The sequence below is a fragment of the Streptomyces sp. NK15101 genome (assembly GCF_020400725.1).
Lineage (GTDB): Bacteria > Actinomycetota > Actinomycetes > Streptomycetales > Streptomycetaceae > Streptomyces.
This window is the reverse complement of the sequence record NZ_JAINVG010000010.1, coordinates 1-114,315: the sequence shown is the minus strand read 5'-3', so window position 1 is coordinate 114,315 and position 114,315 is coordinate 1. Positions and strand designations below refer to the sequence as shown.

Genomic DNA, 114,315 nt, shown 5'->3' with positions numbered 1-114,315 from the left:
GTCCAGTCCGTCGCCGGCGCCGTCGGCACCCTCGGCACCCTGGAGCTCCTGCACGCCCTCACCGAGGCCGACGCCCTCGCCACCGGCCCCGCCGCCTGGTCCTCCTGGCGCGCCTCGCTCGTGGCCGACCTCGTCAAACGGGTCGCCGGCGTCCTCGCGGGCGAACCCCTGCCCGACCCCGAGGCCGCGGCACCCAGCGCCGAACAGGAACGCCTCGCGATCGAGGCCCTGCGCACCGGCGAACCGGTCCTGGCCCTGCACACCGAGCCCGTCGCCGCGGAGCCGGAAGGAACCGAGCCCGAGGGACCCGAGCCCGTCGGCGTCGAACTCCTCATCGCCCTGCCCGACCAGCCCGGCGTCCTCCCCGCCGTCGCCGGCGTCCTCGCCCTCCACCGGCTCACCGTCCGCGCCGCCGACCTCCGCGCCGTCGAACTCCCCACCGGCCTCGGCTCCGGCTCCGTCCTCGTCCTCGACTGGCGCGTCGCCGCCGAGTACGGCTCCCTGCCCGAGGCCACCCGGCTCCGCGCCGACCTCGTCCGCGCCCTCGACGGCTCCCTCGACATCCCCGCCCGCCTCGCCGAACGCGAGGCCGCCTACCCCCGCCGCCGGGGCCTCACCGCCCCGCCGCCCCGCGTCACCGTCGCCGCGGCCGACTCCCGCCTCGCCACCGTGATCGAGGTCCGCGCCCAGGACGCCCCCGGCCTCCTCCACCGCATCGGCCGCGCCCTGGAGGGCGCGGCGGTGCGGGTGCGGAGCGCCCACGTCTCCACCCTGGGCGCCAACGCCGTCGACACCCTGTACGTGACCCGTCCGGACGGCTCCCTCCTCCCCGACGAGGAGGCGATCGACCTGGCCCGCGCGCTGGAGGAGGCGCTGCGCTGAAACCCCGGGCCGCACCGCCCCCGCCCGCCGGATCCGGCGGGCGGGGGCACATACTTCGAGCGGCCCGATACCCTGGAGGGCAATCCGACCGCCCCCGACACCGAGGATCCGCGACCGCCGTGTTCGATACCCTCTCCGACCGCCTTGCAGCGACCTTCAAGAACCTCCGCGGCAAGGGCCGTCTGTCCGAGGCGGACATCGACGCCACCGCGCGCGAGATCCGTATCGCGCTGCTCGAAGCGGACGTCGCCCTGCCGGTCGTCCGCGCCTTCATCAAGCAGGTCAAGGAGCGCTCGCTGGGCGCGGAGGTCTCCCAGGCCCTCAACCCCGCCCAGCAGGTCATCAAGATCGTCAACGACGAGCTGATCTCGATCCTCGGCGGCGAGACCCGCCGTCTGCGGTTCGCCAAGACCGCGCCGACCGTGATCATGCTCGCCGGTCTCCAGGGTGCCGGTAAGACCACCCTCGCCGGAAAGCTCGGTCTCTGGCTGAAGAGCCAGGGCCACTCCCCGCTGCTCGTCGCCTGCGACCTCCAGCGCCCCAACGCCGTCACGCAGCTCTCCGTCGTCGCCGACCGCGCCGGCGTGGCCTTCTACGGCCCGCAGCCGGGCAACGGCGTCGGCGACCCGGTCCAGGTCGCGAAGGACTCGATCGAGTACGCGCGGACCAAGCTGTACGACGTCGTCATCGTCGACACCGCCGGCCGTCTCGGCATCGACCAGGAGCTGATGCAGCAGGCCGCGGACATCCGCGACGCCGTCAGCCCCGACGAGGTCCTCTTCGTCGTCGACGCCATGATCGGCCAGGACGCGGTCAACACCGCCGAGGCCTTCCGCGACGGCGTCGGCTTCGACGGCGTGGTCCTCTCCAAGCTCGACGGCGACGCCCGCGGTGGTGCCGCGCTCTCCATCGCGCACGTCACCGGCAAGCAGATCATGTTCGCCTCCAACGGCGAGAAGCTGGACGACTTCGACGCGTTCCACCCGGACCGCATGGCGTCCCGCATCCTCGGCATGGGCGACATGCTCTCCCTCATCGAGAAGGCGCAGCAGACCTTCGACGAGGAAGAGGCCGCCAAGATGGCCTCGAAGCTCGCCTCGAAGAAGGGCGAGGGCTTCACGCTCGACGACTTCCTGGCCCAGATGGAGCAGGTCCGCAAGATGGGCTCCATCTCCAAGCTGCTCGGCATGCTGCCCGGCATGGGCCAGATGCGGGAGCAGATCGCCAACATCGACGAGCGCGAGGTCGACCGCATCGGCGCCATCATCAAGTCGATGACCCCGGCCGAGCGCCAGGACCCGACCATCATCAACGGCTCCCGGCGCGCCCGTATCGCCAAGGGTTCCGGCGTCGAGGTCAGCGCGGTCAAGGGCCTGGTCGAGCGGTTCTTCGAGGCCCGCAAGATGATGTCCCGCATGGCGCAGGGCGGCGGCATGCCGGGGATGCCGGGCATCCCGGGCATGGGCGGCGGCCCCGGCCGGCAGAAGAAGCAGGTCAAGCAGGCCAAGGGCAAGCGCAAGAGCGGCAACCCGATGAAGCGGAAGGCCGAGGAACAGGCCGCGGCCGCGCGCCGTGAGCAGGCGCAGGCGGGCGGCGCGTTCGGCCTCCCGGCGGCGGGGCAGACGCCCAAGGACTTCGAGCTCCCGGACGAGTTCAAGAAGTTCATGAGCTGACCGGGCCGGGACGGGGCCCGGGGTGGTGCGAAACCGCCCCGGGCCCTTCTTCATCCCTCCGGACCGCCCGCGATGCCCGAGCGATCCCGCTCTTCGATACTGGGGCCACTGCCGCCCCGAGGAGAGCCACGTGGCCAACCCCGTACCCCCGCGCGACCGGACCGATCAGCCCTGGCGCTCGGAAGGGGCTCCGCCGCCCCCCTCGCCGAAGAAGAGGATGCCGGGCGGCTGGGGCGGCCTCATCCTCACCGCCCTCGTCGTGTACCTGATCGCCAACATCGTGCTGTCGTTCTTCAACGAGGGCGACGGACCGACGATCTCGTACACCGAGTTCGACAAGCAGGTCGCCGCCGGGAACGTCACCAAGATCTACTCCAAGGGCGACGCGATCCAGGGACAGCTGAAGAACAAGCAGCCCGTCCCCGACGGCGAGGGCGACTACACCAAGTTCCAGACCCAGCGGCCGGCCTTCGCCGACGACGACCTCTGGGCCCAGTTGACCAAGCAGAACGTCACCGTCACCGCCCGGCCCGTCGTCCAGGAGCGCAGCTTCCTCGCCAACCTCCTGATCTCGCTGGCGCCGATGCTGCTGCTCGTCGTGCTGTGGGTGTTCATCGCCCGCCGGATGAGCACGGGCATGGGCGGCGCGGGCGGGATGCTCGGCCGCAAGCAGCCGCCGAAACCCGTCGAGCTGGAGGGCGGCAAGCGCACCACCTTCGAGGACGTCGCCGGCATCGACGAGGTCGAGGGCGAGCTCAACGACGTCGTCGACTTCCTGAAGAACCCGCAGGCCTACCGCGAGATGGGCGCCAAGATGCCCCGCGGCGTGCTCCTCGCGGGCCCTCCCGGCACCGGCAAGACCCTGCTGGCCCGGGCCGTCGCGGGCGAGGCCGGGGTGCCGTTCTTCTCGGCCTCCGCCTCCGAGTTCATCGAGATGATCGTGGGCGTCGGCGCCTCCCGCGTCCGCGAGCTGTTCGCCGAGGCCCGCAAGGTCGCCCCCGCGATCATCTTCATCGACGAGATCGACACCATCGGCCGGGCCCGGGGCGGCGGCTCCGGAATGGGCGGCCACGACGAGCGCGAGCAGACCCTCAACCAGATCCTCACCGAGATGGACGGCTTCACCGGCTCCGAGGGGGTCATCGTCCTCGCCGCCACCAACCGCGCCGACGTCCTCGACCCGGCCCTCACCCGGCCGGGCCGCTTCGACCGGATCGTCCACGTCAACCCGCCCGACCGGGGCGGCCGCGAGGCCATCCTGAAGATCCACACACGGGAGATCCCGCTCGCCAAGGACGTCGACCTGGAGCACGTCGCCCGGACCACCCCCGGCATGACCGGCGCCGAGCTCGCCAACCTCGCCAACGAGGCCGCCCTCCTCGCGGTCAAGCGTGACCAGAGGGCCGTCACCCAGACCGATCTGTCCGACGCCCTGGAGAAGGTCCAGCTCGGCGCCGAACGGCCGCTCGTGATGCCCCTGGAGGAGCGGCGCCGGACCGCGTACCACGAGAGCGGGCACGCCCTCCTCGGCATGCTCCAGCCCGGCGCCGACCCGGTCCGCAAGATCACCATCGTGCCGCGCGGCCGGGCCCTCGGCGTCACCCTGTCGACCCCCGACGCCGACAAGTACGCCTACACCGAGGAGTACCTGCGCGGCCGGATCATCGGCGCCCTCGGCGGGATGGCGGCCGAGCAGGTCGTCTTCGGCGTCATCACCACCGGCGCCGAGAGCGACCTCGAACAGGTCACCAACATCGCCCGGGGCATGGCGGGCCGCTGGGGCATGAGCGAGCGCGTCGGCCGCCTGACCGCCATCCCGAGCGACGCCCAGCAGGCGTACGGGCTCTCCGCCGCCCCCGCCACCCTCGACACCGTCGCCGAGGAGATGCGCCGCATCGTCGACGAGTGCTACCAGAGCGCGGTACGGCAGCTCGGCGAGCACCGCGACAAGCTGGACGCCCTGGCCGAGGCGCTCCTGGCCAACGAGACCCTGGAGGAGGACGCGGCCTACCGCGCGGCGGGCATCACGCGCCGGGGGGCGGGGGAGGAGCCGGTCTGAGGGGGCGGGCTTGGATCCAACCTCTTGGATCCGATGTCCCGAATCCTGGCTCCAACCTCCTGAAGCCAACCTCTTGGATCCGATGTCCTGGATTCTGGATCCGACATCCCGGATCCGATGCCTGGATGCTGGATCCGACATCCCGGATCCAATGCCTGGATTCTGGATCCGACATCCCGGATCCGGTGTCCCGGATCCACGACTTGACGGACTACGGCACCCTGCCGACCACGTACCGGAAGACGTTCGGCATCCACACCGTCCCGTCCGGGCGGACGTACGGGGCCAGTGCCTCCTCGATCTCCTTCTCCACCTGCGAGGGTTCCGTCGCCCGGATCGCCTCGTCGAAGACGCCCGTCGACAGCAGCCCGCGCACGGCGCTGGCCACGTCCGCGTACCCGAAGGGGCAGGCCACCCGGCCGGAGCCGACCGGTCGCAGCCCCGCCCCGGTGATCAGCGCGTCCAGGTCGGCTCCCGGCGCGGGCCCGCGGTCCGCGAGCCGGGCCGCGATCCGCAGCACCGGCGCCGTGGCGCACCGCTCCGGCGGCCCCCAGTCGGCGAGGACGACGGCCGTGCCCGATTGGGCCGTACGGGTGAGCGCCCGGAGCTCGGGGAGGATCCCGTCCGTCGCGTGGAAGGCCGTGATCACGTCGTACGGCAGGTCTTCCGGGGGTTCCTCGGTGACCGCGACGCCCTCCGGCAGCCGCTCCCTCGCCAGCTCCACGCGCGCGTGGTCCCGGTCCGCGCCGGCGACCCGTGCTCCCCGTGCCGCGGCCATCAGGAGGGCCAGGCCGGAGCCGCAGCCCAGGCCCAACAGCCGGGAACCCGCGCCCACGTCCAGGCGGTCGTACACCGCCTCGTAGAGCGGGACCAGCATCCGCTCCTGAATCTCGGCCCAGTCGCGCGCGGGGTGGTGCGGGACGAGCGTAGGTGTCATGGAAAAGCGCCCCAATCCGTGCTCGGACGACAGCCCCCCGTAGTCAGGGAACTGCGCATCCCCGGCCGCGTCCAGTGGTCGCGCCGGACGATTCGCCCGGGAGGGCGGTGCGCCGCCTTGCGCACGGACCCGGTAGTGTCCTCGCCACAGTTCCCCCGGGCCGATCCGACCCCCTTCGGGGGGCGCGTGCATCACGGCCACGCGCCGGGGCGTATGCGCCACTACGCACCGGCTTGACGCTCACTGCGTGACTCCTCCGCAGATCGGGGCCCCTGGCCCGCGTCGGGACACATCAACGGAAACTGACGGGTACGTGCAAAATATTTGGGATGCCCCGGAATGGAACCCGGGGGCACTTCGGCTCGTTGTACGCGACGTGAGCACGACACCACCTGTTCTCGCCGCAGAGCTGGCACAGGCGTGGGCCGACATTCAGCGGCACCACCCCGAGCTGCCGGATCTTGCCGCGCCCGAGTCCCTGATCGGAGAGTCCTCGTCCGCCTGTGGCGCCGAACTCTCCTTCGAACGACTGCTCCACGAGGCAGTCCACGGCATCGCCGCCGCCCGAGGCGTCCGCGACACCTCCCGCGCCGGCCGCTACCACAACCGCAGATTCCTCGCGATCGCCGAGGAGATGGGCCTCGACCATCCCGAGGAGCCGCACGCCAGCAGCGGCTTCTCCCTGGTCACGCTCAACCCCGAGGCCAGGCGCCGCTACCGGCCCACCATCGAGCGGCTCCAGCGCGCCCTCAAGGCGCACACGGTCGCCACGGCCGCCGACACCAAGCGCTCCTTCCGCGGACCGGCCGCCCGGCACGGCTCCTCGGGCGGCGGCGTGCGCGTCAAGGCCGTCTGCGACTGCGGGCGGAACGTGCGCGTGGTGCCGTCGGTGCTCGCCCAGGCCCCGATCGTCTGCGGCGGCTGCGGCAAGCCCTTCCGTATCCCCGAGACAGTGGGTGCCGCCAGCTGAGTCGGCGGCGTGTGGCACAATGGCTAGCTGTACTCGACAGTCGCACAGGACCCCTCTCTCCTCCGGCTGACGCGTCCATCGGGCATCCGAGTACCGCAACCCCACGTGGCATCTCAAGTGCCCAACCACGTCAAGACCAGGAGACACCACTCCAGTGGCAGTCAAGATCAAGCTCAAGCGCCTCGGCAAGATCCGCCAGCCGCACTACCGCATCGTCGTCGCCGACTCGCGCACCCGTCGTGACGGTCGCGCGATCGAGGAGATCGGCCTCTACCACCCGACGTACAACCCGTCGCGTATCGAGGTCGACTCCGAGCGTGCGCAGTACTGGCTGTCCGTCGGCGCCCAGCCGACCGAGCCGGTCCTCGCCATCCTGAAGCTCACCGGCGACTGGCAGAAGCACAAGGGTCTGCCGGCCCCCGAGAAGGCTCTGCTCGTCCCCGCCACGAAGGAGGCGAAGCGCGCCTCGTTCGACGAGTTCGCGAAGACCCTCGAGGGCGGCGACGACAAGGGTGAGGCCATCACCCCGAAGGCCAAGAAGGCCGACAAGAAGGCGGACGAGGCCGAGGCCGCGTCCACCGAGTCGACCGAGGCCTGATCATGCTCGAGGAGGCTCTCGAGCACCTCGTGAAGGGCATCGTCGACAACCCCGACGAGGTGCAGGTCGCCTCGCGCAACCTGCGCCGGGGCCGCGTGCTGGAGGTCCGGGTCCACCCCGACGACCTCGGCAAGGTGATCGGCCGCAACGGCCGCACCGCGCGTGCGCTGCGCACCGTCGTGGGTGCCATCGGCGGCCGAGGGATCCGCGTCGACCTCGTCGACGTGGACCAGGTCCGCTGAGCAGGTCGGTAGCATCACCTTAGTTGTGCCGGCACGGGCCGGGGAGGGCTGAAGAGCCCACCCCGGCCCGTTGTCGTACGTACGAGCTGTGTGACAGGAGAGTGTGGAGCAGTGCAGTTGGTAGTCGCGCGGGTCGGCCGCGCCCACGGCATCAAGGGCGAGGTCACCGTCGAGGTGCGTACGGACGAGCCCGAGCTCAGGCTCGGTCCCGGTGCCGTACTGCTCACCGACCCGGCCTCCGCCGGGCCGCTGACCATCGAGACCGGCCGCGTCCACAGCGGCCGGCTGTTGCTGCGCTTCGAGGGCGTCCGTGACCGCAACGCCGCCGAGGCCCTGCGCAACGTCCTCCTCATCGCCGAGGTCGACCCCACCGAGATGCCCGAGGAGGAGGACGAGTACTACGACCACCAGCTGATCGACCTCGACGTCGTCCTCGCCGACGGCACCGAGGTCGGCCGGATCACCGAGATCTCCCACCTGCCGTCCCAGGACCTCTTCATCGTCGAGCGCCCCGACGGCACCGAGCTGATGATCCCCTTCGTCGGGGAGATCGTCACCGAGATCGACCTTGAGGAGCAGCGGGCCGTGATCGACCCGCCGCCCGGCCTGATCGACGACCGCGCCGAGATCGTCTCCTCCCGGGACGACGGCGACGAGGCCGCCGAGGAGCAGGCATGAGGCTCGACGTCGTCACGATCTTCCCCGAGTACCTCGAACCGCTGAACGTCTCCCTCGTCGGCAAGGCACGCGCGCGCGGACAGCTCGACGTCCACGTGCACCACCTGCGCGACTGGACCTACGACCGGCACAACACGGTCGACGACACCCCCTACGGCGGCGGGCCCGGCATGGTCATGAAGACCGAGCCCTGGGGCGACGCGCTCGACCAGACGCTCGCCGACGGCTACGAGGCCGGCGCGCACGGCCCGGTCCTCGTCGTCCCGACCCCCAGCGGCCGCCCCTTCACCCAGGAACTCGCCGTCGAGCTCTCCGAGCGGCCCTGGCTGATCTTCACGCCGGCCCGCTACGAGGGCATCGACCGCCGGGTCATGGACGAGTACGCCACCCGGATGCCGGTCTACGAGGTCTCCATCGGCGATTACGTCCTCGCCGGCGGCGAGGCGGCCGTCCTCGTCATCACCGAGGCCGTCGCGCGCCTGCTGCCCGGCGTCCTCGGCAACGCCGAGTCCCACCGGGACGACTCCTTCGCTCCGGGCGCCATGGCCAACCTCCTGGAGGGCCCCGTCTACACCAAGCCCCCCGAGTGGCGCGGCCGGGGCATCCCCGACGTCCTCCTCAGCGGGCACCACGGGAAGATCGCCCGCTGGCGGCGCGACGAGGCCTTCCGCCGGACCGCCGCCAACCGGCCCGACCTCATCGAACGCTGCGACCCCGCCGCCTTCGACAAGAAGGACCGCGAGGTCCTCTCGATGATGGGGTGGGCGCCCGAGCCCGGCGGCCGATTTTGGCGCAAGGTCGAGGGCGTGGAAGAATAGGCCGCTGTCGTCCGTCCGGCGCGCGCCCCTGCCACAGGGGGAACGACGCCGCCGGAGACGTACGACGCCCCGAATCATTCGAACGTACCGCTGATGACCTGTGGCATCAGCGAGGAAAGAGACCTCCATGGCCTCCCTGCTCGACCAGGTCAACGCGGGTTCGCTCCGCTCCGACCTCCCCGCCTTCCGTCCCGGCGACACCGTGAACGTCCACGTGCGCGTCATCGAGGGCAACCGCTCCCGCATCCAGCAGTTCAAGGGCGTCGTCATCCGCCGCCAGGGCTCGGGCGTCAGCGAGACCTTCACGGTCCGCAAGGTCTCGTTCTCCGTCGGCGTCGAGCGCACCTTCCCGGTGAACAGCCCGATCTTCGAGAAGATCGAGCTCGTGACCCGCGGTGACGTCCGTCGCGCCAAGCTCTACTACCTGCGTGAGCTGCGCGGCAAGGCTGCCAAGATCAAGGAGAAGCGCGACCGCTGAGCCCCGGCTCCCGGCACGCCCCACGCTTCCGACTCCTCGCACAGACAGGCCGGATAGGCTCTGCCAGCGATGGACACCGAAGCACAGCACACGGAGCGCGATCCCTCTTCCGGCAAGGAGGAGGGGTCGCGCTCCGCGCGCGTTCCCGACGGCTCCGGCGGCGAAGGGCCCGCGGAGCCCGCGGCGGCCGAAGAGCGGCGCCCCGCTCCCTCCTGGCGGCGCCCCGCCCTCGTGGGCGGCGCCTGCGTGACCTTCCTGCTGCTCCTGAGCCACTTCGTCATCCAGCCGTTCCTGATCCCCAGCGGCTCCATGGAGCCCACGCTCCAGGTCGGCGACCGGATCCTCGTGAACAAGCTGGCGTACCGTTTCGGCAGCGAGCCCGCCCGGGGTGACGTCGTGGTCTTCGACGGCACCGGCTCCTTCGTGGAGGAGCGGCGCCGGGGCAATCCGGTCACCGGGCTCCTGCACGACGGAGCGGCCGCCCTCGGCCTCGCGGAGCCCGACGAGACCGACTTCGTTAAGCGGGTCGTCGGCACCGGCGGCGACCGGGTCGTCTGCTGCGACAGGGACGGCCGGATCACCGTCAACGGCGTCCCCGTCGAGGAGCGGTACGTGATGCTCGGCGACCGTCCCTCCAGCGTGCCCTTCGACATCGTCGTCCCGCAGGACAGGCTCTGGGTGATGGGCGACCACCGCAGCCAGTCCAGCGACTCCCGCGACCACCTCGGCAGCGCCGGCGGCGGCATGGTCCCCGTCGACAAGGTCGTCGGCCGCGCCGACTGGATCGCCTGGCCCTTCGGCCGCTGGTCCACCGTCCCCGGCACCGACGCCTTCGCCGCCGTACCGCCCCCGCCGGCCGGCGGGCACGGAGCGGGAGCCCATGGGTAGCCGGGGCCGTCCACCCGGCGGGTCCGCCGCCGGACAGGGCGCGGCCCTGCCCGGACGGGCCGAGCGCCGCAGGCTCGCCCGCAGGGTCAAGCGGCGCCGGCGGCGCTCCGCGATCCGGGAGATCCCGGTCCTGATCACGGTGGCCGTGCTCATCGCGCTCGTCCTCAAGACCTTCCTGGTCCAGGCCTTCGTCATCCCCTCCGGCTCCATGGAGCAGACGATCCGCATCGACGACCGGGTCCTCGTCGACAAGCTCACGCCCTGGTTCGGCGCCCGTCCGGAGCGCGGCGACGTCGTCGTCTTCAAGGACCCCGGCAACTGGCTGCAGCAGGAGACCGCGCCGGCCGCCGACGACCCGATCGGCGTCAAGCAGGCCAAGCAGGCCCTGACCTTCATCGGCCTGCTGCCCTCGGCCGACGACCGGGACCTCATCAAGCGGGTCGTCGCCGTCGGCGGCGACACCGTCCGCTGCTGCGGCGAGGACGGGCGGGTCAGCGTCAACGGCGTGCCGCTCGACGAGCCGTACCTGCATCCCGGGAATCCGCCGTCGAAGATCCCCTTCGAGGTGAAGGTCCCGCAGGGCCGCGTCTTCGTCATGGGCGACCACCGCTCCGACTCGGCCGACTCCCGCTTCCACCTCGACGAGAAGGACCACGGCACCGTCTCCGAGGAGCAGGTCGTCGGACGCGCCGTGGTGATCGCCTGGCCCTTCGGACACTGGCGCACACTGGAACAGCGGGAGACCTTCTCCGCCGTGCCGGACGGCGGAGCCGGTGCCGGGACCGCGTCGGGTCTGTCGCATAGTGTGTCCCCGCGCATTCTGAACGGATTGCCCGGGCTCCCGACCCCTGCGGAACTTCTGCTCGTTATGGGAGTGGTGGGCCTGTCCCTGACCAGGGGCGGGCGTTCGCACGGACTGAGGAGTGGATGTGGGGGATTTGGCCGTCGGCGCACGATCCGGACACGATGAGCCCGAGAAGAGGGCCGGCGGGGCCTTCGGCGATGACACGGCGGGTGACGACGTGACGGGTGACGAGCAGGCGCAGCCGCCGGGCGGCGGCACGCCGGGCGAGGGCGACGACGAAGCGTTCCCCGAGCCCGGCAGGCCCCCCAAGAAGCAGCGTTCCTTCTGGAAGGAGCTGCCCCTCCTCGTGGGCATCGCCCTGGTGCTCGCCCTGCTGATCAAGACCTTCCTGGTGCAGGCGTTCTCGATCCCCTCGGAATCGATGATGAACACCCTCCAGAAGGGCGACCGGGTACTCGTCGACAAACTGACCCCCTGGTTCGGCTCCGAGCCCGAGCGCGGCGAGGTCGTCGTCTTCCACGACCCGGGCGGCTGGCTGGAGAACCAGGAGACGCCCCAGCCGAACGTCGTGCAGAAGTTCCTCAGCTTCATCGGCCTCATGCCCTCCGCCGAGGAGAAGGACCTCATCAAGCGCGTCATCGCGGTCGGCGGCGACACCGTCTCCTGCAAGGAGGGCGGCAAGGTCGTCCTCAACGGCGTGGCGCTGGACGAGAGCGCGTACCTCGCCCCCGGCGCGGTGCCCTGCCAGGACTCCTTCGGCCCGATCAAGGTCCCCAAGGACCGGATCTGGGTCATGGGCGACAACCGGCAGAACTCCCTGGACTCCCGCTTCCACCAGCAGCTCCCCGGCGGCGGCACCGTCTCGAACGACGAGGTCGTGGGCCGCGCCGTCGTGATCGCCTGGCCGGTCACCCGCTGGGCCACGCTCCCCGTGCCCGACGTCTTCGACCAGCCCGCGCTCAACAAGGCCATGGCCGCCGCCCCCCTCGGAGCCGCCGGTCTCGCCGGCGCGCTCCCGCTGGTGCTGTGGCGCCGGAAGAAGCAGGCCGCACGGCATACCGCCGAGTAGCGCCCGCGGGTAGGGTGCCGTCCCGGACCGTCGACAGGCCTACGGTCCGCCGACAGACCTACGGGGTGCGCACATGAGCGGAACCATACGGACCAAGGACGGCCGCGGCCGCCTCGGCAGCGTGCTGTCGGGGCTGGCCGTGGCCGTCGGCTGTGTGCTGTTCCTCGGCGGGTTCGTCTGGGGAGCCGTGCTCTACCAGCCCTACACCGTCCCCACCGACTCCATGACCCCGACCCTCGACGTCGGGTCCAAGATCCTCGCCCAGCGGATCGACGGCGACCAGGTGCGGCGCGGTGACGTCGTAGTCTTCACCGACCCCCTCTGGGGTTCCTCGCCCATGGTCAAGCGGGTCGCCGCCGTCGGCGGCGACACCGTCGCCTGCTGCGACCGGGACGGGCGGCTCACCGTGAACGGCAAGCCCGTCGACGAGCCGTACCTGCGGCCCGGCCCCGGCGGCCGGACGGTCGCCTCGGGCCAGGAGTTCTCCGTTACCGTCCCCCGGGGCAACCTCTTCCTGCTCGGCGACGACCGGCACACCTCGCTCGACTCCCGTACGCACATGGAGGAGGCCGGCCGGGGCTCCGTGCCCCGCTCCACGGTCGTCGGCAGGGTCGACGCCGTCGTCTGGCCCGCCAAGGGGTCCCTGGAGCCCCCCGCGGGCTTCGCCGGTCTTCCCGGCGGCGTCTCGCAGCCGGGCCCCTTCAAGGAGCTCCTCACGGCCGTCGCGGCCGGCACCGTCCTGATCCTCGTGGGAGCGGCGTACGGTCCGGTGGCGGGCCGCCTGTCCCGCGGCCGGTCCGACGGGCCGCGGCCGGGCGCACGCGAGAAGGTGGGGGCATGACGGACACGGGGACCTCGGGGCCGGGGCCTTCGGCGGCCCCGGAACCCGGACCCGGAGCGGACTCAGGGCGGCGGCGGGTCGCGCGCGTCGTCCTGCTCGACCCGGACGACCGCATCCTGCTCCTGCACGGCCACGAGCCCGGCGACCCGGACGACGCCTGGTGGTTCACCCCCGGCGGCGGCGTGGAGGGCGACGAGACCCGGGAGGAGGCGGCGCTGCGCGAACTCGCGGAGGAGACCGGCATCACCGAGGTCGACCTCGGCCCCGTGCTCTGGAAGCGGTACTGCTCCTTCCCCTTCGACGGGCGCCGCTGGGACCAGGACGAGTGGTACTACCTGGCCCGCGTCCGCGGGACGGAGGCCGCACCCCGGCCGCGGGCCCTCACGGAACTGGAGACCCGCAGCCTCGCGGGGCTGAGATGGTGGACCTCCGCCGAACTGTCGGCGGCCCGTGAGACGGTGTACCCGACCAGACTCGCCGAGCTGCTGCGCACGCTGCTCGACGAGGGACCTCCGGGTGCGCCGGTGGTTCTCGCCCCGGAAATCGTTTAGGGGCGCGCAGGACTGGCGCACAATAGGGGGACGCACGGCTGAAGGGGAACATGCCATGAGCGCCGAGGACCTCGAGAAGTACGAGACCGAGATGGAGCTGAAGCTCTACCGGGAGTACCGCGACGTCGTCGGGCTGTTCAAATACGTGATCGAGACCGAGCGGCGCTTCTACCTCACCAATGACTACGAGATGCAGGTGCACTCGGTGCAGGGAGAAGTGTTCTTCGAGGTCAGCATGGCCGATGCCTGGGTCTGGGACATGTACAGGCCCGCCAGGTTCGTCAAGCAGGTCCGCGTCCTGACCTTCAAGGACGTGAACATCGAGGAGCTCAACAAGAGCGACCTCGAACTCCCCGGCAGCTGAGGCCGCACCCGCGGCCCACCGGCCGAAACCACCCTCAGGGGTGATCGGGTTCTCCACAGTCCCCCCGGTCGTCCACAGCGTCGCACGCGGTCCGCCGCACTCCGTCACAGTCGGTGACGGAGGTGGTACCGCATGAACAGGACCCAAGCCCTCGGACGGTACGGGGAGGAGCTGGCGACCCGCCGGCTCACCGCGACCGGCATGCACATCCTCGCCCGCAACTGGCGCTGCGGCCGGACCGGCGAGATCGACATCGTCGCCCGGGACGGCGACACCCTCGTCATCTGCGAGGTCAAGACCCGGCGCGACGGCCCCTACGAGCACCCGATGGCCGCCGTCACCCCCGGCAAGGCCGAGCGGCTCCGCCGTCTCGCCGCCTGCTGGCTCGACCGCAACGACGTCCCGGCCCCCGCCGGCGGCGTCCGCATCGACCTCGTCGGCATCGTCCTGCCGCGCAAGGGCGCCCCCGTCCTCACCCATGCCCAGGGGGTGGCCTGATGGGATTCGCCCGCACCTGCTCCGTCGCCCTCGTCGGCGTCGAAGGCGTCGTCGTCGAGGTCCAGGCCGACCTCGAACCCGGCGTCGCCGCCTTCACCCTCGTCGGCCTCCCCGACAAGAGCCTCAGCGAGAGCCGCGACCGGGTCCGCGCCGCCGTCGTCAACTCCGGGGCCGAATGGCCCCAGAAGAAGCTGACCGTCGGCCTCAGCCCGGCATCCGTCCCCAAGGGCGGCAGCGGCTTCGACCTGGCCGTCGCCGCGGCCGTGCTAGGCGCCGCCGAGCGGATCGACCCGCGCGCCATCGCCGACCTCGTCCTCATCGGCGAACTCGGCCTCGACGGACGCGTCCGGCCCGTCCGCGGTGTCCTGCCCGCCGTCCTCGCCGCCGCCGAAGCCGGATACGGCCAGGTCGTCGTCCCCGAGCGGACCGCCGGCGAGGCCTCGCTCGTCCCCGGCGTCTCCGTCCTCGGCGTCCGCACCCTCCGCCAGCTGATCGCCGTCCTCACCGACGAGCCCGTCCCCGACGAGGAAGCAGGCGACGAGGGCCGGCCCGACGCCATGCTCGCCGGACTCCTCGTCCCCGGAGCCGGCATCGGCACCGGACTCGCCGCCGAATCCACCGAAGGGCCCGACCTCGCCGACGTCGCCGGCCAGCACCGGGCCCGTCTCGCCCTGGAGGTCGCCGCGGCGGGCGGCCACCACCTGCTCCTCTCCGGCCCGCCGGGCGCCGGAAAGACCATGCTGGCCGAGCGCCTCCCCGGCATCCTCCCGCCCCTCACCCGGCAGGAGTCCCTGGAAGTCACCGCCGTCCACTCCGTCGCCGGCATCCTCCCGCCCGGCGAACCCCTCGTCCGCCGCGCCCCCTACTGCGCACCCCACCACTCGGCCACCATGCAGTCCCTCGTCGGCGGCGGGAACGGCCTCCCCAGGCCCGGCGCCGTCTCCCTGGCCCACCGAGGAGTGCTGTTCCTCGACGAAGCCCCCGAGTTCTCCGGCAAGGCCCTCGACGCCCTCCGCCAGCCCCTCGAATCCGGCCACGTCGTCATCGCCCGCGCCGCCGGCGTCGTCCGCCTCCCCGCCCGCTTCCTGCTCGCCCTCGCCGCCAACCCCTGCCCCTGCGGCCGGCACACGCTGCACGGCGCCGGATGCGAATGTCCGGCCTCCCTCGTCCGCCGCTACCAGGCACGGCTCTCCGGCCCCCTGCTCGACCGCGTCGACCTCCGCGTGGAGGCCGAACCCGTCACCCGCGCCGACCTCCTCGGACAGGGCGGCCGGGGCGAGACCACAGCCGCCGTCGCCGCCCGGGTCCGCGACGCCCGGGCCAGGGCCGCCGCCCGCCTCGCCGGCACCCCCTGGAGGGTGAACGGCGAGATCCCCGGGCACGAGCTCCGCACCCGCCACCTCGCCGCACCCGGTGCCCTCGCCCTCGCCGAGCGCGACGTCGAGCGCGGACTGCTCACCGCGCGCGGCCTCGACCGCGTGCTCCGCGTCGCCTGGACCGTCGCCGACCTCGCCGGACACGACCGGCCCGACAGCCGGGACGTCGCCCTCGCCCTCGAACTGCGCACCGGCGTCGCCCGCGGCGTGCCCGTCGGAGCGGGGGAGCCCGCATGACCGCCGATCCCGTCCCCACCCCGCCGGCCGCCCCCACGGAAGAGCACCTGGCCCGTGCCGCCCTCAGCCGCGCCGTCGAACCCGGCGACGAACACGCCGGCCGATGGCTCCGCCAGTACGGCGCCACCGGTTTCCTCGACCGCCTGCGCCACGCCGGGGACGACGCCTCCTCCTTCCCCGGCACCGGAGCCAAGCGCGTCGCCTCCTGGCGCCAACGCGCCACCGCCGCCCGCCCCGGCCGCGACCTCGACACCGTCCACGGCCTCGGCGGCCGCTTCCTCGTCCCCGGCGACACCGAATGGCCACGTCAACTCGACGACCTCGGATACGCCCGTCCCATCGGCCTCTGGGTCCGCGGCCCCGCCGACCTGCGCACCTGGGCGCTGCGCTCCGTCGCCCTCGTCGGCGCCCGCGCCTGCACCCCGTACGGCGCCCACACCGCCGCAGACCTCGCCGCCGACCTCAGCCGACAGGGCTGGGTCATCGTCTCCGGAGCCGCCTACGGCATCGACGGCGCCGCCCACCGGGGCGCCCTCGCCGCCGGCGGCGCCACCGTCGCCGTCCTCGCCTGCGGCGTCGACACCCCGTACCCCCGCGGCCACGACCGGCTCATCCGGCGCGTCGCGGAACAAGGCCTCGTCGTCGGCGAGTTGCCGCCCGACAGCCACCCCACCCCCAGCCGCTTCATCCTCCGCAACCGCGTCATCGCCGCCCTCACCCGGGGAACGGTCGTCGTCGAGGCCCAGCACCGCAGCGGCTCCCTCGTCACCGCCCGCGCCGCCGGGCGCCTCGGCCGCCACACCATGGGCGTCCCCGGCCCCGTCGCCAGCGCGCTCTCCGCAGGCGTCCACGAGCTCCTGCGCGGCGACGCCACCCTCGTCACCGACGCCGACGAGATCATCGAACTCGTGGGCGACATCGGCCGGCTCGCCCCCGCCCGCCGGGGCCCCGTCCTGCCCCGCGACCTCCTCGCCCCCGCCACCGCGCACATCCTCGAAGCGGTCCCCGCACGCGGCCCCACACCCACCACCGCCATCGCCCGCCGTGCCGGAACCACCCCCGACGACACCCTCGCCAAGCTGTACGAACTCCACTCGCTCGGCTTCGTCGAACGGTGCGGAGAGGGATGGCGGTTGACGAACACCGCGACAGAAGCGTCGAACGCGCGGCGAGGCGGTCCTTGACCTGGAGCATTCGGGTGAAAGGGTGATGGAGATGAACAACCGAGCTCTCTCGGCCGCGTCCGGGGGGCCGACACGCGCCACGGCCCCGGTTCGAAGATGTGGCCGACGGCGTCCACCCGGAGCGGCGCGATCCGCCGATGTTCGCGCACCGCGACAGCCCACTCACGCTACGCTCACCAGGATTCCCTCCAGGACACCCGCACCGACACACCCGACAGCAGAACGGCTCAAGGCAACGCATGCCCCAGCACACCTCCGGGCCTGACCGCGCTGCGGTGCCCCCAGCAGCCCGGGGCACCGTGCGACCGCCCGCACCGACCTCACTCGACGAGCTGTGGCGCTCGTACAAGGACACCGGCGACGAGCGGCTGCGGGAGCAGCTGATCCTGCACTACTCGCCGCTCGTCAAGTACGTCGCCGGACGGGTCAGCGTGGGGCTGCCGTCCAATGTGGAGCAGGCCGACTTCGTCTCCTCCGGGGTCTTCGGCCTCATCGACGCCATCGAGAAGTTCGACGTCGAGCGCGCGATCAAGTTCGAGACGTACGCCATCACCCGCATCCGCGGCGCCATGATCGACGAACTCCGCGCCCTGGACTGGATCCCGCGCTCCGTCCGCCAGAAGGCCCGCAACGTCGAGCGCGCCTACGCCACCCTCGAAGCCCAGCTCCGGCGCACTCCCTCCGAGAGCGAGGTCGCGGCGGAGATGGACATCACGCTGGAGGAACTGCACGCCGTCTTCAGCCAGTTGTCCCTGGCGAACGTGGTCGCCCTGGAGGAGCTGCTGCATGTCGGGGGCGAGGGCGGCGACCGGCTCTCCCTCATGGACACCCTGGAGGACACCGCCGCCGACAACCCCGTCGAGGTCGCCGAGGACCGCGAGCTGCGCCGGCTGCTCGCCCGGGCCATCAACACGCTCCCCGAACGGGAGAAGACCGTCGTCACGCTCTACTACTACGAGGGTCTGACCCTCGCCGAGATCGGCCACGTCCTCGGCGTCACCGAGAGCCGCGTCAGCCAGATCCACACCAAGTCCGTCCTGCAGCTCCGCGCCAAGCTGGCCGACGTCGGACGCTGACCTTGCGGGCCGGTCGTACAGTGGAGCCGTGCCCAGGATTCGAGCGGCCTCGGTGGCCGAGCACCGGACGATGCAGCGCGGCGCCCTGCTGGACGCCGCGCGTTCCCTGCTGTCCGAGGGGGGTACGGAGGCGCTGACCTTCCCCGCCCTCGCCGAGCGCACGGGGCTGGCCCGCTCGTCGGTCTACGAGTACTTCCGGTCCCGCGCCGCCGTCGTCGAAGAGCTCTGCGCCGTCGACTTCCCCGTCTGGGCCGCCGAGGTCGAGGCCGCCATGGCCGGCGCCGAGACGCCGCGCGGCAAGGTCGAGGCGTACGTCCGCACCCAGCTCGCCCTCGTCGGGGACCGGCGCCACCGGGCGGTCGTCGCCATCTCGGCGAGCGAACTGGACGACGGCGCCCGCGAGAAGATCCGCGCGGCCCACGGCGGACTCGTCGCCATGATCGTCGAGGCCCTCGCCGCCCTGGGGCAGCCCCAGCCCCGCCTGGGCGCCATGCTCCTCCAGGGCGTCGTCGACGCCGCCGTCCGCCGCATCGAGCTCGGCGCGGCCGAAGACCCCGCGGACATCGCCGAGGCGGCGGTCACGATGGCCCTCCACGGCGTCGCCGGCCCCCAGACCTAGGGCGCGCCGAGCGGAAGCAGGCGCGACGGGGCCCTTCTCGTCAGGAGGAGGGGGTTCAGGTACTCCTCGCCCCTGAGGAGGCCCCAGTGGAGACAGGACACGGGGCAGTGGGAACCCTCCGCGACCCGGGCGACCGGCGTGCCGGGTGACACCCGGGTGCCGCGCGGCACCAGCGGGGTCACCGGGGAGAAGGTCGTGCGCAGCGGGGGAGCGCCCGTGCCCGGGAGGGTGAGGGTGACGACGCCGCGGCCGCCCACCGGGCCCGCGAAGGTGACCGTGCCCGCGGCCGGGGCGCGGACCGGGCTGCCCGGCGGCGCGGCGAGGTCGACGCCGCGGTGACCGGCGGCGTAAGGGCCGGCCGGGGGCTGCCAGCCGCGGAGGATCTCCGGCGGGGGCGGGCCCACCGGCCACAGGAGGGCCAGGGCGAGGAACACGGTCGTCAGGCGCATGGGGGAAGGCTCCCCCGGCCGCCCCGCTCCTCCGGGGCGCCTTCGGCATCTGTGGATCGCTCGCTCCTTGTGGACAGCGCCGTCACCCGGCGCTCCCGGGGTCCCGTACACTTCCTATGGCGACTCGGGTCACCGGGTCGACTTCGCACGCCCCGCCACCTGTCCTCGAGGCGGGTGGCAGCGCCTTTCGGTCCTTCGTGGCACGGCGCGCCGGGGCGTCAGGAACACAACCGAGAAATCCAAGGAGATACGGCCATGGCCGTCGTCACGATGCGGGAGCTGCTGGAGAGCGGCGTCCACTTCGGTCACCAGACCCGTCGCTGGAACCCGAAGATGAAGCGCTTCATCTTCACCGAGCGCAACGGCATCTACATCATCGACCTGCTCCAGTCGCTGTCGTACATCGACCGCGCCTACGAGTTCGTCAAGGAGACCGTCGCGCACGGCGGCTCCATCATGTTCGTCGGTACGAAGAAGCAGGCCCAGGAGGCCATCGCCGAGCAGGCGACGCGTGTCGGCATGCCGTACGTCAACCAGCGTTGGCTCGGTGGCATGCTCACCAACTTCTCCACCGTCTACAAGCGTCTGCAGCGCCTCAAGGAGCTCGAGCAGATCGACTTCGAGGACGTCGCCTCCTCGGGTCTCACCAAGAAGGAGCTCCTGGTCCTCTCCCGCGAGAAGGCCAAGCTGGAGAAGACCCTCGGTGGTATCCGCGAGATGCAGAAGGTGCCGAGCGCCGTCTGGATCGTCGACACCAAGAAGGAGCACATCGCCGTCGGTGAGGCGCGCAAGCTCCACATCCCGGTCGTCGCGATCCTCGACACCAACTGCGACCCCGACGAGGTCGACTACAAGATCCCGGGCAACGACGACGCGATCCGCTCCGTCACCCTGCTCACCCGCGTGATCGCCGACGCCGTCGCCGAGGGCCTCATCGCCCGCTCCGGCGCCGCGACCGGCGACTCGAAGCCGGGCGAGAAGGCCGCCGGCGAGCCGCTCGCCGAGTGGGAGCGCGACCTGCTCGAGGGTGAGAAGAAGGCCGACGAGGCTGCCGAGGCCCCCGCCGCCGAGGCCGCCCCGGCCGAGGCTCCGGCCGCGGACGCCGAGCAGGCCTGACCCTCCAGGACCTTCGGGTGACGACGGCGGGGGCCCACGAAGCCCCCGCCGTCCACCCGTGGACCCGCCCGATCTTTCAGACTTCGAGAGAGAAACAGACTCATGGCGAACTACACCGCCGCTGACGTCAAGAAGCTCCGCGAGCTCACCGGCGCCGGCATGATGGACTGCAAGAAGGCCCTGGACGAGGCCGACGGCAACGTCGACAAGGCCGTCGAGGCGCTCCGTATCAAGGGCCAGAAGGGCGTCGCCAAGCGCGAGGGCCGCTCTGCCGAGAACGGCGCCGTGGTCTCCCTCATCGCCGACGACAACACCTCCGGCGTCCTCGTCGAGCTGAAGTGCGAGACGGACTTCGTCGCCAAGGGCGACAAGTTCCAGGCCGTCGCCGCCGAGCTGGCCAAGCACGTCGCCGCCACCGCCCCGGCCGACCTGGAGGCGCTGCTCGCCTCCGAGATCGAGGCCGGCAAGACCGTGCAGGCGTACGTCGACGAGGCCAACGCCAACCTCGGCGAGAAGATCGTCCTGGACCGCTTCGCGCAGTACGCCGACGGCTTCGTCTACGCGTACATGCACCGCACGATGCCGGACCTCCCGCCGCAGATCGGTGTCCTCGTCGAGTTCGACAAGGCCGACGCCGACGTCGCCAAGGGTGTCGCCCAGCACATCGCCGCCTTCGCGCCGAAGTACCTCACCAAGGAAGACATTCCGGCCGAGGTCATCGAGTCCGAGCGTCGCATCGCCGAGGAGACCACCCGCGCCGAGGGCAAGCCCGAGGCCGCGATCGCCAAGATCGTCGAGGGTCGCGTGAACGGCTTCTTCAAGGACGCGACGCTGCTCGGCCAGCCGTACGCCCTTGACAACAAGAAGTCCGTCCAGAAGGTCCTGGACGAGGCCGGTGTCACCCTGAAGCGCTTCACCCGCATCAAGGTCGGCATCTGAGTCCGTACGCGAACGCGACGGACACCGGACCCCGGTAGGGTCTGAAGCAGTCGTCCGCGCACGCGCGGGACGATCGCAGATCTGACGAGGAGGCCATTGCCGTACGGGATACCGTGAGGACCCAAGGCAATGGCCTCCTTCGTATGTGCACGAGGAGATCTCCATGAACCAGGGCGCCGTACAGGGCGACGACAACAACGGCAAAAAGGCCGGCCGCTACATGCTGAAGCTGTCCGGAGAAGCCTTCTCCGGCGGCACCGGCCTCGGGGTCGATCCGGACGTCGTGCACGCCATCGCGCGCGAGATCGCGGCCGTCGTCCGCGACGGCGCGGAGATCGCGATCGTGATCGGCGGCGGCAACTTCTTCCGCGGCGCCGAGCTCCAGCAGCGCGGCATGGACCGGGCCCGCTCCGACTACATGGGCATGCTCGGCACGGTGATGAACTGCCTCGCCCTCCAGGACTTCCTGGAGAAGGAGGGCATCGACTCCCGCGTCCAGACCGCCATCACCATGGGCCAGGTCGCCGAGCCGTACATCCCGCTGCGCGCCGTGCGCCACCTGGAGAAGGGCCGCGTGGTCATCTTCGGTGCGGGCATGGGCATGCCGTACTTCTCCACGGACACCACCGCCGCCCAGCGTGCCCTGGAGATCGACGCCGAGGCCCTGCTCATGGGCAAGAACGGCGTGGACGGCGTCTACGACTCCGACCCGAAGGCCAACCCCGACGCGGTCAAGTTCGACGCCCTCGAGTACGGCGAGGTGCTCTCCCGCGACCTCAAGGTCGCCGACGCCACCGCCATCACCCTGTGCCGGGACAACGACCTCCCGATCCTCGTCTTCGAGCTGCTCGCCGAGGGCAATATCGCTCGCGCGGTGAAGGGTGAGAAGATCGGCACGCTCGTGAGCGACCAGGGCACCCGGGCCTGACCCGAACCGGGGAACCGCCCCGCAAGGGGATGGACAGAGCCCTGCCGGTCGTACACCGTGCAGGACACAACGCGACGACACGCAGGAGCAAGTGGTGATCGAAGAGACCCTCCTCGAGGCCGAGGAGAAGATGGAGAAGGCCGTCGTGGTCGCCAAGGAGGACTTCGCCGCGATCCGCACCGGCCGTGCGCACCCGGCGATGTTCAACAAGATCGTGGCCGACTACTACGGTGCCATCACCCCCATCAACCAGCTGGCGTCCTTCTCCGTCCCGGAGCCGCGCATGGCCGTGGTGACGCCGTTCGACAAGAGCGCCCTGCGCAACATCGAGCAGGCGATCCGGGACTCGGACCTCGGGGTCAACCCGAGCAACGACGGCAACATCATCCGGGTGGTGTTCCCCGAGCTGACCGAGGAGCGCCGCCGGGAGTACATCAAGGTGGCCAAGGGCAAGGCCGAGGACTCGAAGATCTCGATCCGCTCGGTGCGCCGCAAGGCCAAGGAGACCATCGACAAGTTCGTCAAGGACGGCGAGGTCGGCGAGGACGAGGGCCGGCGCGCCGAGAAGGAGCTCGACGACACCACCGCGAAGTACGTCGCGCAGGTGGACGAGCTGCTCAAGCACAAGGAAGCCGAGCTGCTCGAGGTCTGATGAACGACTCTTCCTGGGGGGCCCCGGCCGGTTCCGGTCGCGGGGGACCCGACCAGGGGCCTGCCCCGGCGGGTCCCGCATACGATCGGCATCAGGCGGCGCAGACTCGGCCCATGCCCATCGTGCCCGACGTTCCCGCCGGCGGATTCCAGGACGGTCACGGCCGGGGGGCCGCTCACCCGAGCGGTCCCCTGTTCCGTGACGAGACGCCGCACGAGCACCCGCAGGAGCCCATGTCCAGCCCCACCCCGCCGGCGCCGCGGCAGAAGAAGAGCGCGGGCCGTGACCTGGGCGCGGCCATAGGCGTCGGGGTCGGACTCGGTGCCGTCATCATCGCGTCGCTGTTCATCTGGAAGCCGGCGTTCGTCGGAGTGATAGCGGTCGCCGTTGTCGTCGGCCTGTGGGAGCTCACCTCCCGCCTCCAGGAGCGCAAGGCGATCAAGGCTCCGCTGGTCCCGCTCGCGGTCGGCGGCGCGGCGATGGTCGTCGCCGGCTACGTCCGGGGCCCCGAGGGGGCCTGGGTGGCGATGGCCCTGACGGCGCTCGCGGTGCTCGTCTGGCGGATGACGGAGCCGCCCGAGGGCTATCTGAAGGACGTCACGGCGGGGGTCTTCGCCGCGTTCTACGTGCCGTTCCTGGCGACCTTCGTGGCGCTGCTGCTGACCGCGGACGACGGGCCGCAGCGGGTGCTGACGTTCCTGATCCTGACCGTGGTCAGCGACACCGGGGCGTACGCGATCGGCTGGCGCTTCGGCAAGCACAAGCTGGCCCCGCGGATCAGTCCCGGCAAGACCCGGGAGGGTCTGGTCGGCGCGGTGACGTTCGCGATGGCGGCGGGCGCGCTGTGCATGGAGTTCATGATCGACGAGGGCGCCTGGTGGCAGGGTCTGATCCTCGGCCTGGCGGTGGCGGCGAGCGCGACGCTCGGCGACCTCGGCGAGTCCATGATCAAGCGCGACCTGGGCATCAAGGACATGGGCACGCTGCTGCCGGGGCACGGCGGCATCATGGACCGTCTGGACTCGCTGCTGCCGACGGCTCCGGTGGTGTGGCTGCTGCTGGCGTTGTTCGTCGGAACGGCTTGACGGACAGCGGGTACTCTGGAAGGGCTCGTGGCGCGTGCGCCGTGGGCCCTTCCGTCGTCCCCGCCGCTGCGGGGATGGTCCAGTGAGGTCTCCTGGCTTCGGCATCGTGATGCCGCGCTCCCCGCCACCGCGGGGCTGCCAGACCTCGTGCCGTCTGAGGAGACACCCGATCGTGGCCCGTCCAGTGCCCGGAGAACTCACTTTCGTCGCCCCCCGCGGAGCCAAGAAGCCGCCGCGGCACCTGGCCGACCTCTCGCCCGCCGAGCGGAAGGAGGCCGTCGCCGCGATCGGCGAGAAGCCCTTCCGCGCCAAGCAGCTGTCCACGCACTACTTCGCGCGGTACGCCCACGACCCCGCCGAGTGGACCGACATCCCGGCCGCCTCGCGGGAGAAGCTGGCCGGGGAGCTGCTGCCCGACCTGATGTCCGTGGTGCGGCACATCTCGTGCGACGACGACACCACCCGCAAGACCCTGTGGCGGCTGCACGACGGCACGCTCGTGGAGTCGGTGCTCATGCGCTACCCGGACCGGGTGACGATGTGCATCTCCTCGCAGGCCGGCTGCGGCATGAACTGCCCGTTCTGCGCGACCGGGCAGGCGGGGCTCGACCGGAACCTGTCGACCGCCGAGATCGTGCACCAGATCGTGGACGGGATGCGGGCCCTGCGGGACGGGGAGGTGCCCGGGGGGCCGGCGCGGCTCTCCAACATCGTGTTCATGGGCATGGGCGAGCCGCTCGCCAACTACAAGCGCGTGGTCGGGGCGATCCGCCGGCTGACCGACCCCGAGCCGGACGGGCTCGGGCTCTCGCAGCGCGGCATCACCGTCTCCACCGTCGGTCTCGTGCCCGCGATGCTGCGCTTCGCCGACGAGGGCTTCAAGTGCCGCCTCGCCGTCTCGCTACACGCCCCGGACGACGAGCTGCGCGACACCCTGGTGCCGGTCAACACGCGCTGGAAGGTGCGGGAGGTCCTCGACGCGGCCTGGGAGTACGCGGAGAAGTCCGGGCGCCGGATCTCCATCGAGTACGCCCTCATCCGGGACATCAACGACCAGGCCTGGCGCGGCGACCTGCTGGGCCGGCTGCTCAAGGGCAAGCGGGTGCACGTCAACCTGATCCCGCTGAACCCGACGCCCGGTTCGAAGTGGACGGCGTCCCGTCCGGAGGACGAGAAGGCCTTCGTCGAGGCGATCGCCCGCCACGGCGTGCCGGTGACCGTGCGGGACACCCGCGGTCAGGAGATCGACGGTGCCTGTGGACAGCTCGCGGCCGCCGAGCGCTGACCTTGTAGTCTGAGCTCGAACACATCTCCATATTCCGACAGGGGAGCGCCACAGCGCTGAGAGTGCGGTGACCGTAGACCGCAGACCCTCTGAACCTCGCCCAGGTCATTCTGGGTAGGAAGTTCGGTCGTAACTCAAGCTGTTGCGCCCTGCCCGCGTCCCTCGGACGTGGGCGGGGCCGCGTCTCTTCCTGGTCACACCCAGGAGGAATCTCAGTGAGCATCAAGAAGGCCGCTGCCGCCGCGATCGTCGCGGCGCTCGGCGTCACCAGCCTCGCCGCGTGCGGCACCGACGACGTCCGGGGGGCGGCCGGCAAGACCGACGCGCCCGCGCCCAAGACCGTCACCCTCGTGAGCCACGACTCGTTCAACGCCTCCAAGGAGGTGCTGGCGGACTTCACCGAGCAGACCGGCTTCACCGTCAAGGTGCTGAAGAGCGGCGACGCCGGCGAGGCCGTCAACAAGGAGGTCCTGACCAAGGGCTCTCCGCAGGGTGACGTCTTCTTCGGCGTCGACAACACGCTGCTGTCCCGCGCCCTCGACAACGGCATCTTCGTCCCGTACGAGGCGAAGGGCCTGGACCGGGTCCCGGCCTCGTACCAGCTGGACAAGGAGCACCGGGTCACCCCGATCGACTCCGGTGACATCTGCGTCAACTACGACAAGAAGTACTTCGCGGACAAGAAGCTGGCCCCGCCGGTCACCTTCGACGACCTCGCGAAGCCCGCGTACAAGGACCTGCTGGTGGTGGAGAACCCCGAGCGGTCCTCCCCGGGCCTCGGGTTCCTCCTCGGCACGGCCGCGAAGTACGGCGACGAGGGCTGGCAGGACTACTGGAAGAAGCTCAAGGCGAACGGTGTGAAGACCGTCGACAGCTGGGAGCTCGCCTACAACCAGGAGTTCTCCGGTTCGGCCGGCGGCAAGCAGGCCAAGGGCGACCGGCCGCTGGTCGTGTCGTACGCCTCCAGCCCGCCGGTCGAGGTGCTGTACGGCGAGCCGCAGCCGAAGGTGGCGCCCACCGGCGTCTCCACCGGCACCTGCTTCCGGCAGACCGAGTTCGCGGGTCTGCTGAACGGCGCGAAGAACCCCGAGGGCGGCAAGGCGCTGATCGACTTCCTGATCTCCAAGAAGTTCCAGGAGGACATGCCGCTCCAGATGTTCGTCAACCCGGTGGCGAAGGACGCGGCCCTGCCGGAGCTGTTCACCAAGCACGGCGTGGTGATCGAGAAGCCGGAGACCATGGCGCCCGAGAAGATCGCCGAGAAGCGTGACCCGTGGATCCAGCAGTGGTCGTCGCTCGTCCTGAAGTGACACGCGACCTCCGGGGGAGCGCGACGCGGCTGGGTCTGATGGCCCTGCCCGTCGCGTTCTTCGGGGTCTTCTTCGCCTGGCCCGTCGTGTCCATCGTGGACCGGGGGCTCCGCCCCGACGGCGCCTGGCGGTTCGGCCGGATCGGCGAGACGCTGAGCCGGCCGGACATCCTCGACGTGCTCGGCTTCACCGTCTGGCAGGCGCTCGCCTCCACCGGACTGACCCTGCTGGTGGCGCTGCCCGGGGCGTACGTCTTCGCCCGCTTCGACTTCCCCGGCAAGAGCGTGCTGCGGGCCGTCGTCACGGTGCCGTTCGTGCTCCCGACCGTCCTCGTCGGCACGGCGTTCCTGGCACTCGTCGGCCGGGGCGGGCTCACCGACGAGCTGTGGGGGCTGCGGCTCGACACCAGCGTGTGGGCGATCCTCCTCGCGCACGTCTTCTTCAACTACGCGGTCGTCGTCCGGACCGTCGGCGGCCTCTGGTCGCAGCTCGACCCGCGGCAGGAGGAGGCCGCCCGGGTCCTGGGCGCCTCGCGCTGGACGGCCTGGCGGACGGTGACGCTGCCCGCGCTCGGGCCGGCGGTGGCCGCGGCCGCCCTGATGGTCTTCCTCTTCACCTTCACCTCCTTCGGCGTCGTGCAGATCCTCGGCGGGGACGCGTACTCCACCCTCGAGGCGGAGATCTACCGGCAGACCGCCCGGCTGCTCGACCTGCCGACGGCGGCGGTCCTGACCCTCGTCCAGTTCGCGGCCGTGGGCGCGATCCTGGGCGTGCACGCCTGGACGGTGCGGCGGCGGGAGACCGTGCTGCGGCTCGTGGCGCCGGAGCGGACCGCGCGCCGGCCCCACGGCACCGGGCAATGGGCGCTGCTCGCCGGTGTCCTCCTCTCGGTGGCGCTGCTGATCCTTCTGCCGCTGGGCGTCCTCGTGGAGCGCTCCTTCGCCGGGCCGCACGGGTACGGGCTCGGCTACTACCGGGCGCTCGGCTCGCTCGACGAGTCCGGGACCTTCCTCGTCCCGCCGCTGGAGGCGATCGGGAACTCGCTGCGGTACGCGGTGGCCGCCACCGCCATCGCGGTGACGATCGGCGGGCTCGCGGCGGCGGCCCTCACCAGGCGGGCCGGACGGCTCGTGCGGGGCTTCGACGCGCTGCTCATGCTGCCGCTCGGGGTCTCCGCCGTCACCGTCGGCTTCGGCTTCCTGATCACCCTCGACGAGCCGCCGCTCGACCTGCGGGCCGCCTGGATCCTCGTACCGCTCGCCCAGGCCCTGGTCGGCGTCCCCTTCGTCGTGCGGACGATGCTGCCGGTCCTGCGCGCGGTGGACGAGCGGCTGCGGGAGGCGGCGGCCGTGCTCGGCGCCTCGCCGTGGCGGGCCTGGCGGGAGGTGGACCTGCCGATGGTGCGGCGGGCGCTGCTCATCGCGGCCGGGTTCGCGTTCGCGGTGTCGCTCGGCGAGTTCGGCGCGACCGTGTTCATCGCCCGCCCCGACAGCCCGACGCTCCCGGTGGCGGTGGCCCGGCTGCTCGGCCGGCCCGGCGAGCTCAACTACGGCCAGGCGATGGCCCTCTCGACGATTCTGATGGTGGTGTGCGCGGTGTCCCTGCTGCTGCTCGAACGGCTCCGCACCGACCGGACCTCCGGGGAGTTCTGATGCTGTCGATCCAGGACGCGACCGTACGGTTCGGGGAGCGGGCCGTGCTCGACGCCGTGGACCTGGAGGTCGCCGAGCACGAGATCGTGTGCGTGCTCGGCCCCAGCGGCAGCGGCAAGTCCACGCTGCTGCGGGCCGTCGCCGGGCTCCAGTCGCTCGACGGCGGCCGGGTGCTGCTCGGCGGCGCCGACCAGGCGGGGGTGCCGGTGCACCGGCGGGGCGTCGGCCTGATGTTCCAGGACCACCAGCTCTTCCCGCAGCGGGACGTCGGCGGCAACGTCTCCTTCGGCCTCCGCATGCGGGGCGCCGGGAAGGCCGAGCGGGCGGAGCGGGTGCGCGAGCTGCTCGACCTCGTCGGCCTCCCCGGGGCCGAGCGGCGGTCCGTCGCCGCGCTGTCCGGCGGCGAGCAGCAGCGGGTGGCGCTCGCCCGCGCGCTCGCGCCCCGGCCCCGGCTCCTGATGCTCGACGAACCGCTCGGCCAGCTCGACCGGGGCCTGCGGGAGCGGCTCGTCGTGGAGCTGCGGCAGCTCTTCGGGCGGCTCGGGACGACGGTCCTCGCGGTCACGCACGACCAGGGCGAGGCCTTCGCGCTCGCCGATCGGCTCGTGGTCATGCGGGACGGGCGGATCGCCCAGTCGGGTGCGCCGGCCGACGTGTGGCGGCGGCCCGCCTCGGAGTTCGTGGCGCGGTTCCTGGGCTTCGACAACGTGGTGGCGGCGCGGATCACGGGCACGGTCGCGCAGACGGTGTGGGGGAAGGTGCCGGTCCCGGACGACTCGCCGGAGGGGGAGCGGCGGCTCCTCGTCCGACCGGGCGGGGTGCGGCTCGTGGAGGACGCCCCCGTCTGGACGGTGGAGTCCCGGACCTTCCGGGGCAGCCAGGTCGTCGTACGGCTCCGCCCGGCCGAGGGGCCCGCCCTGGAGGCCGAGCTCCCGCTCCGGGAGGCGCCGGAGGAGGGCGCCGGGGTGGGCGTGGAGTTCCGGGCGGAGGACGTGGTGGTGCTGGGGGACGACGTTCCGTAGCGCGGGTGCGATGAGTTCTGCCCGCCCGGGGAGTCTCCTGGTTGTCCGTCGTCTCTCTGTCGACCCATACGGGAGGAACAACCATGGGCCAATTGCTCAGAGTCCAGAACTTCAACGTCTCGGCCGACGGGTTCGGTGCCGGTGAGGGCCAGGGCCTGGAGCGGCCGTTCGGGCACGCCGATCCCGGGGAGCTGTTCTCCTGGGCCGGGGCCACCGCGAGCTGGCCGATGCGGACCGACCCCGGCGGCAGCCGCGGCCTCGACGACTACCTGACACGGGACTTCGCGCGGAACATCGGGGCCGAGATCATGGGCCGCAACAAGTTCGGTCCGCAGCGCGGGCCCTGGCGGGACGAGGAGTGGCGCGGCTGGTGGGGTGACGAGCCGCCGTTCCGCACGCCGGTGTTCGTGCTGTCCCACCACCCGCGTCCGTCGTTCACGCTCTCCGACACCACCTTCCACTTCGTCGACGCCGACCCCGCCACGGTTCTCGGGATGGCGAAGGAGGCGGCGGGAGGCAAGGACGTCCGCCTCGGTGGCGGGGCCACCACCATCCGGGAGTTCCTCGACGCCGACCTCGTCGACACCCTGCACGTCGCGGTGTCGCCGGTGAAGATCGGATCCGGGGCACGGCTCTGGGAGTCCCCCGACGAGCTGCTCGACCGCTTCCACTGCGACGTCGTGCCCAGCCCGGGCGGCAAGGTGACGCACCACCTGTTCTGGCGGAAGTGACGGCGGTTCCGCACCGGCCGCACGCCTTCCGGGTCGCCCGCGGGCGGGCATCGCGCAGCGAGGCCAGGCCCGCGCGGGCGTCGGCCCGGAGGCGTGTCCGCCTCCGCCGTGCGGGGAGACCGGCTACCTCCCGAGTCGCTCCAGTGCCTCCGGGGCCTCGTCGATCGAGTCCACCAGGGCGATCCGGGCCGCCATCGGGCGGTCGGCGGCGAGGGTCTCCAGGAGGGGCCAGGCCGGGAGGAAGGTGGTCCAGTGGGCTCGGTCCACCAGGACCATCGGGGTCGGGGCGCCCCGGGACCCGTAGTAGTTCGGGGTCGCGTGGTCGAAGATCTCCTGGACCGTGCCCGCCGCGCCCGGCAGGAAGACGATGCCCGCCGTCGAGCGGGCGAGGAGGCCGTCCTCGCGGGTGGCGTTGGCGAAGTACTTGGCGATGTGACCGGCGAAGGGGTTCGGCGGCTCGTGGCCGTAGAACCAGGTGGGGATGCCGACCGAGTCCCCGCCGCCGGGCCACCGGGCCCGGACCGCGAAGGCGGCGCGGGCCCAGTCCGTCACCGACGGGGTGAAGGACGGGGCCCGGGCGAGCAGGTCGAGCGACGGGGCGAGGGCCGCGTCGTCGAAGGGGGCGAGGTACGCGCCGAGGTTCGCGGCCTCCATCGCGCCCGGTCCGCCGCCGGTCGCCACGGTCAGCCCGGCGCGGGCCAGGGTCCTGCCGAGCCGGGCCGCGCCCGCGTACGCCTCCGTGCCCCGGCCCATCGCGTGCCCGCCCATGACGCCGACGACCCGCGCCCCGTCGAGGAGCTCGTCGAGGGCGTCGGAGACGGCGTCGTCGTGCAGGGCACGGAGCATCGAGGAGAAGATGTCGCCGTCGGCCCTGGTCCGGCCGAACCAGGCGTACGCGCGCGCGTCCGGCGTCCCCTCGTACCCGACGTCGGCGATCCCCTCGAAGAGTTCCTCGGGTGTGTAGAGCCGTGCCCGGTAGGGGTCGAAGGGCAGTTCGGGGACGGGCGGGAAGACGAGGGCCCCGTCGGCGCGGACCTTGGCGGCGGCCTCCGGCTCCATGGGGCAGCCGAGGAAGACGGCGTCGGCGGTGACGGCGGTGAGCAGGGCGAAGGTCCGGTCGGTGAGGTCGACCGACTGGATCCGCCGGCCGGCGAGCGAGCCGGGCCGGGCGAGCGCCGCGTCGAACTCGGCGAGGGTGTGGATCTCGCGCCCGTGTCCGCGCGGGCGATGGGCCGGGGGGAGCGTCGCCATGGGCCCACGATAGGGGCCGCCTCGACGGGCGTCCCGTCGTGCGCCGCCTCGACGGGCGTCCCCCTCGTGCGGCCGCCCCGGCCGGTCGGTGGCCGGGGCGCGGTTCCGCCGGTCGGCTCAGCCGGTCAGCGGCAGGGCCGCCAGTTTCGCGACCGCCCAGGTCAGCGGGAGGAAGACGACGAGCAGCGCGCCGGCGCGCAGCAGGGCCGCCGTGCGCAGGACGGTGGGTGGGGCGCCGATGCGCAGGAGGGCCTCGGTGGTGTGGGCGCGGCCCTGCCTGGATTCCAGCGCGGCGGTCAGGAGGCTGGCCGTGGTGCAGGCCAGGACGAGGGCCGCGCCGAGGCCGGTGAGGGGGCCGAGGGAGTCGGGGCCCCCGTCCGACCCGTACAGCTCCGACGCCGCGAGGAGGCCCGAGAGCACCGCGCTGACCACCCCGAGCGGCCGGCCGATCCGGCGGGACTCGTCCATCAGGACGCGGCCCGCGAGCAGCCGGGTGGCACCCGGCCGGACGGCCTGGAGGAGCCGTCCGCAGCCGTACGCGATGCCCGGGCCGGCCATGGCGAGGCCCACGGCGGTGAGGACCCAGCCGGCGAGGACGCCCGCCGGGTTGCCGTCGAAGCCGCCCGGCAGCGGGAGGCCGCTCCCCGAGCCGCTCCGGCTCGCGTACGTCTCGATCGCGAGGCCGACCGCCACCAGGGCGACGCCCCAGGGCAGCCCGGACGGCATCGCCTTCTCGACCCCCTCCGGCGCGGCGGGCGCGGTGCGCGGCCGCAGCGCCAGGCCGGCCGCCGTGGCGGCGACGACCGGCAGGACGGCGAGCAGGGTGAGGGCGGCCGCGAGGGGGACCGGCTGGTCGGCGGCGAGGAGCCCGGCGGCCGCCCCGTCGAAGGGCAGGCCCGTGATGTCGCCGCGCAGGTGCAGGTAGAAGAGGAGCGCGACCGTGGAGCCGAGGGTGCAGGCGACGGCCGTCGAGGCGGCGGCGATCGCCGTGAGCCGGGCGGGGCCGAGGCCGATGGCGGAGAGCCCGGGGCGCGGCCGGGTGCTGGGGTCGGTGCGGGCCACCGCCACGGCGAACTGGACGGTGGCGGCGAGCGGCAGGACGCACCAGAGCAGCCGCAGCACGGAGGCCGAGGACCGGTCGGGGTGCCCGACGGCGTATCCGAGGGTGCAGAGCAGGAGGAAGCCCACCCCCGCGGCCGCGGCGGCGACGAGGAGCCGGCGCGTCAGGACGAGGGGGTGGGTCCCGCGGGCTAGACGGAGAGCGAGCACGCGGCGACGCCCTCCGCCCCTGACGCCGGGGGCACGGCGGCGACCCTGCGTCCGTCGAGAAGGGTGATGGTGCGGTCGGCGAGCGCCGCGACCTCGCCGTCGTGGGTGGCGAGGAGCACGGTGATGTCGTGCGAGCGGGCCGCGGCCGTGAGGGTGCGCAGGACCTGCGCGCCGTCGGCCCGGTGCAGGGTGGCGGTCGGTTCGTCGGCGAAGAGGACCGACGGGGTGGTGACCAGGGCGCGGGCGATCGCGATGCGCTGGCGCTGGGACTGGGTGAGGGCGTGCGGTCGCTTGCGGGCGCAGCCGCCGATGTCGAGCCGTTCCAGCCACTCCAGGGCGGCGGTCTTCGCGGCCCGGTGGGAGGTTCCGCGGAGCAGCAGCGGCAGGGCGGTGTTCTCCCAGCCGGTGAGCTCGGGGACGAGGCCGGGCTCGGGGCCGATCCAGCCGAAGCGGTCGCGCCGGAGCCGTTCGCGCTGGGCGGGGCCCAGGGTGTGCACGGGGGCGCTGTTGAACCAGACCTCGCCCTGCTGGGCGACGAGCTGGCCGGAGAGGCAGCGCAGGAGGGTGGTCTTGCCGCTGCCGCGGGGGCCGACGACGGCGAGGATCTCGCCTTCGCGGACGCCCAGGGAGACGCCGCTGAGCGCCTCCGAACCGCCCAGGGCGCAGTGCAGGGAACGCGCCCAGAGCACGTCGTTGTCCGGTGGGGCCATCGCGTACACCTCGATGTCGGATCCGATATCGCCTACCCCCGTCCGGGGGAACGAAGGGACGGGCCTGTCGGTCACTCGGCACCGTAAGGATTCAGATCCGGTTGTACGGACAGCACACGGCCCGGGCCGCCGCCATCCACTCGGATGGCGGCACGCCCGGGCCGTGGGGGTCACGCCGTGAGGGCGGCGTGATGCTGGAGGGGACCGCCGTGGTTCGGTCCTCGCAGCCCCGTGCTTACAGCTTGGTCCACGCCTCGGTGAGCACGTTGCGCAGGATGCCCTCGATCTCGTCGAAGGTGCCCTGGTCGGCGATCAGCGGCGGGGCCAGCTGGATGACCGGGTCGCCACGGTCGTCGGCGCGGCAGTACAGGCCGGCGTCGTACAGCGCCTTGGAGAGGAAGCCGTACAGGACGCGCTCCACCTCTTCGTCGTTGAAGGACTCCTTGGTGGCCTTGTCCTTGACGAGCTCGATGCCGTAGAAGAAGCCGTTGCCGCGGACGTCGCCGACGATCGGCAGGTCGTGCAGCTTCGACAGCGTCGAGAAGAAGGCGCCCTCGTTGTCCAGCACGTGCTGGTTGAGGCCCTCCTTGTCGAAGATGTCGAGGTTCGCCAGGGCCACGGCCGAGGAGACCGGGTGGCCGCCGAAGGTGTAGCCGTGCAGGAAGGTGTTGTCGCCCTTGTAGAACGGCTCCGCGATGCGGTCCGAGACGATGCAGGCGCCGATCGGGGAGTAGCCCGAGGTCATGCCCTTGGCGCAGGTGATCATGTCCGGCACGTAGCCGAACTTGTCACAGGCGAACATCGTGCCGAGGCGGCCGAAGGCGCAGATCGTCTCGTCGGAGACGAGCAGCACGTCGTACTGGTCGCAGATCTCGCGGACGCGCTGGAAGTAGCCGGGCGGCGGCGGGAAGCAGCCACCGGCGTTCTGCACGGGCTCCAGGAAGACGGCCGCGACGGTGTCGGGGCCCTCGAAGAGGATCTGCTGCTCGATCTGGTCGGCGGCCCAGCGGCCGAAGGCCTCGGGGTCGTCGCCGTGGATCGGGGCGCGGTAGAGGTTGGTGTTCGGCACCTTGTGCGCGCCGGGGACCAGCGGCTCGAAGGGGGCCTTGAGGGCCGGCAGGCCGGTGATGGACAGGGCGCCCTGCGGGGTGCCGTGGTAGGCGACCGCACGCGAGATGACCTTGTACTTGGTGTGCTTGCCCTGCAGCTTGAAGTACTGCTTGGCGAGCTTCCAGGCGGTCTCGACGGCCTCGCCGCCACCGGTGGTGAAGAAGACCTTGTTGAGGTCGCCCGGGGCGTAGCCGGCCAGACGCTCGGCGAGCTCGACGGCCTTGGGGTGCGCGTACGACCACACGGGGAAGAACGCGAGCTCCTGGGCCTGCTTGTACGCGACCTCGGCCAGCTCCTGGCGGCCGTGTCCGGCGTTGACCACGAAGAGACCCGCGAGACCGTCGAGGTAGCGCTTGCCCTTGTCGTCGAAGATGTAGGTGCCCTCACCACGGACGATGGTGGGAACGGGCGAGTTCTCGTACGACGACATGCGGGTGAAGTGCATCCACAGGTGGTCGTAGGCGGTCTTGGAGAGGTCCTGGGTCACGGTTATCGAGTTCCCCACATATAGGTCTGCTTCTTGAGCTTGAGGTAGACGAAGCTCTCGGTGGAGCGCACGCCGGGCAGGGTGCGGATGCGCTTGTTGATCACATCCAGCAGGTGATCGTCGTCCTCGCAGACGATCTCCACCATGAGGTCGAAGGAGCCCGCGGTCATCACCACGTACTCGCACTCGGCCATGGCCGTCAGTGCCTCCGCGACCGGATCCAGGTCACCCTCGACGTTGATGCCGACCATCGCCTGCCGTCGGAAACCCACGGTGAGGGGGTCGGTGACGGCGACGATCTGCATGACGCCCTGGTCGAGCAGCTTCTGGACGCGCTGCCTCACGGCCGCTTCGGAGAGGCCGACGGCCTTTCCGATGGCGGCGTAGGGGCGGCGACCGTCCTCCTGGAGCTGCTTGATGATCGCCAGGGAGACGGCGTCGATCGTCGGGGACGAACCGGTTCCGGTTCTGGGGTCTGTGCTTCGACTGGCCACGACTTCACTGTGCACCGAGATTGTCAGTCATGCAAGCCCGAACTGATGAAATTCGTTGTGAAGCGCTCTTGATCTCACTGAATCCGAAGTTGAGGGGGGCTGGGGCTGTTGAAAGCGTCAGTGAACCGATTAGGCTGGGGTGTCTCGTCCATCGGGACACCGCACAAGGACGTGCGAAGACAGAACGTGACAGGAGGGGTGGCAAGTGACCACCGAGCTGCGCCGGCTGCGTAACTACATCAACGGGGAGTTCCGCGACGCGGCCGACGGCCGCACCATCGACGTGGTCAACCCGGCCACGGGCGAGGTGTACGCCACCTCCCCGCTCTCGGGGCAGGCCGACGTCGACGCCGCCATGGAGGCCGCCGCGGCCGCCTTCCCCGCCTGGCGTGACAGCACGCCGTCCGAGCGCCAGAAGGTGCTCCTCAAGATCGCGGACGCCTTCGAGGAGCGCGCCGAGGAGCTCATCGCCGCCGAGGTCGAGAACACCGGCAAGCCGGTCGCCCTCACCGCCAGCGAAGAGATCCCGCCGATGGTGGACCAGATCCGCTTCTTCGCCGGTGCCGCCCGGCTGCTCGAGGGCCGCTCGGCCGGCGAGTACATGGAGGGCATGACCTCCATCGTCCGCCGCGAGCCGGTCGGCGTCTGCGCGCAGGTCGCGCCGTGGAACTACCCGATGATGATGGCCGTGTGGAAGTTCGCCCCGGCGCTCGCCGCGGGCAACACCGTCGTCCTCAAGCCCTCGGACACGACCCCCGCGTCGACCGTCCTGATGGCCGAGATCATCGGCTCGATCGTCCCCAAGGGCGTCTTCAACGTCGTCTGCGGCGACCGCGAGACGGGCAAGGCCATGGTCGAGCACCCGACCCCGGCGATGGCCTCCATCACCGGCTCGGTCCGCGCCGGCATGCAGGTCGCCGAGTCGGCGGCCAAGGACGTCAAGCGCGTCCACCTGGAGCTGGGCGGCAAGGCCCCGGTCGTCGTCTTCGAGGACACCGACATCGAGAAGGCCGTCGAGGACATCTCGGTCGCCGGCTTCTTCAACGCCGGCCAGGACTGTACGGCCGCGACCCGTGTCCTCGTGCACGAGTCCATCCACGACGAGTTCGTCGCCGCCCTCGCCAAGGCCGCCGCCGAGACGAAGACGGGTCAGCCGGACGACGAGGACGTGCTCTACGGCCCGCTCAACAACGCCAACCAGCTGAAGCAGGTCACCGGCTTCATCGACCGCCTCCCGGCCCACGCCAAGGTCGAGGCCGGCGGTCACCGCGTCGGCGACAAGGGCTACTTCTACGCCCCGACCGTCGTCTCCGGCCTCAAGCAGGACGACGAGATCGTGCAGAACGAGGTCTTCGGCCCGGTCATCACCGTCCAGTCCTTCACGGACGAGGCCCAGGCCCTGGAGTTCGCGAACGGCGTCGAGTACGCCCTCGCCTCCTCCGTCTGGACCAAGGACCACGCGCGCGCGATGCGCATGTCCAAGGCCCTCGACTTCGGCTGCGTGTGGATCAACACCCACATCCCGCTCGTCGCCGAGATGCCCCACGGCGGCTACAAGAAGTCCGGCTACGGCAAGGACCTCTCCGCCTACGGCTTCGAGGACTACACGCGCATCAAGCACGTCATGACCTCCCTGGGCTGATCCCGCCCCGACCCCGCGCGGCCCCGGCACCTTGATCGACAGGGTGTCGGGGCCGCGCGCCGTCGCTCGACGGACCGTCCATTGCCGCGGGTCGCGGCGGACCGGGATGCTGCCGGGGTGAGAGCGACAGCCAGGAAACACATCTCCCGAAGGTCCCTGCTGCGCGGCATCGGCGGTGCGGGAGCCGCGACCCTGCTCGCCGGATGCGGGGTCCCCGCCGCCTTCGTCGAGGAGGGCGACCGGACCGGCCGGGACCTCTCGGCGCGCGACCGCGCGCTCGACTTCGCCAACTGGCCGCTCTACATCGACACCGATGACGACGACGCGTCGAAGCGGCCGACCCTGGACGCCTTCCGGAGGCGGACCGGGATCTCCGTGCGGTACACCGAGGAGATCAACGACAACGACGAGTTCTTCGGCAAGATCGGCCCGTCCCTGATGAACCGCCAGGAGACCGGGCGCGACCTGATCGTCGTCAGCGACTGGATGGCCGCCCGCTTCGTCCGCCTCGGCTGGGTCCAGGAGATGGACCGCGCCGCCCAGCCGAACGTCACGCGCCACATCGACCCCCAGCTGAACTCGCCCGCCTTCGACCCCGGGCGGCTGCACAGCGTGCCCTGGCAGTCCGGGATCACCGGCATCGCGTACAACCGGAAGAAGCTCGGCCGGGAACTGCGCTCCACCAAGGAGCTGTGGGCCGACGACCTGCGCGGCAGGGTCACCCTGCTGTCCGGCCTCGACGAGTCCTTCGCCCTGCTCATGCTGGGCGAGGGCGTCGACGTGACGCGGTGGACCGGAGACGACTTCCACGCCCTGTGCGAGCGGATCGAGGGGCTCGTCCGGAGCGGGCACATCCGGCGCTTCACCGGGAACGACTACATCAAGGACCTGTCCACCGGCGACGTCCTCGCCTGCCAGGCGTACTCCGGCGACGTCATCCAGCTCCAGGCCGACAACCCGGACATCGAGTTCGTCGTCCCCGAGGAGGGCGCCGAACTGTGGGCCGAGTCCCTCATGGTGCCCAACCTCGCCCGGCACAAGTCCAACGCCGAGAAGCTCGTCGACTACTACTACGAGCCCGAGGTCGCCGCCGAACTCGCCGCCTGGGTCAACTACGTCTGCCCGGTGCCGGCCGCGCGGGACGTCCTCGCGGACTCCGGCGACGAGGAGCTCGCGGCCCTCGCCGAGGACCCGCTGATCTTCCCGGACGCCGCCATGCGAGGACGGCTCGCGATCGCCCGGGACATCACCACCGGGGAGCGCCGGGAGTTCGCGAAGCGGTGGAACTCGATCGTGGGGCTGTGAGTTGGGCGGATGTGACCACTGAGCACACGAATCCCCTTGTGACCTATGGCCTGTTCCTCGCCTGGGCCGTGCACGACGCCGAGGAGCTGGCCCGCGGACCGCGCTGGGTCCGGGAGAACCTGCCGGCGCTGCGCGAGCGCTTCCCCGGAGTGCCGGAGCGGGTGTGGAAGGCCGTCGGGTCCGTCGACGAGCGTGAATTCGCCGCCGCCGTAGGGGTGATGGCGGTGATCGTCGGCGCGGCGGCCGTGGCGGGTGCGCGCTCCGGCGGCCGCTCCGCCTTCTACCAGGGCGCGGTGAACGGCTTCGGGCTGCACGGGCTGGTCCACCTCGCGCAGGCCGTCGCCGCACGGGACGTGACCCCCGGCGCGGCCACCTCGCCGTTCGTGGTCGTCCCCTTCTCCCTGTGGGCCCGCGGCCGGCTGCGGCGGGCCGGGGTGCTGCGACCGGCCGGCGCCGGGGGAGTGGTGGCGGGGCTCGTGGTGGCGGCGGGGGCGACGGTGGTGTCGCACGCCGTCGGCCGGAGGCTCGCCGCCCGGTTCTGAACGCGCTCAAAAAATGCGGCCCCCGACTTCTGAACGCGTTCAAGACAGGCGTACGCTGTGCCCATGAGCGACACGAACGGGCCGAGAGCCCTTCTCACGCACATCCGCGCCTGGCTGATCGTCTTCGTCGTCTGCCTGGTCCTGAGCGGGGCCACCGCCTTCCCGCTCGTCACCGAACTGCGGCTCCTCGACTCCGCCCTGACCGGCTGGGCCTCGCCCGTGGCCGACCTGTTCCCCAGTCTCGCCGAGTGGATCCACCGGGTACGGGAGGGACTCGCGACCGCCGACGCGCAGGCGCCGTACCTGCTCTACGGCACCGACTGGCTCGCCTTCGCCCACCTCGTCATCGCGGTCGCCTTCTACGGCCCGTACCGCGACCCCGTCCGCAATATCTGGGTCGTCGAGTTCGGCATGATCGCCTGCGTCGGCATCATCCCGCTCGCCCTGATCTGCGGGCCGATCCGGGACATCCCCTTCTGGTGGTCGGTCATCGACATGTCGTTCGGCGTCGTCGGCATCCTGCCGCTGCTCCACGTACGCCGGATGATCAAGCGCCTGGAGGCGGCTCAGTCGGGCAGGCCGTAGGCCGCCACCATCAGGCGGAGGGCCGTCGGATTCATGTCCTGGCCCTTGGCATCGGTCGAGTTGACGCTGTAGACCAGGGTCCGCTCCCCGTGGCGGGTCGACGCGACGGCCGCGTTGTAGCCCCAGCGCCCGCCCGTCTTGCCCCACACCTCACGGCCGCCCAGCCTCTTCATCGACAGGCCGACGGAGTACGCGGCCGGGGCGCCGGACGTGAAGTCGGGGACCTCCGGCAGCGTGAACATCTCCTCCAGGAGCGGACCGCGCACCACACCGCCCGCGAACAGGACCCGGGTGAAGCGCTCCAGGTCGGCGGTGGTCGAGACGAGGTCCCCCGCCGCCCAGCCGTCCGTCGTCCCCCACACCGAGACGTCGCGCAGGCCCGTCGTGCCGTCGTCCAGCCGCATCGTCTGGTAGCCGTGGTTGTACGGGCCGGTGATCTCGGGCGCCCCGCCCGGGAAGTACGTGTCACGGAGACCCAGCGGCTGCAGGATCCGCCGCTCCACCTGGTGCTCGTACGAGTCGCCCGTGACCCGCTCCACGATCAGGCCGGCGATCGTGTACCCGATGTTCAGGTAGTGCTGCCTCGTGCCCGGGCGGAACTCGCGGGGCTGCGCCGTCGCCGAGCGGACCAGCTCCTGCGGGGTGTGGACGGCGAACCGGTTCGCGTACCACTCCTCGACCGTCCCGCCCGGCACGCCGGCGGCCGGGATGCCGTGGGTGTGGTTCAGGAGCTGACGGACGGTCACCCGGGCGTAGCGGCCGGGGATCAGGTCCGGGAGGTACGCGCGGGCCGGCCGGTCCAGATCGATCCGGCCCTCGGCGGCCAGCTGGAGGACGGTCGCCGCCGTGAACACCTTCGTCACCGAACCGGCCCGGAAACGGGCGGCCGGGTCCGCCGGGGCGTTCGTCTCCAGGTCGTGCACGCCCGCGCTGCCCCGCCAGGACCCCTCGGTGCCGCCGACCCGGACCAGCGCGGCCGTCGCGTCGGCGCGGGGGAGCCCCGCGATGACCGCCGACAGGTCGGGCGCCGAGGCCTGCGCGGCCGCCGCCGGCTGCGGCGCGGCGAAGGCGGGGGTGAGCGCGGGGCCCGCGGCGACGCCCAGGGCCAGGGCGGCGGCGAGCAGGGTGCGGGTGGACTTCCGCATGGTCAACTCCGTTGGTGTGGGCCGTTGTTCCCGATGGCCCCATCCTGCTGACCGGCGGCGATCCGCGGATCGCCCGCACCGGCGGTCTTCGGCCGGTCAGTTCCTCCCCGGCGAGGGGGAGGGACCGGCGCCCGCGCCTCCCCCGGGCGGGGGAGAGCCCGCGGCGACCAGCCCCGTCTCGTACGCGCAGATCACCGCCTGGATGCGGTCCCGCAGCCCCAGCTTGGCCAGCACGTTGCCCACGTGCGTCTTCACCGTGTGGTCGCTGACCACCAGCTCCGCCGCGATCTCCGCGTTCGACAGGCCCCGGGCGAGCAGCAGCAGCGTCTCCCGCTCCCGCGCCGTCAGGACGTCGAGCCGGGGATCGGCGCGGCGCGGACCCCCCGTCGTGTACTGCTCCACGAGGCGCCGCGCCACGGACGGCGCGAGCAGCGAGTCGCCCGCCGCCACCACCCGTACCGCGTGCACGAGGTCGTCCCGCCGCACGTCCTTGAGGAGGAAACCGCTCGCGCCCGCGTGCAGCGCCTCGTACACGTACGCGTCGGTGTCGAAGGTCGTCAGCATCACCGTCCGGCACCCGGACTCCGCGCCGATCGCCCGACAGGCCTCGATGCCGTCGGTCCCGGGCATCCGGATGTCGAGCAGCGCCACGTCCGGGGCGAGCCGGCGCACCGCCTCGACGGCCTCCGTCCCGTCCCCGGCCTCCGCCACCACCTCGATGTCCGGCTGCGCGTCCAGGATCATCGCGAAGCCGCTGCGCACCAGTTCCTGGTCGTCCGCGACCACCACCCGGATCGTCATCCCTCCCCCTCCCGCACGGGCAGCAGGACCCGCACCTCGAATCCCCGGCCGCCCGGACCCGGGCCCGCCTCCGCCGTCCCGCCGTGCGCGGCGGCCCGCTCCCGGACGCCCACCAGACCGTGCCCGCCGGGACCGCCCTGCGGGCCGCGCCCGTCGTCGGTCACCGTGACCCGCAGGACGCCGTCGGCGTGGGCGAGCCGGACGTCGACCGTACGGGCCCGCGCGTGCTTCACCACGTTCGTCAGCGCCTCCTGCACGATCCGGTAGACGCTCGCCCCGGTCGCCGCGGGCAGCGCCCGCACCCCGCCCTCCGTCGCGTACCCGACGGTCAGACCACCCGCCCGCACCCGCTCCAGGAGACCCGGGAGGTCGGCGAGGTCCGGCTGGGGCTCGCGGGGCGCCGCCGACTCGCCGCCCTCGCGCAGCAGCCCCAGCATCTGCCGCAGCTGGACCATCGCCTCCCGGCCCGTCTCCGAGATCGCCTCGAACGCGGCCTCCGCGCGCTCCGGCGCGGCCCGCACCGCGACCGGACCCGCCTCCGCCTGCACCACCATCAGGCTCACCGCGTGCGACAGGATGTCGTGCATCTCCCGCGCGATCCTGGCCCGTTCCCGCGCGGCCGCCCGCTCGGCCTCCACCCGCTGCGCCCGCTGCCGGGCGTCCGTGAGCCGTCCGAAGACATAGGCGGCGCCGAACACGAAGAGCGAGAAGGTGAGTTCGCGCGCCGACCGGGTGTTGAGCCACACCGAGACCGGCACCGCGACCACCATGAGCCCCGCCGTCACGAGCCGCTTCCAGCCCGGCGACAGCACGGCGACCGTGTAGACGCCGACGAGCCCGGTGTACGGCAGCGGCTGCCCGGGGCCCTCCAGAGCCAGCTTGTACAGCGCGCTCGCCGCCAGGATCGCGAGCAGCACGGCGAGCGGCGCGCGCCGCCGCCAGACCAGCGGCACCACGGTCAGCGTCGTCAGCCCGTACGCCGGCCAGGTCGCCGGTTCGAGCTCGGGCCCGCGCGGCACCACGAACGGCATCGTCATCGCCGCCTGCACCAGCAGCGCGATCCCGGTGTCCACCGCCCACGGGTTCGCCGCGCCCCAGGTCCGCGCCCGCTCCCACCCGCCGCGCACGTCCCCCCGTATGCCCATTACGGCTTGCGGCCCACCGCGCCGAACTGCGCCACCACGTGCGTCTCCTGCGAGGAGGGCCGCCAGCGCGAGCAGGAGACGACGCCCGGCTCCAGCAGGTCGAGGCCCTCGAAGAACGAGGTGAACTCCTCCCGGGTGCGGGCGGTGATCGGCGGGGTCGCGTTCTCGTTCCAGAAGGCCATCGCGGCCTTGTTGCCCTCGCCGCCGAGCTCCGGCTCCAGCGTCGGGTGGGTCAGCACCAGATGGCTGCCCGAGGGCACGGCGGCCATCAGGGTCCGCACGATCGACCGGGCCTCGTCGGTGTCCAGGACGAAGTTGAGGATGCCGAGCATCATCACCGCGACCGGGCGGGACAGGTCCAGGGTCTCGGCGGCCGCCGCGACGATCCGCTCCGGGTCGTGGGCGTCGGCGTCCACGTACTCGGTGACGCCCTCCGGCGCGCTCGTCAGCAGCGCGCGGGCGTGCGTCAGGACGATCGGGTCGTTGTCGACGTAGACGATCCGGGAGTCGGGCGCGATCCGCTGCGCCACCTCGTGGGTGTTGTCCGCGGTCGGCAGGCCCGTGCCGATGTCCAGGAACTGGCGGACGCCCGCCTCGGCGGCCAGATGGGTCACCGCCCGCCCGAGGAACGCGCGGTCCGCGCGCGCCACTTCGCCGATGCTCGGATAGAAGCCGGTGACGGTGTCGCCGACCCCGCGGTCCACCGGGTAGTTGTCCTTCCCGCCCAACCAGTAGTTCCACACCCGGGCGTTGTGGGCGATGTCGGTCCTGATCCGGTCGTTCACGCGCGGGCCTTTCGCAGCAGGGCGGCGAGGGTGTCGACACGATTCGTGGTGATCGCGTCGACCCCGGTCAAGATCAGCTTACGCATGGTGCGCGCGGTGTCCGCCGTCCAGGTCGAGACGAGCAGCCCGTCCCGGTGGACCCGCGCGGTCAGCTCCCGGCTCACCAGTCCGAAGCGGTAGTTGAGCCACCGCGGCCGCACGGCGTCGAGCAGCACAGGCCGGGGCGGGGCGAGCGTGGTCCAGGTCAGGGCGATCTCGGCGGCCGGGTCGGCGGCCCGCACCTGGAGCATGGCGACGGAACCCGCGCAGTAGTAGACGCGCTCCCCGGCCCCGCACTCGCGGACCGTGCCGACGATCCGGCGGACCGAGTCCTCGTTCCCGCCGGGCAGGTCCAGCATCAGCCGGCGGTCCCCGGCGGCGAGCAGCGCGTCGCGGAGGGTCGGCACCTCGCCGCGGGTCAGTTCGCGCAGCCGCTCGTGCGTGAGGCCGGCGAGCGGCAGGTCGTGGCCCCACAGGCGCTTCAGGGTGTCGTCGTGGAGCAGGACGGGCACCCCGTCCTTCGTCAGCCGGACGTCGACCTCGACGGCGTCCGCCCCCCGCTCGATCGCCGAGGCGATCGAGGGGAGCGTGTTCTCGCGGACGCGATACGGATCGCCGCGGTGGCCTACGACAGTGACGGAGCGCATGGCCCCATTCTCGTCGCCGTCAGCGCGCCAGCCAGTCGTCCGTGTACGTGTCGATCTCGGCGGCGATCCGGGCCTTGCCGTCCGCGTCGAGGAACGAGGCCTCCACCGCGTTCTTGGCGAGGGCGGCGACACCGCGCTCGTCGAGGCCGAGGAGGCGGGCGGCGACGGCGTACTCGTTGTTGAGGTCCGTGCCGAACATCGGCGGGTCGTCGCTGTTGACCGTGACGAGGACGCCGGCGTCGACCATCTGCCGGATCGGGTGCTCCTCCAGGGTGGCGACGGCCCGGGTCGCGATGTTCGAGGTCGGGCAGACCTCCAGGGCGATGCGGTGCTCGGCGAGGTGCGCCAGCAGCTCGGGGTCCCGGACGGAGCTGGTGCCGTGGCCGATGCGCTCGGCGCCCAGGTCACGGATGGCGTCCCAGACGGTCTCCGGGCCGGTCGTCTCGCCCGCGTGCGGGACGGAGTGCAGGCCGGCCGCGCGGGCCAGGTCGAAGTACGGCTTGAACTGCGGGCGCGGCACCCCGATCTCCGGGCCGCCGAGACCGAAGGAGACCAGGCCCTCCGGACGCAGCCCGTCGGTGGTGGCGAGCCGCGCGGTCTCCTCGGCGGAGACGAGGCCGGCCTCGCCGGGGATGTCGAAGCACCAGCGCAGGATCGTGCCGAACTCGGCCTCGGCGGCCTTGCGGGCGTCCTCGATCGCCGCCATGAACGCGCGCTCGTCGATGCCGCGGCGGGTGGAGGAGTACGGCGTGATGGTCAGCTCGGCGTAGCGGATGTTCTGCCGGGCCATGTCGCGGGCGATCTCGAAGGTCAGCAGCCGGACGTCCTCGGGCGTGCGGACCAGGTCGACGACCGACAGGTAGACGTCGATGAAGTGGGCGAAGTCCGTGAACGTGAAGTAGTCGGCGAGCGCCTCCGGGTCCGTGGGGACCTTGGAGTCCGGGTGCCGGGCCGCGAGCTCGGCGACGATCCGGGGCGAGGCGGAGCCGACGTGGTGGACGTGCAGCTCGGCTTTGGGGAGTCCCGCGATGAAGGGGTGGAGATCGGTCATCGGATCATCGTAGGCCGGGCGGTTCCCCCGCAGGGGTGAGGCCGTAGCATGGCGTGACCACGATGGGGGAGGCCCATGTCTGACAACCGAGACCAGTCGCGGGGCGGGTACGACCCGACGGACCCGTGGGCTCCGCCGAACCGCGACGGGGTGGAACTGAGCAAGCCGGCGACGCCGTCGCCCTCGCCGGTGCACGACCAGCCGACCATGACGTCCTTCCCGGCCGCGCCGGGCGGGGACGTCCCGCCGCCCCCGGTCGCCCCCGGCGGCCCGGCGGCCACGCCGGGGTACGGCTACCCGGCGGCCACGCCACCGGCCGGCGGGTACGGCTACCCGGCGGCACCGACCCCGCCGCCGGCGGGCGGCTACGGTTCCCCGCCGCCCTACGGCTACGGCGCGCAGCCGGGGTGGGGCGCCCAGCCCGCCAACGGCATGGGGACGGCGGGCATGGTGCTCGGCATCATCGCCGTCGCGCTCTTCTGCCTCTACGGCGTGCCCAGCCTGGTCCTGGGCGTCCTCGCCCTGATCTTCTCGATCCTCGGCCGCAAGCGCGTCCAGCGCGGTGAGGCGACGAACAGCGGTCAGACGACCGCCGGCATCATCCTCGGCGCGATCGGCATCGTGATCGGCATCCTGTGGATCGTCTTCTGGGGATGGTTCATCGCCAACTACGAGCAGTTCGAGGAGAGCGGGTCGGGGTCGGACGATCCGTTCGCGTCGAGCCTGGTGGTCGAGAGCGGCCGCTGACGCCCGCACGAGCGCGCCAGGGCCCCGCACCCCGCCGAGGGGTGCGGGGCCCTTCGCGTCTCAGGCGGCGCGCAGCCGCTCCCGCGCCTCCATCAGGGCGAAGCCCAGCAGGTTGAGCCCGCGCCAGCGGGCCGGGTCGTGGGCGCGGGGGTCGTCGGCGGCGAGCCCGATGCCCCAGACGCGGTCCAGCGGGCTGGCCTCCACCAGGACGCGCTCGCCCGTGCCCAGGAGGTACGCGCGCAGGGCCTCGTCCGAGGAGAACTTGTGGACGCTGCCCTCCACGACGATCCCGAAGCGCTCCCGCTCCCAGACGGCGTCGTCGAAGCCGCGCACCAGCCGGCCCGCCTTCTTGGCCTCCGCGGGGGTGGGGGAGGTCAGCGCGGCCCGCTCGGCGTCCGCGTCCCGGAAGAGACGGGCCTTGGCGGCCATCATCCAGTGCTCGGCGGTCGCGTAGGTCACGCCGTCGACCGTGAAGGGCGCCGGCCACCACTGGCTCAGACAGCTCGCCGAGAGCCGCCCGTCGGGGTGCGGGCGGTGCCCCCAGAAGTGCAGCCATTTCACTCGGTCACCCCTCGTGACCTGCTGCGTCAGCTCTTCGATCTTGGTCATACATGCGAGTCTGGCATCCGCCACGGACACTCCGTACGGAGATTTTCCGGGCCCCTCGACACATGGTCGACCGATTCCGTCGCGTAACCAAAAGGCAACAACGGAATCCCTTGTTGCGTGCGTCTCACTCTGTCAGGATCGGCACTCAATTCGAGCTGGGACAACGGAGAGCGTCATGACCAACCGCTTCCAGGTGACGGACCGCTTCGCGGACGGCGCGCAGTACATCGGCGGAAGGCTCCGTGCCGGAACCTCAGGTCGGGAACACAGCGTGATCGACCCGGCGACGGGCAAGAGCGTCTACACGTACGCCCTCGCCTCCACCGCCGACGTGGACGAGGCCGTCGCCGCCGCCAAGGCCGCCTTCCCCGCCTGGGCGGGCGCCACCCCGGGCGAGCGCTCCGACGCGCTGCACCGCCTCGCCGGCGTCCTCGCCGAGTGGGCGGAGGACATCGCCCGGGTCGAGTCCCTCCAGTGCGGCAAGCCGCTCAAGCTCACCACCGAGTTCGACGTGCCGGGCACGATCGACAACACGGCCTTCTTCGCGGGGGCCGCCCGCCACCTCCAGGGCCAGTCGGCCGCCGAGTACACCGGCGACCACACCTCGTACGTCCGGCGCGAGCCGATCGGCGTCGTCGGCTCCATCGCCCCCTGGAACTACCCGCTCCAGATGGCCGCCTGGAAGATCCTCCCGGCGATCGCCGCCGGCAACACGATCGTCCTGAAGCCGGCCGAGCTCACCCCGCTGACCTCGCTGATGTTCGCGCAGGCGGCGAAGGAGGCCGGCATCCCCGACGGTGTGATCAACATCGTCAGCGGCTCCGGGCGGGTCGTCGGCGAGCACCTCGTCGGCCACTCCGACGTCGTCATGACCTCCTTCACCGGCTCCACCCCGGTCGGCAAGCGGGTCGCCGAGGTCGCCACCGCCACCGTGAAGCGGCTCCACCTCGAACTCGGCGGCAAGGCGCCCTTCCTCGTCTTCGACGACGCCGACCTGGAGGCCGCCGCCCAGGGCGCCGTCGCCGCCTCCCTCATCAACAGCGGCCAGGACTGCACCGCCGCCACGCGCGCGTACGTCCAGCGCCCGCTCTTCGACGCCTTCGTCGCACGGGTCGCCGAGCTCATGGAGACCGTCCGCGTCGGCGACCCCTTCGCGCCGGGCACCGACCTCGGTCCGCTCGTCAGCCACCGCCACCGCGACAGCGTCGCCGGCTTCGTCGAGCGCGCCCGCGGCTACGCCACGGTCGTCACCGGCGGCGAAGCCCCTGGTGGAGAGCTCGAGAACGGCGCATACTACCGTCCCACCCTGATCACCGGCGCCGCGCAGGACAGCGAGGTCGTGCAGTCGGAGATCTTCGGCCCGGTCCTGGTGGCCCTGCCCTTCGACGGCGACGACGAGGGCATCCGGCTCGCCAACGACACCCCCTACGGCCTCGCCGCCTCCGCGTGGAGCCGTGACGTCTACCGGGCCAACAGGGCCACCCGGGAGATCAAGGCGGGATGCGTGTGGGTCAACGACCACATCCCGATCATCAGCGAGATGCCCCACGGCGGCGCCAAGGCCTCCGGTTACGGAAAGGACATGTCGATGTACTCCTTCGAGGAGTACACGCAGGTCAAGCACGTGATGTTCGACAACACCGCGGTGGCGGCCAAGGACTGGCACCGCACGATCTTCGGGGACCGATAGCAGGCTCGCCGCCCGACCAGCGGCCCACCCATCCCGAAAGGGCACAGCGCATGGAGCAGTACGAGTCCGACAGCCTGTCCGCCGCGCAGCTGGCGGCGATACGGCGCAGCATGACGAGCGGACGGGGCGCCCTCAGCCGCCGTTCGATGCTGCGCGCGGGCGGCGTCGGCGCGCTCACGGTCGGCGGTCTCGCCGGCCTGAGTGCCTGTGGCATCCCGCCGGCCAAGCGGGAAGGCCAGGGGCCCGCGTCCATCGACGTGTCGGCCAAGGAGAAGACCGTCGCCTTCTCCAACTGGACCGAGTACATGGACGTCAGCGAGGACGAGAAGTCCCGCCCGACCCTGGAGGCCTTCGCCAAACGCACCGGGATCAAGGTCAAGTACACCGAGGACATCAACGACAACGTCGAGTTCTTCGGCAAGATCAAGCCGCAGCTCGCGGCCGGCCAGGACACCGGCCGCGACCTGATCTGCGTCACCGACTGGCTCGCCGCCCGCATCATCCGGCTCGGCTGGGCGCAGAAGCTCGACCCGGCCAACCTCCCCAACGCGTACGCGAACCTGTCCGCCCAGTTCCGCCGCCCCGACTGGGACCCGGGCCGGTCCTACTCGTACCCGTGGACGGGCATCTCGACCGTCATCGCCTACAACGCCAAGGCGACCGGCGGAAAGAAGGTCGACTCGGTCACCCAGCTCCTCGACGACCCCTCGCTCAAGGGCCGGGTCGGCTTCCTCACCGAGATGCGCGACTCCGTCGGCATGACCCTGCTCGACATGGGCAAGGACCCGGGGAGCTTCACGGACGCCGACTACGACGCGGCCATCGGGCGCCTCCAGAAGGGCGTCGACAAGAAGCAGATCCGCCGCTTCACCGGCAACGACTACACCTCCGACCTGGACAAGGGCGACATCGCGGCCTGCCTCGCCTGGGCCGGCGACATCATCCAGCTCCAGGCGGACAACCCGGACATCAAGTTCTCCATCCCGTCCGCCGGTTACATCACCTCCAGCGACAACCTGCTCGTCCCCGCGCAGGCCCGGCACAAGACGAACGCCGAGAAGCTCATCGACTACTACTACGAGCTTCCCGTCGCCGCCCAGCTCGCCGCGTACATCAACTACGTCTGCCCCGTCGACGGGGTGAAGGACGAGCTCACCAAGATCGACCCCGAGCTCGCGAACAACACGCTGATCCTCCCGGACAAGGCCATGGCCAAGAAGTCGCACGCCTTCCGCTCGCTCAGCAGCGCGGAGGAGACGGCGTACGAGGAGAAGTTCGCCAAGCTCATCGGCGCCTGAGTCCGGCCTCGTCCACCTCTCTCACTCCCTGGGACAGCAACCCATGACTGACAAGACTGCTCACACCGGAAAGAACACTGGCGGAGGCGACGTCCGTCTCACCGGGATCAGCAAGACGTACGGCTCGTTCACCGCCGTCCACCCGCTCGACCTGACCGTCCCGCAGGGCTCCTTCTTCGCCCTGCTCGGCGCCTCCGGCTGCGGCAAGACCACCACCCTGCGCATGATCGCCGGCCTGGAGGACCCGAGCACCGGCACCGTCTTCCTCGGCGACAAGGACGTCACCGACCTCCCGCCCTACAAGCGGCCGGTCAACACCGTCTTCCAGTCCTACGCGCTCTTCCCGCACATGGACATCTCCGAGAACATCGCCTTCGGCCTGCGCCGCCGCGGCATCAAGTCGGTGAAGAAGCAGGTCGACGACATGCTGGAGCTCGTCCAGCTCGGCGACAAGGCCCGGCACAAGCCGCACCAGCTCTCCGGCGGCCAGCAGCAGCGCGTCGCCGTGGCCCGCGCGCTCATCAACCACCCGCAGGTCCTCCTCCTCGACGAGCCGCTCGGCGCCCTCGACCTCAAGCTGCGCCGCCAGATGCAGCTGGAGCTCAAGCGGATCCAGACCGAGGTCGGCATCACCTTCGTGCACGTCACCCACGACCAGGAGGAGGCCATGACGATGGCCGACCAGGTCGCGGTGATGAACGGCGGCCGGGTCGAGCAGCTCGGCGCCCCCGCCGACCTGTACGAGAACCCGAAGACCACCTTCGTCGCCAACTTCCTCGGCACCTCGAACCTGATCGAGGCCGAGGTCGTGGAGACCGGCGCCGACGTCCTGGCCACGGCCGGCGGCAGCAAGCTGCGGGTGCCCGGCGACCGCTGTACGGACGCCGTCCGCACGGGCGGCAAGGTGCTGGTCGGCGTACGGCCCGAGAAGATCTCGCTCACGCACGCCGACGACGCGGGCTCGATCGCCGACGGCCGCAACCGGGTGACCGGCCGGATCGTCGACTCCTCCTTCATCGGCGTCTCCACCCAGTACGTGGTGAACTCGCCGGCCGGCGCGGAGCTCCAGGTCTACGAGCAGAACATCGAGCGCGACACCCGGCTCGTCCCGGGCGCGCAGGTCGTCCTGCACTGGAACCCGGCCCACACCTTCGGCCTCGACGCGGCGCAGGACATCGACGCGGGCGTGGAGACGGTGGAGGACGCCTCGTGACCGCCACCCTCGCGAAGGAGGCTCCGCAGCCGGTCGAAGAACCGGTTCTGCGCAAGCCCTCCACCCGCAAGCGGCTCGTCCCGTACTGGCTGCTGCTGCCCGGCATCATCTGGCTGCTCGTCTTCTTCGCGCTGCCGATGATCTACCAGGCCTCGACCTCGGTGCAGACCGGATCCCTGGAGAAGGGCTTCGAGGTCACCTGGCACTTCCAGACCTACTGGGACGCCTTCCGGGAGTACTGGCCGCAGTTCGTCCGCTCCCTGCTGTACGCCGGGACCGCGACCCTGCTCTGCCTGCTGCTCGGCTACCCGCTCGCGTACCTCATCGCCTTCAGGGCGGGCCGCTGGCGGAACCTGCTCCTCGTCCTCGTCATCGCGCCGTTCTTCACCAGCTTCCTCATCCGCACGCTCGCGTGGAAGACGATCCTGGCCGACGACAGCGTCGTGGTCGACGCGCTGGGCGCCCTGCACTTCCTGGACGTGACCAGCTGGCTCGGCTGGACGGAGGGCGACCGCGTCCTCGCCACCCCGATGGCGGTGGTCACCGGTCTCACGTACAACTTCCTGCCCTTCATGATCCTGCCCCTCTACACCTCCCTGGAGCGGATCGACGGCCGGCTGCACGAGGCCGCGCAGGACCTGTACGCCTCCCCGGCGACCACCTTCCGCAAGGTGACCTTCCCGCTGTCGATGCCCGGCGTCGTCTCCGGCACCCTGCTCACCTTCATCCCGGCGAGCGGCGACTACGTCAACGCCGAACTGCTCGGCTCGACCGACACCAAGATGGTCGGCAACGTCATCCAGTCGCAGTTCCTGCGGGTGCTCGACTACCCGACGGCCGCCGCGCTCTCCTTCATCCTCATGGCGATCGTGCTCGGCATGGTCACCGTGTACATCCGCCGCGCCGGAACGGAGGACCTGGTCTGATGCGCTGGTTGCGGAAGAACCTCGTCGTCATCGCGGGCCTGCTGACGCTCGCGTACATGATCCTGCCGAACCTCGTCGTGATGGCGTTCTCCTTCAACAGGCCGAGGGGACGCTTCAACTACTCCTGGCAGGAGTTCTCGCTCGACGCCTGGAAGGACCCCTGCGGCGTCGCCGACATGTGCGAGTCGCTCTCGCTCTCGCTCCAGCTCGCCGCCTGGGCGACGGTCGGCGCGGTCGTCCTCGGCACGATGATCGCCTTCGCGCTGGTCCGCTACCGCTTCCGGGCGCGCGGCGCGATCAACTCGCTGATCTTCCTGCCGATGGCGATGCCCGAGGTCGTCATGGCCGCCTCCCTGCTCACCCTCTTCCTCAACATGGGGATCGAGCTGGGCTTCTGGACGGTCCTGATCGCCCACATCATGTTCTGTCTGTCGTTCGTCGTGACGGCGGTCAAGGCCCGGGTCATGTCCATGGACCCGCGCCTGGAGGAGGCCGCGCGCGACCTCTACGCGGGGCCGACGCAGACCTTCCTGCGGGTGACCCTGCCGATCGCCGCACCCGGCATCGCGGCCGGCGCGCTGCTCGCCTTCGCGCTCTCGTTCGACGACTTCATCATCACCAACTTCAACGCGGGCTCCACCGTCACCTTCCCCATGTTCGTCTGGGGCTCGGCGCAGCGCGGAACCCCCGTTCAGATCAACGTCATCGGCACCGCGATGTTCGTCCTCGCGGTACTGATGGTCGCGGCCGGGCAGATCATCACGAACCGGCGCAAGAAAACAGCAACAGCCTGAGCAACGGCCCGAGCGAAGGCCGTCTCGGGCACCGAAGGAGTTGGAAACCATGGCCCCAGTCGCCATGCGTCTCGCTGCACAATCTCTCTCCGACGCCCAGCCCGTCCCCTTCTGGCTGGAAGACCCCGGCAAGCCCGGAGCCCTGCCCGCCCTCACCGGCACCGAGAAGTGCGATCTCCTCGTGGTCGGCGGCGGATACAGCGGACTGTGGACCGCGCTCCTCGCCAAGGAGCGCGACCCCTCCCGGGATGTCGTACTGATCGAAGGCCGCGAGGTGGGCTGGGCCGCCTCGGGCCGCAACGGAGGCTTCTGCGCGGCCTCCCTCACCCACGGCTTCGGCAACGGGCTCGCCCGCTGGCCGGGCGAGCTGCCGAAGCTGGAGCGGATGGGCGAGCGGAACCTCGACGCCATCGAGGAGACCGTCGCCCGCCACGGGATCGACTGCGAGTTCGAGCGCACCGGCGAGATCGACGTCGCCACCGAGCCGTACCAGCTGGAGGAACTCCACGAGTGGTACGAGGAGGCCGACCGGCTCGGCCTCGCCGGGGGCCTGGAGTTCCTGGACCGGGACGCCGTACGGGCCGAGGTCGACTCGCCGACCTTCCTCGGCGGCCTGTGGGACAAGCGCGGCGTCGCCATGCTCCACCCCGCCAAGCTGGCCTGGGGCCTGAAGCGGGCCTGCCTCGACCTGGGCGTCCGCATCTACGAGAACACCCCCGGCCTGCAACTGGTCCCGGTGGGCGCCGGCATGGGCGTCCGCACCCCGTACGGCAGGGTGGTCGCCCGCCGGGTCGCGCTCGGCACCAACGTCTTCCCCTCGCTGGTCCGGCGCGTGCGGGCGTACACCGTCCCGGTCTACGACTACGCCCTGATGACCGAGCCGCTCAGCCCCGAGCAGCTCGCCTCGGTCGGCTGGAAGAACCGGCAGGGGCTCGGCGACTCCGCGAACCAGTTCCACTACTTCCGGATCACCGCCGACCACCGCATCCTGTGGGGCGGCTACGACGCGGTCTACCCGTACGGCGGCAAGGTCAGCGCCGAGATGGACCACCGCCCGGAGACGTACCTCAAGCTCGCCGAGCACTTCTTCCGCTGCTTCCCGCAGCTGGAGGGGCTCCGCTTCAGCCACGCCTGGGGCGGCGCGATCGACACCTGCTCGCGCTTCTCCGCCTTCTTCGGCACGGCGCACCAGGGGAAGGTGGCGTACGCGGCCGGGTTCACCGGCCTCGGCGTCGGCGCCACCCGCTTCGGCGGGGACGTGATGCTCGACCTGCTCGCGGGGGAGCGCACCGAACGCACCGACCTGGAGATGGTCCGCTCCAAGCCGCTGCCGTTCCCGCCCGAGCCGGTCGCCTGGGCCGGCATCGGCATCACCAAGTGGTCGCTCGCCCGCGCCGACGAGAACGGCGGGCGGCGCAACCTGTGGCTGAAGGCCATGGACCGCCTCGGCCTCGGCTTCGACAGCTGAGGCGGGATGTGACGCAGGTCACTTCCGGCTCGTAGGCGAAGCCGCGTAAGAGAAGCCCCCGTACCCGCTCTCTCCGTGTGGACACCGTGTCCACACGGAAGGAGATCGTCGCGATGACTGGTACGGGGGCTTCTGGCGCCAAGGCCGCGGTGGAGTGGCTGGCCTCGGTCGCACCGGATCCCGACGCCTGCCGCTGGGAGTGGGAACGCAACCCCCACGGGGTCGCGCTGCTGCCCGCCGGCAGGCGCTGGGACGTGCTGATCCTGCCGGGAGGGCTCGGCCACCCCACCCTCGACGTGCTGACCCGGCTCGTGGACCGGCCGGGCCCGGTCCTGGCCGACTTCGGCGAGGCCCGGACGGGCTTCTTCGTCCCCCCGGGAACCGCCGCCCGCTGGCTGGGCACCGGCGTGCGCGGCGCGGGTGCCGGCACCTGGATCGTCGTCCCGTACCCGGGGCGGGTCGCGGGGCGGGTGCGCTGGCTGGTGGCGCCGGACGGCCTGGGCACCCTCACCGACGCCTCCCTCCTGGAGCTGGCGATGCACGAGGCGGCGGGCCGGCTGGCCAGGGGGGAGGCGGGATCCGACTAGGGCCTCCGGCTGTCCAGAGGTCTTGACCACTCGATTGGTCTGGACCATGCTGTGGCGCGCTCCACCTCGATTCCCCCACATCCGGAGGCAGTTGTGGACCGCACCAGACCCCTCGCCCTGCTCCTCGCGGGCTCCCTCGCCGCCGGCGGGCTCCTCGCACTCACCCCCGCGGCCCGGGCCGCCGACACCGAACTCGCCCGCAACGGCGGCTTCGAGGCGGGCCTCGACGGCTGGACCTGCACGGCGGGCAGCGGCGCCGTCGTCCCGTCACCCGTGCACGGCGGGACGAAGGCGCTCCAGGCCACCCCGGCCGGCAGCGACAACGCCAAGTGCTCCCAGACCGTCGCCGTGAAGCCCAACTCCACCTACACGCTCAGTGGTTGGGTGCGCGGCAGCTACGTCTACCTCGGGGCCTCCGGCACCGGCACCACCGACGTCTCCACCTGGACCCAGTCCGCCCCCGACTGGCAGAGACTCACCACCTCGTTCACCACGGGAGCCTCGACCACCTCGGTCACGATCCACACCCACGGCTGGTACGGCACCGGCGCCTACACCGCCGACGACCTGTCCCTGCTCGGCCCCGGCGGCGACCCCGTCCAGATCCCGGCCGCCCCCACCGGCCTCACCGCCGGCGCCCCCACCTCCACCTCCGTGACCCTCACCTGGCCCGCGGTCCCCAGCGCCACCTCGTACCGGCTCTACCGGGGCGGCGCCCTCCTCGCGACCGTCACCGGCACCTCGTACACCGCCACCGGCCTCGCCCCCGACACCCCCTACACCTTCCAGGTCAGCGCCGCCAACGGCGCGGGCGAGTCCGCCAGATCGGCCTCCGTGACCGTCACCACGGCCTCCGGCGGCGGAGGCGGCACCGGCGGCGGACTGCCCCCGCACGCCCTCGTCGGCTACCTCCACGCGAGCTTCGCCAACGGCTCCGGCTACACCCGCATGGCCGACGTCCCCGACTCCTGGGACGTCATCGACCTCGCCTTCGGCGAACCGACCTCGGTGACCTCCGGCGACATCCGCTTCAGCCTCTGCCCGGCGACGGAATGCCCGGGCGTGGAGTCTCCGGCGGAGTTCAAGGCGGCGATCAAGGCCAAACAGGCCGCCGGCAAGAAGGTCCTCATCTCCATCGGCGGCCAGAACGGCCAGGTGCAGCTCGCCACCACCGCGGCCCGCGACACCTTCGTCTCCTCCGTCTCGAAGATCATCGACGAGTACGGCCTCGACGGCCTCGACATCGACTTCGAGGGCCACTCGCTCTCGCTCCAGGCCGGCGACACCGACTTCCGGAACCCGACCAGCCCCGTCATCGTCCACCTGATCCAGGCGGTGAAGACCCTCAAGGCCAAGTACGGCGCCGGCTTCGTCCTCACCATGGCCCCGGAGACCTTCTTCGTCCAGCTCGGACACCAGTACTACGGCTCCGGCCCCTGGGGCGGCCAGGACCCGCGCGCCGGCGCCTACTTGCCGGTCATCCACGCCCTGCGCGACGACCTCACCCTGCTCCACGTCCAGGACTACAACTCGGGCCCCGTCATGGGCCTCGACGGCCAGTACCACTCGATGGGCGGCGCCGACTTCCACATCGCCATGACCGACATGCTGCTCACCGGCTTCCCCGTCGCCGGCAACGCCGACCGCTTCTTCCCGCCGCTGCGCCCCGAGCAGGTCGCCATCGGCCTCCCCGCCTCCACCCAGGCGGGCAACGGCCACACCGCCCCGGCCGAGGTGAACAAGGCCCTGGACTGCCTCACGAAGAAGACGAACTGCGGCACCTACCCGACCCACGGCACCTGGCCGACCCTGCGCGGCCTGATGACCTGGTCGATCAACTGGGACCGGTACGGCCAGTGGGCGTTCAGCCGGAACTTCGACGCGTACGGCTGGAACTGACGCCCAGTACGAGCAACGAGAGACAGAGACTGGCGAACACGTCCAGCGGCCAGTGGAAGCCCCGCAGGACCAGCCCGGCCCCCGTCACCGCCGTCAGCACGGCGGCGACGGGGAGCAGCCGGTTCGACACGAGGAAGGCCGCGCCGAAGTAGGCGACCGCCGCGGTGGCCGTGTGGCCCGAGGGGTAGTAGCCCTGGGCCCAGGGCTCCAGCGGCCCGGGACGCGCGGTCCACTCCTTCAGCGGAATCACCAGGAGGGGCACGGCGGCCATGGCGAGCCCCGCGTACAGGGCGGCGGCGCGGCGGCCCCGCCACACCGCGTACGCCACGGCGCAGGCCAGGACGGGCAGGGCGACCGTCATGTTGCCGAGGTCGGAGGCGAGTTCGCTCAGGGGCCGGGGGACCGTGTCCACCAGGGACCGGGACGCCCGCTCGTCGAGCCTGGCCAAGGGGCCGTGGACGAGCACCTGCCAGGTCACGACGGCGAGGGCGACGAGCGCCGAGAAGAGAGCCGGCCGCCCTGGAACAGGGGGGGTGGTTCCAGGGCGGCCGAGGGGATCGGGCTGCCGCGCGCCCCGGGGGGTGTGGGGCGGGCGGCCATCCGATCGGTGAGGAGTCCCGGTGCACGAGGCGCCGGCGGTGTGCTCGAAGGCACGGTGCGGGCGGGGCTGGGGAGGCTCCGCCCGGGGTGTTTCTCTCATCTGCGGAAACCGTACGTCACGCGACGGGGGGCCGACAGCGGGAAACGCGTCCCGCCATCGGCCCCCCACAGAGTCTTCACACCGTGTGCCGGATCGGTCCTCAGAGGGTCGCGAGCGCGGCCTCGATGACGTCCAGGCCCTCGTTGAGGAGGTCCTCGCCGATGACCAGCGGCGGCAGGAAGCGCAGCACGTTGCCGTAGGTGCCACAGGTCAGGACGAGCACGCCCTCGTTGTGGCAGTACTTGGCGAGCGCGGCGGCGGCCTCGGCGTGCGGCTCCTTCGTCGCCGGGTCCTTCACCAGCTCGATGGCGATCATGGCGCCGCGGCCGCGGATGTCGCCGATGACCGGGAACTTCTCCTGCATGGCGGTGAGGCGGGTCTTCATGACCTCCTCGATGCGCTTGGCCTTGCCGTTGAGGTCGAGCTCCTTCATCGTCTCGATGGCGCCGAGCGCACCGGCGCAGGCCACCGGGTTGCCGCCGTAGGTGCCGCCCAGACCGCCGCCGTGGACGGAGTCCATGATCTCGGCGCGGCCGGTGACGGCGGCGAGCGGCAGACCGCCCGCGATGCCCTTGGCGGTGGTGATGAGGTCCGGGACGATGCCCTCGTCCTCGCAGGCGAACCACTGGCCGGTGCGGCAGAAGCCGGCCTGGATCTCGTCCGCGACGAAGACGATGCCGTTGTCGTTGGCGAACTTCACGATCGCCGGCAGGAAGCCCTTGGCCGGCTCGATGAAGCCGCCCTCGCCGAGGACCGGCTCGATGACGATCGCGGCGACGTTCTCGGGGCCGATCTGCTTGGTGATGTTGTCGATCGCCTGGGCGGCGGCCTCGGGGCCGCAGTTCTCGGCACCCGTGGGCCAGCGGTAGCCGTAGGCGACCGGCACGCGGTAGACCTCGGGCGCGAACGGGCCGAAGCCCTGCTTGTACGGCATGTTCTTCGCCGTCATGCCCATGGTGAGGTTGGTGCGGCCGTGGTAGCCGTGGTCGAAGACGACGACGGCCTGGCGCTTGGTGTAAGAGCGGGCGATCTTCACCGCGTTCTCGACGGCCTCGGCGCCCGAGTTGAACAGCGCGGACTTCTTGGCGTGGTCGCCCGGGGTCAGCTCGGCCAGCGCCTCGCAGACCTCCACGTAACCCTCGTACGGCGTCACCATGAAACAGGTGTGGGTGAAGTCCTGGAGCTGCGCGGAGGCGCGGCGCACGACGGCCTCGGCGGAGGCGCCGACCGAGGTCACGGCGATGCCGGAACCGAAGTCGATCAGACGGTTGCCGTCGACGTCCTCGATGATGCCGCCGCCGGCCCGCTTGGTGAAGACGGGCAGCGTCGAGCCGACGCCACCGGCGACCGTGCCGAGACGGCGGGCCTGAAGCTCCTGCGACTTCGGACCGGGAATGGCGGTGACGACGCGCCGCTCCTGCGGGACAGCGTTCATGCGGGGCTCCTGGGGGTGGTTCTGGACGCACTTGCGGGTTTCCTCCGCAGGCTAGGCGCGGGGGAGGGGGAGAGGCATGCGCCGATCGGGAGTGGTGACGGGTGTGTCGTTGTCCGGGATGGACATGACGGCTCCGGTTCGGCGGCGCGGGCACGACCCGGACGCGTCGGGGCGCTCCTCGGCCGTACGGGTGGTCGAATCCCCTCCCGGGGGCTCCTGGCCCACTAGATTGACGGTGGCACAGAGGCGGCGACCTGGCTGGTCAGGGGGCAGGGGTTCATGGAGACCGACGGCACGTACGAGTCACGCGACACCAAGGGGGGCGCGGTCCCGCACCCGGCGGGGCCGCCGACCGAGGGCCGGGGCGCCGCGACCGACGGCCGGGGCGCTCGCCCCGGGGCCCCCGCGCCCGTACCGGTTCCTCCGCACGCGCCGGCTCCGCCGTACACGCCGGTTCCGCCGCACGCGCCGCCGCGGCCGACGGTGGCTCCGGGGGCGTTGGCGTCCGGGGCGGCCGGCGCCGGAGGGGCTGCGTTCGGGAGTCCCGGCGCCTCGGGGACCGCTCCTGGGACCCCGGCCGCCCCCGGCGGCGCCCCCGCCCCGCCCGTCGTCGCCTGGCTGGACGCCCCGCGGCCCGAGGCCGCGCCCGGTGTCTGGCGGTTCCGGCACGTGCCCCCGCCGCCGCCCCGGGAAGCACGGAAGCTCGCGCCCGTCACGGTGGCCGGGCTGCTGATCCCGCTCGTCGTGGGGCTGCTGCTCTGGTCCGCCTGGCGGCGCGGGGCCGTCCCCTACGAGTGGATCCCGCTCGCCACCTTCACCCCCGCCGACTGGTGGTACGCCGGGGGCACCTCGCCCCGCGACTGGCACGGCGCCGAGGCCCACGTGGTCTACGACGGGGTCTTCTTCGCCCTCCTGCTCTACACGATGGCGCGCCTCGGAGCCTGGGCCGAACTCGCCCGTCACCTCCTCGCCGACCGCCGCCCGCCCGCGCGCGCCGCGCTCACCGCCGGCGCCGCGCTGATCGCCCTGACGTTCGTCTGGCCGGAGGCCTTCCCCGGCGTCGGCTGGGACCCGCTGCCGGTCGTCGCACCCCTGCTCTCCCTCGTGGTGCTCGTCGGCGGCGGGTACGACGTCCTCGCCTCGCCCGCCCTCGTCTACACCCTGTACGCCCTGATCACGGCCGCCGTGCTCTGGCCCTTCGCCCGCCTCGGCGACTGGCCCGGCCTGGTCCGCGGACGGCTCAGGGCCCGCGCCGCCGCCACGGAGGGCGGCACCCCGTCCCCCGACCCGGCGGCGCCCGTCCCCCTCTCGCAGTGGCCCGAACTGCGGGCCGCCGGGGAGCGGCAGGCGGCGGACCTGCTCACCGCCGAGCTGTTCGCCGGCCGCATGAACGACGTGGACTGCGCCCGGGCCCTCCGGAGCCTGGAGCGGGGAAGGACGCACGCGGGCGGCCTCGCCTCCTTCGTCGACACCGTGCTCCGGCAGGGCGCGGCGGCCGGGGCGCACCCCTCCGGCGACCGCGACCTGCCGAGCCGCGCCGCCACCCACGACCTCCTCGTCGGACAGGTCCGCATCGGCCGCTGCGTGGCCGAGGAGCGGAACCCGGCCGCCTACCGGGGCGTGGGCCTCGCCCTCGAACCGGCCGCGCTCGCCACCTCCCTGCTGGTCGTGGGCCCCTCCGGCGCCGGGAAGACCACGCGCCTGACCGGTCCGGTCGTCGAATCGCTCACCCTGCAGGCCCTCACCGGCTCCTGCGCGGTCGTCGCCGTGGGGACGGCGGACGCGCCGCTCGGCCCGGACGCCTCCTACGACGTCGTGGTCCGCCCGGGCGACCCGGCCTCGCCGTACGACCTCGACCTCTACGCCGGCCTCTCCGACCCCGACGAGGCGGCGGCGCTGCTCGCGGAGGGCCTGGTGGGCGACGTCGAGAACCTCGACGCCCGGCGGGCCGCCACCGTCCTCGCCCAGCTCATCGGCCCCTACCGGGCGGCGCACGGCCGCTTCCCGTCCGTGCCGGTGCTCCGCGAACTGCTCGAAGCCGGCCCGGAGACGCTGACGGCGCTCCTCGACCGGCTCCCCGCCGACGCGGCGGCCATGCGCCGCGAGCTGGAGGCCCGCATCCGGCAGGCCGGCACCGCCGCCGACGCCGGCCCGCTCCTCGCGGACCGCCTGTCGCTGCTCGACCGGCCGGCCTTCGCCGAGTTCTTCGGCGCCGAGGGGAGCGAGGTGCGGCCCTTCTCGCTGAAGTCCGTCGTCCACCACCCGCTGCGGGTCCGGATCAAGCTGCCCGAGCGCGGCCACGAGGAGGCCTCCCGGCTCCTCGCCCGGCTGGTCCTCGCCCAGTTCCTGGCGGCGGCCCGGACCGGCACCAAGCGCCCGCACTTCGTCTCCCTCGTCCTCGACGACGCCACCGGGGCGCTCACCACGGGCACCGTCCGCTCCCTCCAGCGGCTGCGCCCGCACCACGCCGGCGTCGTCCTCGGGCTCCGCACCCTCGGCGAGGTGCCCGCGGCGCTGCACGGCCCGCTGCTCGGCGCCGTCGGGTGCCGGGTGGCGCTCTCCGGCATCACCACCTGGGACGGCCGGGGCTTCGCCGAGACCTGGGGCAAGGAGTGGGTGGAGACCACCGAGGTGGCGCACCACACGGTCTTCGCCGACCAGCCGATGACCCGGTTCATCCACGCCCTGCGCAAGAAGGTCACCGGCAAGGCCGTCACCACCGACGCCGTCACGACCCGGAAGGTCGAGCGCGAGCGCTGGTCGGCCTCCGAGCTCGCGCACTCCGTGCCGCCCGGCCACGCCGTCGTGTCCCTCACCACGGCCCAGGGCGCGCACACCCCGCCGGTCCTGGTCGACCTGCGGGCCTGACGACCACCCCGCGCCCGCGCCCGTTCCGTCTCACCCCTCGCGCGCCCGAGCGGGCTCCCGGCGGCCCTGGCACAATCGGGGGCGCCGCTCAGCTGAGCGGCGCCTCCCCGCTTCCGTGCACGGCTCCCCCCGCGCGCGGTCCTCGCTCAAAGGTCCGACGGTCCCCAATGCCGCCCACCCTCGCCTCGCTCGTGCAGCACTCCTCCCTCAAGCTCATCGTCCGCGCGGGTGAGGACCGCCTCGACACCCCCGTCCGCTGGGCCCACGTCAGCGAGCTCGCCGACCCCGTCCCGTACATGGAGGGCGGTGAGCTCCTCCTCACGACCGCCCTGACGCTCGACGCGGAGGACCTGGGGGCGATGCGCCGCTATGTGCGGCGGCTGCTCGGCGCCGGGGTGGTCGGGCTCGGCTTCGCCGTGGGCGTGAACTACGAGGAGATTCCGCCGGCCCTGCTCGACGCGGCGCGCGAGGAGCACCTGCCGCTGCTCGAAGTGCCGCGCCGGACGCCGTTCCTGGCCATCAGCAAGGCCGTGTCGGCGGCCATCTCCGCCGACCAGTACCGGGCCGTCACGGCCGGCTTCGAGGCCCAGCGCGAGCTGACCCGCGCCGCGCTCGCCGAGGGCCCGGAGGCCGTCGTCGCCCGGCTCGCCGCGCACGTCGACGGCTGGGCCGCGCTGTACGACGCCTCCGGCACCGTCGTCTCCGTCTCGCCCGACTGGGCGGCGCGCCGGGCCGCCCGCCTCACCCCGGACGTGGAGCGGCTGCGCGAGCGGCCCGCGCCCGCCAGCGCGGTCGTCGGCGGTACGGACGACCGCGTCGAGCTCCAGTCGCTGGGCACCGGGCGCCGGGTGCGCGGTGCCCTCGCCGTCGGCACGGGCGCGCCCCTGGGCACGGCCGAGCGGTACGCGGTGCACTCGGCGATCGCCCTGCTCACCCTCACGACGGAACGTTCCCGCTCGCTCCAGGCGGCGGAGCAGCGGCTCGGCGCCGCGGTGCTGCGCCTGATGCTCGCGGGCCAGCCGGAGCCCGCCCGGGCGGTGGCCGGGGACCTGTACGGAGGGCTGCTCGACACCCCCTACCGGCTGCTCGTCGCCGAGCCCGCCGGGGGAGAGGCGGCCGGGGAGCCGCCGCTGCCGGTGCTCGCCGAGACCCTGGAGGCCGCCGCCGCCCGCGCGGGCGAGGCGGTGCTGACCGTCGCCGAGAGCGGGCAGCGGCTCGTCGTCCTCGCCGGGGAGGGCGGTGCGGTCGTCGCCGCCTGCGAGGGGTACGCGGAGCGGGAGGCGGAGGAGGCGGGCGTCGTCGTCGGCCTGTCGGCCCCGGCGGGTCCGAGCGCCGCGGCGGCCGCGTACAAGCAGGCCGAGCAGGCCCTCTCGGTCGCCCGGCGGAGGGGGAGGGCGCTCGTCGAGCACGAGGACCTGGCGGCGGGCTCGGTGCTTCCGCTCCTCGCCGACGACGCCGTCCGCGCCTTCGCCGACGGGATGCTGCGCGCGCTGCGGGAGCACGACGCGACCGGCCGCGGCGACCTGGTGGCCTCGCTGCGCGCCTGGCTCTCCCGGCACGGCCAGTGGGACGCGGCGGCGGCGGACCTGGGCGTCCACCGGCACACACTGCGCTACCGGATGCGCCGGGTGGAGGAGATCCTCGGCCGCTCGCTGGACGACCCGGACGTCCGGATGGAGCTGTGGCTGGCCCTGAAGGCGACGGGCGAGGACGAGCGGTAGCGCGGACGCCCGGGGCGTGTCCGGAAAGCCCCGCCCGGTCCGCGACGCCGTGCCCGCGCCCCCGCCGCACCGGGCGCGAGCCCGGGTGCGTCCCGTACGAGGGCCGCTCCCGGAACGCCGGGAGCGGGCGCCTGACGCCGCGGGACCGCCCTCCGGGCGACGGCGGGAGTCCGACGGCAGGCCCTAGTCCGAGCCGAGGCTGCTCCCGTCGTCGCCCCCGCCGCGCTTCGCGCCCCGGCGCCGCCCGGCGCGGACCGCCTCGCCGCCCAGCAGGGTCACGGTGGCGACCGCGCGGACCCAGCGGGGGCCGCCGCGCGCCGCCCAGACCACGGAGGCGCAGCCCGCGACGGCGAGCACCAGGACGCCGATCAGTACGTAAAGGATCATGCCTACCCCCTGAGGTCGTGCGGTCCCGGACATCCTCCCACCCCTCCGCAGCGATGCCGAGAGGCTCTTCGCCGTCCGAATTCCGCTGCCCCTGCCCGGATCCGGGCAATTTTCTTGGCCATCGGGGCGTCCGCTCCCTACTCTCCTGCTCATGACAAGCCCCGCCGTCGACCCGGCCCCCGAGACCCGCCCGGCCGCCCCCGGACCCCGTACCGCCACGCCCGTCCCCGCTCCCGCCCGCCGGATCACCGGCGCCGTCTGGGCCGCGCTCGGCATCGTGTACGTCGTCTGGGGGTCCACGTACCTCGGGATCCGGATCGTCGTCGAGACCCTCCCGCCGTTCCTCTCAGGCGGCGCCCGCTTCGTCACCGCCGGCCTGCTCCTCGCCGCGATCGTCGCCTGGCGGCAGGGTCCCGCCGCCCTCAGGGTCACCCGCCGGGAACTCGGCTCCGCCGTCCTCGTCGGCCTGCTCCTGATCCTCGGCGGCAACGGCCTCGTCGTCCTCGCCGAGACCTCCATCCCCTCCGGCCTCGCCGCCCTCCTCGTCGCCGCCGTCCCCGTCTGGGTCGTCCTGCTCCGCACGGCCTTCGGCGACCGCCCCGGCCTCGGCGCCTACGGCGGCGTCCTGCTCGGCTTCGCCGGCCTCGGCGTCCTCACCGTCCCCGGCCTCAGCGGCGAGGTGAAGATCGGCGGCGTCCTGCTCGTCCTCGTCGCGGCCCTGCTGTGGTCCGTCGGCTCCGTCTCCTCCGCCCGGCTGCCCATGCCCGTCAACCCCTTCACGGCGAGCGCGTACGAGATGCTGGCCGGCGGCCTCGCCGCGCTCGCGCTCGGCCTCGTGCGCGGCGAGCACCACGGCCTCGACCTGGGCGCGGTCTCCGGCCGCTCCTGGACCGCCCTCGCGTACCTGATCGTCTTCGGCTCGCTCGTCGCCTTCACCGCGTACGCCTGGCTCCTCCAGGCCGCGCCGGTCTCCCTCGCCGCCACCTACGCCTACGTGAACCCGGTCGTCGCCGTCCTGCTGGGCGCCCTCGTCCTGAACGAGGCCCTGACCTGGCCGATCCTCCTCGGCGGCGCGATCGTCGTCGGCGGCGTCTGCCTGATCGTCTCGACCGAGCGACGCGGGTGATCACCCGTCCCCTACCCTGATCGGGCTTCGAACGTTCCGAGCCGGGGATGGGGATCCGCATGGCCACGCGCACGACCGACGGCACGGCACGGAGAGGCTGGGCCCGGCTGCCGGCCCTGCTGGTGGCGATCGGCGTGCCGCTCGCCCTCGTCGGGGGCCTCGCCTCCTGCGTGGCCTCCGAGCTGGGCTACCTGCCGGGCGACTCCATGGAGCGCGTCTGGGACGCCCCGCGCGACCGGCCCGCCGCCGAGTACGGCAACGCCGCCTGGGCCGTCGGGGACACCGTCGTCCGCAGCCGCTTCGACGCCGTCACCGCCTTCGACGCCAGGTCCGGGAAGCGCCGCTGGGAGTACACCGTGCCCGGCCGGGCCGAGATCTGCACCACCAGCACCGCCGCGTCCGACGCGGTCGCGCTCATCGTCCTCGACGACAGCCGCGAGGGCTGCGCCACCGTCGCCGCGATCGACCTGAAGGACGGCCGCGAGCTGTGGCGCACGGGCCGACGGGGCCCCGGGGGAGACGTCGCCACCGGGGCGGGGCTCGCCGTGATCCTCGACACGGACGAGCGCTGGGACAGCGAACACGCCGAGGGAACGGGGCCGGTCCTCCGCGGCGATCAGGCGCTGCGCGCCGTCGACCTGCGGACCGGCGCACCCCGCTGGAAGGCCGCCGTCCCCAAGGGCTGCCTCCCCCGTGGGGTCGCCGTCGCGCCGGAGCGGGTGCTCGCCGCCCTGACCTGCGCCGGCGACGAGGCGGAACTCGCCGCGTTCGCCCCGGCCGACGGCCGGCCGCGATGGACCGTTCCCCTCGGCGAACGGCGCCCCGTCGCCGCGGACGCCTCCGTGTCCTTCCTGTCCGCCGAGCCGACGGTGCTGAAGGTCGTGGAGCCGACGCGGCACGGTGTGAACGCCTTCCTCGCCTTCGGGCAGGACGGTCGCCGCCAGGGGCGGATCGACGCCTTCGGCAAGCACGCCGCGGTCGCCGACGGAAAGCTCCTCCTCACCTCCGGAGGAGGTGTCGTCGCCTTCGACCTGGCGAGCGGGGACGAGGCGTGGCGGGCCGGTTCGGAGGACCACAGGAGGAGCGTCACGGCGATGCACGCGGGAGGCGGCCGCGTGACCCTCCTGACCCGGCACAGCAGGGACCACGACGAGCTGTACGTCTTCGACTCCGCCACGGGCGACACGGTCGACGAGCGGACCTTCTCCCGCGGCGAGGACGACGGCAACGGCGAGCTCACGGGCCTGTTCCGGTACGAGGACCTGCTCGTCACCGCCCGCTGGGGCACCGGAAAGCGCCGGCCCTTCTCGGCGTACCGGGGTTCGTGACCGCGCCCCCGCCCCGGCCGCTTCGGCCGAAGCGGACAGAGCCGCCACCCCCACTACTCCATACCGGACAAGCCCGCGCCCGGCGCCCCGGCCCTAACGTGTCACCAGAGCAACCGCTCGCACCCCGAAACGGAAAGGGCCGGGACGCAATGACGACCACCCACGCCTTCTGGCTCGCCGGCCGCGAGGCCACCGGCGACGCCACCTTCGACGTCACGAACTCGTACGACGGACGTCTGGTCGGCAAGGTCAGCGTGCCCACCGAGGCCCAGGTCGAGGAGGCCGTCGCCGCCGCGCACGCCGTCGTCGACGAGTTCGCCGCGACCCCGGCGCACGTCCGCGCCGCCGCCCTCGACCACGTGTCGAAGCGGCTCGCCGAGCGCACCGAGGAGATCGCCCAGCTGATCTCCGCCGAGAACGGCAAGCCCATCAAGTGGGCCCGCGGCGAGGTCGGCCGCGCCGTCTCCGTCTTCCGTTTCGCCGCCGAGGAGGCCCGCCGCTGGAACGCCGGCGAGGCCCAGCGCCTGGACACCGAGGCCGGCGGCGCGGGCCGCCTCGCCCTGACCCGCCGCATCCCCAAGGGCGTCGTCCTCGGCATCGCGCCGTTCAACTTCCCGCTGAACCTCAGCGCCCACAAGGTCGCCCCGGCCATCGCCGTCGGCGCCCCGATCATCCTCAAGCCGGCCCCCTCGACCCCGATCTCCTCCCTGATCCTGGGCGAGCTCCTGGCCGAGACCGACCTGCCGGCCGGCTCCTGGTCGATCCTGACCGTGCCGAACGACCGCATGCCCGCCCTCGTCCAGGACGAGCGCCTCCCGGTCATCTCCTTCACCGGCTCCGACAAGGTCGGCTACGCCATCCAGCAGTCGGTGCCGCACAAGCACTGCACCCTGGAGCTCGGCGGCAACGCCGCGGCCGTCGTCCTGCCCGACTGGTCCTCCGAGGCCGACCTGGACTGGGCCGCGAGCCGCATCGCGACCTTCTCCAACTACCAGGGCGGCCAGTCCTGCATCTCCGTGCAGCGCGTGATCGCCGACGCCTCGGTCTACGACCGCCTGGTGCCGAAGATCGTCGCCGCCGTCGAGGCGCAGGTCACCGGCGACCCGGCGGACGACGCCACCGACGTCGGCCCGCTGGTCGACGAGGCCGCCGCCCAGCGCGTCGAGTCCTGGGTCGACGAGGCCGTCGCGGCCGGCGCCAAGCTCCTCGCCGGTGGCAAGCGCGAGGGCGCGACCTACGCCCCGACCGTCCTCACCGACCTCCCGGCCGACGTCACGCTGGCCCGCGCCGAGGTCTTCGGCCCGGTCCTGACCATCGCCAAGGTCGACGGCGAGGCCGAGGCCTTCGCCGCGGTCAACGACTCGGACTTCGGCCTCCAGGCCGGTGTCTTCACCCGCGACCTGCAGACCGCCTTCCGCGCCCACCGCGCCCTGGAGGTCGGCGGTGTGATCGTCGGCGACGTCCCCTCGTACCGCGCCGACCAGATGCCGTACGGCGGCGCCAAGCGCTCCGGCGTCGGCCGCGAGGGCGTCAAGTACGCGATGGACGACTACACCTACGAGCGCGTGCTCGTCCTGACGGGCCTCGCCCTGTAAGGCGTACGCCACGAGACCAGGCGGTCCGAGTCCACTGTGCGGGGGCTCGGGCCGCCTTTCCTCATGCGACGGGGGAGTCCACCAGACGGACGACCTCGGCGGGTCCCGCGCGGAACGCCTTGTTCGCGGCGCCGGCCGCGACCATGTGCGGGGCGGCGTCGTGCGCCGCGAGGGCCTCGGCCGAGGCCCAGCGCTCGATCAGGGCGAAGCGGTCGGGGTCGTCGGCCACCCGGTGGAGGTCGTACTGCAGACAGCCCTCCTCCGCCCGCACCAGGGGCGCGAGCGCCTCGAAGGCGGCGACCTGTTCCGCGCCCCGGCCGGGCAGCGTGGCGACGAGGACGATGAGCTTGATCGGCTGAGACATGCTGCGGACCCTACGCGCGGCCCCTTACGGACCGTCGGAGGGTCTCACGGGAAGGACCCACCCGGAGGGCTCTGCTCCTCTTTCCGGACCCGCCGGTATCGGGTACGACGGACAGGAAGCCCAAGGAGGCGTCCATGTCCGCACCCACCCAGCAGCCCAAGGTCACCGAGCGCGAGGCCCGGCAGGTCGCCGAGGCCGCGCGCGAGCGGGAGTGGCACAGGCCGAGCTTCGCGAAGGAGCTGTTCCTCGGCCGGTTCCGCCTCGACCTCGTCCACCCGCACCCGCTCCCCGCGGCCGAGGACGTCCGGCGCGGCGAGGCCTTCCTCGCCGTCCTCCGAGACTTCTGCGAGACCCGGATCGACGGCGCCCGCATCGAGCGCGAGGCCCGCATCCCCGACGAGACGATCACCGGCCTCAAGGAGATCGGCGCCCTCGGGATGAAGATCGACCCGAAGTACGGCGGACTCGGCCTCACCCAGCTGTACTACAACCGCGCCCTCGCCCTCGTCGGCTCCGCCAGTCCCGCCGTCGGCGCCCTGCTCTCCGCGCATCAGTCGATCGGCGTACCGCAGCCGCTGAAACTCTTCGGCACCCAGGAGCAGAAGGACGCCTTCCTGCCCCGGCTCGCCCGCACCGACCTCTCCGCCTTCCTGCTCACCGAGCCCGACGTCGGCTCCGACCCGGCGCGCCTCGCGACCACCGCCGTACCGGACGGGGACGCGTACGTCCTCGACGGCGTGAAGCTCTGGACCACCAACGGCGTCGTCGCCGACCTGCTCGTCGTCATGGCCCGCGTCCCCGCCTCCGAAGGACACCCCGGCGGCATCACCGCCTTCGTCGTCGAGGCCGACGCGCCCGGCATCACCGTCGAGCACCGCAACGCCTTCATGGGCCTGCGCGGCCTGGAGAACGGCGTCACCCGCTTCCACCGCGTCCGGGTCCCCGCCGGCAACCGCATCGGCCCCGAGGGCGCCGGCCTCAAGATCGCCCTCACCACCCTCAACACCGGCCGGCTCTCCCTCCCCGCCGCCTGCGCGGGCGCCGCCAAGTGGTGCCTGAAGATCGCCCGCGAGTGGTCCGGCGTCCGCGAGCAGTGGGGCAGGCCCGTCGGCCGCCACGAGGCCGTCGGCGCCAAGATCTCCTTCATCGCGGCCACCGCCTTCGCCCTGGAGGCCGTCGTCGACCTCGCCTCCCAGATGGCCGACGAGGACCGCAACGACATCCGCATCGAGGCCGCCCTCGCCAAGCTGTACGGCTCCGAGAAGGCCTGGCTGATCGCCGACGAACTCGTCCAGATCCGGGGCGGCCGCGGTTACGAGACGGCCGACTCCCTCGCCGCCCGGGGCGAACGGGCGGTCCCCGCCGAGCAGTTGCTCCGCGACCTCCGCATCAACCGCATCTTCGAGGGCTCCACCGAGATCATGCACCTGCTGATCGCCCGCGAGGCCGTCGACGCCCACCTCTCCGTCGCCGGCGACCTCATCGACCCCGACAAGTCCCTCGCCGACAAGGCGCGGGCCGGCGCCCGGGCCGGCGGCTTCTACGCCCGCTGGCTCCCCGGACTCGTCACCGGACCGGGACAACTTCCGAATTCGTACGGAGAGTTCGGCGCCCTCGCGGGCCACCTCCGGTACGTCGAACGGACCTCCCGCAAGCTCGCCCGGTCCACCTTCTACGCGATGTCCCGCTGGCAGGGCCGCATGGAGCTCAAGCAGGCCTTCCTCGGGCGGATCGTCGACATCGGCGCGGAGCTCTTCGCGATGAGCGCCGTGTGCGTGCGGGCCGAGCTCCTGCGCACCACGACCGACCACGGCCGCGAGGCGTACCAACTCGCCGACGCCTTCTGCCGGCAGGCCCGCCTGCGCACGGAGGAGCTCTTCACCCGCCTCTGGTCCAACACGGACGACCTCGACCGGCGGATCGTCGACGCCGTCCTCGACGGGGCCTACACCTGGCTGGAGGCGGGGGTCATCGACCCGAGCGGCTCGGCCCCCTGGATCGCGGACACGCCCCCGGGCCCGTCGGACAAGGAGGACGTCCACCGCAAACTCCCGTGACGGCCACCCCGTCGCGGGCATTCGCCCCGCCCCCGCCGCCCGTTGTGGGCAGTCGTTCCACCAGGGCGGTGCCCCCGCACCCCCGTTGTGGGCAATCGTCCCGCTGGGGCGGGACGGGTGGGCACAACGGACGGCGCCCTTGCCGGCGCCCGAGGCTCATGGGCCTGGACCCGCACCCCGTGCACAGCTCCCCGGGGGTGCGGGTCCAGGCGCGGAACGCGGAGGCGCCGCTATGGGCGCCGTCCCGTGTGCCCACCCGTCCCGCCCAGCGGGACGATCGCCCACACGGCGGGTGGCGGAGGGGCACCGCCCAGCAGGGCGCGGGCCCACGCGGCGGGGGCGCCCCGGCCGGCGAGGTCCACGTGGCGGACCGCCCCGCCGCGCGGGCGCGCCGCACGGCAGGATGGCGGCGTGACCGTCATCGACATCCCAGGCTCCAAGTCCGTCACCGCCCGCGCGCTCTTCCTCGCCGCCGCCGCGGAGGGCACCACCACCCTCCTGCGCCCGCTCGTCTCCGACGACACCGAGGGCTTCGCCGAGGGCCTCGCCGCCCTCGGCTACGGCGTCCGCCGCGAGTCCGGCGCCTGGCACATCGAGGGCCGCCCCGCCGGGCCGGGGGCCACCGAGGCCGACGTGTACTGCCGGGACGGCGCCACGACCGCCCGCTTCCTGCCGACCCTCGCGGCCGCGGGCCACGGCACGTACCGCTTCGACGCCTCCGCGCAGATGCGACGACGACCCCTCGCCCCCCTGACGACCGCGTTGCGCACCCTGGGTGTCGATCTGCGGCACGGGGAGAGGGAGGGCCACCACCCGCTCGCCGTGCACGCCGCCGGCGTGAAGGGCGGCGCGCTCACCCTCGACGCCGGGCAGTCCTCCCAGTACCTGACCGCCCTGCTCATGCTGGGCCCGCTCACGGCCGAGGGCCTCGACATCACCGTCACGGACCTGGTCTCGGAGCCGTACGTCGAGATCACCCTGGCGATGATGCGGGCCTTCGGGGCCGAGGTCCGGCAGGAAGGCCGCACCTACCGGGTCGCCCCCACCGGCTACCGGGCGCGGACGTACGGCATCGAGCCCGACGCCTCCACCGCCAGCTATTTCTTCGCCGCCGCCGCCCTCCGGCCGGGCCGTTCCGTCACCGTCCCCGGTCTCGGGACCGGCGCCCTCCAGGGCGATCTGGCCTTCGTCGACGTGCTGCGCAGGATGGGCGCCGACGTCGAGATCACCGAGACCGCCACCACCGTCCGCTCCACCGGCACCCTGCGCGGCCTCACCGTCAACATGCGGGACATCTCGGACACGATGCCGACCCTCGCCGCGATCGCGCCGTTCGCCGACGGGCCCGTCCGCATCGAGGACGTCGCCAACACCCGGGTCAAGGAGTGCGACCGTCTCGACGCCTGCGCCGAGAACCTCCGCCGCCTCGGCGTCACCGTCACCACCGGCCCCGACTGGATCGAGATCCAGCCGGGGACCCCCGCCGGGCCCGTCGAGATCGCCACCCACGGCGACCACCGGATCGTCATGTCCTTCGCGGTGACCGCCCTGCGCACCCCCGGGATCACCTTCGACGACCCCGGCTGCGTGAAGAAGACCTTCCCCGACTTCCACCGGGCCTTCGGGGCGTTCGTCCACACCCCGTGAAGACCGCACGGGCTTTGCGGCAAGAATGGGGGGCATGAGCGACCGCCCCTCTCCTCTCGCCGACCCGCACATCGCCTTCGACGTGTCCGAAGGACGCCGGGACATCGTCGTCCTCGGCTCGACCGGGTCCATCGGCACGCAGGCCATCGACCTGGTGCTGCGCAACCCCGACCGTTTCCGGGTCACCGCCCTGGCCGCCTCCGGCGGCCGGATCGGCCTGCTCGCCGAGCAGGCGCACCGGCTCAGGGTCGCCGCGGTCGCCGTGGCCCGCGAGGAGGCGCTGCCCGAACTGCGGGAGGCGCTGAAGGCGCTGTACGGCTCCGAGCCCCTGCCCGAGCTGCTCGCGGGGCCGGACGCCGCCACGCGGCTGGCCGCCTCCCCGTGCCACACGGTCCTCAACGGCATCACCGGCTCCATCGGCCTCGCGCCGACCCTCGCCGCCCTCGAAGCGGGCCGCACCCTCGCCCTCGCCAACAAGGAGTCGCTGATCGTCGGCGGCCCCCTGGTGAAGGAGCTCGCCAAGCCCGGCCAGATCATCCCGGTCGACTCCGAGCACGCGGCCCTCTTCCAGGCGCTCGCCGCCGGCACCCGCGCCGACGTCCGCAAGCTGGTCGTCACGGCCTCCGGCGGCCCCTTCCGCGGCCGTACGAGGGAGGAGCTGGCGCACGTCACCCGCGAGGACGCGCTGGCGCACCCGACCTGGGCCATGGGCCCGGTGATCACGGTCAACAGCGCGACCCTGGTGAACAAGGGCCTGGAGGTCATCGAGGCCCACCTGCTCTACGACATCCCGTTCGACCGCATCGAGGTCGTCGTCCACCCGCAGTCGTACGTCCACTCGATGGTCGAGTTCACGGACGGCTCCACGCTCGCCCAGGCCACCCCGCCGGACATGCGCGGCCCGATCGCCATCGGCATCGGCTGGCCCGAGCGGGTCCCGGACGCGGCCCCCGCCTTCGACTGGACCAAGGCCTCCACCTGGGAGTTCTTCCCGCTCGACACCGAGGCCTTCCCCTCCGTCGGCCTGGCCCGGCACGTGGGCGAGCTGGGCGGCACCGCCCCCGCCGTCTTCAACGCCGCGAACGAGGAGTGCGTCGAGGCGTTCCTCGCCGGACGCCTGCCGTTCAACGGCATCATGGACACGGTCACCGCGGTCGTCACGGAGCACGGCACCCCCGCCCGGGGAACCTCACTGACCGTGTCGGACGTCCTCGAAGCGGAGACCTGGGCACGCGCCCGGGCCCGAGAGCTCGCAGCGAAGGCAACAGCGGAGGCCCGCGCATGACCGAAATGCTCCTGTACGCCCTGGGCATCGTGCTGTTCGCCCTCGGCCTCCTCGTCTCCATCGCGTGGCACGAGCTCGGCCACCTCTCCACGGCCAAGCTCTTCGGCATCCGCGTGCCGCAGTACATGGTCGGCTTCGGTCCCACGATCTGGTCGAGGAAGCGCGGCGACACCGAGTACGGCCTCAAGGCCATCCCGGCCGGCGGCTACATCCGCATGATCGGCATGTTCCCGCCGGGCAAGGACGGCAGGATCGAGGCCCGCTCCACCTCGCCCTGGCGCTCCATGATCGAGGACGCCCGCGAGGCCTCGTACGAGGAGCTCCAGCCCGGCGACGAGACCCGGCTGTTCTACACGCGCAGGCCGTGGAAGCGCGTGATCGTGATGTTCGCCGGACCGTTCATGAACCTGGTCCTGGCGGCGGCCCTGTTCTTCGGCTCGATGATGACGCTGGGGATGCAGAAGGCGACGACCGAGGTCGCCGGCGTCCAGAAGTGCGTCCTCAAGCTGAGCGACAAGCGCCAGGAGTGCCGGCCGGGCGACCCCGTCTCCCCGGCCTTCAAGGCGGGCCTGCGGAACGGGGACAAGATCCTCGCCCTGAACGGGCAGGCGGTGAACGACTGGGACGTCCTCTCCGACCGCATCCGCTCCGCCGCCATCGGCCCCGCCACCCTCACCGTCGAGCGCGACGGACAGCGGATCGACCTCCACCCGACCCTCGTCACCAACATGGTCGAGAAGAAGGACGCCGACGGGAACGTCGTCCGGCCGGTCGAGTACGTGCCCGCCGGCTACCTCGGCTTCCAGCCGAAGGCGGAGGTCAGGGCGCTCACGTTCGGCGAGACCACCGAGGAGATGACCACCCTCCTGAAGAACGGCGTCCATTCGGTGATCGCCCTGCCCGGCAAGATCCCCGGCCTCTGGGACGCCACCTTCGGCGACGGCAAGCGCGCCGAGGACTCGCCCGTCGGAGTGCTGGGCGCCGCCCGGATCACCGGCGAACTCATGACCGTCGACGCCCCGCCCGAGCGGATCCTCGTCATGTTCATGAACCTGCTGGTGTACTTCAACGTCTCGCTGTTCCTGTTCAACATGCTCCCGCTGCTGCCGCTCGACGGCGGCCACATCGCGGGCGCCCTGTGGGAGTCCGTCCGCCGCCACACGGCCCGGATCTTCAAGCGCCCCGACCCGGGCCCGTTCGACGTGGCCAAGCTGATGCCCGCCGCCTACGTGGTGGCCGGCGTCTTCGTCTGCTTCACGCTGCTCGTCCTCGCCGCCGACATCGTCAACCCGGTGAAACTGACGTAGTTCCCAGGGGGGCCGCACCCGGTGGTGTCCGGCCCCCCGCCCCCGGGGCGGTAACCTCGGAACCCTGAGCCCGCCGACGCACAACCTTGAGGTTGCACTTCAGATGACCGCGATTTCTCTCGGTATCCCGACCGTTCCGACCCGGCTCGCCGAGCGGCGCAAGAGCCGCCAGATCCAGGTCGGCAGCGTGGCCGTCGGCGGTGACGCCCCCGTCTCCGTCCAGTCGATGACGACGACCCGCACCTCCGACATCGGCGCCACGCTCCAGCAGATCGCCGAGCTGACCGCCTCCGGCTGCCAGATCGTCCGCGTGGCCTGCCCCACCCAGGACGACGCCGACGCGCTCGCCGTGATCGCCCGGAAGTCCTCCATTCCGGTCATCGCCGACATCCACTTCCAGCCGAAGTACGTCTTCGCCGCGATCGACGCCGGCTGCGCCGCCGTCCGCGTCAACCCGGGCAACATCAAGCAGTTCGACGACAAGGTCAAGGAGATCGCCAGGGCCGCGAAGGACGCGGGCACCCCGATCCGCATCGGCGTCAACGCCGGCTCCCTCGACGCCCGCCTCCTGAAGAAGTACGGCAAGGCCACCCCCGAGGCGCTCGTCGAGTCCGCCCTCTGGGAGGCCTCCCTCTTCGAGGAGCACGACTTCCGCGACATCAAGATCTCGGTCAAGCACAACGACCCGGTCGTCATGGTCGAGGCCTACCGCCAGCTCGCCGCCCAGTGCGACTACCCGCTGCACCTCGGCGTCACCGAGGCGGGCCCGGCCTTCCAGGGCACCATCAAGTCGGCCGTCGCCTTCGGCGCCCTGCTCTCCCAGGGCATCGGCGACACCATCCGCGTCTCGCTCTCCGCGCCGCCGGCCGAGGAGATCAAGGTCGGCATCCAGATCCTGGAGTCGCTCAACCTGCGCCAGCGCCGCCTGGAGATCGTCTCCTGCCCGTCCTGCGGCCGCGCCCAGGTCGACGTCTACAAGCTCGCCGAGGAGGTCACCGCCGGTCTCGACGGCATGACCGTCCCGCTGCGCGTCGCCGTCATGGGCTGCGTCGTCAACGGCCCCGGCGAGGCCCGCGAGGCCGACCTCGGCGTCGCCTCCGGCAACGGCAAGGGCCAGATCTTCGTCAAGGGCGAGGTCATCAAGACCGTCCCCGAGTCGAAGATCGTCGAGACCCTCATCGAAGAGGCCCTCAAGATCGCCGAGCAGATGGAGAAGGACGGCGTCGCCAGCGGCGAGCCGACGGTCGCCATCGCCGGCTGACCCTCCCCGGCACCCCTCCCGGAACCACGCCGAAGCCCCTCCGCCCCACCCGGCGGAGGGGCTTCGCGTTCGCGACGGGCCCCGCCGCAGCGCACGGGGGTACAGTGCGGAGACCAGCAGATCCGTCCCGTGAGGCCCCCTCGTGCTGACAGAGACCACCACTCGGGTCCTCGAACCCGCCGATCTCGGCGCCGCCCTCGCCGTCCTGGAGAGCGCCCCCGTAGAGAACGCCTTCGTGACCGCCCGCGTCCAGGTCGCCGGACTCGATCCCTGGCGCCTCGGCGGCGAGATGTGGGGCTGGTACACCGGGGGCAGACTGCGCTCGCTCTGCTACTCCGGCGCCAACCTGGTCCCCATCTGCGCCACCCCCCAGGCCGTCCGCGCCTTCGCCGACCGGGCCCGCAGGATCGGCCGCCGCTGCTCCTCGATCGTCGGCCCCGCCGAGGCCACCGGCGAGCTGTGGCGGCTCCTGGAGCCCAGCTGGGGCCCCGCGAGGGACGTCAGGGCCCACCAGCCGCTGATGGTCGCCGAGGAGCCCTCCGCCACGGTCGCGCCCGATCCGCTGGTGCGCCGCGTCCGCAAGGACGAGATGGAGGTGATCATGCCCGCCTGCGTGGCCATGTTCACCGAGGAGGTCGGCATCTCCCCGCTCGCCAACGACGGCGGACTGCTCTACCAGGCCCGCGTCGCCGAACTCGTCGGCTCCGGCCGCTCCTTCGCCCGCATCGAGGACGGCAAGGTCGTCTTCAAGGCCGAGATCGGCGCCGCCACCCGCCAGGCCTGCCAGATCCAGGGCGTCTGGGTCGCCCCCGAACACCGCGGCAAGGGCCTCTCCGAGACGGGCATGGCCGCCGTCCTCCGGTACGCCCTGGCCGACGTCGCCCCCGTCGTCAGCCTGTACGTCAACGACTACAACACCCCGGCGAGGGCCGCGTACCGCCGCGTCGGCTTCCGCGAGACCGGCGCCTTCATGAGCGTCCTGTTCTGACGCGCTGTCCCGAGACGGGCGGGCGCTTGTAGGGTGCGCCGCATGGATGACGCAGAGATCGAGATCGGTCCGGTCAATCTCGCCGCCCGGGTGGACGAGGCCCTCGCCGTGCAGGCGCTCGCCTTCGGCCTGGACGCGGGTGAGGTCGCCGTACGCCGCCACATCGTGCTGCGCCACCTCCTCAGCCCCGGCGCCCGCGCCTACGGGGCCACCACCCCCGACGGACGGCTCGTCGGCTTCGTGTACGGGATGCCCAACGACCGCGCCCACTGGTGGTCCACCGTCGTCGAGGCGTACCTGCGGGCCACCGGCACCGCGGACTGGCTCGACGACTCCTTCGTCATCACCGAGCTCCACGTCCACCCCGACTTCCAGGGCCGGGGCGTCGGCCGCGCGCTGATCACCACCATCACCGACACCGCCGCCGAACCGCGCTCCATCCTCTCCGCGATCGACACCGACAGCCCCGCCCGCGGTCTCTACCGGGCCCTCGGCTACGTCGACCTCGCCCGTCAGGTCCACTTCCCGAGCGCCCCCCGCCCGTACGCCGTGATGGGCGCCCCGCTGCCCCTCAAGCGCCGGAACTGATTTCTCCTGCCAGGGGCGGCCCGGCTAACCTCGGGGCCATCACCTCCCCCTGGCTCTCGGCTTCGCTCGAGCAGGGGGGACCCCCTTGTCCCGGCACAGGAGTACGAGAACCATGGCCAACGCACCGGTCCAGCGCATGTCCCAGTTGATGGCGAAGACGCTGCGCGACGACCCGGCGGACGCCGAGGTCCTCAGCCACAAGCTCCTCGTCCGCGCCGGCTACGTCCGCCGCACCGCCGCCGGCATCTGGAGCTGGCTGCCCCTGGGCAAGAAGGTCCTCGCCAACGTCGAGCGGATCGTCCGCGAGGAGATGGACGCCATCGGCGCCCAGGAGGTCTCCCTGCCCGCGCTGCTGCCCCGCGAGCCCTACGAGGCCACCGGCCGCTGGGACGAGTACGGCGCCGAGCTCTTCCGCCTCCAGGACCGCAAGGGCGGCGACTACCTCCTCGGCCCCACCCACGAGGAGATCTTCACCCTCCTGGTCAAGGACCAGTGCTCGTCCTACAAGGACCTGCCGGTCATCCTGTACCAGATCCAGACCAAGTTCCGCGACGAGGCCCGCCCCCGCGCCGGCATCCTGCGCGGCCGCGAGTTCCTCATGAAGGACTCGTACTCCTTCGACACCGAGGACGAGGGCCTCGCGCAGTCCTACGCCCTGCACCGCCAGGCCTACCGGCGCGTCTTCGAGCGCCTCGGCCTCGACTACCGGATCGTCGCCGCCACCGCCGGCGCCATGGGCGGCTCGAAGTCCGAGGAGTTCCTCGCCCCCGCCGAGGCCGGCGAGGACACCTTCGCCGACTGCCCGAACTGCGACTTCGCCGCGAACACCGAAGCGGTGTACCAGGCGGTGAAGCCGGTCGACGGCGCCGCGGTCCCCGCCGCCGAGGAGATCCCGACCCCCGACACCCCCACCATCGAGACGCTCGCCGCCTCGCTGGGCGTGCCCGCCTCCGCGACCCTGAAGAACCTCCTGGTGAAGGTCGACGGCGAGATCTTCGCCGTCGGCGTCCCCGGCGACCGCGAGGTCGACATGGACAAGGTCGAGGAGCACTTCGGCCCGACGGCCACCGTCGAGCTGGTGACGGAGGAGGACTTCGCACAGCGCCCCGACCTCGTCCGCGGCTACGTCGGCCCCCAGGGCCTGGAGAAGGTCACCTACATCGCCGACCCGCGCGTGGCGCCCGGCACCGCGTGGATCACGGGTGCCAACAAGGAGGGCATGCACGCGAAGAACGTCGTCGTGGGCCGTGACTTCGAGGTCACCGAGTACGTCGACGTCGTCGTCGTCCAGGAGGGCGACCCGTGCCCCAAGTGCGGCACCGGCCTCAAGCTGGACCGCGCCATCGAGATCGGCCACATCTTCCAGCTGGGCCGCAAGTACGCCGACGCCCTCAAGCTCGACGTCCTCGGCCAGAACGGCAAGCCGGTCCGCGTGACCATGGGCTCGTACGGCATCGGCGTCTCCCGCGCGGTCGCGGCCCTCGCCGAGCAGACCGCCGACGAGAAGGGCCTGTGCTGGCCGGCCGAGGTCGCCCCCGCCGACGTCCACGTCGTCGCCGCCGGCAAGGCGCTCCAGACCGAGCTGGCCCTCGAGGTCTCCGACAAGCTGGCCGCCGCCGGTCTGCGCGTCCTCGTCGACGACCGCGCGGGCGTCTCCCCGGGCGTCAAGTTCACCGACGCGGAGCTCATGGGCGTCCCGAAGATCCTCGTCGCGGGCCGTCGCTCGGGCGAGGGCGTGGTGGAGCTCAAGGACCGCCGCACGGGGGAGCGCGAGGAACTGACGGTCGCCGAGGCCCTCACCCGCCTCACGTCCTGACCACCCCGGCGCGGCCCCGCACCCGGCGGGGCGGTGCCCCGGCCCACCCGCCGTGTGGGCAATCGTCCCGCAGGGGGGACCCCCTTGCCCCAGCGGAACGACTGCCCACAACGGGGGCCCGAGGGGGTGGGCACGCCCCGGCGGAACGACCGCCCACAACGGGGGCCCGTCAGGTGTCGGCGTCCCTGTGGGTGGGCTCCACCGAGGAGCCCGTCAGGTCCTCGACCGCCTCCTCCGCCGCCGCCCGCCCCTTCAGGTACGCCTCGCTCAGCGGCGCCGACAGCGGCGTCAACGGTGTCAGCGACGGCGGCGGCACCGCCGGTGCCGTGGGCGCCTGCTCCGCCTCCGAAGCGGCACTCCCCGGCGTCGCCCGCTCCAGGAACCGCAGCAGTTCCACCGGAATCGGCAGGACCAGCGTCGAGTTCTTCTCCGCGGACACCGCCATCACCGTCTGCAGCAGCCGCAGCTGCAGCGCCGCCGGCTGGTCGGACATCACGCCCGCCGCCTCCGCCAGCTTCTTCGAGGCCTGGAGCTCCGCGTCCGCGTTGATCAGCCGCGCCCGCCGTTCCCGGTCCGCCTCGGCCTGCCGGGCCATGGAGCGCTTCATCGTCTCGGGCAGGGAGACGTCCTTGATCTCGACGCGGTCGATGGCGACGCCCCAGCCCATCGCCGGGCTGTCGAGCATCAGCTCGAGGCCCTGGTTGAGCTTCTCCCGGTTGGACAGCAGGTCGTCGAGGTCGCTCTTGCCGATGATGGACCGCAGCGAGGTCTGCGCCATCTGGGAGACGGCGAACTTGTAGTCCTCGACCCGGACCAGCGCGTCGGCCGCGTCGACGACCTTGAAGTAGACGACGGCGTCGACCCGTACCGTCACGTTGTCGCGGGTGATGCCCTCCTGCGCGGGCACGGGCATGGTGACGATCTGCATGTTCACCTTGTGCAGCCGGTCGATGACCGGAACGATCATCGTGAAGCCGGGGGAGCGGATGTCGTCGCGCAGCCGGCCGAAGCGGAAGACGACGCCGCGCTCGTACTGCTTGACCACGCGCGCCGCCGCACCCGCGTACACGGCGGCCGCCGCGGCCGCGCCGGCCGCCGCCATCAGCAGCTCTTGCATCATCACGGCCCCCTGGATCGAGCCGAACAGTACAAAAAGGGTATTCCCCTACAGCCAGCTCGCGAACTCGAGGAGCAATTCGGCGTCCTGCCGCCGCCCCGCCGTCAGCGCCCGCGTCCCCGACTCGACCGCGCGGAACAGGCTCCAGCCGCGCAGCCGCTCCCGGTCCAGGTCCAGGGAGTCCGCCAGCTTGTTGACCCGCCGCCGGGCCGCCGAGGCGCCCGAGGAGGCGGCCACCAGGTCCTCGACCCGGTCCCGTACGAGCCGGGCGAGGTCGTAGGACCGCTCGCCCACCAGCGGCTCGGGGCCGACGGCCAGCCAGGGCGTCCGGTCGCCGGCGAGGACCTTGCCCTGCCGGAAGTTCCCGTGCAGCAGCACCGTCTCCGCGTCGCCCGCCACCAGCTCCTCGCGGGCCGCGAGCGCCGCCGCGGTCAGTTCCGCGGTCGCCGGGTCCGCACGGTACGGCTCCATCGCCTCCGCCTGCCGGGCCGTCCGCTCCGCCGCCGTCTCGAAGCCGTGCTCCGCCGGGGGCTCGACCCAGAGCTTGCGCACGGTGCCGGCCGCCTCCAGGAGCGCCTTCGCCTCCGGCAGGGAGCGCAGCGAGACCTCGGGGTGGAGCCGTTCGAGGACGAGCGCGCCCTCCCCGGCCTCGTCGAGGAGCTGGACCGCGCCCCAGCCGTTCCAGTGCGCCAGCGCGTCCCGCTCCAGGTCCGGACGGGTGAACGGCGGCGCGATCTTGAGCGCGGCGGGAGAGCCGTCGGAGCGCCGGACGAGCACGACCAGGCTGCTCCGCCCGCCGGGGGCCATCACCCGCTCGCTGTCCAGGGACGCCCGGTCGAGCGCCCGGCCGGCGAGCTCCGGCAGCTCCCCGAGCCACTCGGCCGCCGCGGCGTCCCCGTACGTCTCGCCGAGCGTCCTGGCCAGTCGCTGCGGCGGTTCGAAACCCATGCGTGCGTTGTTCCTTCGGTCGGGGCGGGACTGGGGCCCGGCTTTCGGATCAGGGCCGGACAGGCCCTACCCGCTCGGCGAGCCCAGGAAAGGTTACGTCGCTGCCGCGCCAGCGGACGGCGCGTACGGCCGCCTCCCGGAGCGCGGCGGCCGCCTCTCCGCGCGCGCGGCCCCCGGTGGCCCGGACGAGGTCGGAGTACACCCCGGCCACCCGGTCCTCCAGGACCGCCGCGAGCCGCACCGCGCCGGCCGGGTCGGCGACCCGGAACGGCAGCTCGTACGCGGCCTCCGCCGCCACCGGCGTCCCGCCGAGGTCCCGCACGGTCCGGCGCAGCGCGTCCCGGCGCGCCCGGTGCGCCTCGTACGCGGCGGTGGCCTCGGCCCGCCGCTCGGTGCCGATCCGGCCGCCGACGACCCCGTACCCGTACACCGCGGCGTGCTCGGCGGCCAGCGCGGCCTGGGTCGCGTCGAGGGCGCTCATGCCCGTGCTCCTTCGGTCAGCAGGTAGGCGTGGGCGGCGCCGGCCGCCGCGACGGAGGCGAGCAGCCGGGCGTACTCGGGCGGGGCGGTGAGCAGCGCGGCCGTGTGGCCGTCGGAGGCCGTGCGCTCGGCGGCGGCGAGCTCCCCGAGGGCGGCCCGGGGCTCGGCCGCCACCCGAACGGGCGCGGCGGGGGCCGTGGATCTCCCGGAGGCCGGAGCCGGGGCGGACGCGGAGGCGCCGACGGCGGAGGCCGCCGGGGAGGGGCCCGCGGGCGTCGCCGCGGCGGGCTCCACCGCCGTGCCGCCCTCGCCGAGGGCCTTCGCGTGGGCCGCCACCGCCTGCCGCAGCGGGGTCAGCCGGGGGGCCAGGGAGGGGTGGGCGGCGAGCGTCGCGTCGTAACGTTCCAGCAGGCCGCGCGCGGCGGTCACCGACCGCAGCCGCAGGGACGCCTCGGCGCGCGCCACCCGTTCGGCCTCCAGTTCGGCGGGGCTCGGCCGCCGGGCCTGCCCGCCGGGGGAGGAGGTGCAGCCCGCCAGGGCGGTCACGCCCGCCGCCGCACCCGCCACGAGGAGTGCGCGCCTGCCCGTCGTCGTCACGCCTTCTCCCTCGGCTGCCGTCCGTCGTCGAAGATCGTCGAGATCACCGCAGGCGAGCGTACCCGCGGGCCCCGGGGCGATGGACGGCAACACCCTCCCGGACCGGATACCCTTTGGTCTGACACGCGACGAACCCACAACAGCACACGCGGCCGAGGAGTCACCCGGATGAGCACCACCCAGAGCGACAGGCTGCGCGGACTCGTGGAGCCGCTCGTCGCCGCGAAGGACCTGGATCTGGAAGAGATCGAGGTGTCCCGGGCCGGCCGCCGCGGACTGCTGCGGATCGTCGTCGACTCGGACGAGGGCGTGGAGCTGGACGTCTGCGCCGAGCTGAGCCGTGAGATCTCCGCGAAGCTCGACGAGACCGACGCGATGGGCGACGGCGAGTACGTCCTCGAAGTCAGCTCCCCCGGCGCCGAGCGCCCCCTCACCGAGCACCGCCACTACGTGCGCGCCACCGGCCGCCTGGTGAAGCTGCAGCTCGCCGAGGGCGGCGACCTGGTCGCGCGCATCCTGGCCGTGGACGAGGACGGCCTCGACATGGAGGTGCCGGGCGTGAAGGGGCGCAAGCCCACCGCCCGCCGGGTCGCTTTCGCCGACATCGCCAAGGCGCGTGTCGAGATCGAGTTCAACCGCAAGGACAAGAAGGAAGAGGAGGCGTAGCCGTGGACATCGACGTGAAGCTCCTGAAGGGCTTGGCACAGGAGAAGGAAATCTCCTTCGAGATGCTGGTCGAGGCGATCGAGTCGGCCCTCCTCATCGCGTACCACCGCACCCCCGACGCCCGCCGCCACGCGCGCGTGGAGCTGAACCGGGCCACCGGCCACGTGACGGTGTGGGCGAAGGAGGACCCCTCCGACCTGGAGGAGGGCCAGGAGCCCAAGGACTTCGACGACACCCCGTCCGACTTCGGCCGGATCGCGGCGAGCACCGCCCGCCAGGTCATCCAGCAGCGGCTGCGGGACGCCGAGAACGACGTGACCTTCGGCGAGTACGCGCGCCGCGAGGGCGACGTCGTCGCCGGTGTGGTGCAGCAGGGCAAGGACCCGAAGAACGTCCTCGTCAAGCTGGACGACAAGCTGGAGGCCATCCTTCCGGTGCAGGAGCAGGTGCCGGGCGAGGAGTACACGCACGGCCTGCGGCTGCGCACGTACGTCGTCCGGGTGGCGAAGGGTGTCCGCGGTCCGTCCGTCACCCTCTCGCGCACCCACCCCAACCTGGTGAAGAAGCTCTTCGCCCTGGAGGTGCCGGAGATCGCCGACGGCTCGGTCGAGATCGCGGCCATCGCCCGCGAGGCCGGTCACCGCACCAAGATCGCCGTCCGTTCCACCCGTTCGGGCCTGAACCCCAAGGGCGCCTGCATCGGCCCGATGGGCAGCCGCGTCCGCAACGTGATGGCGGAACTGCTCGGCGAGAAGATCGACATCGTCGACTGGTCGGACGACCCGGCCGAGATGGTGGCGAACGCGCTCTCCCCGGCGCGGGTCTCCAAGGTCGAGGTCGTCGACCTCGCCGCCCGCTCCGCCCGGGTGACGGTGCCGGACTACCAGCTGTCGCTGGCCATCGGCAAGGAGGGGCAGAACGCCCGCCTGGCCGCGCGGCTCACCGGCTGGCGGATCGACATCCGTCCGGACACGGAGCAGGCCGAGCCGCAGGGCTGAGAACGTTTTTGGACAACGACTGTTCGATTCTTGCCCCAAACGGGTGGGGTCGGTGCGGGGAGGTAGACTTAATAGTGTCTGGCCGGACGCATGCCCGCGCGTGCCCTGAGCGAACCTGTGTGGGATGCCGGGAGCGAGCGGCCAAGAGCGATCTGCTGCGGATCGTGGTGAACAAGGACGAGTGCGTTCCTGATCATCGCGGTACGCTGCCCGGCCGGGGTGCGTACCTGCACCCCGCCGTGGTCTGTCTCGACCTGGCGGTCCGTCGCCGGGCCTTTCCGAGGGCCTTCAAGGTCCAGGGACCGCTCGACACGGAGGCACTCCGCCACCACGTCGGGCAAGCGGCACCGCAGTGAGCAAGAAGTACGGCACGGAACACCGTGCGGTCAGGTACCTCGCGAGTTGGAAGTAGGTCGAGATTGCGATGAGCACTCGATGAGTACGCGATGAGTACGCCCATGAAGTAGCGACGGTCCGGCGGTAACCGGACCTCACAAAGGAGCAAAGTGGCTAAGGTCCGGGTATACGAACTCGCCAAGGAGTTCGGTGTGGAGAGCAAGGTCGTCATGGCCAAGCTCCAAGAACTCGGTGAGTTCGTCCGTTCGGCGTCCTCGACGATCGAGGCGCCGGTCGTGCGCAAGTTGACTGACGCTTTGCAGGGTCCCGGCGGCAACGCCGGCAAGACCGCTGCCAAGCCCGGCGCGCCCCGCAAGGCGACGCCCACCCCCGCCGCGCCGAAGCCGGCGCCGGCCGCTGCCGCGCCGTCCCCGGCGCAGGCGGCCCGTCCCGCCGCCCCCAAGCCTGGCGCGCCCACCCCGGCGCCCAAGCCCGCGGCGGCCGAGAAGCCCGCGACGCCGGCCCCCGCCGGCCCGCGTCCCACCCCGGGTCCGAAGCCCGCGGCCGCGCCGAAGCCGGCGCCGGCCTCCCCGGCTCCGACGACCCCGGAGTTCACCGCGCCTCCGTCGGCTCCCGCCGCCGGTCAGCAGCGTCCCGCCGGCGCGACCCCGGGTCCCCGCCCGGCCGCCCGTCCGGGCCAGCAGGCGCCCCGCCCGCAGGGCCAGGGTGCTCCGCGCCCCGGCGGCCAGCAGGCCCCCCGTCCGGGCGGTGCCCGTCCGGCCGGTCCCCGTCCGGGCAACAACCCCTTCACCTCGGGCGGCTCCACCGGAATGGCGCGCCCGCAGGCGCCCCGTCCGGGTGGTGGCGCTCCCCGTCCCGGCGGCCCCGGTGCCGTTCCGGGCGCCCCGCGTCCGCAGGGCGGCCCCGGCGGCGCCCCGCGTCCGCAGGGTCAGGGCGGCGCCCGTCCCACCCCCGGTGGCATGCCTCGTCCGCAGGCTCCCCGTCCGGGCGGCGCGCCCGGCGGCAACCGTCCGAACCCGGGCATGATGCCGCAGCGTCCCGCTGCCGGCCCGCGTCCCGGCCCCGGCGGTCGTGGCCCCGGTGGCCCCGGCGGTCGTCCGGGCGGTCCCGGTGGCGGCGGCGGTCGTCCCGGCTTCGCCGGTCGTCCGGCCGGTCCCGGCGGTGGCGGCGGCGGCTTCGCCGGCCGTCCCGGTGGTCCCGGTGGCGGCGGCGGCCGTCCGGGTGGTCCCGGCGGCGGTGGCGGCGGCTTCGGCGGTCGTCCCGGCGGCTTCGGCGGCCGTCCCGGCGGCCCGGGTGGCCGTGGTGGCACGCAGGGCGCCTTCGGTCGTCCCGGCGGTCCCGCGCGTCGTGGTCGCAAGTCGAAGCGTCAGAGGCGCCAGGAGTACGAGGCCATGCAGGCCCCGTCCGTGGGCGGCGTGATGCTGCCTCGCGGCAACGGCGAAGCCATTCGCCTGTCGCGCGGTGCGTCCCTCACCGACTTCGCGGAGAAGATCGGCGCCAACCCGGCGTCGCTCGTCGCGGTCATGATGAACCTCGGCGAGATGGTCACGGCCACGCAGTCCGTCTCCGACGAGACGCTGCAGCTCCTCGGCGACGAGATGAACTACCAGGTTCAGATCGTCTCGCCGGAGGAGGAGGACCGTGAGCTGCTCGAGTCCTTCGACATCGAGTTCGGCGAGGACGAGGGCGGCGAAGAGGCCCTGGTCTCCCGTCCGCCGGTCGTGACCGTCATGGGTCACGTCGACCACGGAAAGACCCGACTCCTCGACGCCATCCGCAAGACCAACGTGGTCGCGGGCGAGGCCGGTGGCATCACCCAGCACATCGGTGCCTACCAGGTCTCCACCCAGGTCAACGACGAAGAGCGTCGCATCACCTTCATCGACACCCCGGGTCACGAGGCGTTCACCGCCATGCGTGCCCGTGGTGCGAAGTCGACCGACATCGCGATCCTCGTGGTCGCGGCCAACGACGGCGTCATGCCGCAGACGATCGAGGCGCTCAACCACGCCAAGGCCGCCGGCGTCCCGATCGTCGTCGCGGTCAACAAGATCGACGTCGAGGGTGCGGACCCGACCAAGGTCCGTGGTCAGCTGACCGAGTTCGGTCTGGTGGCCGAGGAGTACGGCGGCGACACGATGTTCGTCGACATCTCCGCCAAGCAGGGTCTGCACATCGACTCCCTGCTGGAGGCCGTGGTCCTCACCGCGGACGCCTCGCTCGACTTGCGGGCCAACCCGAACCAGGACGCGCAGGGCATCGCGATCGAGTCCCACCTCGACCGCGGTCGCGGTGCCGTCTCGACCGTCCTGGTCCAGCGCGGAACGCTGCGCATCGGCGACACGATGGTCGTCGGCGACGCGTACGGCCGCGTCCGGGCGATGCTCGACGACAAGGGCAACAACGTCGAGGAGGCGACCCCGTCGACTCCCGTCCTCGTCCTGGGTCTCACCAACGTCCCGGGTGCCGGCGACAACTTCCTCGTCGTCGACGAGGACCGCACGGCCCGCCAGATCGCCGAGAAGCGCGCCGCGCGTGAGCGCAACGCCGCCTTCGCCAAGCGCGTCCGCCGGGTGTCCCTCGAGGACCTCGACAAGGTGCTCAAGGCCGGTCTCGTCCAGGAACTCAACCTCATCATCAAGGGCGACGCGTCCGGTGCGGTCGAGGCTCTCGAGTCCTCGCTGCTCCAGCTCGACGTCGGCGAAGAGGTCGACATCCGCGTCCTGCACCGCGGTGTGGGTGCGGTCACCGAGTCCGACATCGACCTGGCCATGGGCTCCGACGCCATCGTCATCGGCTACAACGTCCGTGCGGCCGGCCGTGCCGCGCAGATGGCGGAGCGCGAGGGCGTCGACGTCCGGTACTACTCGGTCATCTACCAGGCGATCGAGGAGATCGAGGCGGCGCTCAAGGGTCTCCTCAAGCCGGAGTACGAAGAGGTCGAGCTCGGTACGGCGGAGATCCGCGAGGTCTTCCGCTCGTCCAAGCTGGGCAACATCGCCGGTGTCCTCATCCGCTCGGGCGAGGTCAGGCGCAACACCAAGGCGCGCCTCATCCGCGACGGCAAGGTCATCGCGGAGAACCTCAACATCGAGGGCCTGCGCCGCTTCAAGGACGACGTCACCGAGATCCGCGAGGGCTTCGAGGGTGGTATCAACCTCGGAAACTTCAACGACATCAAGATCGACGACGTCATCGCGACGTACGAGATGCGCGAGAAGCCGCGCGCGTAACGCGCAGGGCTGAGTCCGGGGCCGGTCGGCGGAAGTATTTCCGTCGATCGGCCCCGGCCGTTGCGTGTACGGTTCTGGTGTCCCTGCCATGCGACGGCGTGGCAGGCCACCGAACCCGAACCGGCGGGACATCCGGCACCACATGTACGTGGGGACTCTGTCCTTCGACCTGCTCCTCGGCGACGTTCATTCGTTGAAGGAGAAACGCTCCGTCGTCCGGCCCATCGTCGCCGAGCTCCAGCGCAAGTTCTCCGTGAGCGCGGCCGAGGTGGGCGACCAGGACCTCCATCGCAGGGCCCGTCTCGGCGTCGCGCTGGTGTCCGGGGACCCGGGGTTCGTATCGGACGTGCTCGACCGCTGTGAGCGGCTCGTCGCCGCACGGCCCGAGGTGGAGCTCCTTTCGGTGCGCCGAAGGCTCCACACTGATGAAGACTGATCTGAGCAAGGCAAAGAAGGAGAAGGACCAGTGGCCGACAACGCGCGGGCGAAGAAGCTGGCGGACCTCATCCGGGAGGTGGTCGCCGAGAAGCTGCAGCGCGGCATCAAGGACCCCCGCCTGGGTACGCACGTGACCATCACGGACACCCGCGTCACCGGTGACCTGCGGGAGGCCACGGTCTTCTACACGGTCTACGGCGACGACGAGGACCGCGCGAGCGCCGCGGCCGGCCTGGAGAGCGCCAAGGGCATCCTCCGTTCGGCCGTGGGCCGGGCGGCGGGGACCAAGTTCACCCCGACCCTGACCTTCGTGGCCGACGCCCTCCCGGAGAACGCGCGGACGATCGAGGACCTCCTCGACAAGGCGCGGGCCTCGGACGCCCAGGTGCGGGAGGCCTCCTCGGGCGCCTCCTTCGCGGGCGACGCCGACCCCTACAAGAAGCCGGGCGAGGACGAAGCCGCCGAATGAGCACCTCGGGAAAGACGCCCGACGGGCTTGTCATCGTCGACAAGCCGTCGGGCTTCACTTCGCACGACGTCGTGGCCAAGATGCGCGGGATCGCCAAGACCCGTCGCGTCGGCCACGCCGGCACGCTCGACCCCATGGCCACGGGCGTCCTCGTCCTCGGCGTGGAGCGGGCGACCAAGCTCCTCGGTCACCTCGCGCTGACCGAGAAGGAGTACCTGGGCACCATCCGCCTGGGCCAGACGACGATCACCGACGACGCCGAGGGCGAGATCACGGCGTCGGTCGACGCTTCGAAGGTCACCCGGGAGCAGATCGACGCGGGCGTCGCCGAGCTGACCGGCGCCATCATGCAGGTGCCGTCGAAGGTCTCCGCGATCAAGATCGACGGCAAGCGGTCGTACGCGCGCGTGCGCGGCGGCGAGGAGTTCGAGATCCCGGCCCGCCCGGTCACCGTCTCCTCCTTCCGGGTCTACGACGTCCGCGACGACACCGCCGAGGACGGCACGCCCGTCATCGACCTGGTCGTCTCGGTCGTCTGCTCCTCCGGCACGTACATCCGGGCGCTCGCCCGGGACCTCGGCGCCGGACTCGGCGTCGGCGGCCACCTGACCGCGCTGCGGCGCACCCGGGTCGGCCCGTACAAGCTGGACTCGGCCCGGACCCTGGACCAGCTCCAGGAGGAGCTGACGGTCATGCCGGTCGCCGACGCGGCCGCGGCGGCGTTCCCGCGCTGGGAGGTCGACGAGAAGCGGGCCAGGCTGCTGCTCAACGGCGTCCGCCTTGAGATGCCGGAGTACCCGAAGGGGCCCGTCGCGGTCTTCGGGCCCGAGGGGAAGCTGCTCGCGCTCGTCGAGGAGCAGCGGGGCAAGGCCAAGAGCCTCGCCGTCTTCGGCTGAGCCGGAGGACTCCGTCGTGGGGCGGGCACGCGCGCGTGCCCGCCCCACGTCTTTCCCCCCTCGGTTTCCCCCGGGGAGTATCTGTCCCGCGGAGCCGCCGAAATTCACCCCATCGGGGAGGCGCTCGGTGTGAACGGGGGAGTGTCGGGGGGCGCGTTTCCCGGCGAGCGCCTCCGGGTGATCACCGGCCGCCTACCGTCGACACCATGGGAAGCGGGGACCTGGCGACGCTGGTGCGGATCTGCGATCCGGCGGGTCGGCCGCGCGGCACCGGTTTCCTCGCCGACCACCACGGGACGGTCGTCACCAGTCACGAAGCCGTCGACGGGCTCAGCCGTGTCGTCCTGCACGCCCCCGACGACCGAACCTGCCTCGCCGAGGCCGAGGCCGTCACCCCCCTGCCCGAGAGCGGCCTCGCGCTCGTACGGACCGAGGGGCTCGGCGGCCGCCCGCTGCCGCTCGCGACCAGGCCCGAGATCGAACCCGGCACGTACGTGCGGATCGCCGCCCAGGGCTGGCGGGAGGCCCGCGTCCTCGGTCCCGCCGCCGTCACGTACACCGCCACCGACCGTTTCCACGCCCTCACCGACGCCCTCGAACTCGCCATCGGCACCGAGGGCGCCGAGGCGCTCCGCCGCGGCGGACAGGCCGCCGGCGGGCCCGTCCTCGACACCGTCACCGGCACCGTCCTCGCCGTGCTCGGCACCGCCCTGCGCGGCGACCGCCGGGCCGCCGGATACGCGGTGCCGCTCCGGCCCGCCGGCCCGCTCACCGCCCTGCTCCGGCGCAACGCGGCCACCGTCCCCGCCTACGGACCCGATCTCAACCTCGCCGCGATCCTGGAACTCGCCGCCACCTCCACCGGCCCCGCTCGGGACCCCGACCCCTGGCCCGAGCCCGTCGAACGGCCCGGCTGCGCCCGCGAGTTCGCCCGCTTCACGGCCGGCGACGCCCCCGTCCTCGCCCTCGTCGGCGCCCCCGGCACCGGCCGAACCACCGCCCTCGCCGCACTCTGCGCCCGGCGCGCCCGGGGCGTCGCGCCCGCCCCCACCGTCCGGCTGCGCGGCGCCGACCTGCGCGCCGAGGACCACTCGCTCGCCGACGCCGTCGGCCGCGCCCTCCACCGGGCCGGCCGGATCGTCGCCGCCTCCGGGGCGCTCGGCGACACCACGACCGCCACCCCGGAGCGGGCCGCCGCCCTGGCCCGGGACGCGGGCCGCCCGCTCCTCGTCGTCCTCGACGGCCCCGAGGAGATGCCCCCGCTCCTCGCCCACCGGCTCGCCGACTGGACGGCGGCCACGGAGCGCTGGCTCCGCACCCACGGGGCCCACCTGGTCACCGCGTGCCGCCCCGAGCACTGGGAACAGGCGGGCACGCTCTACACCCCGGGCGCTCTGCACCGACCGGCGGCGGACGAGAGCGCACCGCACCGGCTCGCGGCGGCGGACGAGGGCGGTCGGCCGGACGGTCCGGGCGGGGCCGGGGCCGCCGTGACGGGGACCGGGACCGGGGCGGGCGGAATGCCCGCGGCCGTCCTCCTCGGGCCGTACTCCGAGACGGAGGCCCGTGCCGTACGCGAGGGGTACGGGATCGGGGAGGCGGACCTCGCCGCGGCGGACGCCCGGCACCCGCTCGCCCTGCGGCTGCTCGCCGAGGTGCGGGCGGCGCTGCCGGGAGAGGTGCCGGGGCGGCCCGGGCGCGAGGAGATCTTCACCGCCTACCTGGACCTGATGTGCCTGCGGGCCGCCGTCCGGATCGCCGCGGGCTCCCGGCCGCTCGTCCGGGGGACGGCCGTCCGCCGGCTCGCCGCGCGCGTGACCGGCCGGGTGCACGAGGCGGCCCGCCGGTGCCTCGGACCCGGCCACGGCGTCCTGGACCGGGCCTCCTTCGAGGAGCTGTTCCCCTGGCGGGAGGGCTGGGCCCCGGCCGTCCTCACCGAGGGCCTGCTCGTCCCCGCCGGCTCCGGCTACCGCTTCGCCCACGAAGAACTCGCCGACTGGCTCCAGGCCGCCCACCTGGACCTGGACACGGCCCTGCACGCCCTGGTCCACGGACACCACGAGGAGCCGGCCGACGGGCCCGGTGCGGTCGGCGGGCCCGGTCCGGCCGGGACCGTCCCCCTCGTCGACGTTCCACGGCAGCGGGCCGCCGGGGCGGGGGCGGGCGGAGCCCTGCCCGTGCCCCGGCACCGGATCGGCCCCGTCCTGCAGGCCTTGCTGCTGCTGCACCGGGAGCGGGGGGCCGCCGGGCTCGGACCGCGGCTCGCCGCGCTCGCCGAGGCGCTCGGACGGTTCGCCCGGGACGGGCAGGACGGGGACGGGGCCTGGTGGGCCGCGCGGCTCCTCGCGGAGAGCGTGCGGCGCGTGCCGGACCCGCGGCCGTACCTGCCCGTCCTGCGGCTCCTCGCCGACCTGATCGGGGCGCTTCCGGACCGGCACCCGGTCTTCGCCCCCTTCGGGACCGCCTTCTGGCTGGGCCTGCCGCTCGGCAAGGACGAGCGGATCGACCTGCTGCGCCGGCTCGTCCCCTCCGACCCGCCCGACGGGGACCGGAGCCTCGACGCCGTCGCCGCGATGCTGGCCGCCGACCCCCGGGGCGTCCAGCCGCTCCTCTGCCGCTGGTTCGGCGACGACCGCCCCCTCGTCGCCACCGCCGCCCAGACCCTCCTGCACACCCACCGCGGGCTCGCCGTCGACGACCTCTGCGAGGCGCTCGTCGCCACCGCCCACCCCCTCGCCGACGGCCTCCTCGCCGCTCTCGCCGCGGACGAACCCTCCGCGCTCTCCCGGGCCGTCGACCGCTGGGCCCACGACGACGGGCGGCCGGAGCGGCGCGTCGCGGCCGCCGCGTACGGGCACCTGGTCGCCGGGCACGTCACCACCTCCGCCGACCGCGAGCTCCTCCGCTACGCCGCCCTCGCCCTGCTCGCCCGCCCCGGCGACCAGACCCTCCACGGCGCCGCCCTCGGCCTCCTCGTCCGCGACCCGCACAGCCGCTCCCGGCACCTCCCCCGTGCCCTGGCCGAGCCCCGGGTGCCCGCGGCCGCCCTCGTCGAGGCCCTCGCCACCCATCCCGAGGAGGTCCTCATCGGCCTCCGGGCCCGGCTGATCGGCACCGGAGAGGCGCCGGCCGCCGCCCTGCGGGCCCTCGCCGAGGTCGACACGCCCGCCCTCGCCCGCCGGATCGCCGCACTCGTCCGCGACTACGCCGCCCGCCACCCCGAGGGCGCCCCGCTCGTCGCCGCCTTCGTCGACCGCCGCCTCGAGGAGGGCCCGGTGGCCAGGGCGGTCCTCTTCCCGCTGGTCACGGGCCTCATCCGGGGCCGGCCCGCACCGCTCCGGCGCGCCCTCGCCCCCGTCCTCGCCGCCCCCGGCACCGGGGCCTCCCGCCACCTGCGGGCCGAGCTGCTCGACGTGCTCCTGGAACACGAGCGGTACGAGGCCGAGACCGGGGAGCTCACCGTCCTGGAGGCGCTCCTGCGGGCCGCCGCGGAGGGCGCGGAGCTGCGCACCGTACCGCGCACCCGGGAACTCACCAGCCGGGTCGGCGCGCTGTGCGTCCGCACCCCCGAAGGCGCCTGGCGGCTCGACCGGGCCCTGGCCGGAGCCGTCCGCGACCTGCCCGCCTTCGCCGCGCTCCTCGCCGCCTGGACGGCGGACGCCCCCGCCGACTGGACCCCGCTGCTCGGACCGGAGACCGTCCGGACGCTGCGAAGCCCCGGCACTGCCATGCCGATGCGTACCGACGGCCGTGGACATGGCAGTCTTAGACCTGCGTAAGGCCAACAGGGCGAACAGGCGGACGAGGAGCGGTCACAGTGCAGCGCTGGCGTGGCTTGGAGGACATCCCCCAGGACTGGGGACGCAGCGTCGTCACCATCGGCTCCTACGACGGGGTGCACCGCGGACACCAGCTGATCATCGGACGTGCCGTCGAGCGCGCCCGGGAGCTGGGCCTGCCCTCCGTCGTCGTCACCTTCGACCCGCACCCCTCCGAGGTGGTGCGCCCCGGCAGCCACCCGCCGCTGCTCGCCCCGCACCACCGGCGCGCGGAGCTGATCGCGGAGCTCGGCGTGGACGCGGTGCTGGTGCTGCCGTTCACCGCCGAGTTCTCCCAGCTCTCCCCGGCCGACTTCATCGTCAAGGTGCTGGTCGACAAGCTGCACGCGAAGGCCGTCATCGAGGGCCCCAACTTCCGCTTCGGGCACCGGGCCGCGGGCAACGTCGCCTTCCTGACCGAGCTGGGCGCCACGTACGACTACGAGGTCGAGGTCATCGACCTGTACGTCAGCGGGACCGCCGGCGGCGGTGAGCCCTTCTCCTCCACCCTCACCCGGCGCCTCGTCGCCGAGGGCGACATGGCCGGGGCGGCCGAGATCCTCGGGCGCCCGCACCGGGTCGAGGGCATCGTCGTCCGCGGCGCGCAGCGCGGCCGCGAGCTCGGCTTCCCTACGGCCAACGTCGAGACCCTGCCGCACACGGCGATCCCGGCGGACGGCGTCTACGCGGGCTGGCTCACGGCGGCGGGGGAGCGGATGCCGGCGGCGATCTCGGTCGGCACGAACCCGCAGTTCGACGGCACGGAGCGGACGGTCGAGGCGTACGCGATCGACCGCGAGGGGCTCGACCTGTACGGGCTGCACGTGGCCGTGGACTTCCTGGCGTACGTGCGCGGCATGCTCAAGTTCGACACGCTGGACGACCTGCTCCAGGCGATGGCGGGCGACGTGAAGCGCTGCCGGGAGCTGACGGAGGAATACGACCGCTCCTGACACCGCGCCCACGGGGCCGGCGCCCTTCCACCACCTGCCCGTGTGGACCCGCGCCCTGCTGGGCGGCGCCCCCGCCCTCGCCCCGTGTGGGCAATCGTCCCGCAGGGCGGGACGGGTGGGCACACGGGACGGCGCCCACAGCGGCGCCTCCGCGTCCCGCGCCTGGACCCGCACCCCGAGCGGCGGTGCACAGGTGGTGCGGGTTCAAGCACAGGAGCCTAGGCCCGGCAAGGGGGCGCCGTCCGTTGTGCCCACCCGTTCCGCCCCAGCGGAACGACTGCCCACAATGGAGCGACGGGGTGCGGAACGGGCGCCCGCAAGCGGTGTCAGCCCGTCGTCGCCCAGTGGCAGGCCACCGCCTCCCCACCGCCCCCCAGGACCGGCAGGTCCTCCCCCCGGCAGCGGTCCGCGACGGCCGTCGCCTCGCCCGAGGCCAGGAGCTGGCAGCGGACGTGGAAGCGGCAGCCCGACGGGATGCGGGAGGGGTCCGGCGGCTCGCCGGTGAGGATCACGGGGGAGCCCTCCGACTCCGGCAGGACCGACAACAGGGCCCGCGTGTAAGGGTGCTGGGGGTTCGTCAGGACCGACTCCACCGGACCCGTCTCCACGACCCGGCCCAGGTACATCACCGCCACCCGGTCCGCGATGTTCCACGCGAGGCCCAGGTCGTGCGTCACCACGAGCGCGGACAGGCCGAGTTCGTCGCGGAGCCGCAGCAGCAGCGCCAGGATCTCCCCCCGTACGGACGCGTCCAGGGACGCCACCGGCTCGTCGGCGACGATCAGTTCGGGCTCCAGGACGAGCGCGCCCGCGATGACCACGCGCTGCCGCTGCCCGCCGGACAGCTCGTGCGGGTAGCGGAGGAAGAACCGCTCCGGGGGCCGCAGCCCCGCCCGCGCGAGGGCCTCGCCGACGGCCGCGCGCTCGTCCCCCTCGTAGCCGTGGATCCGCAGCCCCTCCGCCACCGCGTCGTACACGGTGTGCCGGGGGTTCAGCGAGCCGCTCGGGTCCTGGAGGACCAGCTGCGCCCGCTTCCGGTAGGTCCTGAGCGCCCCGGAGGAGTACGCCAGCGGCTGCCCGTCGAAGGCGACCGCCCCCGACGTGGGCCGGACCAGGCCGAGCAGGGACCGGGCCAGCGTCGTCTTGCCGCAGCCGGACTCGCCGACCAGGGCCACGATCTCGCCGGCACCGATGTCCAGGTCCACGCCGTCCACCGCGCGCGCGGGCGGTGCGCCCCGCCGCCCGGGAAAGGTCACGTGCAGTCCGCGCGCCGACAGCAGGCTCATGACGTGCTCCCCACGTGTACGCAGGCGGCCCGGCGCCCCGCGCCCGCCTCCCGCAGTTCCTGGTCGTGCTCCGCGCAGGCGTCCACCGCCACCGGGCAGCGCGGATGGAAGGTGCAGCCGCCGGGCAGGTCGGCCGGGTCGGGCGGGTCGCCGGGCAGGCCGCGCGGGGCCCGCCGGGACGCGGGGTCGCCGATGCGGGGGAACGCCGAGGACAGCGCCCGCCCGTACGGGTGCCGGGCCGCCTCGTACACCGCCCGCGCGGGCCCCTCCTCGACGACCCGGCCCGCGTACATCACGGCGAGCCGGTCGCAGGTGTCCGCGAGGACCGCCAGGTCGTGGCTGATCATCAGGAGGCTGATGGACTGCTCGGCGACGAGCCGCTCGATCAGCCGCAGGATCTGCGCCTGGATCATCACGTCGAGCGCGGTCGTCGGCTCGTCCGCGACGATCAGACGGGGGTCGCAGGCGAGCGCCATCGCGATCATCACGCGCTGCCGCTGCCCGCCGGACAGCTCGTGCGGGTAGGCGGCGGCCCGGGCCGCCGGAAGCCCGACGTGTTCGAGCAGCTCGCCGACCCGCGTCCGGGCCGCCGAGGGGGTCGCCCGGCCGTGCACGAGCAGCGGCTCGGCGATCTGGTCCCCGATCCGGTGCACCGCGTTCAGCGAGTGCATCGCGCCCTGGAAGACGATCGACGCGCCCGCCCAGCGCACGGCCCGCAGCCGCCCCCACGACATGGCGAGGACGTCGTCGCCGTCGAGCAGGATCTCGCCCTCGATCCGCGCCGAGGCCGGCAGCAGCCGCAGCAGCGCGAGCGCGAGGGTGGACTTGCCGCAGCCCGACTCGCCGGCCACGCCCAGCTTGGTGCCCGGCTCCAGGCTCAGGTCGACCCCGCGCACGGCGGGCACGGCGGCCGCGCCGGAGCCGTACGTCACCCGCAGGCCCCGCACCTCCAGGAGGCTCATCGCCCCACCCCCAGTTTCGGGTTCAGTACGGATTCCACGGCCCGGCCGCACAGCGTGAACGCCAGCGCGACCAGGGCGATCGCGATCCCCGGCGGGGCCAGGTACCACCAGTGTCCGGAGGAGACGGCGCCCGCCTCCCGGGCGTCCTGGAGCATCCCGCCCCACGACACCACGGTCGGGTCGCCGAGGCCGAGGAAGGCGAGGGTCGCCTCGGTGAGGATGGCCGTCGAGATGCCGAGGGTGGTCTGCGCGAGCACCAGCGGCATCACGTTCGGCAGCACGTGCCGGGTCATGACGTGCCGGTGGCCGCCGCCGAGCGCGGTGGCCCGCTCGATGTACGGGCGGGACTCCACCGCGATCGTCTGCGCCCGCACCAGCCGGGCGGTGGTGGGCCAGGAGGTCACGCCGATGGCCAGGACCACCGTCCACATCGACCGGGACATGACGGTGGCGAGGACGATCGCGAGCACCAGCGTCGGCATCACCAGGAACCAGTCGGTGATCCGCATGACGACCGTCGAGAACCAGCCGCCGTAGTGCCCGGCGATGATGCCCACCAGGGTCCCGATGGCGACCGAGAGGGTCGCCGCGAGCAGGCCGACGAGCAGCGAGATCCGGGCGCCCCAGATCAGCAGGCCGAGCAGCGGGCGCCCGAACTGGTCGGTGCCGAGCGGGAACTCGGCGCTCGGCGGCTCCAGGGCCGTGCCCGGCGCCTCGGTCACCGACTGCACGTCGGAGCCGACGACCAGCGGGGCGGCGAGCGCGAGCAGGGCGATCAGGGCGAGGCCGGCGAGACCGTACAGCCCGGCCCGGTGCGTGCGGTAGCCGCGCCAGAAGCGGGCAACGGAACCCTTGCGGCGTTCCCAGACCAGAGAGGTCTTCCGAGAGGTCGTCGGAGAGGTCATCGGCCCACCCGGGGGTCGAGCAGCGGATAGAGCAGGTCGGCGAGCAGGTTCATCAGGATCATCGCTCCGGCGAAGACCACGAACAGGCCCTGCACGAGCGGCAGATCGGGCACGCTGAGCGCCTGGTAGAAGAGACCGCCGAGCCCCGGCCAGGAGAACACCGTCTCCACCAGGATCGAGCCGGCCGCCACGTGCCCCAGGTTGATGAAGATCATGGTGACGGTCGGCAGGAGCGCGTTCGGCACGGCGTGCCGGCGGCGCACGGCGTCGTCCCGCAGCCCCTTCGCCCGTGCCGTCGTCAGGTAGTCGCCGCCCATCTCGTCGAGGAGCGAGGAGCGCATCACGAGCAGGGTCTGCGCGTAGCCGACCGCGACGAGCGTGACCACGGGCAGGACCAGGTGGTGGGCGACGTCCAGGACGTACGCGAATCCGGTCTCGCCCGTGCCCGACTCCATGCCGCCGGTCGGGAAGAGCCCCGGGACCGGTCCCATGCCCACCGAGAAGACGATGATGAGGAGCAGCCCGAGCCAGAAGGAGGGCACCGACCACAGGGTCAGCGCGATCCCGGTGTTCAGCCTGTCGCCGAGACCGCCGTGCCGCCAGGCCGAGCGGGTGCCGAGCCACAGTCCGAGCGCCGAGTAGATCACCACGGCGACCCCGGTGAGCAGCAGCGTCGCCGGGAGCTTCTCCGCGATGAGGTCCCCGACGGGGGCGCGGAACTGGAACGAGGTGCCGAGGTCGCCGCTCAGCGCCTTGGCGCAGTAGTCGGTGAACTGCTGCCACAGCGGCAGGTCGAGACCGAACTGGCGGCGCAGCGTGGCGAGTTGCTCGGCCGAGGTGGGCACGCCGTGGGTCATCGCCTTCACCGGGTCACCGGGGATGATCCGGAAGAGGAAGAAGCTGGTTACCAGCACGGCGAAGAGCGAGACGAGCGCGCCGCCCAGCTTCCCCGCCGCGTGGCGGAGGTAGCCGAGGGAGGAACCGGTGCGGGGTGCGCCGTCCGTGGCGCGGGCCTTCTCGGCCCGCGCCACGTCGGCGGGGGTGCTTGCCGTCGTCACGTACTACTCGCGGTCGTCGGCGGTGGAGCGGCGGCGCAGACCGAGGAGGACGCCGATGCCGAGCACGGCCACCACGGCCGCGCCGACGCCGATGACGACCCCGGCGGACGAGCCGCCGCCGGAGTCCTCCGCCCGGTCCGCGGGCACGGCCGACCACCAGCTCCAGTAGCCGTCCTGGCCCCACAGGTTCCCGGCGGCCTCGGGCATGGTCGTGATGGACCTGATCTGGTCCGTGCGGTACGCCTCCAGGGCGTTCGGGTAGGCCATGACGTTCATGTACCCCGTGTCGTACAGCCGGGACTGCATCCGCTTCACCAGATCCGCCCGCTTGGCGGCGTCGTACTCCACCGCCTGCTGCGCGTAGAGCCCGTCGAACTCCTTGTCGCAGATGAAGTTGTCGGTGGCGCCGGAGTCCTTCGGGGTCGCCGGGAGCGTGCCGCAGGTGTGGATGGAGAGGACGTAGTCCGGGTCGGGGTTGACCGACCAGCCGTCGAAGGCGAGGTCGTAGTCGCCCTTGACCCACGGGTCGGAGACGCTGTCCAGGCACTCGACCTTCAGGCCGATGCCGAGCTTGCCCCACCACTCCTGGAGGTACTTGCCGACCGCCTTGTCGTTCGGGTCGGTGGCGTGACAGAGGATCCGGAACTCCAGGGGCCTGCCGTCCTTGCCGAGCCGCTTGCCCTCGGCGTTCTTCCGGTATCCGGCCGAGTACAGGAGCTTCTCCGCCTGGACGGGGTCGTACGCCCGCTTCTGCGCGTCCTCCGGCTTCCAGAAGTACGAGCCGAAGCGCGGCGGGATGTACCCCTCGCCCTCGACGGCGTGGCCCTGGAAGACCTTGTCGACGAGGGTGGCGCGGTCGACGGCGAGGAAGAGCGCCTTGCGGACCGCGGGGTCGAGCAGCGCCTTGTGCCCGTTGCCGAAGGTCCTCCCGTCCCGGGCCTTCGCGCCCGGGTTGGTGGCGAGGGCGTAGAAGCGGCGGCCGGGGGCGTCGTTGACCTTGATGTTCTTCTGGGTCTTCAGCGCGGCCGCCTGGGCGGGCGTCAGGTTCGGCACGAAGGACACCTCGCCCTTCTGCAGGGCGGCGACGGCGGCGTCCCCGTCCTTGTAGTACCTGAAGACCAGCTCGTCGAACTTGGGGGCGCCCCGCCAGAACTTCTTGTTCGGCTTGAGCTTGATGTACTGGTCGACCTTGAAGTCCGTGATGACGAAGGGGCCGTTCCCGACGATCGGGAACTCCTTGTCGTTGTTGAACTTCGAGAAGTCGGTGACCTTCTCCCAGACGTGCTTCGGCACGATCGGCACGTCGAGGGCCGTCATCGTCGCCTGCGGCTTCTTCAGCCGGATGACGAGCGTCTGCGGGTCGGGGGCGGTGACCTGCGCGAAGTTCGCGGTGAAGCTGCCGTTGGCGGTGGCGGCGTTCGGGTCGGTCATCATCTTGTTGAAGGTCCAGGCCGCGTCCTCGGCGGTGGCCTGCCGCCCGTCGGACCAGGTCGAGTCCTTGCGGATCGTGTACGTCCACGTCAGCTTGTCGGCCGAGGACTTCCAGGCGGTCGCCAGGCCCGGGATCGTGTGGGCGTCCTTCGGGTCGTAGTTCGTGAGGTACTCGTACGCCAGCCGGTGGATGCTGGTCGAGGTGAGCTTCTGGGCCAGGAACGGGCTGAGCGAGTCGATGCTCTGCGAGACGGCGACCGTGAGGGTGGTGCCGCCGGACTTCTCGTCCTCCGCCTGCGCGGTGCCGGGAACGACGACGAGGGAGCCGGCGGCGAGACCGGCGGCGAGCAGCAGTCGGAGGGCTCTGCGGGCAGGAGCGGGACGGGGTGGAACCTTCGTGACCATGACCATGGGACGTGACCTCGCGTCGGAGTACTGTCGTGGATCTTGGGCTGACGATGGGTGAAGCGAAGGTGTATCAGCGGTGGTCTGCCGTCGTCAACGATCCCTCAAACCCCTTGTGGACTGCGGGAACGCCAAAAGGCTCCGTATCGGTGAGCCGATACGGAGCCTCATTGGTCTAATCCTGTGACGCCCTACTGCTGAGGGGCTGGCGGCGCCTGCGGAGGGCCCTGCGGGTCCGCCTGCGGAGGCAGCGGCTGCCCCGGCCGGCCCTCGCTTACGTCCTGCGGCTGCTGCCAGGACTGCGGCATTCCGGGCTGCCCCTGCTGACCGGGCTGCGGCGGGTACGGCGCGCCGGCCTGGGGCCCGTACGGCTGACCGGGGACGGGCTGACCGGGGCCGAACTGACCCGGCATCGGGCCGGGCACCTGCCCCGGCATCGGCTGCCCCGGCTGCGGGTAGGGCTGCTGACCGGCCTGGGGCTGCGGCGGGTACGGCCGGCCGGGCTGCGGCGGCTGGGGCGCGTACGGCTGACCGGGCATCGGCTGACCGGGAGCCTGCCCCGGCGCGAACTGGCCGGGCATCGGGCCGGGCGCCTGCCCGGGCACCGGCTGGCCGGGGATCGGCTGTCCCGGCATCGGCTGACCGGGGATCGGCTGTCCCGGCGCGAACTGGCCCGGCATCGGCTGCCCGGGCATCGGCTGGCCCGGCATCGGCGGGGCCATGTGCGGGGGCATGGCGCCCTGGCCGTCACCGGTCCACAGCCCCTGCGCCTGCTGCGCCCGTGTGAAGTCCTCGGCCACCATCGCCGAGAGGTGGAAGTACGCCTCCCTGGTCTTCGGCCGCATCATGTCGAGGTCCACCTCGGCGCCGGCCGCCAGGTGCTCGTCGAAGGGCACGACCACGACGCCGCGGCAGCGGGTCTGGAAGTGCTGCACGATGTCCTCGACCTTGATCATCTTGCCGGTCTCGCGGACGCCCGAGATGACCGTGATGGAGCGCTGCACCAGGTCCGCGTAACCGTGCGCGGAGAGCCAGTCCAGGGTGGTCGAGGCGCTGGAGGCGCCGTCCACGGAGGGCGTGGAGATGATGATCAGCTGATCGGCGAGGTCCAGGACCCCGCGCATGGCGCTGTACAGCAGACCCGTGCCCGAGTCGGTGAGGATGATCGGGTACTGCTTGCCGAGGACGTCGATCGCGCGCCGGTAGTCCTCGTCGTTGAAGGTCGTCGAGACGGCCGGGTCCACGTCGTTGGCGAGGATCTCCAGACCGGACGGCGCCTGCGAGGTGAACCGGCGGATGTCCATGTACGAGTTGAGGTACGGGATCGCCTGCACCAGGTCCCGGATCGTCGCCCCGGTCTCGCGCCGCACCCGGCGGCCCAGCGTGCCGGCGTCCGGGTTGGCGTCGATCGCCAGGATCTTGTCCTGCCGCTCGGTGGCGAGGGTCGCGCCGAGCGCGGTGGTCGTCGTGGTCTTGCCGACACCGCCCTTGAGGGAGATGACCGCGATCCGGTAGCAGGAGAGGACCGGCGTCCGGATCAGGTCCAGCTTGCGCTGCCGCTCCGCCTCCTCCTTCTTGCCGCCGAGCTTGAAGCGGTTGGCGGCGCCGGGGTTGCGGCTGGACTTGGGCTTCTGCTTGTTGTTGCGCAGCAGCCGGTCGGAGGAGAGCTCGACGGCCGCGTTGTACCCGAGCGGGGCGCCGGGCACGGACCGCTCCCGCTGGTCGTGCGTCACCGGCGAGGGCCAGGCGGCGCCGGTCCGCGGATCCACCGGCGGCTGACCGTCGTACGGCGGTTGTGGGGCCTGCGCCGCCTGCGGGGGCACGGCGCCGGGGTGCGGATAGCCGTAGCCGCCCGGCGCCTGCGCCTGCGGCGGGACGCCGCCGGGCACGCCGGGCTGCTGCGGGTAGCCGTAACCGGCCTGCTGCGGGGGCGTCCCGGGCTGCGGGAAGCCGTAACCGCCCTGCGGCGCCGGGGGCTGCGGAGCCTGGCGGTCCTGCGGGGCCTGCGGGTAGCCGTAGGCACCGGGCGCCTGGGGCTGGGCCTGCGGCGGTACGGGGCCGGGCGCACCGGGCGCGGACGCCTCGGGGGCGGGCCAGGCGGCGGTGGGCGGCAGCGGCGCGGCCGGCGGCACCGGCTGGGCGCCGGGGAGGGGCTGCGCGGGCCACTGCTGCGCGGGCTCGGGGGCGGCCGGCTGGAAGGACGGGGGCAGCGGGGGCAGCCCGGCCCCGGCCTGCGGGCCCCCGGCGGGGTGGGGCCCGGGGTACGGGGTGCCGGGGAAGGGCCCCGGAGCGCCGCCGGCCTGCTGCCCCGCGGTGTCGTACGGACCGGGGGCCGCGCCGGGACCGAAGCCCTGCGGCACGTCGGCGGCCGGCTGAGCGGCCGGGAGGGGGCCGGCGCCGGGAGCGGGGGCGTCGGCCGGGACGCCCGCGCCGGTCTCCGACTCGGTGCCGGCCTCGCCGTCCGGCTCCGGGACCGTCTCCGTCTCCGCGACGGGCGCGGCCTGCTCGTCCTCCGGGCTCGCGGTGTCGTCGGTCTCGGCCGGCTTCTCGCCGTCCGAAGCATCCGCGGCCTCCGCAGTGTCCGACGCGTCCGGAGCCACCGAAGTGTCCGCCGCGGCGTCGCCGTCGGTGCTCGAGGAACCGTCCGTGGTCTCGGCGGCGGTCCCGGTCTCCGCCGCGTCCGAGGCGGCGGACTCCTCGGGGGCCGAGGGGGAGTCCTGGGCGGCGTCCACCGCACCGACGGACTCGGCGGAGCCCTCCGCGCCCTCCGCCGTCCGCTCCGCGATCTCACGCTGGAGGGCGGCGGGGGAGAACCGTACGGTGGCGCCGCTCTCGACGTCCCCGCCCCCGAAGGAGGCCGCGGGGGCGGAGGTCTCGGGCGCGGGCGCCGGGGCGGACGGCACGGAAGCGGACGGCGCAGGCGCACCAGGCACACCGGCTACCGGCGTACCCGGCACCGGCGCACCGGCTACCGGCGTACCCGGCACCGGCGCACCAGGCAGCGAGCCCCCCGGCACGCCCACCGGAGGAACCCCCACCGGAGGAACCCCCACCGGAGGAACCGCCGCGGGCGTCACCGGTGCGGCCGGCTCGACCGACTGGGCAGGCGCAGGCGCGGGCGCGGGCGCGGGCGCCGCGGGCGGGACCGCGGCCGGCACCACCGGCGGGGCCGGCGGCGCGACGTTCCAGCCGGGCTCGAAGCCGCTGTTCGCCGGGAGGCCCGGCACGGCGACCGGCGCTCCGCTCGGCGGCGGGGGAGTGGCACCGCCCGCTCCCGCACCGCCCGACGCGTTCTGCGTGTACCAGGCGGGCGGGGTGTAGTCGATGGTGAACTCACCCGTCATCTCGGCGGGATCCGCGTCGGACTGATCGTCGGCGGGCGGATTCCAACCCCCGTGGATCTCGTCGCGATCGCCGTTCACTTTGCCTCCTGGTGTGGTCGAGCACCCTTGTGCCGTTGTGGGCGGGGCCCTTCCACCCTAAACGCCGCGGGCCGCCCCGGGGCAGGGCCGACGACCCCGCCGCACCCGCCTCCGCGACCCGGTCCGGGCCCCAAGTGACCCGGCCGCGCCGCAGAGTGAGAACCCCCACCGCTCAAAACGATGCAAAAACGGACGTACTTGAACGGTTCCATGTCATGAGGCCGCCACTCAGTCCATCCGGCGGGCGCCGCCCAACAATCCGGTCTCGGCGTCCGTCGCCTGGGTCATCACGAACTGGCGGTCGTTCGGCGTGCACCAGAGGGTCACGCCGTCGGCGAGCGTGGACAGCGCCTCGTACTCGTTCCGGGGCAGGTTCATGATGCGGCCGATCTGGGCCGCCTCGTCGGGGGACACCCGCTGGACGCCGACCAGGGAGGACTTCTCCAGGAGCCGGGGCGCGACCGGGCTCAGATAGGGCAGCAGCGTCACCACGGACTGCCAGGGCGCCGAGACGACGCGGCCGCGCGGCGGCCGCATGCCGCAGTCGCGCACCACGACCACCGGACTGCCCGCCGACGCGCCCTGCGGCGGCACCCGGCCCACGTCGTGCAGCGTGATGCACGGCTGTCCGCCGCCCGCGGCCTGCGCCAGGGCCGTCCACGCCTGGGCGCGGCCGGTCTCGACCGCCACCCGGGCGCCGGTCGCGGCCGCGCGCAGGGCCAGCACCTGCGCGGTCCACAGACCGCCGATGAGGGTGACGTCGTACGGGACGGGCCGGTTGATGCCGAGCACGGCCGGGCGGCCCTCGGCGTCCACGCCGATCACCATGCCGTCGTCGCCGACCGGCAGGGCCAGCGCCTCCAGCTGTTCCAGGGGTACGGAGTGCCGGTCGCGGCGCGGCCCCACGAGCCCGAAACCGAACCGGGGCCGGGAGACCCGCCCCGTACGCCGGGCGGAAGGCGCGCCCGGGGCCGGCGATGTGCCGAAGGAGGCGGTGGACATCAGCGCGCACCCCCCAGCGGAAGCGTCGCCAGGATGCCGGGCACCTGTTCCCGGTCGAGCCGTACGAGCCCCGTCTTCACCCCGCGCGCCGCACGCTCCAGCTCGTGCCGCGCGGCCACCAGTTCCTCGTCACTGCGTCCGGTGATCCGCACGTGTCCGGTCACCGTCACCTCCTGCCGGTCCCCGCCGCTCAGCGTCAGGCTGAACGTCGTCGCGAGCGCGGGCAGCGAGGTCAGCAGGGCCACCAGCTGCGGCATCGAGGCGCCCGCGCCGCCGTTCCGGCCGCCCAACTGGGGCCAGCGCCCCACCCAGTACGTCGTGTGCCGCCGGTCGTCCACCCGCCAGGTCCGCGCGGTCTCCTGGGTCCGGCGCCCCTGCGCCTGACCCCGGCCCGCCTGCGCGATCGCCATCGGGCTGGCGCAGCTCGACGTGGCGAGCGCCGAGGTCAGCTCCTGCTCCGTGAGCACGCTCGCCCGGAACCCGGCGCCGGCGAGCCGGCTCGCCAACTGGTCGGCCGCGCGCACCACGCACTTCTGGGCGCCGGTCATGCCGCCGCCGCGCGCGGCCACCGCCTCCGGGCAGAGCTCGGGATCGAGCTTGAGCGCGATCCAGGTGATGCGCACCGCGGGCGAACCCGTCTGCGCCTGGAGCGGGCCGTAGTTGCGGGCGGCCATCGACTGCGCGGGCAGGTGCGGCGCGGGCGCCGGCTGCGTGTGCTGCACGATCTGCGCCGACTCCAGCCGGATGCCGTCCACGCTCAGCACGTCCCGGACGAGCCCGACGGGCAGCGGCTTCGCCGCGCGGTCCGGGCGCAGCGCCGTGCCGTCCGACTCGACCCGCAGGACGGCGGTCAGGAAGGTGCCGTCGCCGACCATCCCGACCGGACGCCGGTCGCGGTCGCTGTACGCGTAGGTCCGCAGCGCCGGATCGCACTCCACGAGCGGAGCGAACCCCGGCTCGGTGCCCTCCGGCACCGTGAGCGAGGCGGCCCGGCGCGAGCGGGCGCGCAGCGCGAGGAAGGTGCCGAGCCACTCGGGCAGCGAACGCCGGTGCCGGCGCACCACGGCGAGCAGGACGAGCACGACGGCGACCACGCCGGCGGGGACGAGCAGCACCGGCTCGACGACCCAGGCGAGGAGCAGCAGCGCCGCCGCCACCTCGATCAGTACGAGCTGTTGCAATCGGAACGAACCGAAGTGTCCGGGACGTGCCTGGAGCCGCGGTGAGACCGCGGGGGCGGGCCCCGTGGACGGGGGTGTGGAGGCAGCGGCCGCGGCGGGCCGCCTCCGCCTCGCGGAAGCCATGATGGAGAATCCCCCTCAATTCGTCCCGATGACCCTGGCCCGCCAGGGCTTTGGCGGCCGGATCACCCTACCCGCCCCACGAACCCCACGGGACAGCAGGCATAGTAGGGGGCCGGTCCGAAGGCCGGGGCCCGGGTGTCACCACCCCGGCGGCCCCGCGCGAAGATCGCGCCTGACGAGAATGGGGACTCATGGCATCGCGGCGGGACGAGCTCAACGCGTACACCTTTGCGAAGAAGCGCACGGTGGCGGCATTCCTCCAACCCTCGCCCTCCGGCACGGAGGAGGGGGCGCCGAAGCCGCTGCGCGCGGTCGTCCCCGGTCTGATCGTCTCCGCGCTCGTCGTCGCCGGATTCGGCGCCTGGGGCATGTTCAAGCCCACCGCCCCCAAGGGCTGGGACACCCCCGGCACCCGGGTCATCGTCGGCAAGCAGTCGACCACCCGGTACGTCGTCCTGGAGACCGGCAAGGGCAAGGACAAGAAGACCCTGCTCCACCCCGTCCTCAACCTCGCCTCCGCCCGGCTGCTGCTCAACCCCGACCAGTTCCAGGTCATCCAGGTCGACGACAAGAAGCTCGACGAGGGCAAGCCGCCGCGCGGGCCCATCCTCGGCATCCCCTACGCCCCCGACCGGCTGCCCGTCGCGGAGGACGCCGGCACGGAGAAGCTCTGGGCCGTCTGCGAGCAGCCCGGCGGCGGCAAGGGCGCCAGCGTCCAGAAGGCGACCTTCCTCTTCGCCAAGCGCGACGCCGAACGGACCCGGGGCAAGAACCAGCTGAAGGACGGCCAGGTCCTCTACGTCAAGGGGCAGAAGGGGAGCGCCCAGTTCCTCGTCGACCACACCGGCACCAAGTACCCGGTGAAGGCCGACCGTCCCGGACTCCTCACCGCCCTCGTCGGTCTCGGCAAGGAGCCGCAGGCCGTCACCGACGACTGGCTCGCCACCCTGAAGACCGGCGACGAGATCGACTTCCCGCACATCGACGGCACGGTCGGCTCCTCCGCCGGCATCCCCGGCAACACCCTCACCGGGACCGAGAACCGGATCGGCATGGTCCTCCTCGCCCAGACCGGCTCCGGCCCGCAGTACTACGTCGTGCTCGCCGGCAAGGTCCAGCCCGTCACCCCGTTCACCGCCTGGCTGCTCATCAACTCCCCGGAGACCGGCAACCTGGACATGGACGGCAAGGCGACCACCGTCGACGCCTCCTCCTTCGTCCCGGACCCCACCGTCTTCCACGACGGCGTCCGCTGGCCGACGCTGAAGTCCACCCAGATCAACGCCGCCACCGGCGAGGGGGCCCGGGACACCGTCTGCAACGTCCTCACCGACGTCGACGAGAAGGGCGACACCACGCTCACCACCTGGGCCGGCACCGAGTACCCCGCCGACATCACCGCCGGCGGCAGCAGCACGTACGTCACCCCCGGCACCGGCCTCCTCTACACGCAGATCCAGGGCAAGCAGAAGACGCCCGACGGCTCCCTCTTCCTCGTCACCGACACCGGCCTGCGGTACGCCGTCCAGGCCAACGGCGACAGCGACTCGGCCCGTTCCGAGATCGGTGCCGGCGAGCAGAAGCAGACCGACGGCAGGCCGGAACCCAGCGATGCCCAGAAGCGTCTCGGCTACGAGAAGGTCGTGCCGGTCCTCGTCCCGATCGAATGGTCGGAGTTCCTGTCGAAGGGTCCCCGGCTCGACACCAACAGCGCGCGTCAGCCGCAGGGTTCCTAGGGGGTGGCACCTGTGACGACGACGCACCGCACGGCCGCCCTGCTCGCCGCGGGCACCCTCACGGCCCTGCTCGCCGCCCCGGCGGCGGCCGCCGAGCCCGCCCGGGCGCACGACGGCCCGGCCCTCGACGGCAGCGGCGAGTGCACCTTCCCCATGAAGAAGCAGATCGAGGGCACCCCCTGGCCGCTCCAGCGGGTCCTCCTCGACGAGCTGTGGCAGGACACCAAGGGCAAGGGCGTCCGGGTCGCCGTCATCGACACCGGCGTCGACGACGTCAACCCGCAGCTGCGCACCGCCGTCGACGCCAAGGCGGGCAAGGACTACCTCAAGCCCGACAAGGAGAACCCCTCCTACGGCGACGAGAACCGCGGCAAGACCGACGGCACCGTCGACGAGGTCGGCCACGGCACCAAGGTCGCCGGCATCATCGCCGCCCGCCCTCGCAAGGGCACCGGCTTCGTCGGCCTCGCGCCCGAGGCCACGATCATCCCGATCCGGCAGAACGACGAGAAGAACAGCGGCAAGTCCGACACGATGGCGCAGGCGATCGACCACGCCGTCCTCAAGGGCGCGAAGGTCATCAACATCTCGCAGGACACCACCCAGCCGCTGGGTCCCGACTCGCCCATGGCCAAGGCCGTGGCCCGGGCCATCGAGAAGGACGTCGTCGTCGTCGCCTCCGCCGGCAACGACGGCATCGACGGGGCCCGCAAGAAGACCTACCCGGCCGCCTTCCCCGGCGTCCTCGCCGTCGCCTCCTCCGACCGGAACAACGAACGCGCCGCCTTCTCCCAGTCGGGCCCCATGGTGGGCGTCGCCGCGCCCGGCGTCGACATCGTCTCCACCGTTCCCGGCGGCGGCCAGTGCGTCGACAACGGCACCAGCTTCTCCGCCCCGTACGTCGCCGGCGTCGCCACCCTGCTCCGCGCCAAGTACCCGAAGTGGACCGCGGCCCAGATCGTCGCCCGGATCGAGCAGACGGCCGTCCGCTCGATCAACGGGCGTGACGACCACGTCGGTTGGGGCGTGGTCGACCCGGTCCGGGCGCTCGCCGACCTCCCCGGGACACCGGCCTCCTCGCCCGTGCCCGATCCGGGCCCGCCCAAGCCGCCGGCTCCCGAGCCGGCCCGTCTGGCGCTGTCGGAGACGCCCCAGGAGCGCTCCGAACGGCTCGCCACCTACGCGTTGGGGATCGGAGGTGTCCTGGTGGCCGTGGTCGCCGGGACGGCCACCGTGATCCGCGACAGCCGCCGCAGAAGGGAGGCCCGATGACGCGCACACCGGTCAAGTACCGGGTCCTCCCTTTGCAGTTGGAACTGCCGCCGTCAATGGCTACAGTGACCGCTGGGGGCACGGCAGTGCGAACCCAGCACGGGGGCGGCATCAGAAGATTCCCGTCCGCATCACGACCGGATGGCCCGACGGCCGGTCCGTCGCAGCCACCGAAGGAAGAAGGGGCAAGATGTCGAAAGACCTGAACGTAACCAGTGCCGAACAAGTCAAGCTCGCCGGCCGGATCCAGGACTTCTCCGACGAGCTCCAGGCCCGCATCACCTCCCTCAACGGCGTGGTGGACCGCGTCCAGGCGGGCTGGCAGGGCGCTGCGAGCAAGGAGTACGACCGGGTCCAGAACGACCTGAACCAGCGTCTGCGCAGCATGCGCGCCGAGCTCACGAAGCTCGAGGAGATCATGCGCATGAGCGCCGACGGGTTCTCGCAGGAGGAGGAGGACCGCATGCGGTCCTTCCGTCAGATGGACAGCGGCTCCGGCGGTGGCCAGAGCGCCATCCTCGGCGTCTGAGCCGTCCGACCCGACCAGTCCTCCGCGCCACTCTCACTCCAGGAGTCATCACCATGACCACTGCGGTCAATTACGACACCGTGACGCAGGCGGCAGCCGACACCCGCCTCACCTCCAGCACCCTCACCCAGAAGCTCGACGACCTCATGGCCGAGGTCAACCGCGTCGCCTCCAACTGGGAGGGTGAAGCGAAGATCGCCTACCGCGAGAGCCAGGACCGCCTGACCCGCGACATGGCCGGCATGAACCAGGACCTGGCGCGCATCGCCCAGCTCCTCGACGAGTCGGTCGTCGGCTACCAGGACACCGACAAGGGCAACGCGGCTCGCTTCCGCATGATGTGAGCCCGCGCTTCGCCGTGAGAACCGGCGAACACGCGTGAGGGGGTGGCCCGTTCCGACGGGCCACCCCCTCACGCGTAGGACCTGTCCCCGGGATCAACGCAGGTCGAACTCGCCGTCCCTGGCCCCCAGGACGAACGCGTCCCACTCGGCCTTCGTGTACCGCAGCACCGTGTCCTTGTCGAGCGACGAGCGCATCGCCACCGCGCCCCCGGGCAGCCGCGCGATCTCCACGCGCTCCTCGTCCGGGCTCGTCCCCGGGGCGCCCTGCCACTCCGCGCCGGAGATGTCGAGCGCGTACAGCTCGTCCTTCTGGCGCTGCTTCTCGGCGGCCAGGGCCGCGTCCGCGCTCTCGGCGGCGGTCTCGTGGGCGTCGGTCATCGGCGCAATCCCTTCGCGGTGGTACGACGGTCCCTCCCACAGTAGTGGGAGGGACCGCTCCGCTCAGTGCTGTTCGGGCAGCCAGCCCAGCTGCACCAGCGGCGTCCCGCGCTTGCGCGACACGAACGTGCCCCGGCCCGGAGGCATCGGCCGCGCCCGGACGCCGCCCAGGATGTCGCCCTCCTGCGGATCGCCGGAGAGGAGCACGCCCTGCGCGCCCAGCTCCCGCATCCGCTGCATGAACGGCTCGTACATCGCGCGGGAGGCACCCGCCTGGCTGCGCGCCACGATGAACCGGATGCCGACGTCGCGGGCGAACGGCAGGTTCTCCACCAGAACGGCCAGCGGGTTGCCGGAGTTGGTGGCCACCAGCTCGAAGTCGTCGACCAGGACGAACAGTTGAGGGCCCGACCACCAGCTGCGGTCCCGCAGCTGCTGCGGCGTGATGTCGGGCTTCGGCGCCCGCCTCGTCATCACCGTGTTGATCGCGTCCATGTGCATCTGCATGGCCGAGGCCATCGGCGCGTACTCCAGGAGGTGCGAGGGCGCCACGGCCTCCAGCATCGTCCGCCGGTAGTCGCCCACCACGATCCGTGCCTGCTCGGGCGAGTACCGCTCGCACAGCTGCTTGGCGATCAGCCGCAGCAGCGCCGTCTTGCCGGACTCGCTCTCGCCGAAGATCAGGAAGAACGGATCCGACTCGAAGTCGACGAACACCGGCTCCAGGTTCGTCTCGTCGATGCCGATCGCGATGCCGTGCTGCGGGTACTCGAAGCCCTTCGGCAGCTGCTCCGCCGGCAGCTTGCGCGGCAGCAGCCGCACCGCCGGAGCCGGGGCCCCGGTCCAGCTCGCCTTCACGGCCTGCACGAACGCCGCCGTGCCCTCCGCCAGGTCGGCGGCCGAGCTCGACCCGTCGATCCGCGGCAGCGCTCCCATGAAGTGCAGCTTCTCCGGCACCTGGCCACGGCCCGGCACCCCGGTCGGCACGTTCGCCGCGACCTTCCGGTCGAACTCGGAGTCCATGACGTCACCGAGCCGCAGTTCGAGCCGGCCCAGCATCTGGTCCTTGAGCGCCGCCCGCACCTCCATGTAGCGGGCGGCGGTGATGATCACGTGGATGCCGTAGCCCAGACCGCGCGCGGCGATGTCCGCGACGATCGGCTCCAGAGTGTCGTAGTCGTTGCGGAAGCCGCCCCAGCCGTCCACGATCAGGAACACGTCGCCCCAGGCCTCGCCGGGCAGTTCGCCCGCGGCCCGCTTGCGCCGGTAGGTCGCGATCGAGTCGATGGAGTGCGAGCGGAAGAACTCCTCCCGCCGGTTCAGCACGCCCATGACCTCGGCGACCGTCCGGCGCACCCGCTCGGGGTCGAGCCGGGACGCCACTCCGCCGACGTGCGGCAGGTCGGCCAGCGAGACCATGCCGCCGCCGCCGAAGTCCAGGCAGTAGAACTGCACTTCGGCCGGCGTGTGGGTGAGCGCGAACGAGGAGATCAGCGTCCGCATGATCGTCGACTTGCCGGACTGCGGACCGCCGACCACCATCATGTGGCCGGCCGCGCCCGAGAAGTCCCGGTACAGCACCTCGCGCCGCTGCTCGAACGGCTTGTCGATGAGGCCGAGCGGCACCGTGAGCCCGCCCTGACGCGTGTACTCCGTCGCCGTGAGTCCCCGGTCCGCCGTCTGCGCGAGCCCCGGCAGCAGCTGGTCCAGCGAGGGCGCCTGGTCGAGCGGCGGCAGCCACACCTGGTGCGCCGGCACGCCCTGGCCCTCCAGACGGCGCACGATCACGTCGAGGACCGTGTCCGCGAGCGCGTCGTCCTCCTCGGCGCGCTGCTGCGTCAGATAGGCCGGGTCCGGCGCCGCGTACACCACCGGCACCGGCGCCGCCGTGAACAGCGCGGGCCGCCGCTCCACCGGCAGCTGCCCGATCTCCAGGCGCGGGCCGCCCGTCCGGTACGTCCCCGACACGTACGCCGCCTTGAAGCGGGTCATCTCGTCCGTGCCGAACTTCAGATAGCCCGAACCGGGCACCGACGGCAGGTGGTACGCGTCCGGCACGCCGATCGCCGTCCGCGACTCCGCCGCCGAGAAGGTCCGCAGGCCGATCCGGTACGAGAGGTACGTGTCCAGGCCGCGCAGCTTGCCCTCCTCCAGGCGCTGCGAGGCCAGCAGCAGGTGCACGCCGAGGGAGCGGCCGATGCGGCCGATCTGGATGAACATGTCGATGAAGTCGGGCTTGGCGGTGAGGAGCTCGGAGAACTCGTCGATCACCAGGACCAGCGAGGCCAGCGGCTCCAGCGGAGCACCCGCCGCCCGCGCCTTCTCGTAGTCGTGGATGTTCGCGTAGTTGCCCGCCGAACGCAGCAGCTCCTGCCGCCGCTGGAGCTCGCCGCGGATCGCGTCGCCCATGCGGTCGACCAGCGTCAGGTCGTCCGCGAGGTTGGTGATGACCGCCGCCACGTGCGGCATCTGCGACATGCCCGCGAAGGTCGCGCCGCCCTTGAAGTCCGCGAGGACGAAGTTCAGCGTCTCCGAGGAGTGCGTCACCGCCAGACCGAGCACCAGCGTGCGAAGCAGCTCCGACTTTCCGGAACCCGTCGCGCCGACGCACAGACCGTGCGGGCCCATGCCCTCCTGCGCCGCCTCCTTCAGGTCCAGCATGACCGGCTGGCCGTCCTCGCCGACACCGATCGGCACGCGGAGGCGCTCGGCCACCGACCGGGGCCGCCAGGTCCGCGTCACGTCCACCGAGGCCGCGTCGCCCAGGTTCAGCAGATCCGTGAAGTCCAGGTTGGCGAGCAGCGGCTCGTCGTCGTCCCCGCCGCCCATCCGCAGCGGCGCCAGCTGGCGGGCCAGCGCCTCGGCCGCCGGCAGCGAGATGCCGTCCGGCAGTCCCTCGTACGCGAAGCCGCCGCCCGACTCCAGACGCAGCCGGCCCGGCCGCACCACCACCGAGAGGCCACCGCGCGGCTCGTCGAGCTCACCGGAGACGACCTCCACGATCGTCACGCCCTGCAGGCCCTCGGGCGCCGCGAGCAGCGAGTCCGGCGGCACCATCCCGCCGTCCAGGACCACGACCACGTGCGGCTGGTCGAGCACCGGCGGGCTCTCCCGGGAGAACCGCGTGCGCCCGTCGAGCTTCGAGCGGACCATGTTCTCCAGCTCACCGAGGTCGTCGCCGAACAGCCGCTTCGTACCGGCTCCGTCGACCTGCCCCGGCACCTGCGTGTGCGGCAGCCACTTCGTCCAGTCCCAGCGCTCCTGCGCCGGCCGCGCCGCCACCACGGCGAGCATCAGGTCCTCGGGGGAGTGCAGCGTCACCAGCTGCGCCACCAGCGCCCGGGCCGCCGCCTGCGCCGACTCCGGCTCGCCCGACACCGTCACGTGGTAGAACGCCCGCATCGAGACCGCCATCGGCAGTCCGTCCAACGTGCCGTGCACCGCCAGGAACTGCTGCATCGCCCCCGCGCACAGCGGCTCCAGCTCGTCCACCGGAGCCGTGTCCGGCGCCACCAGGGGAGTCGCCAGCTGCTGCGCCCCGAGACCGATCCGCGCCTGCCCGAAGTCGTGGTCGCCGACCCGCCGCTCCCACACCCGGGAACCCTCGGCCACCACCGACCACAACTGCTCGGGGGAGGGGTGCAGATACAGCTGCGCGTCCCGCTGCTTGCGCGCCGTGCGCCGGACCGTACGGCGGGTCTGCGCGAGGTATTTGAGGTAGTCGCGGCGGACATCGGCCATTTGCCCCTGCGTACCGCGCCGGAATCTGACGAACTGGGCGACGGCCATCGCGACCGTCGACGCCAGCATCAGCGTGCCCATGATCCGCATGATCGGCGACGGCGTCATGAAGAAGAAGACGACCGACGATCCCATGCCGAGCATCGGCAGGAGCTGCATCAACGCCGACTCCTGCTGTCCCCGCGGAAGTTCCGGCGGAGACTCCAGGACCAGCTCCTCACCGGGCACTTCCGGAGGAAGGGACCTCGGCGGGCGTTTGACGACGATCTGGCTCACCGGCGCATCAATCCCTCGTTGGAGGCGGGCTCGTGGCGGGAGCATCCGCACGCCACCCCTGTCGGCAGCCGAGCGCGCGGACTTCCCCCATGGGACGGCGATCCTACTTGCAGCCCCCACCGGCCGTCCCCGGTAGGGTGGCGCGCGCATCGTGCGCAACCGCGAATCAGAACGGGCGCAACCGCGAACCGGACGGCCGCAACCGCGAATCAGGGGGTCCCCACACGTGAGTACGACCGCAGCGACCGGCTTCTGCCGCGTCACCGTCGTGGCGCCGGACAGCCGCATCGACGTCGCGCTCCCCGAGGACATCGCCGTCGCCGACGTCTACCCGGAGATCCTGCGCCTCACCGGCCAGACCCAGGCGCCGGGCACCCCGACCGGCTACCACCTGGTCCGCCGCGACGGATCCGTCCTCGACGGCGCCCGCACCCTCGCGGCCCAGCAGGTCCTCGACGGCGAGGTGCTCTCCCTGCGCCCCTTCGCCCAGTCCCTCCCGCCGGCCGTCTACGACGACGTCTCCGACGCCGTCGCCTCCGCCGTCACCCGCGACCGGCACCTGTGGAGCGA

102 protein-coding genes and 1 riboswitch (1 of these 103 only partly in view) are annotated in these 114,315 nt (G+C 72.7%); of the genes, 70 read left to right on the top strand and 32 right to left on the bottom strand.

The features are described 5' to 3' along the window. From K7G60_RS08280 to ftsH, 3 genes are all read left to right on the top strand, one after another. A protein-coding gene (locus K7G60_RS08280) for a [protein-PII] uridylyltransferase (protein WP_225800150.1) crosses the window boundary here: on the top strand, window positions 1–882 show its final stretch. The gene continues 1,581 nt to the left of window position 1, outside the view; only the last 882 of its 2,463 coding nucleotides appear in the window; its start codon lies off the left edge, out of view; it ends in the stop codon at window positions 880–882. Window positions 883–1,001: 119 nt separating this feature from the next. Then, window positions 1,002–2,555 carry a signal recognition particle protein gene (gene ffh / locus K7G60_RS08275; protein ID WP_225800149.1) on the top strand — a complete coding sequence of 518 codons (1,554 nt, stop codon included), beginning with the start codon at window positions 1,002–1,004 and terminating at the stop codon, window positions 2,553–2,555. Between the two features lie 130 nt (window positions 2,556–2,685). Then, window positions 2,686–4,614: an ATP-dependent zinc metalloprotease FtsH gene (ftsH, locus tag K7G60_RS08270; protein WP_225800148.1), complete on the top strand. Its 1,929-nt coding sequence runs from the start codon at window positions 2,686–2,688 to the stop codon at window positions 4,612–4,614. A 211-nt stretch (window positions 4,615–4,825) separates the two neighbouring features. Here ftsH and K7G60_RS08265 read toward each other — a convergent pair whose 3' ends face one another. Further along, window positions 4,826–5,551, bottom strand: coding sequence for a methyltransferase domain-containing protein (locus K7G60_RS08265; protein ID WP_225800147.1), 726 nt, complete (start codon window positions 5,549–5,551; stop codon window positions 4,826–4,828). Window positions 5,552–5,927: 376 nt separating this feature from the next. On the opposite strand from K7G60_RS08265, the gene K7G60_RS08260 reads away from it, so the two are divergent. The 17 genes from K7G60_RS08260 (at window position 5,928) to K7G60_RS08180 (ending at window position 18,843) form a co-directional block, all read left to right on the top strand. After that, window positions 5,928–6,521: a hypothetical protein gene (locus K7G60_RS08260; protein ID WP_024755886.1), complete on the top strand. Its 594-nt coding sequence runs from the start codon at window positions 5,928–5,930 to the stop codon at window positions 6,519–6,521. 154 nt (window positions 6,522–6,675) lie between these two features. Continuing rightward, the gene (rpsP, locus tag K7G60_RS08255; RefSeq protein ID WP_015036470.1) at window positions 6,676–7,119 is read left to right on the top strand and encodes a 30S ribosomal protein S16; all 444 of its coding nucleotides are present in this window, start codon (window positions 6,676–6,678) and stop codon (window positions 7,117–7,119) included. Between the two features lie 2 nt (window positions 7,120–7,121). Then, window positions 7,122–7,361 carry an RNA-binding protein gene (locus K7G60_RS08250; RefSeq protein ID WP_020868149.1) on the top strand — a complete coding sequence of 80 codons (240 nt, stop codon included), beginning with the start codon at window positions 7,122–7,124 and terminating at the stop codon, window positions 7,359–7,361. Window positions 7,362–7,472: 111 nt separating this feature from the next. Beyond that, entirely contained in the window at window positions 7,473–8,039 is a 567-nt protein-coding gene (rimM, locus tag K7G60_RS08245) for a ribosome maturation factor RimM (protein WP_225800146.1), read from the top strand. Further along, window positions 8,036–8,857 (top strand): tRNA (guanosine(37)-N1)-methyltransferase TrmD, encoded by an 822-nt coding sequence (gene trmD, locus K7G60_RS08240; protein ID WP_225800145.1) that lies wholly within the window; start codon window positions 8,036–8,038, stop codon window positions 8,855–8,857. Before rimM ends, trmD begins: the two co-directional genes overlap by 4 nt. A gap of 127 nt (window positions 8,858–8,984) precedes the next feature. After that, on the top strand, window positions 8,985–9,335 hold the full coding sequence (rplS, locus tag K7G60_RS08235) for a 50S ribosomal protein L19 (protein ID WP_015036473.1): 351 nt from the start codon (window positions 8,985–8,987) through the stop codon (window positions 9,333–9,335). 69 nt (window positions 9,336–9,404) lie between these two features. Next, window positions 9,405–10,223 carry a signal peptidase I gene (gene lepB / locus K7G60_RS08230; protein WP_225800144.1) on the top strand — a complete coding sequence of 273 codons (819 nt, stop codon included), beginning with the start codon at window positions 9,405–9,407 and terminating at the stop codon, window positions 10,221–10,223. Next, window positions 10,216–11,193, top strand: coding sequence for a signal peptidase I (lepB, locus tag K7G60_RS08225; protein ID WP_225800143.1), 978 nt, complete (start codon window positions 10,216–10,218; stop codon window positions 11,191–11,193). Before lepB (K7G60_RS08230) ends, lepB (K7G60_RS08225) begins: the two co-directional genes overlap by 8 nt. Next, a complete protein-coding gene (lepB, locus tag K7G60_RS08220; protein WP_225800184.1) occupies window positions 11,162–12,097 on the top strand; it encodes a signal peptidase I in 936 nt (311 codons plus the stop codon). Before lepB (K7G60_RS08225) ends, lepB (K7G60_RS08220) begins: the two co-directional genes overlap by 32 nt. 73 nt (window positions 12,098–12,170) lie before the next feature. Next, complete coding sequence (gene lepB / locus K7G60_RS08215) at window positions 12,171–12,938, top strand: signal peptidase I (protein ID WP_225800142.1); 768 nt, start codon at window positions 12,171–12,173, stop codon at window positions 12,936–12,938. Further along, window positions 12,935–13,489, top strand: coding sequence for an NUDIX hydrolase (locus K7G60_RS08210; protein WP_225800141.1), 555 nt, complete (start codon window positions 12,935–12,937; stop codon window positions 13,487–13,489). The genes lepB (K7G60_RS08215) and K7G60_RS08210 overlap by 4 nt, the downstream gene beginning before the upstream one ends. 55 nt (window positions 13,490–13,544) lie before the next feature. Next, on the top strand, window positions 13,545–13,853 hold the full coding sequence (locus tag K7G60_RS08205; protein ID WP_005311352.1) for a DUF2469 domain-containing protein: 309 nt from the start codon (window positions 13,545–13,547) through the stop codon (window positions 13,851–13,853). A gap of 132 nt (window positions 13,854–13,985) precedes the next feature. After that, a complete protein-coding gene (locus K7G60_RS08200; protein ID WP_225800140.1) occupies window positions 13,986–14,351 on the top strand; it encodes a YraN family protein in 366 nt (121 codons plus the stop codon). Continuing rightward, complete coding sequence (locus K7G60_RS08195) at window positions 14,351–15,964, top strand: YifB family Mg chelatase-like AAA ATPase (RefSeq protein ID WP_225800139.1); 1,614 nt, start codon at window positions 14,351–14,353, stop codon at window positions 15,962–15,964. Before K7G60_RS08200 ends, K7G60_RS08195 begins: the two co-directional genes overlap by 1 nt. Next, a complete protein-coding gene (dprA, locus tag K7G60_RS08190) occupies window positions 15,961–17,148 on the top strand; it encodes a DNA-processing protein DprA (RefSeq protein ID WP_225800138.1) in 1,188 nt (395 codons plus the stop codon). Before K7G60_RS08195 ends, dprA begins: the two co-directional genes overlap by 4 nt. Window positions 17,149–17,387: 239 nt before the next feature. Then, window positions 17,388–18,224, top strand: coding sequence for an RNA polymerase sigma factor WhiG (gene whiG / locus K7G60_RS08185; RefSeq protein WP_225800137.1), 837 nt, complete (start codon window positions 17,388–17,390; stop codon window positions 18,222–18,224). Between the two features lie 70 nt (window positions 18,225–18,294). After that, on the top strand, window positions 18,295–18,843 hold the full coding sequence (locus K7G60_RS08180) for a TetR/AcrR family transcriptional regulator (protein ID WP_225800183.1): 549 nt from the start codon (window positions 18,295–18,297) through the stop codon (window positions 18,841–18,843). On the opposite strand, the gene K7G60_RS08175 is transcribed toward K7G60_RS08180, so the two are convergent. After that, window positions 18,840–19,292 (bottom strand): murein hydrolase activator EnvC, encoded by a 453-nt coding sequence (locus K7G60_RS08175; protein ID WP_225800136.1) that lies wholly within the window; start codon window positions 19,290–19,292, stop codon window positions 18,840–18,842. The two genes, K7G60_RS08180 and K7G60_RS08175, sit on opposite strands and share 4 nt — an antisense overlap. Window positions 19,293–19,547: 255 nt before the next feature. Here K7G60_RS08175 and rpsB point away from each other — a divergent pair, with 255 nt between their 5' ends. The 10 genes from rpsB (at window position 19,548) to K7G60_RS08125 (ending at window position 30,012) form a co-directional block, all read left to right on the top strand. After that, entirely contained in the window at window positions 19,548–20,408 is an 861-nt protein-coding gene (rpsB, locus tag K7G60_RS08170) for a 30S ribosomal protein S2 (RefSeq protein WP_225800135.1), read from the top strand. A gap of 102 nt (window positions 20,409–20,510) precedes the next feature. Next, a complete protein-coding gene (gene tsf, locus K7G60_RS08165) occupies window positions 20,511–21,347 on the top strand; it encodes a translation elongation factor Ts (protein ID WP_225800134.1) in 837 nt (278 codons plus the stop codon). A 163-nt stretch (window positions 21,348–21,510) separates the two neighbouring features. Further along, a complete protein-coding gene (gene pyrH / locus K7G60_RS08160; protein ID WP_225800133.1) occupies window positions 21,511–22,275 on the top strand; it encodes a UMP kinase in 765 nt (254 codons plus the stop codon). A gap of 94 nt (window positions 22,276–22,369) precedes the next feature. Then, entirely contained in the window at window positions 22,370–22,927 is a 558-nt protein-coding gene (gene frr, locus K7G60_RS08155) for a ribosome recycling factor (RefSeq protein WP_030690629.1), read from the top strand. Then, window positions 22,927–24,012: a phosphatidate cytidylyltransferase gene (locus K7G60_RS08150; protein ID WP_225800132.1), complete on the top strand. Its 1,086-nt coding sequence runs from the start codon at window positions 22,927–22,929 to the stop codon at window positions 24,010–24,012. Before frr ends, K7G60_RS08150 begins: the two co-directional genes overlap by 1 nt. Window positions 24,013–24,184: 172 nt before the next feature. Next, a complete protein-coding gene (gene rlmN, locus K7G60_RS08145) occupies window positions 24,185–25,297 on the top strand; it encodes a 23S rRNA (adenine(2503)-C(2))-methyltransferase RlmN (RefSeq protein ID WP_225800131.1) in 1,113 nt (370 codons plus the stop codon). A 29-nt stretch (window positions 25,298–25,326) separates the two neighbouring features. Then, window positions 25,327–25,436: riboswitch (TPP riboswitch) on the top strand. A gap of 76 nt (window positions 25,437–25,512) precedes the next feature. Further along, window positions 25,513–26,607 (top strand): thiamine ABC transporter substrate binding subunit, encoded by a 1,095-nt coding sequence (locus K7G60_RS08140; RefSeq protein WP_225800130.1) that lies wholly within the window; start codon window positions 25,513–25,515, stop codon window positions 26,605–26,607. 38 nt (window positions 26,608–26,645) lie between these two features. Further along, window positions 26,646–28,259 carry an iron ABC transporter permease gene (locus K7G60_RS08135; RefSeq protein WP_225800129.1) on the top strand — a complete coding sequence of 538 codons (1,614 nt, stop codon included), beginning with the start codon at window positions 26,646–26,648 and terminating at the stop codon, window positions 28,257–28,259. Next, window positions 28,259–29,281, top strand: coding sequence for an ABC transporter ATP-binding protein (locus tag K7G60_RS08130; RefSeq protein WP_225800128.1), 1,023 nt, complete (start codon window positions 28,259–28,261; stop codon window positions 29,279–29,281). The genes K7G60_RS08135 and K7G60_RS08130 overlap by 1 nt, the downstream gene beginning before the upstream one ends. A gap of 83 nt (window positions 29,282–29,364) precedes the next feature. Continuing rightward, the gene (locus K7G60_RS08125) at window positions 29,365–30,012 is read left to right on the top strand and encodes a dihydrofolate reductase family protein (RefSeq protein WP_225800127.1); all 648 of its coding nucleotides are present in this window, start codon (window positions 29,365–29,367) and stop codon (window positions 30,010–30,012) included. A gap of 123 nt (window positions 30,013–30,135) precedes the next feature. Here the strand turns inward: K7G60_RS08125 and K7G60_RS08120 are convergent, their stop codons facing one another. The 5 genes from K7G60_RS08120 to K7G60_RS08100 form a co-directional block, all read right to left on the bottom strand. Then, window positions 30,136–31,263 carry an LOG family protein gene (locus K7G60_RS08120; RefSeq protein WP_225800126.1) on the bottom strand — a complete coding sequence of 376 codons (1,128 nt, stop codon included), beginning with the start codon at window positions 31,261–31,263 and terminating at the stop codon, window positions 30,136–30,138. Window positions 31,264–31,380: 117 nt separating this feature from the next. Next, on the bottom strand, window positions 31,381–32,532 hold the full coding sequence (locus tag K7G60_RS08115) for a hypothetical protein (protein ID WP_225800125.1): 1,152 nt from the start codon (window positions 32,530–32,532) through the stop codon (window positions 31,381–31,383). Next, the gene (locus K7G60_RS08110) at window positions 32,514–33,242 is read right to left on the bottom strand and encodes an ABC transporter ATP-binding protein (RefSeq protein WP_225800124.1); all 729 of its coding nucleotides are present in this window, start codon (window positions 33,240–33,242) and stop codon (window positions 32,514–32,516) included. Before K7G60_RS08110 ends, K7G60_RS08115 begins: the two co-directional genes overlap by 19 nt. 235 nt (window positions 33,243–33,477) lie before the next feature. Then, window positions 33,478–34,857, bottom strand: a complete 1,380-nt coding sequence (locus K7G60_RS08105) for an aspartate aminotransferase family protein (RefSeq protein ID WP_225800123.1) — start codon at window positions 34,855–34,857, stop codon at window positions 33,478–33,480. After that, complete coding sequence (locus tag K7G60_RS08100; RefSeq protein ID WP_030690618.1) at window positions 34,842–35,333, bottom strand: Lrp/AsnC family transcriptional regulator; 492 nt, start codon at window positions 35,331–35,333, stop codon at window positions 34,842–34,844. The genes K7G60_RS08105 and K7G60_RS08100 overlap by 16 nt, the downstream gene beginning before the upstream one ends. 205 nt (window positions 35,334–35,538) lie before the next feature. Between K7G60_RS08100 and K7G60_RS08095 the strand changes: the two genes are divergently transcribed. The 4 genes from K7G60_RS08095 to K7G60_RS08080 all read left to right on the top strand — a co-directional run bounded on the left by K7G60_RS08095 (window position 35,539) and on the right by K7G60_RS08080 (window position 39,407). After that, entirely contained in the window at window positions 35,539–36,975 is a 1,437-nt protein-coding gene (locus tag K7G60_RS08095; RefSeq protein WP_225800122.1) for a gamma-aminobutyraldehyde dehydrogenase, read from the top strand. Window positions 36,976–37,116: 141 nt separating this feature from the next. Beyond that, a complete protein-coding gene (locus tag K7G60_RS08090; protein ID WP_225800182.1) occupies window positions 37,117–38,280 on the top strand; it encodes a PotD/PotF family extracellular solute-binding protein in 1,164 nt (387 codons plus the stop codon). A gap of 11 nt (window positions 38,281–38,291) precedes the next feature. Further along, window positions 38,292–38,822, top strand: a complete 531-nt coding sequence (locus K7G60_RS08085) for an HXXEE domain-containing protein (protein ID WP_225800121.1) — start codon at window positions 38,292–38,294, stop codon at window positions 38,820–38,822. Between the two features lie 63 nt (window positions 38,823–38,885). After that, the gene (locus K7G60_RS08080; protein WP_225800120.1) at window positions 38,886–39,407 is read left to right on the top strand and encodes a hypothetical protein; all 522 of its coding nucleotides are present in this window, start codon (window positions 38,886–38,888) and stop codon (window positions 39,405–39,407) included. Here K7G60_RS08080 and K7G60_RS08075 read toward each other — a convergent pair. From K7G60_RS08075 to K7G60_RS08050, 6 genes are all read right to left on the bottom strand, one after another. Then, the gene (locus K7G60_RS08075) at window positions 39,389–40,552 is read right to left on the bottom strand and encodes a serine hydrolase (RefSeq protein ID WP_225800119.1); all 1,164 of its coding nucleotides are present in this window, start codon (window positions 40,550–40,552) and stop codon (window positions 39,389–39,391) included. The genes K7G60_RS08080 and K7G60_RS08075 overlap by 19 nt on opposite strands. Before the next feature lie 96 nt (window positions 40,553–40,648). After that, a complete protein-coding gene (locus K7G60_RS08070) occupies window positions 40,649–41,353 on the bottom strand; it encodes a response regulator transcription factor (RefSeq protein ID WP_225800118.1) in 705 nt (234 codons plus the stop codon). After that, entirely contained in the window at window positions 41,350–42,498 is a 1,149-nt protein-coding gene (locus tag K7G60_RS08065) for a sensor histidine kinase (protein WP_225800117.1), read from the bottom strand. Before K7G60_RS08065 ends, K7G60_RS08070 begins: the two co-directional genes overlap by 4 nt. Further along, complete coding sequence (locus tag K7G60_RS08060; RefSeq protein ID WP_225800116.1) at window positions 42,498–43,283, bottom strand: SAM-dependent methyltransferase; 786 nt, start codon at window positions 43,281–43,283, stop codon at window positions 42,498–42,500. The genes K7G60_RS08065 and K7G60_RS08060 overlap by 1 nt, the downstream gene beginning before the upstream one ends. Further along, window positions 43,280–43,969, bottom strand: coding sequence for a glycerophosphodiester phosphodiesterase (locus tag K7G60_RS08055; RefSeq protein ID WP_225800115.1), 690 nt, complete (start codon window positions 43,967–43,969; stop codon window positions 43,280–43,282). The genes K7G60_RS08060 and K7G60_RS08055 overlap by 4 nt, the downstream gene beginning before the upstream one ends. Window positions 43,970–43,988: 19 nt before the next feature. Then, a complete protein-coding gene (locus tag K7G60_RS08050; protein ID WP_225800114.1) occupies window positions 43,989–45,020 on the bottom strand; it encodes an adenosine deaminase in 1,032 nt (343 codons plus the stop codon). A gap of 75 nt (window positions 45,021–45,095) precedes the next feature. Between K7G60_RS08050 and K7G60_RS08045 the strand changes: the two genes are divergently transcribed. Then, a complete protein-coding gene (locus tag K7G60_RS08045) occupies window positions 45,096–45,767 on the top strand; it encodes a DUF4190 domain-containing protein (RefSeq protein WP_225800113.1) in 672 nt (223 codons plus the stop codon). 60 nt (window positions 45,768–45,827) lie between these two features. On the opposite strand, the gene K7G60_RS08040 is transcribed toward K7G60_RS08045, so the two are convergent. Next, entirely contained in the window at window positions 45,828–46,376 is a 549-nt protein-coding gene (locus K7G60_RS08040; protein ID WP_225800112.1) for an NADAR family protein, read from the bottom strand. A gap of 175 nt (window positions 46,377–46,551) precedes the next feature. Here K7G60_RS08040 and K7G60_RS08035 point away from each other — a divergent pair, with 175 nt between their 5' ends. The 8 genes from K7G60_RS08035 to K7G60_RS08000 all read left to right on the top strand — a co-directional run bounded on the left by K7G60_RS08035 (window position 46,552) and on the right by K7G60_RS08000 (window position 56,251). After that, complete coding sequence (locus tag K7G60_RS08035) at window positions 46,552–48,066, top strand: gamma-aminobutyraldehyde dehydrogenase (RefSeq protein WP_225800111.1); 1,515 nt, start codon at window positions 46,552–46,554, stop codon at window positions 48,064–48,066. 50 nt (window positions 48,067–48,116) lie between these two features. Beyond that, entirely contained in the window at window positions 48,117–49,364 is a 1,248-nt protein-coding gene (locus K7G60_RS08030) for a PotD/PotF family extracellular solute-binding protein (protein ID WP_225800110.1), read from the top strand. A 43-nt stretch (window positions 49,365–49,407) separates the two neighbouring features. Continuing rightward, the gene (locus K7G60_RS08025; protein ID WP_225800109.1) at window positions 49,408–50,577 is read left to right on the top strand and encodes an ABC transporter ATP-binding protein; all 1,170 of its coding nucleotides are present in this window, start codon (window positions 49,408–49,410) and stop codon (window positions 50,575–50,577) included. Further along, window positions 50,574–51,503, top strand: a complete 930-nt coding sequence (locus K7G60_RS08020; protein WP_225800108.1) for an ABC transporter permease — start codon at window positions 50,574–50,576, stop codon at window positions 51,501–51,503. The genes K7G60_RS08025 and K7G60_RS08020 overlap by 4 nt, the downstream gene beginning before the upstream one ends. Continuing rightward, complete coding sequence (locus K7G60_RS08015; RefSeq protein WP_225800107.1) at window positions 51,503–52,297, top strand: ABC transporter permease; 795 nt, start codon at window positions 51,503–51,505, stop codon at window positions 52,295–52,297. Before K7G60_RS08020 ends, K7G60_RS08015 begins: the two co-directional genes overlap by 1 nt. A 49-nt stretch (window positions 52,298–52,346) precedes the next feature. Further along, window positions 52,347–53,765, top strand: a complete 1,419-nt coding sequence (locus K7G60_RS08010; RefSeq protein WP_225800106.1) for an FAD-binding oxidoreductase — start codon at window positions 52,347–52,349, stop codon at window positions 53,763–53,765. A 113-nt stretch (window positions 53,766–53,878) separates the two neighbouring features. Then, the gene (locus K7G60_RS08005; protein WP_225800105.1) at window positions 53,879–54,352 is read left to right on the top strand and encodes a bifunctional DNA primase/polymerase; all 474 of its coding nucleotides are present in this window, start codon (window positions 53,879–53,881) and stop codon (window positions 54,350–54,352) included. Window positions 54,353–54,445: 93 nt separating this feature from the next. Further along, window positions 54,446–56,251 (top strand): chitinase, encoded by a 1,806-nt coding sequence (locus K7G60_RS08000; protein ID WP_225800104.1) that lies wholly within the window; start codon window positions 54,446–54,448, stop codon window positions 56,249–56,251. Here the strand turns inward: K7G60_RS08000 and K7G60_RS07995 are convergent. Together K7G60_RS07995 and gabT are read right to left on the bottom strand one after the other, a co-directional pair. Further along, complete coding sequence (locus K7G60_RS07995; RefSeq protein ID WP_225800103.1) at window positions 56,217–56,951, bottom strand: phosphatase PAP2 family protein; 735 nt, start codon at window positions 56,949–56,951, stop codon at window positions 56,217–56,219. The two genes, K7G60_RS08000 and K7G60_RS07995, sit on opposite strands and share 35 nt — an antisense overlap. A gap of 100 nt (window positions 56,952–57,051) precedes the next feature. Beyond that, window positions 57,052–58,386: a 4-aminobutyrate--2-oxoglutarate transaminase gene (gene gabT, locus K7G60_RS07990; protein ID WP_225800102.1), complete on the bottom strand. Its 1,335-nt coding sequence runs from the start codon at window positions 58,384–58,386 to the stop codon at window positions 57,052–57,054. Window positions 58,387–58,665: 279 nt separating this feature from the next. Between gabT and K7G60_RS07985 the strand changes: the two genes are divergently transcribed. Both K7G60_RS07985 and K7G60_RS07980 read left to right on the top strand, forming a co-directional pair. Further along, entirely contained in the window at window positions 58,666–61,254 is a 2,589-nt protein-coding gene (locus tag K7G60_RS07985) for an ATP/GTP-binding protein (protein ID WP_225800101.1), read from the top strand. A 167-nt stretch (window positions 61,255–61,421) separates the two neighbouring features. Next, entirely contained in the window at window positions 61,422–62,975 is a 1,554-nt protein-coding gene (locus tag K7G60_RS07980; RefSeq protein WP_225800100.1) for a PucR family transcriptional regulator, read from the top strand. A gap of 183 nt (window positions 62,976–63,158) precedes the next feature. Here K7G60_RS07980 and K7G60_RS07975 read toward each other — a convergent pair whose 3' ends face one another. Beyond that, window positions 63,159–63,362 (bottom strand): hypothetical protein, encoded by a 204-nt coding sequence (locus K7G60_RS07975; RefSeq protein ID WP_225800099.1) that lies wholly within the window; start codon window positions 63,360–63,362, stop codon window positions 63,159–63,161. A gap of 151 nt (window positions 63,363–63,513) precedes the next feature. Between K7G60_RS07975 and K7G60_RS07970 the strand changes: the two genes are divergently transcribed. The 3 genes from K7G60_RS07970 (at window position 63,514) to K7G60_RS07960 (ending at window position 67,411) form a co-directional block, all read left to right on the top strand. Continuing rightward, window positions 63,514–64,488 (top strand): EamA family transporter, encoded by a 975-nt coding sequence (locus K7G60_RS07970; RefSeq protein WP_225800098.1) that lies wholly within the window; start codon window positions 63,514–63,516, stop codon window positions 64,486–64,488. Between the two features lie 59 nt (window positions 64,489–64,547). Further along, window positions 64,548–65,816, top strand: coding sequence for a PQQ-binding-like beta-propeller repeat protein (locus K7G60_RS07965; protein ID WP_225800097.1), 1,269 nt, complete (start codon window positions 64,548–64,550; stop codon window positions 65,814–65,816). Window positions 65,817–65,965: 149 nt separating this feature from the next. Continuing rightward, the gene (locus K7G60_RS07960) at window positions 65,966–67,411 is read left to right on the top strand and encodes an aldehyde dehydrogenase family protein (protein ID WP_225800096.1); all 1,446 of its coding nucleotides are present in this window, start codon (window positions 65,966–65,968) and stop codon (window positions 67,409–67,411) included. Between the two features lie 61 nt (window positions 67,412–67,472). Here the strand turns inward: K7G60_RS07960 and K7G60_RS07955 are convergent, their stop codons facing one another. Then, window positions 67,473–67,775 (bottom strand): putative quinol monooxygenase, encoded by a 303-nt coding sequence (locus K7G60_RS07955; protein WP_225800095.1) that lies wholly within the window; start codon window positions 67,773–67,775, stop codon window positions 67,473–67,475. Window positions 67,776–67,909: 134 nt separating this feature from the next. Here K7G60_RS07955 and K7G60_RS07950 point away from each other — a divergent pair, with 134 nt between their 5' ends. The 8 genes from K7G60_RS07950 (at window position 67,910) to K7G60_RS07915 (ending at window position 78,724) form a co-directional block, all read left to right on the top strand. Then, window positions 67,910–69,832, top strand: a complete 1,923-nt coding sequence (locus tag K7G60_RS07950; RefSeq protein ID WP_225800094.1) for an acyl-CoA dehydrogenase family protein — start codon at window positions 67,910–67,912, stop codon at window positions 69,830–69,832. A 411-nt stretch (window positions 69,833–70,243) separates the two neighbouring features. Beyond that, window positions 70,244–71,479: a 3-phosphoshikimate 1-carboxyvinyltransferase gene (aroA, locus tag K7G60_RS07945; RefSeq protein WP_225800093.1), complete on the top strand. Its 1,236-nt coding sequence runs from the start codon at window positions 70,244–70,246 to the stop codon at window positions 71,477–71,479. Between the two features lie 34 nt (window positions 71,480–71,513). Continuing rightward, window positions 71,514–72,764: a 1-deoxy-D-xylulose-5-phosphate reductoisomerase gene (gene dxr / locus K7G60_RS07940; RefSeq protein WP_225800092.1), complete on the top strand. Its 1,251-nt coding sequence runs from the start codon at window positions 71,514–71,516 to the stop codon at window positions 72,762–72,764. Then, window positions 72,761–74,071: an RIP metalloprotease gene (locus K7G60_RS07935; protein WP_225800091.1), complete on the top strand. Its 1,311-nt coding sequence runs from the start codon at window positions 72,761–72,763 to the stop codon at window positions 74,069–74,071. Before dxr ends, K7G60_RS07935 begins: the two co-directional genes overlap by 4 nt. Before the next feature lie 103 nt (window positions 74,072–74,174). Then, on the top strand, window positions 74,175–75,332 hold the full coding sequence (gene ispG, locus K7G60_RS07930) for a flavodoxin-dependent (E)-4-hydroxy-3-methylbut-2-enyl-diphosphate synthase (RefSeq protein WP_123455666.1): 1,158 nt from the start codon (window positions 74,175–74,177) through the stop codon (window positions 75,330–75,332). 142 nt (window positions 75,333–75,474) lie between these two features. After that, on the top strand, window positions 75,475–76,320 hold the full coding sequence (locus K7G60_RS07925) for a GNAT family N-acetyltransferase (RefSeq protein ID WP_225800090.1): 846 nt from the start codon (window positions 75,475–75,477) through the stop codon (window positions 76,318–76,320). A 42-nt stretch (window positions 76,321–76,362) separates the two neighbouring features. Next, window positions 76,363–76,908: a GNAT family N-acetyltransferase gene (locus K7G60_RS07920; protein WP_225800089.1), complete on the top strand. Its 546-nt coding sequence runs from the start codon at window positions 76,363–76,365 to the stop codon at window positions 76,906–76,908. Between the two features lie 112 nt (window positions 76,909–77,020). Then, window positions 77,021–78,724, top strand: coding sequence for a proline--tRNA ligase (locus K7G60_RS07915; RefSeq protein WP_225800088.1), 1,704 nt, complete (start codon window positions 77,021–77,023; stop codon window positions 78,722–78,724). Between the two features lie 169 nt (window positions 78,725–78,893). Here K7G60_RS07915 and K7G60_RS07910 read toward each other — a convergent pair whose 3' ends face one another. The 4 genes from K7G60_RS07910 to K7G60_RS07895 are packed head-to-tail and all read right to left on the bottom strand — an operon-like array spanning window position 78,894 to window position 81,866. Then, entirely contained in the window at window positions 78,894–79,844 is a 951-nt protein-coding gene (locus tag K7G60_RS07910) for a slipin family protein (RefSeq protein ID WP_225800087.1), read from the bottom strand. Between the two features lie 45 nt (window positions 79,845–79,889). Beyond that, complete coding sequence (locus K7G60_RS07905) at window positions 79,890–80,789, bottom strand: aminoglycoside phosphotransferase family protein (RefSeq protein ID WP_225800086.1); 900 nt, start codon at window positions 80,787–80,789, stop codon at window positions 79,890–79,892. A 49-nt stretch (window positions 80,790–80,838) separates the two neighbouring features. Next, complete coding sequence (locus K7G60_RS07900; protein ID WP_225800085.1) at window positions 80,839–81,270, bottom strand: ferritin-like domain-containing protein; 432 nt, start codon at window positions 81,268–81,270, stop codon at window positions 80,839–80,841. After that, window positions 81,267–81,866 (bottom strand): hypothetical protein, encoded by a 600-nt coding sequence (locus tag K7G60_RS07895; protein ID WP_225800084.1) that lies wholly within the window; start codon window positions 81,864–81,866, stop codon window positions 81,267–81,269. The genes K7G60_RS07900 and K7G60_RS07895 overlap by 4 nt, the downstream gene beginning before the upstream one ends. A 168-nt stretch (window positions 81,867–82,034) precedes the next feature. On the opposite strand from K7G60_RS07895, the gene rimP reads away from it, so the two are divergent. The 9 genes from rimP to K7G60_RS07850 all read left to right on the top strand — a co-directional run bounded on the left by rimP (window position 82,035) and on the right by K7G60_RS07850 (window position 93,694). Beyond that, window positions 82,035–82,532 (top strand): ribosome maturation factor RimP, encoded by a 498-nt coding sequence (gene rimP / locus K7G60_RS07890; RefSeq protein ID WP_225800083.1) that lies wholly within the window; start codon window positions 82,035–82,037, stop codon window positions 82,530–82,532. Window positions 82,533–82,534: 2 nt separating this feature from the next. Next, window positions 82,535–83,530: a transcription termination factor NusA gene (nusA, locus tag K7G60_RS07885; RefSeq protein ID WP_225800082.1), complete on the top strand. Its 996-nt coding sequence runs from the start codon at window positions 82,535–82,537 to the stop codon at window positions 83,528–83,530. Window positions 83,531–83,604: 74 nt separating this feature from the next. After that, window positions 83,605–83,886, top strand: a complete 282-nt coding sequence (locus K7G60_RS07880; protein ID WP_225800081.1) for a YlxR family protein — start codon at window positions 83,605–83,607, stop codon at window positions 83,884–83,886. Between the two features lie 150 nt (window positions 83,887–84,036). Further along, window positions 84,037–87,120 carry a translation initiation factor IF-2 gene (gene infB / locus K7G60_RS39125; protein ID WP_225800080.1) on the top strand — a complete coding sequence of 1,028 codons (3,084 nt, stop codon included), beginning with the start codon at window positions 84,037–84,039 and terminating at the stop codon, window positions 87,118–87,120. Window positions 87,121–87,262: 142 nt separating this feature from the next. Then, a complete protein-coding gene (locus tag K7G60_RS07870) occupies window positions 87,263–87,556 on the top strand; it encodes a DUF503 domain-containing protein (RefSeq protein WP_019889861.1) in 294 nt (97 codons plus the stop codon). Window positions 87,557–87,586: 30 nt separating this feature from the next. After that, window positions 87,587–88,027, top strand: a complete 441-nt coding sequence (rbfA, locus tag K7G60_RS07865; RefSeq protein ID WP_225800079.1) for a 30S ribosome-binding factor RbfA — start codon at window positions 87,587–87,589, stop codon at window positions 88,025–88,027. Further along, window positions 88,024–88,923: a tRNA pseudouridine(55) synthase TruB gene (gene truB / locus K7G60_RS07860; RefSeq protein ID WP_123455678.1), complete on the top strand. Its 900-nt coding sequence runs from the start codon at window positions 88,024–88,026 to the stop codon at window positions 88,921–88,923. The genes rbfA and truB overlap by 4 nt, the downstream gene beginning before the upstream one ends. Window positions 88,924–89,129: 206 nt before the next feature. After that, window positions 89,130–92,702 carry a serine protease gene (locus K7G60_RS07855; protein WP_225800078.1) on the top strand — a complete coding sequence of 1,191 codons (3,573 nt, stop codon included), beginning with the start codon at window positions 89,130–89,132 and terminating at the stop codon, window positions 92,700–92,702. A 38-nt stretch (window positions 92,703–92,740) separates the two neighbouring features. Beyond that, window positions 92,741–93,694 carry a bifunctional riboflavin kinase/FAD synthetase gene (locus K7G60_RS07850; RefSeq protein ID WP_225800077.1) on the top strand — a complete coding sequence of 318 codons (954 nt, stop codon included), beginning with the start codon at window positions 92,741–92,743 and terminating at the stop codon, window positions 93,692–93,694. Window positions 93,695–94,020: 326 nt separating this feature from the next. Here K7G60_RS07850 and K7G60_RS07845 read toward each other — a convergent pair whose 3' ends face one another. From K7G60_RS07845 to eccE, 8 genes are all read right to left on the bottom strand, one after another. Then, on the bottom strand, window positions 94,021–94,980 hold the full coding sequence (locus K7G60_RS07845; RefSeq protein ID WP_225800076.1) for an ABC transporter ATP-binding protein: 960 nt from the start codon (window positions 94,978–94,980) through the stop codon (window positions 94,021–94,023). Next, window positions 94,977–95,942, bottom strand: a complete 966-nt coding sequence (locus K7G60_RS07840; protein WP_225800075.1) for an ABC transporter ATP-binding protein — start codon at window positions 95,940–95,942, stop codon at window positions 94,977–94,979. The genes K7G60_RS07845 and K7G60_RS07840 overlap by 4 nt, the downstream gene beginning before the upstream one ends. After that, on the bottom strand, window positions 95,939–96,847 hold the full coding sequence (locus K7G60_RS07835) for an ABC transporter permease (protein WP_225800074.1): 909 nt from the start codon (window positions 96,845–96,847) through the stop codon (window positions 95,939–95,941). The genes K7G60_RS07840 and K7G60_RS07835 overlap by 4 nt, the downstream gene beginning before the upstream one ends. Continuing rightward, window positions 96,844–97,905, bottom strand: coding sequence for an ABC transporter permease (locus K7G60_RS07830; RefSeq protein WP_225800073.1), 1,062 nt, complete (start codon window positions 97,903–97,905; stop codon window positions 96,844–96,846). Before K7G60_RS07830 ends, K7G60_RS07835 begins: the two co-directional genes overlap by 4 nt. Window positions 97,906–97,908: 3 nt before the next feature. Continuing rightward, window positions 97,909–99,741, bottom strand: coding sequence for an ABC transporter substrate-binding protein (locus tag K7G60_RS07825; RefSeq protein ID WP_225800181.1), 1,833 nt, complete (start codon window positions 99,739–99,741; stop codon window positions 97,909–97,911). Between the two features lie 191 nt (window positions 99,742–99,932). Further along, the gene (locus K7G60_RS07820; protein WP_225800072.1) at window positions 99,933–103,163 is read right to left on the bottom strand and encodes an SCO5717 family growth-regulating ATPase; all 3,231 of its coding nucleotides are present in this window, start codon (window positions 103,161–103,163) and stop codon (window positions 99,933–99,935) included. A 228-nt stretch (window positions 103,164–103,391) separates the two neighbouring features. Continuing rightward, window positions 103,392–104,165 carry a hypothetical protein gene (locus K7G60_RS07815; protein ID WP_225800071.1) on the bottom strand — a complete coding sequence of 258 codons (774 nt, stop codon included), beginning with the start codon at window positions 104,163–104,165 and terminating at the stop codon, window positions 103,392–103,394. Next, on the bottom strand, window positions 104,165–105,469 hold the full coding sequence (gene eccE / locus K7G60_RS07810; protein WP_225800070.1) for a type VII secretion protein EccE: 1,305 nt from the start codon (window positions 105,467–105,469) through the stop codon (window positions 104,165–104,167). The genes K7G60_RS07815 and eccE overlap by 1 nt, the downstream gene beginning before the upstream one ends. 191 nt (window positions 105,470–105,660) lie before the next feature. On the opposite strand from eccE, the gene eccB reads away from it, so the two are divergent. From eccB to K7G60_RS07790, 4 genes are all read left to right on the top strand, one after another. Then, entirely contained in the window at window positions 105,661–107,205 is a 1,545-nt protein-coding gene (gene eccB, locus K7G60_RS07805) for a type VII secretion protein EccB (RefSeq protein ID WP_225800069.1), read from the top strand. A 12-nt stretch (window positions 107,206–107,217) separates the two neighbouring features. Then, entirely contained in the window at window positions 107,218–108,477 is a 1,260-nt protein-coding gene (gene mycP, locus K7G60_RS07800; RefSeq protein ID WP_225800068.1) for a type VII secretion-associated serine protease mycosin, read from the top strand. Window positions 108,478–108,667: 190 nt separating this feature from the next. Next, entirely contained in the window at window positions 108,668–109,006 is a 339-nt protein-coding gene (locus K7G60_RS07795; protein ID WP_225800067.1) for a WXG100 family type VII secretion target, read from the top strand. Between the two features lie 53 nt (window positions 109,007–109,059). Further along, entirely contained in the window at window positions 109,060–109,350 is a 291-nt protein-coding gene (locus K7G60_RS07790) for a WXG100 family type VII secretion target (protein ID WP_086824141.1), read from the top strand. 93 nt (window positions 109,351–109,443) lie between these two features. Here K7G60_RS07790 and K7G60_RS07785 read toward each other — a convergent pair whose 3' ends face one another. Together K7G60_RS07785 and eccCa are read right to left on the bottom strand one after the other, a co-directional pair. Beyond that, the gene (locus K7G60_RS07785; RefSeq protein WP_225800066.1) at window positions 109,444–109,728 is read right to left on the bottom strand and encodes a DUF397 domain-containing protein; all 285 of its coding nucleotides are present in this window, start codon (window positions 109,726–109,728) and stop codon (window positions 109,444–109,446) included. A gap of 63 nt (window positions 109,729–109,791) precedes the next feature. Beyond that, the gene (eccCa, locus tag K7G60_RS07780; RefSeq protein WP_225800065.1) at window positions 109,792–113,745 is read right to left on the bottom strand and encodes a type VII secretion protein EccCa; all 3,954 of its coding nucleotides are present in this window, start codon (window positions 113,743–113,745) and stop codon (window positions 109,792–109,794) included. 226 nt (window positions 113,746–113,971) lie between these two features. Between eccCa and K7G60_RS07775 the strand changes: the two genes are divergently transcribed. Next, window positions 113,972–114,315 (top strand): EsaB/YukD family protein (locus K7G60_RS07775; RefSeq protein WP_308080402.1); only part of this gene is annotated, 344 nt, incomplete at its 3' end.

Bases quoted from the DNA above. Each gene is read 5' to 3' on its own strand.
- K7G60_RS07970 (WP_225800098.1), top strand. From the start codon at position 63,514: ATGACAAGCCCCGCCGTCGACCCGGCCCCCGAGACCCGCCCGGCCGCC.
- K7G60_RS08180 (WP_225800183.1), top strand. From the start codon at position 18,295: ATGCAGCGCGGCGCCCTGCTGGACGCCGCGCGTTCCCTGCTGTCCGAG.
- K7G60_RS08065 (WP_225800117.1), bottom strand. From the start codon at position 42,498: ATGGGCATACGGGGGGACGTGCGCGGCGGGTGGGAGCGGGCGCGGACC.
- gabT (WP_225800102.1), bottom strand. From the start codon at position 58,386: ATGAACGCTGTCCCGCAGGAGCGGCGCGTCGTCACCGCCATTCCCGGT.
- K7G60_RS07845 (WP_225800076.1), bottom strand. From the start codon at position 94,980: ATGAGCCTGCTGTCGGCGCGCGGACTGCACGTGACCTTTCCCGGGCGG.
- rimP (WP_225800083.1), top strand. From the start codon at position 82,035: ATGAGCACCACCCAGAGCGACAGGCTGCGCGGACTCGTGGAGCCGCTC.
- K7G60_RS08175 (WP_225800136.1), bottom strand. From the start codon at position 19,292: ATGCGCCTGACGACCGTGTTCCTCGCCCTGGCCCTCCTGTGGCCGGTG.
- K7G60_RS08150 (WP_225800132.1), top strand. From the start codon at position 22,927: ATGAACGACTCTTCCTGGGGGGCCCCGGCCGGTTCCGGTCGCGGGGGA.
- K7G60_RS07785 (WP_225800066.1), bottom strand. From the start codon at position 109,728: ATGACCGACGCCCACGAGACCGCCGCCGAGAGCGCGGACGCGGCCCTG.
- K7G60_RS08005 (WP_225800105.1), top strand. From the start codon at position 53,879: ATGACTGGTACGGGGGCTTCTGGCGCCAAGGCCGCGGTGGAGTGGCTG.
- K7G60_RS07950 (WP_225800094.1), top strand. From the start codon at position 67,910: ATGTCCGCACCCACCCAGCAGCCCAAGGTCACCGAGCGCGAGGCCCGG.
- K7G60_RS08055 (WP_225800115.1), bottom strand. From the start codon at position 43,969: ATGCGCTCCGTCACTGTCGTAGGCCACCGCGGCGATCCGTATCGCGTC.
- K7G60_RS08070 (WP_225800118.1), bottom strand. From the start codon at position 41,353: ATGACGATCCGGGTGGTGGTCGCGGACGACCAGGAACTGGTGCGCAGC.
- K7G60_RS08135 (WP_225800129.1), top strand. From the start codon at position 26,646: ATGGCCCTGCCCGTCGCGTTCTTCGGGGTCTTCTTCGCCTGGCCCGTC.
- K7G60_RS07825 (WP_225800181.1), bottom strand. From the start codon at position 99,741: ATGGTCACGAAGGTTCCACCCCGTCCCGCTCCTGCCCGCAGAGCCCTC.
- K7G60_RS08195 (WP_225800139.1), top strand. From the start codon at position 14,351: ATGGGATTCGCCCGCACCTGCTCCGTCGCCCTCGTCGGCGTCGAAGGC.
- eccE (WP_225800070.1), bottom strand. From the start codon at position 105,469: ATGGCTTCCGCGAGGCGGAGGCGGCCCGCCGCGGCCGCTGCCTCCACA.
- lepB (WP_225800144.1), top strand. From the start codon at position 9,405: ATGGACACCGAAGCACAGCACACGGAGCGCGATCCCTCTTCCGGCAAG.
- K7G60_RS08130 (WP_225800128.1), top strand. From the start codon at position 28,259: ATGCTGTCGATCCAGGACGCGACCGTACGGTTCGGGGAGCGGGCCGTG.
- K7G60_RS08200 (WP_225800140.1), top strand. From the start codon at position 13,986: ATGAACAGGACCCAAGCCCTCGGACGGTACGGGGAGGAGCTGGCGACC.
- K7G60_RS07905 (WP_225800086.1), bottom strand. From the start codon at position 80,789: ATGGGTTTCGAACCGCCGCAGCGACTGGCCAGGACGCTCGGCGAGACG.
- K7G60_RS08035 (WP_225800111.1), top strand. From the start codon at position 46,552: ATGACCAACCGCTTCCAGGTGACGGACCGCTTCGCGGACGGCGCGCAG.
- K7G60_RS07955 (WP_225800095.1), bottom strand. From the start codon at position 67,775: ATGTCTCAGCCGATCAAGCTCATCGTCCTCGTCGCCACGCTGCCCGGC.
- K7G60_RS07790 (WP_086824141.1), top strand. From the start codon at position 109,060: ATGACCACTGCGGTCAATTACGACACCGTGACGCAGGCGGCAGCCGAC.
- K7G60_RS07995 (WP_225800103.1), bottom strand. From the start codon at position 56,951: ATGAGAGAAACACCCCGGGCGGAGCCTCCCCAGCCCCGCCCGCACCGT.
- K7G60_RS08205 (WP_005311352.1), top strand. From the start codon at position 13,545: ATGAGCGCCGAGGACCTCGAGAAGTACGAGACCGAGATGGAGCTGAAG.
- K7G60_RS08080 (WP_225800120.1), top strand. From the start codon at position 38,886: ATGAGCGACACGAACGGGCCGAGAGCCCTTCTCACGCACATCCGCGCC.
- K7G60_RS08015 (WP_225800107.1), top strand. From the start codon at position 51,503: ATGCGCTGGTTGCGGAAGAACCTCGTCGTCATCGCGGGCCTGCTGACG.
- rplS (WP_015036473.1), top strand. From the start codon at position 8,985: ATGGCCTCCCTGCTCGACCAGGTCAACGCGGGTTCGCTCCGCTCCGAC.
- K7G60_RS08040 (WP_225800112.1), bottom strand. From the start codon at position 46,376: ATGACCAAGATCGAAGAGCTGACGCAGCAGGTCACGAGGGGTGACCGA.
- K7G60_RS08265 (WP_225800147.1), bottom strand. From the start codon at position 5,551: ATGACACCTACGCTCGTCCCGCACCACCCCGCGCGCGACTGGGCCGAG.
- K7G60_RS07795 (WP_225800067.1), top strand. From the start codon at position 108,668: ATGTCGAAAGACCTGAACGTAACCAGTGCCGAACAAGTCAAGCTCGCC.
- K7G60_RS08045 (WP_225800113.1), top strand. From the start codon at position 45,096: ATGTCTGACAACCGAGACCAGTCGCGGGGCGGGTACGACCCGACGGAC.
- K7G60_RS08050 (WP_225800114.1), bottom strand. From the start codon at position 45,020: ATGACCGATCTCCACCCCTTCATCGCGGGACTCCCCAAAGCCGAGCTG.
- pyrH (WP_225800133.1), top strand. From the start codon at position 21,511: ATGAACCAGGGCGCCGTACAGGGCGACGACAACAACGGCAAAAAGGCC.
- lepB (WP_225800143.1), top strand. From the start codon at position 10,216: ATGGGTAGCCGGGGCCGTCCACCCGGCGGGTCCGCCGCCGGACAGGGC.
- K7G60_RS08030 (WP_225800110.1), top strand. From the start codon at position 48,117: ATGGAGCAGTACGAGTCCGACAGCCTGTCCGCCGCGCAGCTGGCGGCG.
- K7G60_RS08210 (WP_225800141.1), top strand. From the start codon at position 12,935: ATGACGGACACGGGGACCTCGGGGCCGGGGCCTTCGGCGGCCCCGGAA.
- ispG (WP_123455666.1), top strand. From the start codon at position 74,175: ATGACCGCGATTTCTCTCGGTATCCCGACCGTTCCGACCCGGCTCGCC.
- K7G60_RS07920 (WP_225800089.1), top strand. From the start codon at position 76,363: ATGGATGACGCAGAGATCGAGATCGGTCCGGTCAATCTCGCCGCCCGG.
- lepB (WP_225800142.1), top strand. From the start codon at position 12,171: ATGAGCGGAACCATACGGACCAAGGACGGCCGCGGCCGCCTCGGCAGC.
- K7G60_RS07985 (WP_225800101.1), top strand. From the start codon at position 58,666: ATGGAGACCGACGGCACGTACGAGTCACGCGACACCAAGGGGGGCGCG.
- K7G60_RS07975 (WP_225800099.1), bottom strand. From the start codon at position 63,362: ATGATCCTTTACGTACTGATCGGCGTCCTGGTGCTCGCCGTCGCGGGC.
- K7G60_RS07815 (WP_225800071.1), bottom strand. From the start codon at position 104,165: ATGTCCACCGCCTCCTTCGGCACATCGCCGGCCCCGGGCGCGCCTTCC.
- dxr (WP_225800092.1), top strand. From the start codon at position 71,514: ATGAGCGACCGCCCCTCTCCTCTCGCCGACCCGCACATCGCCTTCGAC.
- K7G60_RS07840 (WP_225800075.1), bottom strand. From the start codon at position 95,942: ATGAGCCTCCTGGAGGTGCGGGGCCTGCGGGTGACGTACGGCTCCGGC.
- tsf (WP_225800134.1), top strand. From the start codon at position 20,511: ATGGCGAACTACACCGCCGCTGACGTCAAGAAGCTCCGCGAGCTCACC.
- K7G60_RS07960 (WP_225800096.1), top strand. From the start codon at position 65,966: ATGACGACCACCCACGCCTTCTGGCTCGCCGGCCGCGAGGCCACCGGC.
- K7G60_RS07935 (WP_225800091.1), top strand. From the start codon at position 72,761: ATGACCGAAATGCTCCTGTACGCCCTGGGCATCGTGCTGTTCGCCCTC.
- K7G60_RS07965 (WP_225800097.1), top strand. From the start codon at position 64,548: ATGGCCACGCGCACGACCGACGGCACGGCACGGAGAGGCTGGGCCCGG.
- trmD (WP_225800145.1), top strand. From the start codon at position 8,036: ATGAGGCTCGACGTCGTCACGATCTTCCCCGAGTACCTCGAACCGCTG.
- K7G60_RS07910 (WP_225800087.1), bottom strand. From the start codon at position 79,844: ATGATGCAAGAGCTGCTGATGGCGGCGGCCGGCGCGGCCGCGGCGGCC.
- dprA (WP_225800138.1), top strand. From the start codon at position 15,961: ATGACCGCCGATCCCGTCCCCACCCCGCCGGCCGCCCCCACGGAAGAG.
- whiG (WP_225800137.1), top strand. From the start codon at position 17,388: ATGCCCCAGCACACCTCCGGGCCTGACCGCGCTGCGGTGCCCCCAGCA.
- K7G60_RS07835 (WP_225800074.1), bottom strand. From the start codon at position 96,847: ATGACCTCTCCGACGACCTCTCGGAAGACCTCTCTGGTCTGGGAACGC.
- rpsB (WP_225800135.1), top strand. From the start codon at position 19,548: ATGGCCGTCGTCACGATGCGGGAGCTGCTGGAGAGCGGCGTCCACTTC.
- K7G60_RS08010 (WP_225800106.1), top strand. From the start codon at position 52,347: ATGGCCCCAGTCGCCATGCGTCTCGCTGCACAATCTCTCTCCGACGCC.
- K7G60_RS08110 (WP_225800124.1), bottom strand. From the start codon at position 33,242: ATGGCCCCACCGGACAACGACGTGCTCTGGGCGCGTTCCCTGCACTGC.
- truB (WP_123455678.1), top strand. From the start codon at position 88,024: ATGAGCACCTCGGGAAAGACGCCCGACGGGCTTGTCATCGTCGACAAG.
- eccB (WP_225800069.1), top strand. From the start codon at position 105,661: ATGGCATCGCGGCGGGACGAGCTCAACGCGTACACCTTTGCGAAGAAG.
- K7G60_RS07870 (WP_019889861.1), top strand. From the start codon at position 87,263: ATGTACGTGGGGACTCTGTCCTTCGACCTGCTCCTCGGCGACGTTCAT.
- K7G60_RS08025 (WP_225800109.1), top strand. From the start codon at position 49,408: ATGACTGACAAGACTGCTCACACCGGAAAGAACACTGGCGGAGGCGAC.
- K7G60_RS07855 (WP_225800078.1), top strand. From the start codon at position 89,130: ATGGGAAGCGGGGACCTGGCGACGCTGGTGCGGATCTGCGATCCGGCG.
- K7G60_RS07980 (WP_225800100.1), top strand. From the start codon at position 61,422: ATGCCGCCCACCCTCGCCTCGCTCGTGCAGCACTCCTCCCTCAAGCTC.
- K7G60_RS08125 (WP_225800127.1), top strand. From the start codon at position 29,365: ATGGGCCAATTGCTCAGAGTCCAGAACTTCAACGTCTCGGCCGACGGG.
- K7G60_RS08120 (WP_225800126.1), bottom strand. From the start codon at position 31,263: ATGGCGACGCTCCCCCCGGCCCATCGCCCGCGCGGACACGGGCGCGAG.
- K7G60_RS08250 (WP_020868149.1), top strand. From the start codon at position 7,122: ATGCTCGAGGAGGCTCTCGAGCACCTCGTGAAGGGCATCGTCGACAAC.
- K7G60_RS07915 (WP_225800088.1), top strand. From the start codon at position 77,021: ATGGCCAACGCACCGGTCCAGCGCATGTCCCAGTTGATGGCGAAGACG.
- K7G60_RS07900 (WP_225800085.1), bottom strand. From the start codon at position 81,270: ATGAGCGCCCTCGACGCGACCCAGGCCGCGCTGGCCGCCGAGCACGCC.
- K7G60_RS08075 (WP_225800119.1), bottom strand. From the start codon at position 40,552: ATGCGGAAGTCCACCCGCACCCTGCTCGCCGCCGCCCTGGCCCTGGGC.